A 115343-nucleotide genomic window follows, 5' to 3' on the forward strand; every position below is an offset into this window, starting at 1 on the left:
AGGCCACGGACAAAGAGCTTTTGCATCGACACCACCACGATGACCGGTGGGATCATTGCCAGAATTGATGTGGCCATGATGACCGGCCATTCGGCCACATCATCGCCGGACGGGAACATCTGTTTGATGCCCATCACAATGGTGTTCATTTCAGGGTCGGTGGTGATAAGCAGCGGCCAAAGGTATTGGTTCCAGCCATAGATGAACAGGATTACGAATAGCGCCGCAATATTGGTCCTGCTCATGGGTACAACGATATCAATGAAGAACCGCATCGGGCGAGCACCGTCGACTCGCGCTGCTTCGGCCAGCTCATCTGGGATGGTCAGAAAGAACTGCCGGAACAGGAACGTCGCCGTAGCCGAAGCGATAAGTGGGAAGATTAATCCGTAATAGCTGTTGAGCATACCGAAGCCGGCAACAACTTCAAAGGTTGGAACGATACGGACCTCTACCGGGAGCATAAGGGTCAGGAAGATCAGCCAAAAAAACGTCGTGCGCCCGGGAAATCGGAAATAGACAATCGCAAAGGCTGACAATAGTGAGATTACGATCTTGCCCACCGCAATACCAATGGCCATCACGAGGCTGTTGAACAACATTGTAGCGACCGGGACATTCACACCGGAAAACAGCGCGGCCTTGTAGTTTTCCCAGAACTGGTCACCCGGCACCAACGGCATAGGCGGTGACACGATCTCTGGCTGAGTGACAGTCGAGGCGACAAATGCCAGCCAGATTGGGAAAAAGACGATCAGCACTCCAAGGATCATCAATGCGTGGGTCAACCAGATCCCCATCCCGCGTTTTTCGACCATTCCGTGTTGTTGGGCCGCCATCAGTAATGCACCCTTTTTTCCACGTATTTGAATTGGATGACGGTCAACAGGCCGACGACGATAAGCAAAATGACCGACTGCGCCGACGATGAGCCAAGATCCTGCCCAACGAACCCGTCCGAGAAGACTTTGTAGACCAGAATAGTCGTCGCTTGCTGCGGCCCGCCTCCGGTGATCGTGTGGATAACGCCAAAGGTTTCAAAGAAGGCGTAGACGACATTCACCACCAGCAGGAAGAATGCAGTCGGAGACAACAGCGGCAGCACGATCGTGAAGAACCGACGCCAGAAGCGCGCGCCGTCGATTGCAGCGGCCTCAATCACGGACCTTGGAACTGACTGCAATGCCGCGAAGAAAAACAGGAAGTTATAGCTGATGCGCCCCCAGGCCGAGGCGACAACAACCAGCCCCATGGCCTCGGTTCCGTTAAGGACATGGTTCCAGTCATAACCGAGTTGGCCGAGGTACCACGAGACGACGCCAACGCGTGTGTTGAACATGAACAGCCAAAGCACGCCTGCGACCGCAGGGGCAACGGCATAGGGCCAGATCAGCAACGTCCGGTAAACGCCCGATCCTTTGATCAAGCGGTCCGCGATGACCGCCAGAAACAACGCCGGTATCATCGAGCACAATGTGACGAGCGTTGAAAACACTGCCGTCGTTACGAAGGAGGCTCGGTAGAATTTATCGCTCAGCAGGAATTCAAAGTTGCCGAGTCCCACGAACTGGGACGACAGCCCAAAGGGGTCAGGTATGAACAGAGATTGCCAAACAGCCTGGCCTGCGGGGTAAAAGAAGAAAACGGCGGAAATGATGACCTGAGGGGCAATCAGCGCCAATGGCAAAAGCCAGCCGCGGAAGGTGACGCGTTTTTCCATCCTGATATTCCACCGAAAAAGAAAATGCGGGCCCTTAACAGGCCCGCATCAAATTAAGACTTATTGATTGGCGGATTCGAACCGGCGCAGCAGTGCGTCACCGCGCTCTTTTGCGCTGTCCATCGCTTCCTGAGCGGTCTTTTCACCGGACCAGACGGCCTCAAGCTCTTCGTCGATGATGCCGCGAATCTGGTCGAACGATCCAAGACGCAGACCTTTCGAGTTTGCGGTTGGTTCCTTCGCAGTCATCTGGATCACCGCGATGTCGGTGCCTGGGTTTTCGTCATAGAAACCTGCAGCACGAGTAGCTTCACCAGCTTCGGACGTGATTGGAAGATAACCGGTATTCTGGTGCCAAGAAGCCTGAACGTCCGACGACGAAAGGAAGCTCAGGAACTCGCCAACGCCTTTGTATTCCTCGGGATCATGACCTTCCATTACCCAAAGCGATGCGCCGCCGATAATGGTGTTCTGAGGCTCGCTGGTGACGGCCTCCCAATAGGGTAGCGGGCGCACGTCGAACTCGAACTCAGCTTCAGAGCTGATACCGGCATAACCAGCCGAGCTTTCGGTGAACAACGCGCATTCACCAGCCCGGAAATTTGCGCCACCTTCGTTTCTGCGCCCGGTGTAGATGAACTTGCCATCCTTGGCCCAGTCCCCCATTGCTGTCAGGTGTGCGACCTGTGCCGGACCGTTCAGCATCAGCTCGGTATCCAGACCGGCAAAACCGTTGTCCTGCGATGCGAACGGAACGTCGTGATAGGCGGACAGGTTCTCGAGGTGAATCCAGCTTTGCCATGCGGTCACCAGCGGGCAGTCCTCACCGCCAGCCTTCAGCTGTTCAAGCACGTCGCCAACCTTTTCCCAGGTCGATAGATCTGTGTCCGGATCAACACCCGCCGCTTCGAAGGCATCACGATTGACCCACAGAACCGGTGTGGACGAGTTGAAAGGCAGTGAGAGCATTTCTCCGTCCGTTGTAGTATAGTACCCTTTGACAGCGCCAATATATGCGTCAGGATCGAACGGCGCACCGCTTTCAGCCATCACTTCATAGACGGGTTTGATCGCACCTTCGGCCGACATCATCGTTGCAGTGCCCACTTCGAAAACCATTAGAATGTGGGGCTGCTCACCGGCGCGGAAAGCCGCAATTCCTGCGTTCAGAGTTTCTGAGTAATTGCCTTTGTGGCTTTCGACCACGACGAACTCATCCTGGCTGGCGTTGAACTCTTCGACCTGCGCTTTAACAAGCTCACCCAGTCGGCCGGTGAAGGCGTGCCAGAACTGAACTTCAGTTTGCGCCATCGCCGCCACGGGGGACAACGCAGTGGTTACGGCAAGAGCGCCGAGAAAATGCTTATTCATGATTCCTCCCATGCATCAGTTTTGATGCTTCGTTGAATGCCAACTGCAACGCGTAATCAGCACACATGACGATTTCACGACGTTAACGTTACAAATTTATAATTCAAGCATTTAATTTTTGAGAAAAACATAACATTACATTATAAACTGACTAAGAAACAACGAACCAGGTTCAAAGTATGAGTCAAACTTTGAGGATCCGCCAATTGGAAGCGCTCATGGCAGTTTCCACAAATGGGTCGGTCACCGCTGCAGCTACGGATCTTGGGATAAGCCAGCCTGCGGTCAGCCGACTGCTTTCTGATCTGGAAAAATCGCTTGGCTTTCAACTTTTTGATCGCCGTGAAGGTCGCTTAGTTCCTTCGCAGGAGGTGCGTTATCTGCAACCCAGCGTAGAGCGCGTTTTGGAATTGATGAAGCAGATCTCGGACGTTAGCCAAGACATAACCCAACGCAAAGCGGGACACATCCGCATCGCATGTTTGCCCGGGTTCGCCACCAGTCACCTTCCCAACGTCATTGCCACGTTTTTAGAAGATCGGCCAGGTGTAACAATGACGATCGAACCTGACAGACCGGAACGCATTCTCGAGTGGATGATCGGTGAGCAATATGATTTCGGAATCACAGATAACTTTAACGGGCATCCGGCCGTCGAAAGCAGAGACATCGATGTCCGTACAGTTTGCGTGTTTCCTACCGGGCATGAATTGGAAAAACTCTCCGAGGTGACACCCACGGATCTTGCAAACGCCAAGATTATTCACACACGGCGCGACAGCGATTTTTTTGGACAGCTTTCAAAAGCGTTTCAAAACGCCAACGTCAAATTGAATTCCCACATCGAAGTCAGGCAGTTCACGGCGGCTTGTGAATTGGCTGTAAAAGGTGTCGGGATTTCCGTGGTCAGCGAGTTGGACGCCGTCCAATATGCAGACAACGGATTGAGCTACCGACCGTTCAAACCGCTCTTGTCACATACGCTTTCCCTTGTGCGTCCGATTTTGAAGCAACCGTCACTAGTGACGCTTGAGTTCATCGAGCAGTTCCAAGAGAGCCTAGCCCCGTTCAAGGCAGACAAGCGCCATCACTAGTTGTAGGGCGGCAAACGCTAATGTTCGCTGCCAGCAAGCCGTATATTTTCCATCTTCTTAGCTTGAAACCAATACTTGAGTGTTTGGAATAACCCCCGAGATCGATCTCGCACTAACTGCAAAAAACGTGGAAATACTGAGTAGTTTTGCAGTTGAGCTTGGATGATCTAGCTTCTTATCCCAGAACAGTCTAGCGACCGCTTTGTCCGCACAGCAGTTGTTGATGCGCTGCGTAGCGAACGACCGCTCCGAGCCCAAAGTTACCGGGTGCTGCAGCCCGCGCTAACGACAGCAAAGCGCAGAAACCAGACTTTGCAGAGTTCAGCGTGCCGCCCATAGCAGAAATTGAACCTTGCTTCGAACAACGACGGCTTTGAAACATACCAACTCGCAAGGCGAAGTAGTCTCAATCCTCATTCTGCTACAAGGGTGACAATTGCTTCTTGAGGCTGGGAATGTTGGTTGTTTACCTCGGGCGGTTCGTCGAGCTTTCCACGACGCACCAAAGCGAAAACTGGCGGAGTGAAATAAAACGATACGACAGTCGACAACAGTACGCCCCCGGCGATTGCAACGGCGAATGGCGGCCAAAATGCTCCTCCAGCTATGATCAGGGGTAGGAAGCCGCCAAAGGTTGTGATCGTTGTCGAGATGATGTGCCGACTTGAACCAGTCACAACGCGCGCCATGGCCGCTCGGTCGCCTTGGCTTGCGTCAACGTCTTGTTGCAACCCGGTCAGAATTATGATCGCCGCGTTGATCGAAACCCCGATCGAGCCGATGACCCCGATGATCGCCGTTATTCCAAACGGGAATTGCATAACGGACAGCGACAGCATTGAAAGGCCTGCAGACAACACGCACACGACCAAGGTCACAAGGGTCAGCCGGAACGAGTTAAAGGTCAGAACGATGGTCGCGATGGAGAGTGTGACAATCAAACTAACAGAGGCAAGCAGATTGCCCACGGTGTTGGATCTGGCATCACTGTCGCCGCCTAAGGACATCGAATAGCCTTGCGGCAACACAAACCCGGACGCATCAAGTGCTTCTAGTACGTCCTGCAATGCCTCTTCGGGCAAAACACCGGGTACGATAAACGCCTGAATAGTGTTTTCGCGCGTACCGTCCGTTCGAGTTATTACGCTTTCTGCCGGTTCAATCACGGGCTTGGCCAATTCCGACAGCGGTACCGCTGGGAAGGCTCCAGTCGCAGATATCGCAGCTGCATTTGGCAGTAGGATAGGCATACTGAAAATCGCGCTTAGATCTGACCGCACCTCGTCACCTAAGCGAACGCGCACCGGCAACTGTTCAGTCCCTTCGAGCAGTGATCCACCGGTGATGCCAACAAGCGCCGTGTCCAGCTGACCAGCTATATCCGCAACGTCCAATCCCAGCAGACGCGCTTTGACCTCATCAATCTCGAACCGGATTTGAGGGTTGCCGCCGTTCACGCTGGCGCGCGCCTGGGTTACCAGATCGAGATTGGCCATGACTGAACGCACCTGGTCGCCCAGATCACGCAAAACCGTGATGTCCTGCCCCTGAATTTTGACTTCAACCGGTGCGTCGACCGGAGGGCCCTGAACAAGACTGCGAACGATGATCTGCGCGTCAGGAAAGCCGGTATCCAGACGACTCTGCAACGTACCAACAAGGCGGGCGGCGGCGTCGGCCGTGTCGGTCGTGATCATAGCTTGTGCGAACCCAGGCTCGCGTGAGCGGTTTCCAACGATGTTGTAGTAGAATGCCGGGCCGGACTCTCCGACGGTCCAGTAGACACTTTTGACGCCGTCGTCAGCCAGCAGCATTTCATCGATCTGGCGGGCGGTTGCTTCGGTGGTGGCAATTGACGTTCCACCCGGCATATCGACTTCGATATAGAATTGGTTGCGGTCGACGCCCGGGAAGAATTGCGCGGTCAGCGTTGGAAAGGCCGCAAAGCCAAGCACCGGCAAGATCAATGCCAACGCGATGGATCGCACGGGATTAGCAACAGACAATCGAATTGAGGCCTCGAACATACGGGCAAGTGGCGGGATGCTGATACCGCGGCTCAGCATTCCTGCGTCTGGGCGATCGGACAGTAGCCAGCCCGCAATCGCCGGAGTCACAGTCAAGGCCACAACCAGGGACCAGACAAGCATAAGAACCACGGCGATAGCGATGGCGCCGACAAAATCGCCTGCGGGTCCCGGCAGCAAGATCATCGGCGTGAAGGCAAGCGCCGTTGTCACGGTTGATGCCAGCAGTGGCGCGGCCAACCTGCGAACAGCATCTCGCACGGCTGCAAGTCGCTCCATCCCATCCTGCAGACGACGTCGGATTTCATCGGTCATCACGATGGCTGCGTCAACGAGCAGTCCGAGGGCAACAATCAGTCCGGTCACAGACATCTGATGGATTGGCAATCCAATCATGTTCATCGTCGCCAGGGTCGCCAATGAGACAACCGGCAAAACCAAAGCCACAATCGCGGCTGCCCGAACCCCTAACGTAACAAACAAAACTGCCACGACCAGAGCCACGCCAATGACCATGTTGACCCCAACCTCTGACAAACGATCCGTCGTGTACTGGCTTTGATCAAATAGCAGTATTTCCTGCATGCCCAAAGGTACCGACGCGGCGCCGGCATCAAGCTCATCCCGAAGGAAGCCTGTCCAACGGTCGATCTGTACGCCGTCCTGCGCCAGAATCCCGACCAAAACGGAGGACTTTCCGTTGGCAAACGCGATTGAGGACTGCGGTTCGCGTGCGCCACGGTCTACGCTGGCAATATCTCCGAGCTTCACCACGGCACCGCCTGCGTTTTCACGCAGGACGATGCTCCGAATGCGATCCAAACTCTCAATTTCTCCGCTGACGCCGATGGTCAGGTCGACATCAGATTGCAACCGCCCAGACTGAACCTTTCCGTCTGCTTCGGCGATCCGCTGGGAAATCTCGGCAGCGCCAAGCCCAAGCGCAGCGGCCTTGTCCATATCCACACTTACGAGCACCTCGTCTTTCGGCTGACCGAAATAGTCCACTGCTCGCGTGGCAGGTATCGCACGCAATCTGTCGCCCAGTGCTTCGGCATGACGTGACAGCAAAGTTAACGGAAAGTCTGGATCCTCGGCCGCAACTGCAATGACCGCAGAATAGGCAGAAATGCCCTCGGCATCGAATTCCGGTGGCAATACTCCTGTGGGAAAAGTCTGGCGCGCATCTTCAACGGCGTCCCGAGCCTCGGCCCAAACCTGCTCAATGGTGGCTTCATCTAGCGTTTCCAGCAACTCTACCGAAACAACCGACACGCCCGAGCGGGATACAGAACTGATCTCATCCACCTCGGCAATTTTACGCAGTTCTTCTTCGATTTCTGCAGTCACCAGCGCTTCAACCCGTTCTGGATCTGCACCCGGGAACTGTGTCGTTACAGTTGCGAAGAGGTTGGTGATCGTAGGATCTTCCTGCCGCCCAAGTGATAGGAACGAAGACAGACCTGCAGATACAAGCACTAAAATAATCAGGGCGACCAGTCGGGGATGACGAAAGGTAAGAGTTTCCATCAAACCGCTCCGTTACTCGCCAGTGTTGAAGACAACGCGCTGACCAACGCTGACTCGCTGCGGCCCCTGATCAATCAAGACGGTGCCTTCCGGAAACGCGCCACGCACAAAGACGCGGTCATCTTCGGCATGTAGCACTTCTACAGTCGCCAGGCGTACAGTCTTTTGCGCGTTGGCAACGAGCAATGTCCATTGCCCGCGAGTTCCTTCCTTCAGAGATGTTGTAGGCACCCAGGTCCCCGCACTTTGGACGGGATCGAGTACATGCACACGTGCGGTTTGTCCGAAAGCAACGTCCGGCGCGTTCTTCAAACCGAACAGCGCGGTGCGGGTTCGGGTCACTGGGTCAATATCGGGCCGTAAAGTTGCAAGCTCAGCCTGATAGCTTTGACCTGCAATTTCGATTTCAACGTCAGTCAGCAGCGCCGGATCAACATCGAGAGGGATACCTATCCGAACCTGCGGCGACACGACCTCGACCATACCCAGAACCAACTCGCCCGAGCGCAAAGTTTCACCGCCATCCACGTGTCGCGCGGTTATTTGACCGGCAAACGGAGCCTCGATACTGGATTTCTCGATTCGAACGGTCACATCACGCAAGGCAGCATCTAACTCGCCAATCCTGGATAGCAATTCATCCTGCTGAGAAACGGCCTCGTCCAAACGGGCTTGACTAGTAAAGCCTTCTTCAATGAGTTTCGCGTTTCGCTCGACTGTTTTCTTTGCAAATGAAAGTTGGGCTGCAATGGCGTCACGTGATGCTGTCAGACGGTCGCGTTCGACCTCCAGCAGTGCGATGTCCAGTGTCGCAAGAAGTTGACCCTTGGCAACCTCATCACCTTCATCCACCAGAATTTGATCCAGCGTCCCGTTCAGTTCGAAAGAGATATCTGCCGAACGCTGAGGTTCGACCTGCCCGATGAATACACGGTCGACTGTGTAAGCGCTCTCGGACGTGATTGGTGTCACGGACACGGGTGTCACAGCGGCGGCATCCGGTGCGGGTACAGCGTCCGCTCTACGGGTGAGCTCGGATGCGCCAAAGTAAACGGCGGCCGCTGCAACAGCTATAAAACTGACGGTCACTCCCAGGCGCACAGTGCCGCGCAACACATGTGCAAGTAGGCTCGGTTTGGTCGCTTCAGTAGATGAATTTGCAGGATTCGGCATTTGGGGACCTCATCAAGTTAGCGTCTCTAACATATGTTAGAAGTTCTCACTTTGACAAGAGATACGTGATCTGGCACATGTTGGATCATGAGCAGCACCGAAAAAAATCATCCGACAAGCAGACAAGCGGCTGGTCTTTCCGTCAGCAAGAAAGCCTATCATCACGGCGATCTCCGCGCTGCACTGATCGAAGCAACCCGACAGTTGGTTGAAGAAAAAGGTCCGGACAGTTTTTCTGTATCCGAGGCGTGCAGACGCGCGGGCGTATCAACCGCGGCACCTTACAAGCACTTCAAAGACAAGACAGAAATGCTGGTTGCCACTGTCCTTGAAGGAATGGATCGGCACCGAGACAAAATGCTTGCCGCGCTGGTAGGTGTTCCTGAAGGATCTCCCGAGCGCATTACTGCCATAGGAATGGAGTATATTGCCTTCGCGTTAAATGAGCCCGGGATCTTCAGACTGAAATTTGGCGGCTTCACTGACCGTATTGCGGACCTCCGGCTGGAGGAAGGCGGCCAGCAAAGCTTCGGGATTCTTTTGAATGAGGTAGCAAAGTGTCTCGGTGAACCGGGAATCACAGGCGAAGTTCGCCGCCGTGGTTTTTTGTTGTGGAGTTTCGTGCACGGGCTGTCTTTCATTCTACATGACAAAGGGCTTGCGGAGAAAGGCGAAGAGTTCGATCTTCATACCCTTCTTGAGGACGTTTCGGAAAGAATGCTGAGTTGAGCGTTCTCACGCCAAAACGAACTCAACCAAGCATTGATAGCAGACGATCTATGCCGCTATCGCGCCTGCGCCTAAACGATTGCTTTGGTTCACGTAGAAGACATTTTTGGAAAGCGCCGCGAATGTCCGCTATCCAGAAGCGCAAGGTCTCGTCGTGAATGTCGGCTTCGGGTTGAGCCAGTATTACAAGTTAGGGTGTGCGACGGAAGCTTTGTTCTATAGCCTCCGTTTCGCAACCCGGAGCTATGCACGCGCGTTCGTTAGCTGGGAACGTCCGCAGGCGCCAGGATCGTCATTCCCACTCGACTTGCCACGGCGATGATCGCCGGAATGTCTGGTGGTCCATCTGGCGCCGGAATATCGGTCGTGCCGTCAGGCATTGCTTCACCGGCTTCAGTAAAAAAAGTGTCATGCATCGCGCCGGGGGCGTTTATGCAAAGTAACCTGCCAGGCCGCTCTCCGGTGCATGTAAAGGCGTGCACTGCTCCGTCCGGAACCTTAACGAAGTCACCACATTTGACGTTGACTGTGTCACCATTCAAAAAGAACTCGAATTCACCATCGAGCACATAGAAGCTTTCATCCTCGCCAGCATGATGATTGGGCGGCGCACCGGCATCCGGGGCCGTCTTTATCTCAACAATTGTGCAACGATTTCCTGTCTCACTGGGAAAGGCGTGGAAGGTCAAAAGGTTCCCAAGAAGATGATAAATTCGCGGGCGAGGTTCAGTCATTGCTGCGACTCCCTTTACTTGAAACACACTGAGCTTATGATACACATATCTTCTTATTAGACAAGTGTATCACAAGGGGATTGAGATTGGCGCCTCGTACAAATCAAATCAACCGAACGCGAGAAGCACTTCTTTCGGCTGCACGTGACCTGATGTCAGAAGGCAAGGAAGTCACGCTGGCAAAAGTCGCGGAACGGGCCAAAACCAGCCGTGCGACGGTCTATCGTTACTTTTCTGACCCAAGTGTCTTGGCTTTGGACGCGACGCTCGATCTTGAAGTTACTCCAACGTCAGAACTTCTCGAGGGGCTGAATAACGTCAGGAGCCGTGTACATGTCGTTGCGCGTTACTATCTGGATTTTTCTCGGGTTCATGAGGCGCACTTCCGGCAGTTTTTAGCTGAATCACTCAAGGCATCTCTTGAGGATGGAACGGTCAAAATGCGTGGCGCCAGAAGAGTGGCGGCTTTTTCGGAAGCACTTGCGCCAGTTCACCCATTGATGAAGCCGAAGGAAATCGACGACCTGTCGAAGCGATTGTCCATGACGACGGGCATGGAACAACTTGTCATTCTCGAAGATATTTTGCGTGTGGACGAAGCAACTGGTTACCAGCTTCAGGAAGGGTTGGTCGACGCTCTGTTGGATCGGTACTTGCCAAAAAACTGAGGCAGGATTCAGACGCCTACTTTAACTTAAAACTACTCGCAAATAGACACCCGTTTAACGTCCGGTTCAGGGCTAACTGCGGTCCTTTGGAGAAAAAATGCGGATGTCCGCAAAGTCCGCAACTCGGACGTTCAAGCAAGTTGCAGCGAATGGCTGCTTCGAGCCCACTTTGACCGATGCTGCGCGATGACCCAATGGCAGCAATGCGCAGAAAGCGGACTTTGCAAAGTCTCGCCAAGGCACCAAAACGGACGCTTATCGCTGTCTCGTATGCAGCAGGATAATTTCCCAAAAATGATCGTTAGTCTTCTGTGCCGCTGACCCAAGCCACCTTCAAGTTTGGATCGAAGAGCAACGGTTTCACCTCTACTTGCCTAGTTCTAAGCCAGACAGGCTCAAATTCTCTGTTGTCCGCCAAAGCATCAAGGCTTGTATCGTGCGTAGTCGAAGTCCATATACACGAGGCTTACGTTTTTCTTTTTCGACCTGCTGTCTCCCCAATTCGGCGTTCAGTCTTTCGATTCAGACCGACCACGCCGAGTCGCCGCAATGATGCGGGCGGCACGTATTAGGAGACTTCCACCATGGCAAATGGCACAGTAAAATGGTTCAACTCAACCAAAGGTTTTGGCTTTATCGAGCCTGAAGATGGCAAGCGCGACGTGTTCGTGCATATCTCAGCAGTTGAACGTTCCGGCCTTAGCGAATTGAAAGACGGTCAGAAAGTTACTTTCGACGTCGAAGCTGGCCGTGACGGACGCGAAAGCGCCGCCAATCTGGCACTCGCCTGACCTTTCACGGGCACCCATAAGGGTGCCCGTTTGAACAATGGGCGACTATAAGCCGTCGGAGACCAAGTAAGTTGCAACCTAAAGACTGGACGCGGGTGCTCGCGCAGTACCGTGTGCCCGATGCGAAGCGCAGTGTTTTTGAACTTGCGATCACTGTTTTCCCCTTATTCGCGCTATGGGCCCTAGCGTGGTTTGCGTTGTCATTCAGCGTCTGGATCGCAATATTTCTGGCCATCCTGAATGCCGCATTTCTGGTCCGTATCTTCATCATCATGCATGATTGTGGTCATGGATCTTTCTTTAGAAGTCGCCGCGCATGCAATTGGATCGGCCGGGTTCTGGGTGTTCTTACCGTTACTCCCTATGACGTTTGGCGGCAAAGCCATGCGATTCACCATGCCTCAACCGGTAACCTTGATCGGCGTGGTATGGGTGACATCCCTACATTGACCATTGAGGAATACCTGAAACGGAATTGGTTCGGGCGTGCCGCGTATCGTCTGACCCGGAACCCCGTCTTCCTGTTCGGTGTTGCGCCGATCTATACGTTCTTTATTCAATACCGCTTACCTGTTGGCTTCATGCGGTCGGGCTGGCTGTATTGGGCAAGTGCGATGGGAACAAACGCCGCAATTGCAGGGTTATTGGCTCTGATTTTATGGGCCGGAGGCTTTGAGGTGTTGGCGTGTGTTTTCCTGCCAACCGTGATTGTCGCATCATCCATTGGTATTTGGCTTTTCTACATTCAACACCAGTTCGAACACACGACTTGGGATCGGGAAGAGGGCTGGAACCTTCAGAACGCCGCGTTCTATGGCAGTTCTCACTATGCCCTGCCAGGCATCCTGCGGTGGTTCTCTGGCAACATTGGTGTGCACCATGTTCACCATCTCGCCAGCCGCATACCGTTTTATCGGCTAAACGAGGTTTTGCGTGACCATTCTGAGTTGGAAGATTGCCAGCGTATTACTTTATTTGAGAGCCTTCATTGCGCACGGTTGCATCTTTGGGATGAAAAAAGTCAACGTCTGCTGACATTTTCCGAGGCTTTGTCGAACGCCAATTCCAATAGGTATTTAGTGTAGTCTGGCGCGGACCAGATAGGCTTCGACGGTATCACCTCCTAGGGCGCGAATGGCCTCTAATCGGTGAAGGCCTTCAATCAGCACGAACCTCTTGTTGTCCGAGCGTATCTGGATCGGGGTCTTCTGGCCGTTCTTCAGAATATCTTCGGCCAGCGTCAGCACTTTTTGCTGATCAAGTGTTTTTGCACGTTTCACAGGTACATAGATCAATTCAAGCGGATATGGTCTTTTCTCCAACATAAGCTACGTGAGCAACCTTTCGTGCACTTGTTCCGGTTCGGGTTTCGCTTCAAAAGCAGGCGCTGGAACGCACGTCATAGAACCGAACGAACAGCGTCGCGCAGTTCCTGATGCATGATCCAAGTTGCTGGCTCATCGTCACTTTCGATGTGAGAAAAGGCCAGGACCTGGGCGGCGCCATCATTCTGTGCCGATCCGGCTTCGGGAAGTTCGAGTTCCAGATATTCAGCAATTAATAGTCCGATTTTCTTGAAGACCTTGATGCAGGCCTCGCGCGATTTGTAACAGGCTGCCTGAGACAAGTGACCAATAGTCAGACCTTCCTTGCCTGCGATTGTAAATGCTTTGAGCATTGTTACCTGCGCAGGGGTGAGCCTGATCTGGCGTAATGCCTCTGCATATTCTCTTTCACTGGGAACGAAGGTGCCGGAGTTTCCCTCCAAACGGCGTTGACCGCTTCGCTTCCTGTCTCGTTCTTCGAGAATTTCTTTTAAGGCTTCAATGGCCAATGCTGGTGTTTCGCCAACTGCATCGGCAATCATTGCCTGCGTTTTAGCCGGTGGCTTAGGAAATGCCCGTGCAACACTATTGCCGCTCAGAACGCCAGCCTTAATCAAGTACTTTCCAAATTCTTCTTCAATCACTCCTGATACGTCAGCGTTCCGCGACTTACGAACACTGCGGTCCTGAAATGCTCTTTGTTCCAGACCATGAGCTGACATCTTTGAACCGGGAAGAGTTACTTGAGGGGCATTTTTACGCATCAGAGAAACACCACGGTAATTATCGCCACAACACACACCGCTGACGCAATAGATATCTTAATCCTGTAGGACCGGCGACGCGCCTTTTCGGCTTTGAGACTTTTACCCAGGTTTTCGTCAATCGAGTTATAGTTCACGGCTTAGTCCTTCCGGATTTGTCAGGCGACTTTGGTTTCCACTAACTTATTGTCGCGGCACATTTTCGGTGCACTGGTCGTTCTGTCTCGTGAACGGCCGGTTACATTCCCAACCATCACCTCTTCGATTCAAATGAGCGTTTGAAGGGACAAGGATCGCAACGCACTTGTCCCGGTTTGCGCGAAAACCACGTTCGCATTTCCATCCGGAATAAGTTTCAGGCGCGAGGTATGCATGCTGTGGAACTGCCACGGGCTCACAGCCGCTATCCGCTGCCCTATAACCTCTGATGCACACCCAACCATCCGCGCTGTTTTTGTCAGTCAGGCGGCCGTTGCTCGGGACATTTATCGCAACACAATCCTGGTTCTCCTTACGAAATCCCCAGTTGCAGTGTATTTCCTGCACGCCAAACCGGGTTTCGACGTATCCATTTTGAGGTGCCATCACTTCTTCACAGAGTTCTCCGACACGCTGGAACAGCCGATTGCACTCCCACTGATCTCCGGTTGATGCAAGATAGGCATTTTCAGGAACTCTTATTTCCTCACAGAGTTCTCCGACATTCTGGAAACCGTGATTGCATTCCCAGCCGCTACCATAGGAGCTACCCGTCAAATATGCGTTTTCTGGTACGTCTGTTCTTTGGCACGATCCGTTCTTGTTTTCGAAACCTTCGTCACAAACCGATCCATCGGCATTGCCTGCGACTTGGGCAGGAAGCTGCGTTCCTGAGAGCAACACCAAGAGTGTCGGGATCAGACAAAGAATGCAGCGCGTAAACACGATGAACGACTGATTGAAACTGAGCCTGAGACCTGATCTATCGGGCATCAAGCACGCAATTTAAGAGCCATGTGCTGTTCATACGGCGCCTTCTTTCATGGGTCACGCGATGACTGGAGCACGTCAGGTGACAGTTGCAAATGCTTGCGAGGAACGAGCTCATAGCGAAGACCCCAGCGGAACCCGTTCCTATGCTGAGGCACATGCTACAATTAGTCTGAAGGCCATTGGATTATCGTAACCGGCAGCATCGCGGCAGCGAGTAATTTTTTACCAATACACACTTGTCGTTCCTAGTCTGTGAAGAGTCAAGGACGCACGCTCGTCAAGAAGCGTGTGCTGCGGAATGGTCAATTTTTGAGACCGGCGAGTTATTAGGTGGTTAAGAGAGTAACTGAGAGGCAAAATTCACTTTGGGGCAATTTAGGTTGACAATTCATCTGTGAAATCGCCGGATTTCTTGGGCAACAATCTTGGAGGTGGTGAACGCTCGCCGCTCCAGCCTATTGCCGACACCGAACTAGGAGATTCGCAATTTCTATCGACAGTTTTGCGGACACTGAGATTGGAAGACACCTGGCCGACGCTGCACGTCGTTGCCGCATGGTTTTCTTCACTGGATTACCAGCATCAGGAAAGTCATTCCTGTTGCGTCAGCAGATATCCATTTCGGTCTCCTTGGGACGTCGCGTGCATATTATGCGTTGGGATACAGGTCTCGCGGCGTTTCAGACCGAAGACATACTCGCAAAGTATCCAGATGTTTCGGATGGAACTCATCCGTTGATCCGAAAGGCAGCCGGGCTGTGGGGGCGGAAAGCCCTGGCGCGATGGCTGGCGAAGCATGCCGACCCCACAGACATGATTGTCGGTGAAGTCCCTATCATCGGAAACAGGTTTTCAGAGTTCATCCAGACGCAGCCGGATCAGATTGAGCCTGCCTTAGCTTCAGAGGAAACCAAATTCATTTATCCGGTTCCCACAAAGGGCTTGCGTGCCAATCTCGAAGCTATTCGAAGGTCTACGTTTGCGAACCCTAAACATCCTGATGAGGCCAGGGACGCGCCACCATCCACAATGGAACTGGCTTGGCGTTTGACGTGTGCCAAGGTCGCAGAATTGGGTTTGATCTCTGAAGCGGACAGTCATTCTCCGTACGAGGAGATGATTTATGTGCGGTTTTTTGAGCACCTACTGCAACACCGAAACGCTATCAGAATTGGGGTTGATACAATTTATTCAAATGCCGGTTCAGCCCATGACCTAGATGCGAACGTCTTAGAAATCAGTGCTAGCTCAGGCGAAGTAAAGTACGCAATCGCAGAGGTAGAGACTACTTTTACAGCCGAAGAAGCCGCCCGAGAAGTTGAAAACTGGTATCGGGTGTAGCCCTCGTGCGAAAGTTCGCTCTTTGGCGTTTTGGAAACTGCAAAGTCTAACTGTGAACGTCCGGTTTGGGCTGACTACGGTCCTTTGGAGTAAAAATGCGGATGGCTGCAAAGTCCGCAAAGAGGTCAGTTAGACGGAACGCTGCGAATGGCTGCTCTGAGCCCAAAGGCGACTTAGGTAATGGGCTTAGCATTCATCAATTTGGGCGGAAACTGTTCATATTGCAGCGCATCGACGAGCCTCTATCGCCAAATAGAACAGCAACGAGATTGCCCGTTGTTGTGGATGTAAAGACCGGCACTGCCGTGCCATCGACTAAACCAACGCCGCTACCGCTGGTGGCATTTGCTTGAACGGCTTGGCCCTTGAATGTTTCGCCATCCAGAACAGCCGTGTAAAAGTCGCGGTCCATGCCTTGCTCATACTGAAACTGAACACGAGTACCCTCCCCACGCACGACACCCTGCATCGTACCACCACACGCGGCTAAAGCGGCAAGTGAGCCAATGAGAGCGTATTTTATGAAGCGTTTCATTTAACTACCTTTTTGATGGGTGCTGCGCGTTGACGTCTCCATCTGATAGCAATCCAGCGCGACGTTGACTACTGGTTCATGCCAGTGGTACATCCAATGCAAATTGGCGGCACCAAAACACCCATAAAACAAGGCGCTCGGATCAAATCGGCTGGATTTCAATTCTCTCCAGCAGCACCATCAAGCCCCCAAATTTTTTTGTTTGAAAATTCGGTCGAACACTGGATTAGCAAACTGAATTCGCCGGTATTGGGCGCCCGTGGGTGAAACGCTGTTTATCGATAGGTTTTGCCGCCTCCTGCATCCAGCTTTGGTCGCAATTGGTCAGCCCCGTTTGGGTTATTCCGTAAAATGTGCTTCGAAATGCAGAACCAGGTGCTTTGGCTTTTGACTGTTGCCCTGTTCTTTCACGTCGTCGCGCGCCTCGCGCATTAGGCGCAGGACAGTCTCAAGGTCATCGCTTTCTGATTTCATCAACCCGTAGGCGTGCAGGATTTTTCCCGCAGGCTCATGTTCTCCGGCCATCGCCAATTCCGTGGCGCATTGCCAAGATCGGTTTTTGACCATGTCGGAATACCTCATCGGCGTTCGGTTCCTTAATTAGTCGTTCCGGGCCTCCGTCCACCGCTGGCACATCGTCGCCAGTTACGACCCACATTGGTGTACCGGTTTGTCATTCGGGTCTAATTGTTCGGTTAGCGAGACCGTATCATATTCAACAGATACAACATATCCGCTGTACAGTCTGCACAAACCCCGTTCTGGACCTTTTCGGACAACCAATCGGTTTCCAGCCATATTGGGACATCTGCGCAATCTTTGCATTCAGCATATCCAAGGTGGGCTCCTCAATCAGTCTTTCGATATTCGCCATACGTCTATCTCCATTCCAATCACCCAAATGATGTGGAAGGAGGCAGTTCACGCAGCATGTTGCAAAGCGCCAATGACATGCGCATTGCGGCCAGATAGGTTTCCAAGTCTGAATGTGGTTACGGTCGGGGGGGCATCACAGCCTCCGCGAGTGCTTGGTGTTTTGGCTATGCGCCGCACCCCCTGATCCCGCCGCAACCCCCTCGGTTGACGTGGCAACCATACGATACAGCAGGACTGCCGCGCATATGGCAAGCGCCCTGCGGGTCTACGTATGAATCCCTGCCAGAAACATGTGTCTAAGCGCCAAAAGGCTTTGCATCTAACGGGTAAGACAAGGCAAATCTCTGTTGCCTTGTCAGGCGCAGTTGAAAGGGATCAGGCGTCAGCAGGTGCCAGGATCGTCATACCGGCGCTGGTTGCGACAGCCATGATCGCCGGTATGTCAGGGGGCGCGTCCATAACCGGAATCTCGGTTGTTCCGTCGGGCATGGCTTCGCCAGCCTGGGTAAAAAACGTGTCATGCATGGCGCCCGGAGAATTGACGCAAAGCAGCCGACCGGGTTGGGCGCTAGTACAAGTAAATGCGTGAACCGCGCCATCTGGCACTTTTACAAAATCACCGCTTGAGACCTTGATGGTCTCACCGTCCACAAGAAACTCAAACTCCCCGTCCAGCACGAAGAAACTTTCGTCTTCACCCGCATGATGATTAGGCGGCGCGCCAGCACCCGGGGCGGTCTTGATCTCGACAATCGTATAGCGATCCCCGGTCTCTGCCGGAAAGGCGTGAAAGGTCAAAAGATTACCAAGCAGGTGATAAGTGCGTGGACGAGATTCAGTCATCGGGCGACTCCCTTTACTTCAATCTTCATGTCATTATGATACACATATCTACTTATGAGACAAGTGCATCATAAAAGGACCTGAACTTGGCAACACGGACAAATCAGAAAAACCGAACGCGCGAGGCACTTTTGTCGGCGGCGCGTGCGCTCATGTCCGAGGGCACCGAAGTAACCCTGGCGAAAGTGGCCGAACACGCGCAGATCAGCCGCGCCACGGTTTACAGGTATTTCTCCGATCCCGGGGTGCTGGCTCTGGATGCCACATTGGACATGGAGGTCAGGCCGACTTCAGACTTGCTTGAGGGGATATCGGACGTTCGGCGGCGTGTTCATGCGGTGGCGCGGTATTACCTTGAATTCTCGCGCACGCATGAGGCGTATTTTCGCCAATTTTTGTCAGAATCCTTCAAAGCATCGCTTCAGGACGGAACCGTAAAGATGCGGGGGGCCAGACGCGTTGCCGCCTTTGCTGAGGCTCTTACCCCTGTTCGGTCTGCTCTGGGCCCTTCAAAGTTCGAAGATCTTGCAAACCGGCTTTCCATGACAACCGGAATGGAACAATTCATCATTCTCGAAGACATTTTGCGCGTGGACCAGCCGACCGGTGACCGGCTTCAAGAGGGGTTGGTCGATGCCCTGCTGGACAGATATCTTCCGACCTAGCAGTGCATCAAATACTTATTTCGCTGTCACAGGCTGGTGTTAGTCCCAGCGCGTTTTCGGCGAAATTTTCAGAGTTTCCGAAAATGTGGCATAATTCACCAAAGCACGTGTCTCAGTAAACTATTGTTTCCGAAGGACGAGAGCGACGGATGGGTACGAAACGGCCACCCCAAACGACCAAATGTCCGAATTGCGGTCAGCTTACGGATATAGCGTCCGGAACCTGTTCGTCTTGCGGTGCTCCGCTCAGTGCGAATTGGTCGGGGTTTCAGGGGCGCACGCTGTGGGATGTCCTAAACCTTTTGATCGTGCCTTTTGTTCTGGCGGTGGGTGGGTTCTGGCTGAACGATATTTCGGTCAAACGTCAGAACGAAATTCAGCAGCAAGAAACACTTCGGCAACGCGAAAGGGATGAAAGCCGATTGCAGACCAACGCGCTGCAGGCGTATTTCGACGCGATCGGCGAGCTTCAGTTGGAACAGTCCTTGGGAAAAGTCTGGGTCCGACCGGCGGTATTGGCGATCGCAAGAACCAAGACGCAGACCATCATGCGGGAAATCAACCGCGAACGGCAGGGTCTGGTTGTTCAGTTTCTGAAAGACGCCAACCTCATTGTTCACAGGCAGCCGGCAACAGTCGTCCCGTTCTATCAAAACAATGACTGTACGCCGCAATCGACGACGAAAGTTGATAATCGCGCGTTTCTTTCCTTGGAGGATACCAAACTGATCGGGGTGTCCCTAGCCAACGCGGATCTGCAAGCCGTCGAACTGACCGACGTGGACATGCGCGAAGCCGATCTTCGCAATGCCAACCTGTCCTCGGCCATTTTGGTCAACTCGGATCTACGGGGGGCCAACCTTAGTTCCGCGAACCTGATCGGCGCAGAAATGACAGGCGCCTATCTGGTGAATACCCAATTGCGTGGTGCAGGGCTGACCGGTGCAATCCTGAGGTGTTCCTTTCTGAGAGGGGCCAATCTGGAGGCCGCAGACTTGCGCCGCGCGAATTTCAGGGGTTCGTCCATGGAAGGCGCTAATTTCTGGGCCGCCGATATCCGAAACGCAGACTTGTCAGAAACATTTTTGCGCAAAGCAGACTTCAAGGCGGCATTTCTGGATGGCGCCGATTTCAACTGGGCTGATCTGCAAGGGGCGCTGCTGGATGACTCTTACCTGATCGGGACTTCGTTTCTGGGCACCGATCTCAGTGGCGCGGATCTGACCAATGCCAGCTTTATCGAGGAAGTCCACGACCCCGAGCACGCTCAGAAAGAGGAAACCCTGAAAAAGAACTTTGAAGTCGCCCAGAAAGCGCTGCAAAACGCGATCCTGTGCGACACGATCATGCCTGACGGTTCACTTGAAAGCCGCGACTGCAATCCAGACTCAGGCTTGGAGACGGCTGCCCCGATGACAATGCAACCCATCGAAGACGTTGAGCGGATCGTCGGCACGTATTTTGTGGAGGGGTATTTCGACGGTTATTTCGATAACGCGACAAACACCTATGTTGAAGAACAGTGCTGCTACAACGGAATCCTCTCGATTCAGGCCGAGGAAGACCTGAAGAACTATGCACGCCTGCACTGGACGATTATTTCCGACGACCAAAACCAACAACGGGCTGAAGGTGTCGGCCAAGTTACTGACACCGGAGAGTTATACTTCATCTTTTCCTTGGGTGCCTTCAAGGGCGACGGCCTGACATCCGCAGTCGAGGCCGACATGCTGTCAGCCAGATTCCGCTTTTTGTTCAATGGCGGCTTTGGAGGCGAAACCTGGGGTCTGTTAGAAGCCCGGGAGTAGGATGTTGATTACTCAACCCTGCCCGGCGCTTCTGTAGCGCAAACCGCCCGATTGTTAGTGAGGGTTCCAGCCTGCGTAAGCGGGGCCACTTGCCGCCGATGGCGTCAGTTCAATCGCTTGGACGCTGCCAGCGCACCCGCCAGGGCATTCTCGATCTCACCGGGAAATTCGCGACCTTTTTCATGCAAACCTGCAGCGACCCAGCCAACCGTATGACCTCTGGCACCGATGTCGTTCGCCCGACCCAATGTCAAAGAGGTGCGTTCCGTGCGAACAAGCGCCATCGATTCCTCGATTTCGCTTTCCGTCAGCACCATGCTGACGGCGCTGTAGATATCCATAGATACCTGCAACGTCTGATGCTCCAACCGATGCACTGACTCTGAAAGCATGCGCGTGCAAAAGGCTGAAAGAAAATACCACCGGAAAATGGAGAATACGCGTTTTTGGAACTCACCTGTCAAACCCGCACCGAAAGAGGCAGCGCGTGCAATCTGTTCAAACGCTGCTTCTGCCGCCGAGGATGCCTGACAGATCTGAAGTTCGCGCATTTTTGTAGGAACACCGCACGATGCTGAACTCACTGCGGCGTCTTGTGTTTCAAAATTCATTTTAGCCCTCCGGTAAAAACCCTTGATGAGGACATGGGAAACTCAAAGTTCATTCTAATGTTTTTTTCTGCCTTATTTCGCTGTAATCCCTCGATTTCTGGCAATTACAAAAATGACACAAATGGGCGTTTAACGCAAACATATCCGCTCTGAGTTTGTTTTCGCCGTGACGCGGCCCGCCCCAAGCACCGGCTGAACCGTGCAACAAAATCAGGCGTTCCCGCGCAAAATGTCCTCAAAACGGACATGATCTGGTACCAATTATGCCTATTTCACCGCCTATACCAGTTCAATCCCGCGGATTTGTTTACCAGTAAGACTTTAACGAGGGGGTACGAGCGGGACTAAGGGGGGTGAGCGCCTGCCCAGCCCGACTCGCCCAAGGGCAGAGTAGCTCCCCCATCATAGCGACTTAATCGATCTTGCTTTTTTGCGCATGCGGGGTGACGCCGAAACTCGACCGATACACCCTTGAGAAATGGCCCGGGCTTTCGAACCCGCAAGCCATCGCCACCTCGGTGACCGACGCTTCGGTTTGCAACAGCAATTTCTGCGCCCGCTCCAGACGTAACTCCATAAAATATTTCTTGGGGGACGTATTCAGGTATTTTCCAAACAGTCGCTCAAGTTGCCGGGTCGAAATGCCAAGGTCTTCGGCAATCTGAGACGGAGACATGGGGGCCTCAATGCAGTCTCGCATGATGTGGATGGCTTTCGCCAAATGCGCATTACGCATCCCGTTTCTGGATTGCAACGAAACGCGTTGTTTTGCGGTGGCATTGCGCACGGCGTTGTAAACCATCTGGTCAGCCACCGCGATGGCCAGTTCCTCGCCGTGGTCGCGCTCAATCAGGTGCAACATCAGGTCGGCTGTGGCCGTACCGCCGGACGCGGTAATGTGCTTTTCATCTGCCACAAAAACGCTACGGACAAGGTTTACTTCGGGAAAGGCCTCCATAAAGGCGTCGTGGTATTCCCAATGAATTGCCGCCTGCATTCCATCCAGAAAGCCGGCCTCGGCCAGCAGCCATGCGCCCGAACATAAGGCACCGATCGCCGTTCCCCGCGCCCGTTCGCGGCGTAGGGTCGCCAGCAAAGGGCGGGTGACGTGGTTGCGCATATGGATGCCGGACAACACAAAAAGCTGGTCGGTCTTCGGCAGATCGTCCAGCCCGCCATGCACTAATGTCACCAGTTCATTGGAACAGACCGCGCGTTCACCATCCTCTGAAACCAGCGTCCAGTCATAAAGCTGTTCCTCACTGACGAGATTTGCGATCCGCAGCGGCTCGACCGCGCATGAAAAGGCAAGGTGCGAAAACTCCTCGATCAGGATGAAGGTGATGTGCCGGGTTTGGCGCATGGGGTGATCCGTCTAGTTGGGCGTGTTTCATGCTGCACGATTCTTTTGTGTATACAATTTGTATTTTTTTCGAATACAAAAGGGAAGACCCAACACGAATCGTGTTTGACTGGGGGAAACCGAATGAAGGACGACGCCAAATCTCGCAAAGCGGAGCTGACCGAACATCTGAAGGTCGGAATTCTAACCCTGCGCTTGCAGCCCGGCACCGATCTGGACGAGGCGCATCTGTCCGATGCGTTCGGCCTGTCCCGCACGCCTCTGCGCGAGGTGTTCCGGCAACTTGCAGGTGAAGGATATCTGGATCTGCGCACAAACCGATCTGCGCGGGTGTCCGAGATGTCATATACCACCCTGCGCGACTTCTTTCTGGCCGCACCGATGGTTTACGGGGCCATTCTGCGACTAGCGGCGCAGAACGCGACAAGGGCACAGATCGACGCGCTGAAAGATGCGCAGCAGGCGTTCAAGGCGGCCTTGCGCGCTGGGTCCGCCGAAGACCGCGCCCTGGCCAATAACCGTTTCCACGACGTGACCGGAGAGATGTCGGGCAATATCTATCTGTTACCCTCGTTCAACCGCCTGCTGATAGATCACGCCCGGATCGGGATGACGTTCTATCGCCCTCAAACCACCAAGATGACCGAAAACCTGTCTGAAGCCAGTCGCCAGCACGACGCCATCATCGCCGCCATTGAGGCGGGCGATGAGGCGGCGGCTGCACAGTTGGCCGAGGACCACTGGAACCTGTCACGCGATCAGATCGAACTGTTCGTGATGCCCGACGCGTTGGATGTGCCCATGGGCGCGCCCCTGTCGAAACCTGCATGAGGATGCAATGAACCCGATTTTCAAGTTTGAGGGGATCTATACCCCGGTGATCACGCCCTATCACGCCGATGGGTCCGTGAATTGGGATGCTCTGGCGCAGGTAATCGAGTACCTGATCGACCACGGTGTGCATGGGTTGATCTCGGGCGGGTCGACGGGTGAGAACTATGCCCAGACGGTCGAAGAACGGCTGGAGCTGGCGCGGTTCACGCATCAGCAGTTGAAGGGCCGTCTTCCCCTGGTGATCGGCACAGGCGCGATGCTGACGGCGGATTCGATCGCTCTGGCCTCGGGCGCGCGCGAGATCGGCGCGGATGCAATCCTGCTGGCCAGCCCGCCCTATGCGGTGCCCACCGACCGCGAGAACGCATTGAACGCGCTGGCCATCGACAAGGCCGCTGACCTGCCCGTGATGCTGTATAACTATCCGCACCGCACCGGCACGATGATGGGAGAAGAGTTCCTTGACCGGGTTGGTCGCAGCCGAAACTTCTGCGGCATCAAGGAAAGCTCGGGCGATATCAACCGGGTGCATCTGCTGGCGCGGGATTACCCGCATATCCAACTGGGCTGTGGCATGGACGATCAGGCGTTGGAGTTCTTTGCCTGGGGCGCTCCGTTCTGGGTTTGCGGTGGATCAAACTTTCTACCTGCCGAGCATGTGGCGCTGTATCAGGCTTGCGTGACCGAGGGGGATTTTGCCAAGGGCCGCCGGATCATGTCGGCGATGATGCCCCTGATGCGGGTCTTGGAGCAGGGCGGCAAATTCATCCAGACGATCAAGCACGGCGTAACCATGAACGGGATTAATGCGGGCGAGATGCGGCCCCCGCTGAAAGGGTTGAACAAGGATGACAAGCGCGCGCTGGAACAGGTGACGCGCGTATTGAAGAAAACAATCGCTGACATTGTGGCTGAGGGGTAAGGCAATGGAACTGCTGACAAAGGACGAATACACATCCATCGCCGCAAGGCTGGACCTGCCCACCGGGGCCTTCATTGACGGCGGCTATCGCCCCGCGATCTCGGGCCAGACGTTTGAGACGGTGAACCCTGCAACCAACGCGAAACTGACCGATATCGCTTCCTGCGGCGGCGCAGACGTAGATTTTGCCGTCGAAAAAGCGCGCGAGGCGTTTGACGATGGCCGATGGTCGCGATTGTATCCTTCGGACCGTAAGGATGTGCTAATCCGCCTGTGCAAACTGATGACGCGCAACGCCCGCGAGCTGGCGGTGATGGAGAGCATCGACAGCGGCAAGACCATCTATGACTGCGAAACCGTCGACATCCCCGAGGCGATCCACTGCCTGAAATGGCACGCCGAGGCGATCGACAAGATTTATGATCAGGTCTCACCCGCCAGCGACGATCACATCGCTATGGTGGTTCGTGAACCGATTGGCGTAGTGGGTCTAGTGCTGCCGTGGAACTTCCCTCTGCTGATGCTGGCGTGGAAGATCGGGCCAGCCTTGGCGGCGGGCTGTACCGTGGTCGTGAAACCTGCGGCCGAAACCACGCTGACCGCCCTGCGTCTGGCCGAACTGGCGATGGAGGCCGGTCTGCCGCGCGGCGTGCTGAACATTGTTCCGGGTGGCGGGGCCGAGGTGGGCGAGCCCATCGGGCGACATATGGATATCGACATGGTGTCCTTCACCGGCTCAACCGTCACCGGCAAGCGGTTCCTGACCTATTCGGCGGAAAGCAACGCCAAAGAGGTAGTGCTTGAGATGGGCGGCAAGAACCCCGCCATCGTGATGGAAGATGCCGAAAATCTGGACCGCGTGGCCGCGCATATCGTCAACGGCGCGTTCTGGAATATGGGAGAGAATTGCTCGGCCTCGTCCCGGTTGATCGTGCATAAGGACGTGAAGACTGAGCTGCTGGAACGCATCGCCCATCACGCAAAACAATGGAATATCGGCGACCCTCTGAACCCGGAAACGCATATGGGTGCGCTGGTCAGCGAGGGGCATTTCACCAAGGTCTGCGGCTATCTGGAACAGGCCGATAATGTCGTGATCGGCGGCACCGCCAAGGACGGGTTTGTCGAGGCCACGGTGGTTGAGGTGCCCGGCAATGACGCAGTTTTGGCGCGCGAGGAAATCTTCGGCCCCGTGCTGTCGGTGATCGAAGTCTCGGGCTTTGACGAGGCCATCAAGATTGCCAATGACACTGAGTATGGCCTATGTGCTTCGATCTTCACGGCCAATGTCAAACGCGCCATTCGCGGCGCTCGGGCGATCCGGGCCGGTACGGTCACGGTGAACAGCTTTGGCGAGGGCGACATCACCACGCCCTTTGGCGGCTACAAACAGTCGGGCTTTGGCGGGCGCGACAACTCGGTTCACGCCCACGATCAATACACCCAGCTAAAGACCATCTGGATTGATCTGGCCGATGACGCGGATGAGGCCGTGGATTGAGCAGCTACACCGCCCGCACCCTTCCCCTCCACCGTGGGCCTGCGGCGTGGAGCGTTCTTTTGGGGGCGCAGCCCTCGGCCCGCGAGCTGAAGGCCGAAATCAATGCTGACTTCACGATCGTAGGCGCAGGATTTGCTGGCCTGTCCGCAGCCCGGCGTCTGACGCAACTGCAGCCCAGTGCCAAGATCGTAGTGCTGGAGGCCGGGCGCGTGGCCGAAGGCGCGGCGGGGCGGAACTCAGGCTTTATGATCGACCTGCCGCATGATCTGGCGTCCGACGATTATGCGGGCGCGGGCGATGACAGGGCCATGATCGCATTGAACCGCCGCGCTATTGCGTTCGCGCGTGAAGCCGTCGAGCAATACCGGATCGACCCGAACTATTTCGATGCGGCGGGCAAAGTGAACGGCGCCGCCAGCGCAGCCGGGCACGTGCATAACAAAAGCTACTCGCAACATCTGGCCAGTCTGGGCGAGACCAGTGAAATGCTGGATCCACAGCAAATGTATGAGTTGACCGGCTCGCGCCACTATCGCTCGGGTCTTTTCACGCCGGGGACGGTGATGCTGCAACCGGCGGGCTATGTGCGCGGTTTGGCGGCTGGGCTGGTCGGGGATGGGGTCGCGGTGTTCGAGAACTCAGCCGTCACTGGGTTTCAGAAACAAGACGGCGCGTGGCAGGTACGAACGGCGCGTGGCGCGGTCAGCACGGGCGCGGTTATCCTTACCGTAAACGGTCATCTGGAAAGCTTCGGGATCGAGACCGACCGACTGATGCAACTGTTCCTCTTTGCTGCAATGACGCCCGAGCTGGACGTGGATCTAATGGCCCTTATCGGCGGTCAGCCGCGCTGGGGTGTGACCCCGTCTGACCCGATGGGCACGACCATGCGTCGGATAGATACCGGTCAGGGCGGCAATCGTATCATTACCCGGACCTGCGCCGCGCTGCGTCCCGGAATGGCCGCCACGCCGCGCGATCTTGAACGCGCCTCGCGGGTCATGCAGCGCAAGTTTGATCAGCGTTTTCCACAGTTGGCAGGCCTGCCAATGCAGTACCAATGGGCAGGCCATCTGTGCCTGAGCCTTAACGGAGTGTCCGTCGCGCGGCAGATCGAACCGGGTGTCTTTTCCGGCTGCGTCCAGAACGGGCTGGGCACCGCACGCGGAACGCTGACAGGCATCGCAGCGTCCGAGCGCGCGTGCGGGTACAACTCGGACATCACCCGGCACTTCGAAGCAGAACACCCCCCCAAACGCTTGCCCCCGCAGCCCTTTCGCGAGCTTGGTGCGAATGCAGTATTACGATGGAAGGAATGGCGGGCCCGCGACGAATGAACGGACCCACCGCTTTTCAATAGCTTTGGTTCAACTCATCCGCCGCCGGGATTTCCCGTTCCCGTCGGGCGATATAATCCAGCAGCGCTTCGTTCTTAGCCTCGTCCAGCTTTGGTTCCTGGTATTCGGCCAGCAGGGTTTTGGCCCGGGTCAGGGCGCGTTCTGTGATCTCGATGCTGCCTTCGGCCTGCCATTGCTCGATCGAGTTGTTGTCGAACATCTCAGGCATGAAAAAGGCGCTTTGGAAATTGTCCTGCGTATGCGGATGGCCCAGGTAGTGTCCGCCGGGACCGACATCGGGAACAGCGGCCAAGGCTTGATCGAAATCATCCCATTTCAGCCCTTCGGCCATGCGATAGGCCATCGCGCATTGTTCCGCATCGACGATGAACTTGGCGACGGAACAGTGCATCCCGGCCTCATTCCAGCCCGCGCTGTGCCATATATAGTTGGCACCTGCATGGACCACCGCCTGCAACGTGGTGGCGGATTCATATCCGGCCTGCGCGTCAAAGGTCTTGGCACCGCCCAAAGTGTTCGAGGTACGCCACGGCACGCCGTAGTACCGCGCCATTTGGCCGATCATGAAGTTCATCAGGCTGATCTCGGGCGTGCCTGCCATCGGCGCACCGGACTTCATCGAGACGGTCGACAAGTAATGCCCGTAGATCGCGGGCGCACCCTTGCGGATGATCTGCGTATAGGCCAGTGCGCTTAGCGCTTCGGCATTCAACTGCGCCACGGTGGCTGGAACGGATGCCGGTGTATTCGCCCCACCTAGTACGAAGGGCGAACACAGCACCGGTTGCTTGCGGCGGCAAAAAGCGCGCAAGGCCCCCAGCATGGTTTCGTCCCATACCAAGGGCGAGTTGCCGTTACAATTGCCGGTGGTGACCGGGTGATCCTCTAGGTAATCCTCGCCGAACAGGATGGCGCACATCTCCATCACGTCCTCGGCGTTTTTGGGGCTGGTGGTCATGCCCATGAAGGTCTTGTCCGAATGCTTCATCGACGAATAGGTTATCCGCAGATGGCGCTGGCTGATCGGATGATCATAGGGTTCCACGATGTGATGGGCGCTGGAATGCAGCGCGGGCAGCATGTGCGACAGCTTGTGGAACATCGCCAGATCGTCCAGCGTCGGGTTGCGGCGCACATCCTCAAGGTCGCGCAGGAAGGGCGCGCCGGTCATCGGCACAAAGATCGAATGCGGCCCGCCCAGCCGCACATTCTTTTTCGGATCGCGCGCGTGATAGGTGAAATCGTTGGGGATGGTGGCGATCAGATCGCGCACCAGACCCCGATCCAGATAGACCATCTCATCTTCGACCTTGGCGCCAACCCTCTTCCAATCCTCCAACGCGATGGGATCGCGGAACTGGACACCCACATTCTCGAGAATATCCATTGAGGCGTTGTCGATGCGTTCAACCTGCGCGCCGTCCATCACCTCACACAAGGGGATGCCACGGGTCAGGCCGGGCAGCATGTCGAAATTGGGCGCGGTGCGCAGGGCGCGGCGGGCGGAACGGCCTCCTGCGCGGGTGGCGGTGCGAATGTTCATGGGGCAATCCTCCGATCTTGCCCCCAGACTGGAGGATTCGCAGGCCACGCACGTCACTGATTGCGATATCTGTTTGCAAGAAGCGACATTGACCAGAAAACGATCCGCTAAACTCTTAAGATGCTGACTGGCTTTCACCCGTCGAATTGCCAATACTGAGGTGAATGAAAGTAATCCAAAACCCGCCGATGATTGCCACCCATTATGTCCAGACGCCACTATAACCTCCCGCCGTTGACCACCTTATCCGCGTTCGAGGCCGCAGCGCGGCACCTGAGCTTTAAGAACGCAGCCGAGGAACTTTCGGTCACCCCCGGCGCGGTCAGTCACCAGATCAAGGCGCTTGAGGGCGATCTGGGCACAGCCCTTTTCCAACGAAAACACCGGGGCGTTGATCTGACCGAAGATGGAAAAGACTTGTACGAGGCACTGTCATCCTCTTTCACTCGTATCTCGAAAACTCTGGGCGCGATCCGGAATCGCGCTTCGGTCGAAAAGGTCACGGTGGGATCGACCACAGCCGTTGCCGCCCTGTGGCTGTCCCCGGCTGTCATCCGGTTCTGGCGCGACATGCCCGAGGTCAACGTTGATCAATTGTCTCAAGACCGCGCCTTTCGCGACAGGCCGGAAGTTGACTTCTTTATCCGCTATGGCCGTGACAGTGATCCCAGCCTTACAAATACGCCTTTGTTCCGCGATCATTTGGTGCCGGTCGCCAGCCCCGAGGTCGCCGACAGACTGATCGGCGCCAGTTTGGATCAACTTGCAGCCGAGCGGTTGATCCACCTTGAGTCCGAAGACCGTAGCTGGACAACCTGGCCCGAATGGTTTCAGCAATTGGGGTTTAACGGCACAATTCCAATTGAATCCCGCGTAAACAGCTATTCGGTTGCCTTGCAGCTTGCCCGCAAGGGGGCTGGGTTGGCGCTGGGGTGGCAGCGGCTTATCCAGCCGATGCAGCAATCCGGCAAATTGGTCACAATCGGTCCGCATCAACTGACCGCGCCAAACCAGTTCTACCTTGTCGGTCGCCCCGATGAAGATCTGTCCGACAGCGCGCGCGCGCTGAAGAACTGGATCATTCAAGAGGTGCAGAACGGTTCGGTTTAGGTGAAATCACTCTTTGATGAGGTTTTCTGATGTTGTGTGGTGCCCTTCCCTTCCGCCAATACAGATAAAGCGCATCCAGCACACCTTCAGGAGAGCCCGATGAACAAGCATAGCCCGCTATCCTCCGTTCTGGCCGATGTAAATGTCGCCAACGGCCTGCCTAACGAACATTATATCGACCCGACCGTTTTCGCCGAAGAACGGAAATCGGTCTTGTACGCGAACTGGTCCGGCATCGGGTTCGGCAAGGATGTGCCCGAAGAAGGCGACGCCAAGCCGGTCGACTTTCTGGGAATGCCCCTGCTGATCGTGCGCGACCGCGACGGAGAGGTTGGCGTTTTCCAGAACACCTGCCGCCACCGTGGCATGATTCTGGTCGATACCCCCCGCAAAATCGGCGGCGCGATCCGCTGCCCCTACCATAGCTGGTGTTACAGCCTGAAAGGGGAATTGCGCGCGACCCCACATGTGGGCGGCCCCGGCGACAACACCCACGAAGATGTTGACCGCAAGAACCTGGGGCTGGTCCGCGTTCGATCCTATGTCTGGCGCGACGTGATCTTTGTGAACGTGGACGGCAATGCCCCTGCATTCGAGGACGCCCATGCCGCTCTGCTGGAGCGTTGGAAGGAATTTGACCAGCCCGTGTATCACGGCGGCGAGACATCCTCGTTCAAGCTGGAGGTCAAGACCAACTGGAAACTGGCGGTCGAGAACTATTGCGAAAGCTATCACCTGCCGTGGGTCCACCCCGGCCTGAACAGCTATTCCCGGCTTGAGGATCACTACAATATCGAAGAACGCGGGCACTATTCCGGTCAGGGCACGCTGGTCTATCGGCAACTGACCGATCAGGACGGCGCAACCTTCGAGGACTTTGAAGGCCTCAGCGACCAATGGGATGAGGGCGCGGAGTATGTGGCGCTCTATCCGAATGTCCTGCTGGGCGTGCAGCGCGACCATGCCTTTGCAATCGTGCTGGAACCCGTCGATCAGGAAAACACGGTCGAGCATATCGAACTGTACTATGCCAAAAGCATAGAAGACACACCCCAGCATGACGGCCTGCGCGCCTCAAACGCGCAACTCTGGAAGACCGTATTCGAAGAAGACGTCTTTGTTGTCGAAGGCATGCAGAAAGGCCGCCACGGTGTTCTGTTCGACGGCGGCCGCTTCTCGCCCGCGATGGACGGGCCGACGCATAACTTCCATCACTGGGTCGCAACACAGATCGAAAACGGTCGCGCGGAATAGAGCCACGAACCGGTTGGCCTGCGCCGACCGATCCCGACGGAGACCCAATGGACAAGACCGACTTGGATCGTCTGTTGCTTGAGGCGCATGATCACAATGATCTTGACGCCTTGATCCGCTATTACACCATGGCCGCCGACGAGTGTGAGGCCGCGCAGGACATCGACGCGACCTGTTTCTATTTGACCCACGCCTTTGTCTTTGCACTGGAATCCGGCGCAGCCGAGGCAGACGCCTTGAACGCGCGACTGGCTGCTTATGGGCGTGTGCATCGGTTGGACTTTTTGGATTAGCGTGGCACTAAGCCTGCTCGACCGGAAATATGAACTGCGTCAGTTGCCCTTCCTGCACCGATGGTGAAAGAAAGCACGTGGATTAGCACCTGACCCTACGGGACCCTATCCACGAGCCTGCGCAGTTTATATCCTGATCGCACCACCACGGTCGCTTTGGGAGGGGCGGACGCATGGAACATGAAACGGATATGCTGATCGTTGGCGCGGGGTTCTCGGGTCTGATCATGGCGATCGAGGCGCGAAAGCGAGGGATCACCAAAATCGCAATCCTTGAAAAGGCAGACGATATCGGCGGGACCTGGCGCGAGAACACCTATCCCGGCGTGGCCTGCGATGTGCCTTCGCACCTGTATTCCATGGCCACGCATCTGAACCCTGACTGGAGCCGCGCTTATGCGGGCGGGGCCGAGATACAGGCGTATCTACAAAAAGTCGCACAGGACGAAGGGCTGTACGACCTGTGCCATTTTCACCATCGCCTGAAGGCGGCGCGGTGGGACGGAGCGCGCTGGCAGGTCGAAACCCACGAGGGTCAGCTCTGGTCGGCCCGGTTTCTTGTTTCCGCCATAGGCGCCCTGCATATTCCCAGTATTCCAAACATTCCCGGCGCAGACAGCTTTCCCGGCCCCAGCTTTCATTCGGCCCAGTGGAACCACAATGTTTCCCTTACAGGCAAACGTATCGCGGTCGTAGGAACAGGCGCTTCGGCTGTCCAGTTCGTCCCTGAGATCGCGAAGATGGCAGCCCAAGTCACGATCTTTCAACGCACCGCGCCTTATGTACTGCCCCGCCCCGATGGACCGATCGCGCCGTGGGTGCGCCGCCTGTATCAACGCCTGCCCATACTGCCTAGGCTTCGCCGCAAACTGATCTATCTGGTTTTCGAATACCGCCACCGAGTCTTTCGCGGCGAAAAGGGGGCCGTCAACTTTGCTATGAAGATGTGGCGCAATTCGCTGGAAAAAGCGATCTCGGACCCAGCCCAGCGCGACATGCTGACGCCCGACTATCAGATCGGCTGTAAACGTATCCTCAGTTCTAACGACTGGTACTCTGCCCTTGCACGCGACAACGTAACGGTCGTACCGCAGGGTGTGGCCGCAATCGAAGGCGATCAGATCATCGCCTCTGACGGCACGCGTACCAAGGCCGATATCCTGATCTGGGGCACCGGGTTCAATGTCACGGAAACGGTCGAATTTCTGAATATCAATGGAACAAATGGCCTGAGCTTGCGGGACGCGTGGTCTGACGGGATGAAAGCCAATCTGGGCACAGCTATCGCCGGATTTCCGAATTTCTTTATCCTGCTGGGGCCCCATACCGGGCTGGGTCATAACTCGGTCGTTTTGATGATCGAGGCGCAAGTGCGCCATATCGGGCGTGTCTTGGACAAAATGAATAGCAATGGCACCCAGACCATCACGCCGGATGCTGAAAAGCAGGCTTCTTTCCTGCAGGAAATGCAGGACCGGCACGTAGACAGTGTCTGGCAAGCCGGAGGGTGCACATCCTGGTATCAGGATGCCAAGGGCCGCAACACAACCCTCTGGCCCGGCACCGTATCAGAATATGAAAAGCGCATGGCGCGGTCCGGGATCGAGCAATACTCGGTCGTCCCGACCCAAAGTGGAGAGCATTGAGATGACCACCCTATTCATTATCGTTCTTTTGATCGCGGCATTTTTCGGAGCCATGAATCTCTGGACCCGAAAGCTGACACAGGATGGTTTGAAGCGAGTTCCGCAACTGGGTCAGATCGCACCGGTGCAAGGCGGCAGTATTCACTATGTCGAGGCGGGCGATCCTGCAAAACAGACCATCGTGATGATCCATGGTCTTGCCGGGCAGTTGCAGCATTTCACCTATGCGATGGTCGACATGATGGCCGATGATTACCATGTCATTGCGGTCGACCGCCCCGGCTGCGGATATTCGACACGCGACACGGGCGATCTTGGTCAACTGCACCAACAGGGCCGGATGATACAAGAGTTGCTGGATGCCAAGGGCGTGGAAAATGCCGTCTTGGTCGGACATTCACTGGGCGGAGCGGTCTCACTGGCCATGGCACTAGACAATCCTAGCAAGACAAAGGCGCTGGCGCTGCTGGCTCCGTTGACGCAAGTCATGCCGGGGCCACCTGACGTCTTCAAACCGTTGGCGATCCGAACGGATTGGCTGCGCAGCTTCATCGGTAATACGATCGCGGTGCCAATGGCCGCAAAAACCGCCCCTCATACTCTGGGCATCGTGTTCGGCCCCGAGCCCGCGCCCGAAGATTTTCTGGATCGCGCGGGTGGTGCCTTGGGTCTGCGCCCGACGGCTTTCGTTACTGCGTCACAGGATGTTGCGGGCATTGACGACAGCATGGACACGCAGGTCGCGCGTTACCCGGATCTGAAAGTCCCCGGCGGCATCCTGTACGGCCAAGAAGACGCCATCCTGTCGCCCGAGGCGCATGCCGCCCCCATGACGCAGTTTGGCCTGACAGACGAACGACTTGAGGGGCGGGGTCACATGATACCAATTACGGCCCCAGAAACCTGCGTTGCTTTTATCCGCCGCATTGTGGTGGCCGCAAACGCCGAAGGCGAGGCCGCCGACAAGACAGGATGAAGCACCGCCAAAAAGAATCCCGGTTTGGGGGTCATTTCCCTCTTGACCCCCTCGGGCCCCTCCCTTAAATCGCCTTTCACTCGTGGCGGAGTAGCTCAGTTGGTTAGAGCAGCGGAATCATAATCCGCGTGTCGGGGGTTCAAGTCCCTCCTCCGCTACCAAAATCCCCAATAATATCAGTGAACTGCGATCGGCGACCAAAACCCTCCCTGCGATCTAATCGCCGGGACTGCAATGGGACTGCCCCCGGCGATTCAATTCTAATTCAGGATTTTTGGTAGTTGGATCTTTCTTTACGAGATTCTCAGTCTTCTCCACGAACCGCCGGTATGACCCGCCCTGCTGATTGAGGGTCGTTTTCAGCTTATACTTCTTTGTTGGGCGTCGACAACTCGGTCTCAGAGGTGCCCTCACCTAAACCGGGCACCCGCAAGATAGGGCAGAGCTTTCACATCCAGAATGTAAATGCACTGCATTCGCGCATGAAAGACTTCCTGCGCCCGTTCAAGGGGCCTGCGAAGAAGTATCTGGATGGCTACGTGGACTGGTATTTTCTGAGGAAAGGTATTGAACCCCAACAGGCACTCGATGGCTTGGTGAAGAGGGCAAACAGGCTGCAGGTTTAGCCCCTTCTCCCTTACTTAGAGGCAAGTTTCACAGCCGAGAACATCACCGAGAATTCTGAATTGCACAAGGTAGTAGGAGACCCAATACAGCCATTTAACCAGGATGCGTCGAACAACGCCTCTGAGCCCTTTTGACCAATGCTGCGCTCCGCTCATATTGAAGTGATGCGCGAAAAGCCGCCGTTGATCCGGATCGGGATCGTGAGCTTTGCAATAGTGCCAAGCAGAAACCGCATGTTTCGGGTCGATGGAAGTATTCAATGTCGGTATTTTCCCTCGAAAGTAATCACAGGATTTCTCTATGCACGGACGCGATGCACTCTTTCCAAACCTTGACCATCTGATGGACGCTGAAAACGCGTTGACCGAGCGCCTCAACCAGGCTCGCCGTGACTACGCCAGTCGCAATGCGACCTCGGCGGAGTTAACGCCTGATTGGCTAGAGGAGTTGAAATCCAAGCGGTTTGAGCAGGCGGAAGATCTTGAACCGCTGATGGACTGGGTGATTGATGCGCTCGATACTGGCAGTGTGCAGATGACTCATCCGGGATATCTTGGCCTGTTCAATCCGGCACCTACCTTTGCCGCAGAATGTGCGGATCGGATCGCGTCGATGTTCAATCCGCAAATCTGTGTGTATTCTCATGCGCCTGCTGCCGTCGAAATCGAACAGCATGTCATCAATGAAATGGCCCGACGCGCAGGACTTCCCAAGGGGTCCGGAGGGCATTTTACCAGTGGCGGTGCCGAAGCCAATTCGGCGGCTGTTTTATGTGCCTTGCAGGCCAAATGCCCGGAGTACAGCGACAAGGGTATCTATGAGTTCGGTGGCCAACCAACGATTTACGTTTCGAAGGAAAGCCATCTTGCATGGTTGAAGATGGCGCATTCGGCGGGCATCGGGCGCAACGCCGTTCGATTGATCGCAACTGACGGCCAAGGCCAGATGGACGCAAGTTGTCTTGCGACCGCCATTGATGAGGATTCGAAAAACGGTTGTGTCCCGGTCCTGATCGTAGCTACGGTTGGCACCACGAATGCCGGGATGATCGACCCCCTCAAACCTTGCGGTGCTCTGGCGCGAGAGCATGGTATGTGGTTTCACGTCGATGCGGCATGGGGTGGGGCGATGATCGCCAGCACCGAAGGGCGAACCGCACTGGACGGCATTGAGCAAGCGGATTCAATCACGATTGACGCCCACAAATGGTTCGCCACCACGATGGGCGCAGGCATGTTTCTGACCTCGCGCCCCGACATACCCGCACAGGTTTTCCGTATCTCGGCCAGCTACATGCCGGAAAGCGAGGCAGCCAAGGATTTCTATGTGAATTCCAATCAGTGGTCACGCCGCTTCGTAGGATTGCGCCTGTTCCTCGCCCTTGGTGCCGCCGGATGGGACGGCTACGGTGACCATGTCGAGCGTACCATCCGACTGACCAACCGGTTCACGGAAAATCTTAGAAATGCGGGTTGGACAAAGGCAAACCAGTCTCTCATGGGGGTAAGCTGCATGGTTCCGCCGGAAGGGCACGACGCCGTGCAACGCTATGTCGATGCGGTTCACGAAGATGGGCGTTTCTGGATTTCCAAGGCGATGTTCGAGGGCAAACCGGTTTTGCGGGCCTGCGTCACCAATGGACGTACGGATGAAGCGATAATTGATCAGTTGACGGAATTTCTGACGACGGTTTGAGGCAAGGAAACATGCATCCGCCGCAAGAAGGGCGGGTGCTTTCCAGTTGGTCAACCGGCGCGAAGATGCGTGGTTGTCATGTCGATCAACAGACGCCCTGTTTCTCCGCGAACCTCGGTACGAATGACAATGAGCTTGCCACCGCGTTTGACCGTGGTGGATGTTGCGATCAGATCGCCCGTCCTTTCATTACCCGACAAGACTGTGTGAAGATCAACGGCGAGTGGAAAACCGGACCCGTCTTCACCAATGCTTTCCAAATCGCCGATTGCACAGAGGGTCGCTGCGATGTCGGCAAACCAGATCAAGGCACCAGCGTGCATTGTTCCGAACGGATTCTTCGCGGATTCGGTTACCGGCATCTTGGCAACCACGCGTTCGGGCTCGCGGCTTTCAATGTTAAAGCAGATTTCGCCTTTCCATTCATTCGCAGCCAGCTTTTCTCTGATGGTCATCCCTATACCCTCGATTTTCGGTGACGAGAGCAAGCTTGCATCTGGAACAACTGAACTCGACCCAGAACTTGCGCAATCGGGTTTTCGAAGCAACTGACGGAAGGTGTCGCAACCGGACATTGGGACATTCGCCGTGAAAGCCCGAAAGGTCCGTAGGGCCGCCGCTCTTCCTGAGCGCTGCGAAATTCTCATTCCTGCGCTATAGATTCTAACAGAAAATCCGACAAGCCTGCCATTCAGCAGACAAATCACAATTGCCAACACGTTTTGACGACATTGCGTTTTACTTTGCCGCTAAAAAAGTTGGCCGCCAAATTTCGGATTTTTGGCCTTTGTCCAATATCAGGCGCGCGGACCTCGCCGCGAACCTGACAATGGAGACCATACAGTGCCCTACGCCCTCGAAAACTCACTCCAAGATTCACTCGTCGATATCAAGACCGTCTGCGCGACTCTGTGCCGGTCACGCGCCAGCATATACCGCGACATCCAACGAGGTGATTTCCCGGAACCTATCAAACTGGGCGGTTCGTCTCGCTGGCGGATGTCGGACCTCAACAAGATCGTTGACCCTGACGCACCGATGGCGGCCTAAACTGCCCCGGCAAGAAAATCCCCACCTATGATCTAACTCCCAATATCCCACGCTCTGCCCCGCCTTGTCGGGGCTTTGTCGTTTCTGGTGGGGGGGGGGATTGGTGAATTTCCTGTTCGGGGGCCTCTGGGTGCAAGCGGCGTTGCCCCTCACGAGGCAAAAGCCGCGCCCGCAAAGTGTCGCGCAACATGATCAACTCACGATAAACCCGCCGAACACGACGCCTGCGGTGCATCGCCTGTCTTGGCCATCTCGGCATACGAACGAAGATCAACCCGCGCGTGGGAGCCAATCTTGCGCAGGGCCGCGTTGGTCCGCTTTTCCCATTCTCCGCGGACACGCTTGATTTCTCCGGGGCCTGAGGTTCTGTCGTCAAGAACACGCGTTTTCTCTCCAAAATCACCCGTGATCCTATCAACCTTCCGCGTTGTCATCAGGATGTGGGCGTGGAAATTCAGGTTGGTCTTCGATGGATTGAAGAGCCTCTGCTCGTTGTCTTCTCGCGTCAGTTCGAGTTTGCCCGCGCTGTGCCGTTTCTCTTCCTCAGGGCACAAGAAACGCGGCGCGTGAATGTCGGCTTGAACAGCAACGCCGTATTCATCGCGAAGCCAGAGGCAGAAGCCGCGGACAAGCCCAACCTGCTCGAGAAGCGGTAGCTCGCGTGGCAAGGATGGGCGCAGTTCGCGGATGACTCTTGCATTCTTTCGACCTTCCGAACGCTCGGCAGCGTTCCAGAGCTCCTCGGCGTTTCCTGTCCAGTTGATCAATTCATGCGACAGGAGGCCACCCTTTCTGCCCGGCGAAAACCGTCGACCAACCCGCGCATCCCGGAAGGTGGTGCGCGCGGTGTAAGCGGCGGATTTGACGGCGGAGCGACCGTCGGCACGAGAATGCAGGATGACTTCGAATCTGCTGGCGGGGTGTATCATGTAAAGGACATCGGGCCCCAACCCGATCTCCGCACAAAAAAGTCCGCGGCAGGCGCGCAGGCAAACCCCAAGTTTGCGTAACTGCGCGCATTGCCCAGCGGGCATGCGGACGGTCGCTCACACGGCGGCCTGGCGGAGCTATGTTTTCACGCAAGGGGAGCGAAGTCAGGATCCAGGCCGTATTTCCTGTTCGACCACTGAAAAGGGAGGACGAAATGGCGGACCTGGATCAACAAATCGAACAGGCGCGCGCGAGACTCAGCGACCTCCAGGCCCGGGCGAGCGAGCAACGGCGTCGCGATGAAACGCGCAAAAAGATTATCTATGGCGCTGCTGTTTTGAAGCTTCTCGAGGAAATTGAGAGAGACAAAGCTGATCGGTTGCTCAAGCTTCTGCACGAACGTATCTCACGCGACTCAGATCGAGAGCTGTTAGGGCTGTAAACCCAGTTAGATCTTCTTGAGGCACTGCACGCTCTCAGAAGGGTTGGCTGACTTGGGTCTATTAAAAGAAAAAAACTGGCGCGGCTTACCGCGCTCAGTATCGTCAGGTCGCGACGTGAGAAACATCCTTGTCCGGCGAATAAATGTCCAGGATGTTCCAATGACCGGTCGTTGGTGTCGGGTTGTTGATCATTGGCACATCCAGCACGGTTGGTTTGCCGCTGGCGATTGCCGCTTCCAATGCAGGCAACAACTCGTCAGCAGCGCTGAGTCTGTGCCCTTCCGCGCCGTAGGCTCGCGCTATGTCGGCATAGCCCGGTCCGTTTGTGGGTGCGGCGGCTGATCCGGGGAACGTGGTTCCATAGGTCAGACCGTAATGCGCCTTTTGCAGACCTGCTATGGTTCCGAAGGCATTGTTGTTCATGACCAGCCAGATAATGCCCAGATCGAGTTCGACGGCCGTTGCCAGCATCGACGGGTTTTGGCCGAAACCACCATCGCCAACAAGGCTGATCACCACACGATCAGGTGCCGCCAGTTTCGCGCCGATCGCACCCGGAGGACCGAAACCCATCGTCGCGAACCCACCCGGGGTCAGGATTGAACCCGGCGTCAAAATGTCAAACTGTTGCCCGACACCGTTCTTGTTCCACCCAACGTCAGTGGTGATGATGGCATCCTCGGGCAGTGCCTTGCGGGTATCTGCCAGAATACGCTCGGGCATCATCGGAAAGGCTGCTGAGGCCGCCATTTCCAAGTTGTGCGCTTTGAAATCCGTTCGGAAGTCGGCGATCTTCTGTTCCAGAGCGGGGCGTTTGAAACCGTCCGGATACATCTCGCGGGCGACCCGGTTGAGGGCGCGCAAAGCGGCCTTGGCGTCAGCAACGACGCCGATCTCGGTGGGATAGTTCCGACCGATTTCCTGCGGTTCGATGTCGATATGGATGACCTTCGAGCCGGGAATGTTGAACGTATAGCCGGGATACCAGCTGGAACAATCGGCCTCTTTGAACCGGGTTCCCACCGCAAAGATGTAGTCCGCATTCAAGCAGGACTGGTTGACCAATTCGGTGCCCCAAAACCCGGTCATTCCCAGTACAAGCGGATGGTCGTCTCGCAACGCGCCTTTACCCATCAGGGAATGCGCGACTGGAAGGCCCATATGTTCAACAAATTCTCGCAACTCCTCGCTGGCCTGTGCCAGAAGAATACCACCCCCGACATAAGCGACTGGGTTTTCGGCTTTAGCCAACGCTTCGACAATCTCTCCCGCTGTCTCGTCGTCAACCGACGGTTTCTTGAGCGCGCGCGTGTTGTCGCGGATACGGTCGAAACTGTCCGAGGGGATCACCTCTGAAAAGATGTCCATGGGGACATTGACCAGTACTGGTCCGGGCTGGCCGCTTTCAGCGAGATGAAACGCCTTTTCCAGAATCTCGGCCATCAGGTCGGCGCGATCCACGCGCCAAGCGCGCTTTACGAAGGGTCGGTAAATCTCCCATTGGGCTGCGTCTGCATGCAGGTTCACTTCCTGATGCGGATGTTTACCGTAGTAATGCGTGGGAATGTCACCCGCGATCACGACCATCGGGATACAGTCCAGTGCGGCGTTGGCGACCCCGGTGGCGCAATTGGTCAGCCCCGGGGAGAGATGGGACAGCACCACCGAGGCCTTGCCCGTCACGCGGGCATATGCATCCGCCGCGTGGCTGGCGATTTGTTCGTGTCGTACTGTGACGAAATCGATGGGACTTTCCGCCAGCGCAGCCAGAACCGCAATGTTCGTGTGCCCGCACAGGCCGAAAACGTGCTTGACCTCACGGCGCTCGAGAAAGTCAACGATATGTTCGGCAACGGTTTTGCCGTCCAGTTTCGCTCCGTCCATCACGCGACCTCCTGTCCGTAGAACTCACCGAACAGGTCCGGCTCCGAGGGGCGATCCTCGGGGATCGGACGGCTGACCCAGGTGTAGTTCATCATGTGTTTCATGGTGACGTTTTCGTTGGTGATGTTGCCGCCCCAGATGCCGCAGCCCAGGCTGCTGGTCATAGGCATGCCATTTGTCCAGGCACCCGCATTGGCCTTGGATTGAGGCTGTCGCACCATCATACGGCTGACCGGAGCCAGACGTGCCAACCGGTCGATGTGATCGTCATTGTGGCTGTAGATGCCGCAGGAATGGCCCTTGCCCCCGGTGTTGTAGATCTGGCTGACCGTTTCCAGCGCATCATTGAACGTTTCGAAGTGATAAAGCGCCATCAGCGTGGTCAGTTTTTCCTTGGAGAACTTGTGCTGCGGGCCGATTTGCCCCTGGTTTTCAACCATCAGAAACTTGCGATCTTCGGGGATGCTAAAACCGGCGACCTTGGCCGTTTGCTGCGGCGGACAGGCGATGGTCGGAAATGTACGGTTTCCCTTTTCATCCCACATGGCCGCTTCGAGCATGGCCTTCTCTTCATCCGAACACAGGTAGCCACCCTCGGCTTGAAGCGCCTTGACCATATCGTCGTAAACTGAGCGCTGGATGATGATGTTGCCGTCAGCCGAGCAGCCCGACCCAAAGTCGGAGGTCTTTGAAATGCGAGTGTTCTGCGCGGCGATGTCCAGATCGGCGGTTTCATCGATGACGATGGACGAATTGCCCGCGCCGACACCATAGGCCGGGCGCCCAGAACTGTAGGCCGCTTTGACCATCGGCTTGCCACCCGTTGCCAGAGTCAGGTCACAAATCTCCATGAGGTGCTGTGTTAACGGGATCGATGGTTTGCGGATCGACTGGAATAGGTCTTCGGGGGCACCGGCGGCACGGCAGGCTGCGCGCATGACCTCGACCATCTCAAAGGTGGTATGGGCGGTTCGCGGGTGCGGGCTGAAGATGACCGCATTCCGGGCGTTGGCGGCGGAAACGCCGGTCACCGGTGGTGTCATCGCTGGGTTAGTCATTGGGATCAGGGATGCGATGACGCCAGCAGGTTTGGCATATTTCACCAGACCTTTTTCCTCATCAACCTCGACGATGCCGGTCGAGGGTGTGCGCAAGACATCTCGCAGCACCATGTGAATCTTGAAGCGCTTCGCTGGGCGGCCTTCGCGATCTCCGATACCGCTCTCGTCCACGCCTTGTTGAGCCAGACGCGTGAAGGTTTTCTCATTACCCGCATACCACGCAATGGCCTGAGACAGGCGGTCCAGTCTGTCCTGATCCCAATCCTCGATCTCGGCCATGGCGGCGCGGGCGCGTGCCAGCATATCTGCCGCCATGTTGCGGTCGTTTTCAGTGAGCTCTTTGCCCATGATGATCCTCTTGGTGTTTTGGAATTGTAGCATCGGGCATACGACGCTGTGACCGCGCCTCGCCAAATGTTCGCTTGGCGTGGCTGAGACAGCGACGCGCGTGTTCTTCATATCCCAACTCGGCAACGCGGCTTTGGTTGGGCAGTTCGATGGAATAGTCGACGGGCGGCATCCGTTCGATGATGCCGGTGAAATCGATCCATCCCTCACCGGGATATAGCCGCGCATCGCGGGCCAACTGGATCATGCCCTCACGCGTATCGGCGATGCCGGGCAGGCAATCAGAGATATGCAGGAAGTGAAACAGGTCCGAGGGGACGTGTAGCAACTCTCCCAAATCCACGCGGCTGAGGTGCAGGTAAAGCGTATCGACCAGAATACCGCCGTTGGGCTGATCGGAGGCACGCACGATATCAAGCGCCTCATCCAGAGTGCGCAAGCGGGAGAAGCTTGGAAACTCAAGGTCCACTGTTAGCCCATACGGAGCCGCCAGTTCGCAGGTCTCAGAATAGACGTCGATCAGGAAGTCACGATCATCGCGGGTGTTGGTCCACGCGCTCATGATCATACGCTTGGCGCCCAGTTCCCCGCCAATCTCCAGCGACGGCTCGAAACTGCGCGGATCGACATCTTCTGTGATGCGCGCAAGTTCGACATCGAGGACTTTCAAGCCAGTGGTAGAGAGAGCAGTTTTGGTGGCATGCACCTGTGCCTTGTCGATTGGAGATTGAGTGAATTCACCGGGCACATGCATCGGAATGAAGCGGGGGCTGACGGCATCGTAACCGGCCCGCGCTGCGATATAGACCAACTCGGGCGGCGTACAGCCAATCAGCGTCAGATGCGCCAAGGAATAGAGAGAGGGGCTTGCGCCAGCCTCTTCGGGTTTCACCATGAACGGCAGCTCCACGTGTCTGCGAATCTCAAATTCATCACACGTAGTAAAAAATATCTGATATTTTTTAAAATATCAACTTTTAATACTGAGCAGGAAATGAAAGCGCCCGGGCAACTGCCCGGGCGTGTTTTTCATTCTTGTTGGCAGAGCCTTAGAGAGTGACCCAGTCACCTCCGGACTGGTGAGAGCGCACGGAGGCTCCAATAAACCGGACGCCATCTGCACCTTGTTCGACACTGGGATAAGTAAGCCAATCATCCGGAACGGTAACGCCATCCCGACGCGCGGCTACGGCCATAGCAAATTCCGTATAGAGGTTGGCCCAGGCTTCGATAATCCCTTCTGGGAAGCCGCGCGCGGTCCGGATTAGACGTTCTGCGCCGGGGCCGATGCCATGCCCGTGACCTCGGCTGATGATACGATCCGGCTCACCGAACCGATTGAACTTCAGCTGTTCCGAATTTTCCAGGTCCCACTCGAGACCTCCTTCGTTCCCGAATATGCGCAACCGCAACCCTCCCCGATTCCCGGGGGCAAGGCGTGTCGCCATCAGGGTTCCCGGAACCTCGTTTTGATAGCGGGTGAACATGAATGCTGTGTCTTCCAAAGGCTTTGGCGCGCCGCAGACATGAAACTCAGCCCGTAAGTCGGTCAAGGGCAGGCCCGAGACAAAACTGGCGAGATGCGCGGCATGGGTGCCGATATCGCCGACACAGCTGGTCGGACCAGAAATCTTTGGGTCCAGCCGCCATTTGACGTGGGGCGCATCAGCCACATCATCGGGCGTCATCCAGTCTTGCATGAACTCGACATGGATTTGGTTGATTTTTCCGATGCCTCCATCGGCCACGATTTGTTTGGCCTGACGGATTAATGGAAAACACGACATCGCATAGCCGACAGCAAAGATGTGTCCCGTGCGCGTGGTAATGTCCTCAAGCCCTTCGGCCTCGTCGACTTCGTTGGTCAGGGGCTTGTCGCACAGCACGTCAATACCCGCCTCCAGAAACGCTTTGGCGACTTCAAAATGAACGTGGTTCGGGGTAGTGATCATGACGGCATCTACGCCATCCGGGCGCGCCGCCTCGGCCTTTGCCATCTCGTCGAAGGACGCATAGCACCTGTCTGCTGGCAAGAACCACTCAGCTCCGCGCGCCTTGCTGCGCGCGGCATCTGAACTGAGCGCGCCTGCAGTGACCTCCCACCGGTCGGTCATCCGCGCAGCCGTTGCCTGCGTGACAGAGATCCGTCCTCCGCCAACAACACCCAGCCGCAAACGGCGAGACAGGCGGGGGAAAGGTCCGTCAAAGTTCAGGTCTTCGGGTAAAAGTCTCTCAGCCATTCTGAACCTCCACTTCCGGGACCCGTACGCCTTCCGGCAGCATTTCCACCGCCATGAAAATGCTGGGGGTAATCGTCTCGTACTGATGCCAGGGATAGTTGCCTTCGGCGTCATACATCGGTTTGTGCGTCGTGCCGGGGGCCATGAATTCTTCGAGGTAAAGGGATTCAACATCCCGCTCACGGCATTGCTGCATTTTCCCAAAGCCTACGATTTGTGTATGCACTTCGCGAAACCCCGGTACCGGGCAGAACGGATGATCCTTGTGCAATCCGACATTCAGCGGCACCGAGCCGGAATGGTACATGGTCAGCCCAACGTTACCCACAAAGACCTTTGGCGACATGTAGTGGCTGACACCGCGTAAACGCTCCTCTTGGCGAACATCAAAAGCAGATGGCCATGTATCTTTCACCCATGCGAACAACTCGTTGTCATTGGCATGGGCGTCGAAATCGTGGACAATGACTGCACGTTCCACGCCGCTAAGCGTGCTGTCTTGCACGATCACAGAGGAAAGCGGTGCAATGGTCTGATCCTCGACAGAGAGATTTCGCCCCCCAAGGTTAAGGACGATGGCGCGACCCTCGATAGAAATTCTGCGCTCGTCAGTTATGTGCTGGACGCGAAAGAATGGCTGAGCAAAGTCGAGTGTCTCAATCGTCATGAACCAATTCCTTCCTCTCATCGTTAAGGAAATCGACCGGCAAAGGCTCCGGAGCCGCGCAACGGCTTTCTATCGTCTGATAGGCGCCAAATTTTGGTGCCCGTTCGATCGCGTCCATGACCTCGAAAACGTGGTAGGCGAGCGCTCCACTTGCGCGGGGTTGGCGTCCTTCTTGCGCCGCCAGGGCCAGATCCAAAAGGCCGAGCCCGCGGCTGTCTTCATTGAATCCATGTTTGTTTTCGACCACTTGCCAGTCCTCGCGACCTGTTGGACGGGGCTGATGAGACCAGCGCGAGGTGTCCCGCGTTTTCAGCCAAACATCCCCTTGAAAGATATTGGCACCATGAACCGGGTCTGGGTCTGGGATGCTGATGGTGCCTTTTTCACCGTAGATCTCGAACCGCGGCGTTTCGCTGTCCCAGACGTCGAAGCTCATGGTCATCGACCCTATAGCTCCGGAGGAGAACTGCAGCAGGCTAAGGGAGTGCGTGTCGACCTCGACGTCCATCCATTCGCCGTTGCGAGGGCCGTTTTCGATCATCCTTTTGTCGAAAGTGCATCGCGCCATTCCGGCGACCCGGTCAACCGGACCAAGGCAGCAAACCATGGCGGTCAGGTAATATGGCCCAAGGTCCAGCAAGGGCCCGCCACCGGCCTGGTAGTAGAAATCCGGGTTGGGATGGTGGCGTTCCGTCCCGTGGGTACCGACATGGGCAAAAACCCCTGTCGGTTTGCCAATGGCACCCTCATCAATCAAGCGCCGAACGGTTTGCCAACGACCGCCCAGAAATGTGTCGGGTGCGCAACCGACCAGTAGCTCCTTTTCAGAGGCCATGTGCAGAATCGTCTTACCATCCGTTCGATCCATAACCAGCGGCTTCTCGGAATAGACGTGCTTGCCCGCCTCCAACGCACGCAGGCTGATTTCGGCATGCGCCGCCGGAATTGTCAGATTCAGAACGCAGTCAATCGTCGGATCGTCAAACACCCCATCTGGCGCACAGGCCTTGGCGATACCGTATTGATCTGCCTTGGTGCGGCTTTCCGGAGGGTCAAGGCTTGCGCAAGCCACGACCTCAACGTTTGAGAATTTGGATAGTGTTTTTAGATAAATATCGCTGATACGACCACAGCCGATAAGGCCGACCCGGAAGGATTTCGATGTCTCACGTGTCATCATTCCTGTCTTCGTAGAGGGGTAAGTAATTAGGGGGCATCGGCCCTTTGTTGCGGCCACCCTGGTTCATCTGTTCCCAAGCGTGGGCGAGTATTCCGACCGAGCGGGACAGGCAGAACAGCCCTCGCGACAAGGGCGCAGGAAAGCCAAGTTCGCAGAAGATCACAGCTGTCGCGCCGTCAATATTCATAGCAATTGGCCGACCGCCTCGTTGACGACCGAGTTCGGCTTGAACCTCTTCTCCGATATCGGCAAACCGGCCAGAAACTGTGCCTTCTGCCGCCGCATCTCGAACAAGTTGCATCAATCGGGGTGCGCGTGGATCGACAGGTTTGTGAAACCTGTGACCAAAGCCCGAGACGATCTTGCCATAGGTCTCGCGCCAGCTGTCCAGACCGTCCTTCACTGCGTCATTCAACGATGCTCCGCAATCCATGCGAGCTGCGATATCATAGTACAGCTCTGCACACTGCTCTCCTGCCCCGCCGTGCACGTCGCCCAGCATGCTCACCGCAGTCGCCATCGCGTTATTGAGACCTACCCCGCAGGTGGCGGCCATACGCGCAGCCGCGATTGAGGGAGCCTGTGGGCCGTGATCCACGCCTGCGACCAAAGCGGCTTCGAACAGGCGCGCTTGCGCGTCGCTGGGTAGATCGCCCCGCACCATAAGCCAGATCATCTGCGGGAAAGATACGTTTCCGATCAGGTCCTCTATGGCGTTGCCACGAAAAGAGATATGCCCGGGTTTCATGTCGATGATGGAGGTACGCCACCATTGGCGAACGGCGCGCTCATCGTCTGTCATCTGCGCGGTCATTGCGTCTGCACCTCTTTCAACGGCTGGGTTTTGCTTTGCGCAGCAAGGCGAATGGGTGCATTGCGCGCGCCATAACCGGCATAGCCCATACGGCGTTCAACAATTTCGAAGAAGAAGCCGTTAAAGATGGGGCAGCTGTATATCTGAAAATACTCAGCACCCGCCGCCCGATCGTAGAGAATGTTCCCCCTGCGCAATTGGGCGACCAAATCGTCATCCAATCCGAAGGTCGCCTGCAGATCGGCGTAGTAGTTCTCTGGAATCGTCAAACTGGGAAAGCCTGATTTGCGCAACTGATTCGACGTTTCAAAAATATCGTCCGACTGGAAGGCGATGTGCTGAACACCGGCCCCAAACCCATCTTCAAGGAATGACGCTGCCAGTGTTCTACGCCCAACGGCCCCGTTCAGGTTCAGGCGCACTTCGCCTTCGGGACTTTCGATAGCCTGGCTTTGCACGACACCGGACGGGTCGGCGACGTTCACGATAGGAGACTTTGCCATCTCAAAAGTTGAAATGTAGTAAAGCAGCCAACTTTGCATCTCATCGTGACGCATGGTCTGTGCCAGATGGTCGATACGGCGCAGACCGGCAGGCTGGGTCGCTTTGGTTTTGGCAACTGGCTCGAACTCGATGTCCCAAACTCGATGCAGATCGGATTTCTCATCTATGAAATGGACGACATTGCCGCCGACACCTCGGATGGCCGGGATGTCCAGTTCCCCGGTCCCCACCGGCTGTGAGAAATTCGGCGCGCCCAGCGCGGTCGCGCGCTGAACCGTCTGATCCGCGTCCTTGACGCGCAACCCCATGTCGCAGACCGAGGGGCCGTGGCCCAGAAATGCCGAATGTGCGAAGCCTTCCTTTTCGGTATTCACAACGATGTTTATCGCGCCCTGCCGCCACAGCTCGACGGACTTGGATACGTGTTTTCGCTCCATTCGAAAACACATTGCTGACAACATATCTGCCAGCTGCGCGCCGCTTGTTTCGTCGGCTGTAAATTCGACGAATTCGAAGCCTGACGCATAGACGCGTTCCGGCAGGTCCGGGATGCCGAAATCGGTTCCCGGCTCGGTCCGGGATACCTCATCCAGGAGGTTCACCAGCGACCTGTAGCTGTCTCGGGCCAGTGTTCGGCCACCGGGTTGAGGAGCTGCTTCGTTGACGCGTGCAACCGACCAAGGCCCTTTGTATCCGGCGCGGGACAACACGCGAACGAAGCCCGCAAGGTTCAGCGACCCAAGCCCCGGCAGAAGCCCAAAGTGCCGCTTGAGCCGACGTATATCCATCTCAAGCCGGGGTGCATCGGACAGTTGCACATGGAACAGCCGCTCTCCGGGAATGTCCCGAAGGCGGGCTGGTTTGGATCCGTCGGCAAGCGAGAAGAAGGAATTCAAAGCCAACCCCAGATTAGGGCTGTCGACAGCATCAACGACGCCTAACGCCTGTTCATCCGAGTGAATAAGATCCGACCATGGCAAGCCCATATAGGCCAGAAGCATCCCCATTTCTTTAGCGATTTGGGCCGCCTGGCCAAGGTCTGCTACTACCTGTTCTTCGGTCGCAGCGGCATCGGCCTCGAAAGCGGACCCGATTAGAAGCAATTCCGTTCCCAGCTCGCTCATCAGGTCGAGTTTGCGCTTCAGTCGATCAAAGGCGCGCTCACGTCCGGCTTCGGGCTGGCCTTCAAGATTATGGAAGGGTTGTAACAGGCATATCTTCAGGCCGAGGTCCGATGCAATCTTGCGGACTTGCGATGGCGGTCCGTCAAAAGCGGTCAAATCCGGTTCGTGTAATTCGACACCCCCGAATCCCGCGTCAGCGATAGCACTCAGCTTTTCAGCCAGATCACCGGGGATCGACGTTGTCGAAACCGACAGGCACATTATCCCTGATATCCAAACATACGCGGCAACCACAGGACCAGATCCGGCATCAGCATCATTATCACCAAGGCGAAGATGAGAACCGCGAGGAAGGCCCAGATTTCGGAGATGATTTCGCGCAGCGGAATGTCCGTCACGGCATTGATCACAAAGAGTAGAATGCCATAGGGCGGCGTGATCAAACCGATCATTGAGTTCACGACGACCAGCACTCCGAAATGCACCAGATCAATCCCGAGCGCTTCGCAGGTTGGAATGAACAGGGGCACGATCACCAGGATGATCGTTGTTGCGTCTAACACGCACCCCAGCGCGAGGATCAGCAGGTTTACGAGGATCAGGAATACAATCGGGCTAACATCCGAACCCTCCAGCAGTGCCGAGATCGACTGTGGAATCTGTTCCTGAATGACGATGAAGTTCAGAATGAACGCGCCACCAATGACCACCCCGACGGCGGCGGAGGAGCGCGCGCTGTCGACGAACACTTGATAAAGGCCACGGAAGGTCAGCGCGCGGTAGAACAACGCTGCCAGTAGCAGAGCGTAGAATGCAGCAACTGCGGCGGCTTCGGTCGGAGTGGTGACGCCGCCATATATACCGTACAGCAGGATTGCGGGCATCAGCAGTGCCGGAAACGCGTTGGCGGTTTTAGCCGGCAATTCGCGCAGAGGAACAGGTTCTTCCAATGCAAAGTTCCGCTTTCCGGCCAGATAATAGTTCATCGCCATGAGGACGACGCCCATGATCAGGCCCGGCAGAATACCGGCCAGGAACAGCGACCCGATAGAGGCCTTGGAAACGAGCGCGTACAAAACCATTGGGATCGAGGGCGGAATGATCGGACCGATGGTGGCCGATGCCGCTGTGATCGCGGCAGCATAACCTCGGCTGTAGCGGCCATCCTTGGTCATCATCTCAATGATGATCTTGCCGATCCCCGCAGCATCCGCGACAGCCGACCCGGACATACCCGAAAAGATCAGAGACGCTACCACGTTGACGTGCCCGAGGCCGCCCTTGAACCGCCCGACCGCAGCGACGCAGAAGTTCAGCAGACGGTCCGTAATCGAGCCCGCGTTCATGATATTGGCGGCGACGATGAACAAAGGCACGGCAAGCAGGATCGTGCTTTTGTAGAAGCCCTGCAGGATCTTCTCGCCTGCGAGTGCTACGTCCAGTCCGGCTGTGCCCAGATACACCAATGAGGCCAAGAGAATGGAATAGCCGATAGGTGTCCCGATGCCTGCCAGAAGAAAGAGAGCGAGCAGGCAGGAAAGAAGTTCAAAACTCATTTCTTAACTTCCTCGTCCTCTTCGACGTCGACACGGGGATGGTCGTCAACCACGTTGTACCCAACAACCAGTTCCAACTCTGTCTTTGGGGGGCCATTGCGCATGACGTCGAAGAATAGCCAAGCGTAGCGCGCTGCGACGACCAACATGAATACCGCGTAAATCGAGAATACTGTGCGCAGCGGTATCTTCTCACCCGAGAACGGATTGCGCACAGTCGAGGTTTTGCGGATTTTCATCCAGTCGATGTAGTCCCACGTCGGCAGGAAACTGTAGAGCATCCCGACCACAATCGCCGCGGCCGCCAGCATCGCAAAGACCTGACGCACGCGCATCGGCACCGAAAGGTAGATGATGTCGAACTTCACGTGATCCCTCTCGCGCACGATGAAAGCGCAGCTAAAAAAGATCACCCAGACCCAGAGGATGCCGATCAATTCCAGAGTCCAGCCAGCGGGGGTAAAGAAGTACCGCAGAAGTATTTGTAGAAGGAAGATCAGGAAGATTGCCGCCAGCATCCCGCCGGCAATCGCTTCGGTCAGTCGGGAGAACCCCTTTATAAAGGTTTTCATTGTGGTTCTCCCTCCCTCGATTTACTGGTCTCAGTTGCCCAGCGCGTTGATCTGGTCCAGAACACCATCCGGCCAGGAACCCGCAAATTCGCTATCCAGATACATGGACTGTACCTGATTGCGGAAGGCTGCCAGATCAGGTTCGTAGATTTCCATCCCCTGCTCTTTCAGGAAACTGACCAGATCTTCTTCTTTTTGAAGCTGCTTCTGACGGCCCGACTCAGCGGCTGCGTCGGCTGCTTCCTGAACTTTAGCCTGCTGTTCCGGTGTCAGCCCGTCCCAAACCTCTTTGCCAATGGCGATATAGTTCAAGTCGACCAAGTGAGATGTCAGGATGATCTGATTGGTCACTTCGTAAAACTTGGCATCAACCACGGTCGGCAATGGGTTGTCCTGACCGTCAACGGCACCGGTCGACAGAGCTGTGTAAACCTCTGAGAACGCCATTGGTGTCGGGGCGGCACCCAGCGCTTTGCCAAGGAACTGCCACGCATCTGTGCCCGGCATCCGCAGGTTTACACCTTCCAGATCAGCCGGAGTGCTGACAGTCAGCTCATCCTTGGGCTGGCGCAGGTTCACCTGACGACGGCCCAGATACATGACCGACAGCAGTTTGACGCCCAGTTCTTCTTCGGCCTTTTGCTTGAAGGCATCCATCAAGGGATCATTGAAGACAGCCACCTGATGCGCGGCGTCCTGGTGGACATAGCCTGCGGTAAAGATCGAAAACTCGGGGAAGAACTGTGCCAGTTCCTGCGCCGAGGTGATCGACATTTCCAGGTTACCCCGGCTGATGGCGTCCAACTCGGTGCCTTGGGCGAAGATGGTTCCGTTATAGCTGGGCTCGTAGCTTGCGAAATCAGCGACCATGGGCGCGAAAACCTCGGCCATAGCGACCGAGCGCTGATCGGTCTCCGACCCTGATGTTGCGAGGCGAAGTTGGACTTTGTCTTCCGCCAGCGCACCACTTGTTGCGCTAAACAGAACACCGGTTGCGACCAGGGCTGATACAACAGCCCGGCGGGTAAGTTTGGTAATCACTTTGCTCCTCCCTGAGACATCATGATGCTTCTTTTTTGCGATTCAGAGTTTTGACCTATTTTGGACATTTTGCAAGATTTTTTACAAAATATCTGATATTTTAGACTGCCGTCATACCTACCACTGGTGTTTTTTGTAAGTTTTTGATCCTGACCGTATCACCTGTTCTGCAGGAATTCTGAATAGCTTCAATAACTTGAAGCGTTCTGAAGCCTTCCCATCCAGACACAATCGGTTCTGCTTCGTGTCGAGCTACCTCAACAAAGTGCCTAAGCTGATTGACAAGAGGGTCAGACGCCCCCTTCTTCAGCGCGGTCGATGAGATTGGCGTCCACCAGTCCCTTTGCTCACTCTGGTAACTCCACAGGCGAAGATCGGGAACGGACAACGAACCATGAGAGCCACCTATCATGTAGCTACTCTCAGTGGTTGAAGGATAGATTGGATATTCCTGAGACGTCATCTCCCAGCTCCATGGAGCAACGATGCTGTCGGACACACTTATGGTCCCAATCGCCCCACTTTCGAACGTCAACAGAGCACCGGCAACATCTTCGTTGTCATAACCGCGCTTGGATACAGCCGACTGAGCCTGAACGGTCACGACTTCTCCGGCCAAATACCGCAGAAGATCGACGTCGTGGACCAGATTGACCGAGATGGGCCCTGCACCTGGTTTCTTTCGCCAGGGCGCAGCATCAAAATACTCGTCTGGCTTATAGAACCAGCAATTCGCATGGACAGCGCGCACATCTCCAATCTTCCCATCGGCAATGGCTTCCTTAGCCGACCGGATCAGAGGATTGTGTCTGCGATGATGTCCGACCATCAGCGGCACATTGGCCTGCTCCGCTGCGTGAACAAGCTCAAGTGCAGCGGTGGCTTCTACAGCGATCGGTTTTTCGACAAGAACGGGACACCCATTTCGAACACACGTGAGGCCTTGTTCGACATGAAGCGTGGTAGGGGTCGCAAGAACAGCTCCGTCCGGCGCCTGGTCTGCAAACATTTCCTCAAGGGTCGCGTAACATGCGACTCCGTGCTCAACGGCGTAAGCACGACCTTCATCGCTGGGGTCGACCACCGCGACGAGATCAACATGGCGCAACGCTCGGACAGCGTCTGCGTGGCGGCGTCCAACAAGGCCAATGCCGACAATGGCAATGCGAAAGTTCTTAGACACTTTGCTTCCTTCCGGAGGGTCTGGAAAATCCCGAAACCGATGATTGCGATCGGGCTGCTTTGCCCAACTTGGCCACGACCGTATTGGGGTTTTCGCGATTCCGCAATAATGTATGATATTTTTATTTTTAACATACATCAGTTTGGATTGCTGATGTCTCTCAAAAATGCTAATTGAACGAGGAAACTGATAATATCGGGTGAAACGCATGGCGAAACAGCCGTCTACGATAGGTGCAAGCACCTATCAGCGCATCAAGCGGGATATCATCTTCGGGGAGCTGCAACCCGGCTCCAAACTGAAGCTGGACGCCTTGAAGGAACGCTACTCGGCAAGCCTTTCGACACTTCGTGAAACGCTGAACAGGCTCGCCAGCGACGGATTTGTCGAAGCTCCCGAGCAACGGGGTTTCCTGGTCACACCAGTATCACGAGAAGACCTGACCGAGATATCAGAGCTGCGAGTCCTGTTGGAATGCCACGCGTTGGAATTGTCCATTGCGAATGGCGACACGGATTGGGAAGGCAACCTCGTTGCCGCACACCACAAACTGCACCTGATGGAACAGCAGCTTCTCAAGGGCGACGAGTCCGAGAAAGAAACCTGGAAACGATATGATTGGGAGTTTCACCAAGCGATGATCGCGGCCTGCAACTCCAAGAACCTTCTGTCTCTGCACTCGATTATCTACGACAAATATCTGCGGTATCAGATGCTCGTGCTGACCTATCGCGGCGAAGAGGCCGTCAAGGAGCACAAGGGCATGTTCGATGCCGCGCTGGCCAGAGACGCCGACACGGCGAAGAGGCTGTTGGAAGATCACATTCGAAATGGCCTCCAGCATACCTTGGAGGCTATGTAGGACATTCCCCTTGCCGCAAAAGCGACGGCCTTCAACGCAGGGCACCGCGGTAAAGGCGAATTTCTTTTGATCGAATTCGCCAGTCAGGGCACCGCTACGACAATTGACCTTTCGGCTTACCCCTTGAAGGTCACGGCACGCATATTTTACAGAGTGTTAATGTGTGGGGTTTGTGTCCAAGACGGACCTCCGCTACCATTATCCCCCTCATTTTCCGTTAGGTACGTGAACTTCCCGCCGTTGGTTTTGCGTGGAATGTGCACTGGGTGACAATCCGGATAACAGCAGATGAAAATTCACCTGCGAAAGGTGTTGGGATTCGCTGCTCGGGCGTTGCATGAGTTGAAACTGCGCCGCACATCGCATCCTTGGTTGGGCTGTTCAGACCTCGCCGCCATCATCGTGATCCAAGGGCGCATAGCTTCCATCCTTGCGATGCACTTCCCGTCCACTTAGCGGCGGATTGGAAACGCAGACTAGCCGCAGGTCCGTGTCTGTCGCACGCACCACATGCCGGTCGTGTAGATCCAGCGCATACAGGGTGAATGGCTCAAGGGTGTGCCATGTGTCATCGTCAAACGCCCTGATCTGCCCTTTACCTTCGATACAATAGCACGCCTCGAAATGATGTTTATATTCAAGCTCAAGCACAGCGCCCTTTTTGATGATCGTGTCCGTCAGCGAAAACCCCAATCCGTCAGAGGCAAGCAGCAACCTTCGGCTGCTCCACCCGGGACCAGAGACGTCCCGATCTGTCTCAAGGATATCTGCAAGTGCTGTAACAATCATCTTTCTCCGCCTTTTTGCTATCGCACCGCCCGGTTCATTCCACCGTCGGACAGTATACTCTGACCATTGATATACCGCGCGGCGTCGCTGGCAAGAAACACGCAGGCCTGCCCGATTTCCTCAAAGGTAGCGGGCCGTTGGGCGGGGATTTCCCGACGGGCCCGATCGGACAGGTTCACATTCTCACAGAATCCGGGCAGCAGGTTGTTCATGCGAATGTTGTGCCGGGCGTAACGATCACCATACAGCTTCGAGAAACTGTGCAAGGCACCGCGCAGCATGCTCATGGGGTAAGGCGCACGCGGCTCTACAGCGTTCATGGATGAGATATTGACGAATGCACCGCCGCCCTGCTCGATCAATATGGGCGTGAGGATGCGGGCAATTTTGACAACGTTCAGCACGTACATGTCCAAACTTTCGTGCCAAAGCGCATCGCTGAGCTCCAGCAGCGGCCCGTCAAAATCCGGATCGAATCCGACGGTTTTGATGGCTTCGGGCACCGTCCCACCGTGGCCCATATTACTGACGATCGCGTCAATCCGCCCGTACTTGCTTATGGTGTCGTCGATCATTGCTTGCAGATCATCGACATCCAGCACGGACCCCCTGCGTCCAATACCGCCAAGTTCCTCTGCCAGTTCAACCGAACGGTTAGATGGGGACATCAGCGAGACCTTGTAGCCGGCTTTCGCCATTTCAATGGCGCATCCCCGGCCGATACCTTGTCCGGTTCCCGTCATCAGGGCGACCTTAAGTTCGGGCATGATCTTTCCTTTCTTCAGGCAGGCTACTTATGAGATTTACTCAAACGAAATCAGCCTAATTGCTGGAAAGGAAACAGTACTATCGAGTTTTTGGTATCCTGATGTTAGATATTCTCACATGAGGGAAAATCTCAGACACCTACGGGCCCTTCAAGCGTTTGATGAAACGGCGACCCATTCCAGCCTGACAAAGGCAGCGGATGTGCTGAACGTCACCCACGGGGCGATCAGCCGTCAAATCAAGCTACTGGAACTGCATCTTGGCGCGGTGCTTTTTCATCGTCGTCCCAATGGAGTCGAACTGACCAAGGCCGGGGAACGCTTGTATCAATCGACGCGAGGGGCGTTTTCCGCATTGCAACTGGGTGTGTCAGAGGTAAAGCGGATTCGTCATCGCCAGTCGATTACAGTGTCGTTGTCCACATCTCTGGCGCTCAAATGGCTTGTCCCATTGCTCAGTTCGTTTCAACAGGAGCATCCGGGTATCGCCCTGCTGCTGGACACAAATGACGCCTATGCGGACTTCGACAGGTCCGAGGTCGACATAGCCCTGCGTTTCGGCAAGCCCGGCTGGGGCGAGCTGTATCACGAGCAAATAAAGCAAGAAGAGTTGATTGTCGTCGCCGCGCCATCGCTTGTTGAAAAACAACGACGACCGATGCACGCCGAGGAGGTTGCTGACCTCCCGCTCTTGCACGACGCCTTCAACGTTGGATGGGAAAGTTGGGCTGCGCAGGTTGGGCTAAGCCCCGAGCGGATCAAGTCACAGAGTGTCAAATACGTGGATAGCGCCGTTTTGTTGGAGGCCGCTATTGACGGACAGGGCGTGGCATTGGCAAGAAACCTGCTGGCCGCCAGAGACTTGGAACTTGGCCGACTAATCCGCCTGGATGACAGCAGCGTCCCACTGGACCGTGGGCTGTATTTCGTCTGTCGCCCCGGCGATCAGGAGCGGGTCTCGGTGAGAATTTTCAAGAAATGGCTCATGTCGATTTGAGGATTTGCCTGTTGTACCGAAGTCAGCATCACCACCTACAGGTTCAGACTCGACGTTCTTGATTAGTATTCAACAACTCAGCATGATCCAAAGATGGGAGTTGGGATCCAAAATTGGCTGAACGGTCTTGGTCTGGACCAGTATGTTGACGCTTTTGTCCAGAATGACGTTGACGCGCGGGTCTTGCCACTTTTGACCGCGGAAGACCTGAAGGAATTAGGCGTCAGCCTCGGTCATCGCAAAATTCTGTTGGCGGCGATCTCTGATCTGACACCCGATGACGCGCCCGCGCCCAAGGCTGTGGACACAGACCCCATCGACCGGCCCACCCGACCACCCCCTGTGCCAGAAACATCGGACAGCGCAAGCCCGGTCGCCGAGCGACGCCACCTGACGGTTATGTTCGCTGACCTTGTTGGGTCGACCGAATTGACGAACCGGCTGGACCCAGAGGACATGCGGATCTTATTGCTGAACTATCAGGACGCAGTCGCAGGGGCCGTCAGTCGATATGGCGGGTACGTGGCGAAATATCTGGGCGACGGGCTTCTTGTATTCTTCGGCTGGCCGCGCGCCTACGAAGATCACGCCATTCGCGCGGTCAAGGCCGGGTTGGATGCGATCAACCGCGTCAGAGAGCTTCGAACACCTGATGGGGACCAACTGTCGGCACGGCTGGGCATCGCAAGCGGCGATGTCGTGGTCGGGGACACCGTCACCGAAAACACTTATGAGGAAGGCGCCATGACCGGCCCGACCCTCAATCTGGCGGCACGGATTCAGGAACATGCAAAACCAAATACGGTTGTCGTTCCCGAAGAAGAAACCGAAGCTGCCCTGCATCGTATCTTTGAGTTTGAAACGCTCGGGGAAGTGGATCTGAAAGGGTTCAAAGACCCCCGAACCTTGTTAGAGGTGGTGGCCGAACGCAGTGCCGAAAGCCGGTTCAAGGCCTCCCACGGGGACGAAAGCACCAGCGCCCTTATTGGGCGGGACTACGAAAAGGGCATCCTTCTACAATCGTGGCAAAGGGCCCGTAACGGACAGGGCGAGGTGGTTCTTCTGTCGGGCGAACCGGGCATTGGCAAATCCCGTCTGACAGAAGAGTTCCTGGCTGACTGCACGACGGATGATCAGGCAGACGTTATCCGGCTGAACTGTTCTCCATACCTGACCAGCAGTCCCTTCCATCCGGTCACGGAACGAATTTCCCAAGACGCAGGTGTCGAGCCCGATTTCGACGACAATCAAATTTTGGAACGTGTGCGCGACATGCTCAGTTCGCGCCCCGGGCTGAATCTGGAAAAGGTTCTGCCGGTTTTCGCCGCTCTGGTTGCCCCGCGCAGTGCGCTGGCCCGACAGATTCTTGAATTGTCACCACAAGAACAACGCGACCTTACGATCCAAACTCTGATCAAGACGGTCAAGATACGGTCGAACGCACGACCCGTGATCCTGTGCGTGGAAGATGCGCATTGGATCGACCCGTCGACTCAGGCCCTGTTAGAGCGGTTCAAAACGATCTGTGCCGACCTACGCCTGATGATCCTGATTACCCACAGACCAGAATGGGAGTTGGGCAAGAGCGAAGGCGAAGCGCATGTTCAAACACTGAAATTGCGGCGCTTCGATTCCGCTCACGTCGCGAATTTAATCCGCAATATCTCGGGGGCAGAGCCTGATCAGAAGATGATCAATCTGATCATCGAAAAAACCGACGGCGTGCCGCTGTTTGTCGAGGAACTGACGCGCGCAATCCTAGAGGCCGGAGGTCAGGACAACGTCGCCATTCCCTCCTCGCTCAAGGGTGCTTTGATGGCCCGTCTGGACGCCGTTTCTCAAACCGCAAAGCGGGTTGCGCTGACGGGGTCGGTCATTGGCCGTGAGTTCGACCCGGTCTTGCTGGGCGCTGCCATGGGAGAAGACAAGTCAAGCGTTCAGACAAGTCTGGATGAGTTGTCCCGTACTGGCCTGATTTTCGAAAGCGGGCATAACCGTGGGCATTTTGTCTTTCGCCATGCCCTGATCCGCGACACGGCCTATCAATCCATGCTTGGCTCTACCCGGCGGCAACAACATGCAGATGTCGCACAGGCCCTGAATACGCTACGATCCGCCGAAATTGCACGCCGGCCCGAACTGGTCGCCCGCCATTTATCCGAGGCCGAGGACTGGGCCGCTGCTTTCGACAAGTGGCGCACAGCAACCGAAATGGCCCTTGCCCGGTCCGCCAGCCAAGAGGCAATGTCCAATGCGCGCGAGGCGCTTATGGCGGCCCAAAATATGGGCGCTGGGATCAGCGTGGAAACGATTGTCGGGCAGATTCTTGTTGGCAGAAGCTATGACAGCCTTGGCGAGTTGCCGGAAGGGATTGCGGTTCTCAAGAAGGCGTCAGACGCCGCCTGTCAGATTGGCGATATCGGATTGGCGGCGGATGCCGCCAACCATTTTGCGGATTCCTGCATGATGTCCAGCGAACGACACGCCGAAGCCATAGAGCTTTGCAGAGACGCTCTGGACGCCCTGCCGGAAGAAGATGAAACCCGCCGCTGCCGCCTGATAAGCCAGCTTGCACGGGCCTATATCTTTGTCGGCCAATTAGCCGAGGGTTCCCGATATGGACAGCTTGCCATGGAGCTTTCAGCGAAACTTGGGGATCACAAGTCCCAGTTTTCGGTCATGATGATGCATTATGGCGCGCCCTTTGTCGCCAGAAAGGAAAGCGAAGCACGTAACTGGCGCGAGAACCTAGAAGCAATGCACAAAGTTGCCGAAAAGCTTGGCAGCATTGATCAGGGTCGCGACAGAACCCTAAGCCTGTTTGTGGGTGCGGAAATGGCAGATCGCCAGCTCATGGAGCACTCGCTTGAGTTGTTGACCGAAATATCCAGAAAGGACAATCACCTACAGCTTTACTGGGTGCAAAAACATGCGCGCGCAATGGTTGCCATAATGGACGGAGACTTTGAGGCGGCGGAGAAACACGCGACAGAAGCCGTCAAAATTGGCCGAAAGACGCATGGTGAGCATGTCGAAGGCGTCTATGGCGTTCAGATGTTCACGATCCGTCGCGAACAGAACCGATTGCACGAAGTGGCGCCAGTCATCAAGAAGCTGATGTCGGAAAGCCCCGGCGATGTCGCTTGGAAACCGGGGTTCGGGCTGATCGCAGCCGAGCTTGGGTACAAGGAACCGGCCGAACGTATTCTTAACGAAATGGCTGAAAACAATTTCGTTTTGCCGCCCGACGCGATGTATACGACGACCTTGTCCTACCTTTCTGACATCAGCGTCGCCGTCGAACACAAGCGGCACGCGGAAGCGCTTTTTGAAATTCTCAAACCCTACGAAGAGCTGACGATTACAGCAGGCGCAACCACGGTGTGTGCCGGTGCCGCAGCGCGGCGTCTGGGCAGCCTTGCCGCTTTGCTGGCGGATTGGGAGGCGGCCGAGCGCCTTTTCGAAAAGGCAATCGAGATCGACACGCGGATGGCCTCGGTCCCCTGGATTGCGCATAGCAAGGCGGCTTTTGCCTCGGCGCTGCGGCGTCGAGGGCGCGCGACCGACATACGCCGGGCATTTCAACTGGAAGCGGAAGCGTTGGCAACGGCACAAAAATTAAGTATGGTTTCCCTTAGGTCAAAGCTTGAAGGAACTGCCGTTTGACCCCTTAAAAATGCTTGGGGGAGCATGATGCCAAGATACATTATCGAAAGAAATTTTGCAGAACAGCTTGATGTAACAGACGACGACAAGATCAAGATTAAAGAAATCAACGACGAAGAAGGGATCGAGTGGATTTTCTCGTTCCTCAGCGCGGATAAGCGAAAAACCTACTGCCTGTACGAAGCCCCGGACGAAGAAAGTCTGCGCAAGGCGGCCAAAAGGCTGAATATTCCAGCCGACGTCATTACGCCGGTCGACAGGATCGACCCCGGAATTTTTGCCTGAAGCCCAACCGTTCTCTTACGGATCAAAAATCACTTCAACACCGGGAAAAGGTGGAACTTCGATTACTGGGGCAGTAGCGCAAGAAACCTTTTATGCAAATGAAAGGTTATCCCAATGTTTGATTTGAAGTCGCTGCACGGCGATATGGTAACGGTTGATCAAGACGCGCTCGATGCCCTTAGCGCATCGCTCAGGGGGGGCGTCTATCTTCGCGGCAGCCCCGAATACGACGAAGCCAGAACAACCTGGAACAGTATGGTCGAGCGATACCCCGGTTTCGTGATCCGGGCCTTGGGCGCCAGCGATGTTCAGAAGGCGGTCAATTTCGTGCGCGATGCCGGGTTGGTGATGTCTGTCAGATCTGGCGGCCACCAGATTGCAGGTCACGCGGTTGCGGACGAAACAGTCATGCTGGACCTGTCGCATATGCGATCCGTCCACGTTGACCCGATTGCAAAATCTGCGCGGGTCGCTCCGGGTGCCCTGCTTGGCGATGTGGACCGCGAGACACAGGCCCACGGTCTTGTCGTTCCGACCGGTATCAACTCGACCACAGGGATAGCCGGACTTACGCTTGGCGGTGGCTTCGGCTGGACCACGCGGAAGTTCGGCATGACAATCGACAATCTGGTATCGGCTGAGGTTGTTACGGCAGAGGGCGAAATTGTCACCGCATCCGCGAGCAGTCACCCCGAGCTGTTCTGGGCGATCCGTGGGGGCGGCGGAAACTTTGGCGTCGTGACGTCCTTTGAGTTTCAATTGCATGACTTGGGGCCAGAGGTCCTGTCAGGCTTGATTGTGCATCCCATTGAAAACGCCCCTGCGCTGTTGGCAGAATATGCCAAAATCGCGGACACATCACCGGACGAGCTGACCGTCTGGAGCGTCATGCGAAAGGCCCCGCCATTACCCTTCCTGCCGGAAGAGTGGCACGGACGAGAAATCCTGATCTTTGCCGCCTGCTATGCCGGTGCAATGGAGGATGGCGAAAAGGCCGTCGCCGGGTTGCGCGCGTTGGGTGATCCGATTGTCGATGTTATCTCGCCGCATTCCTTCGTGGATTGGCAGGCTGCTTTCGATGCTCTTCTGACACCCGGCGCTCGAAATTATTGGAAAAGCCACGATTTCGAAACGTTGTCTTCGGATGCGATAACGGGATTGCTGGACGGCATTGCCACGCTTCCGGATCCGGCGTGCGAGGTGTTCATTGCCCATGTCGGGGGTGCGATGGCACGGGTTGGAGCAGATTCAACGGCCTATCCACAACGGTCGGCGCATTTCATAATGAATGTGCACACACGTTGGGAAGATCCCGCCAAGGACGCCGAATGCATCGACTGGGCGCGTACTCTGTATGACAGGATGCAGCCGCACGCGACCGGCAGCGCCTATGTGAACTTCATGCCCGAGGATGAGGCCGACCATATGGCTGGAGCCTACGGCGCGAACGGCAGCAAGCTGTCCAAAATCAAGGGCAAGTACGACCCCGGCAACCTGTTTAGGGTCAATCATAATATCCTGCCGACCTGAACGGCACAGGGTTATGCCATCCGACGGCGGCCCAAACACGGGTCGCCGTCAAGGGTGATCGAACCGTGACGCTCATTGTTCGACATACGCAAATGCGCCCTTTTCAAATCGTTGACGCCGCGCGGGCATCCCCGTCATATTCAAAAATATGATAGAATAAGAACCAACTTGATCAGGAGGGATGGATGCGGCTTTCCAAGATTAACCTGCTCATAGCACTCGTTTTTTCGGGCGCTGCTTTTGCGCAGGACGCCACGCCCAAGCAAACGCTTTTCACCAACGTACATGTCTTCGACGGCGTGAATGAACAACGGGTCGAAAACGCAAACGTTCTGGTCGAAGGGAACCTGATCAAAGCTGTCTCGACCTCACAGATAGACGCGCCCAATGCCACTGTGATCGACGGTGAAGGCCGCACCCTGACGCCGGGGTTTATCGAAACGCACGCGCATCTGATGCTGATGGGGCCAAGCATTCCCGCGATGGAAGCCAATGCCACGTGGGAGGATTTCGGCATCCACGGCACGCGTATGGCCGAGATGTACCTGATGCAGGGCTTCACAACTGTACGGGACGCCGGAGGCGCGAATGGAGGGCTGCGCCGGGCCATTGATTCAGGGCAAATACTTGGTCCGCGTTACTATCCTTCAGGTGCGTTTCTCGGCACGCGGGGCGGACATGCGGATTTCGCCAGCTTTACCTCTCCACCCGGCGCGTCGACGAATTTCAGCCGCCTGAACATGGCACAGGAAGTTGACAGCGTTGCAGACGTTCAGAAATTTGGCCGGAACAACTTTCGGATGGGCGCGACGCAGTTGAAATATATGCAGTCGGGCGGCGTGGTGTCTGCCTTTGACCCGTGGCAACTGCTGGCCGGATCCCCCGAAGAAATTGAGGCCGCCGTGCAGGTTGCCAGTGAATACGGCAGTTACGTCATGGCACATTCCTACCGGAAAGAGGCCATCATGAATGCGCTCAACGCGGGCGTCAAAAGCATCGAACACGGGTTTTCCTTTGATTGCGAAATCGCCGCACTGATGAACGAGAAAGGTGCCTACATCACGACCAACCTGACCGCATTCGACCCCGGCCTGTTGGAAATTCCCGCCGTTGCCAGCGTGCCGTCCAGCCTCGCCAAGGCCAAGTCTGCGTCCGAGACCTTTGCTGGCTATATCGACAACATGAAGGAATGTCCTGTCAAACGCGGGTTTCAGACCGACTGCGTCGGCTCGGTCGAAGCCTGTAATATCCAGATTGCCTATGAGAAGAAGCTCAACAACGATTTCTTCGGCCCCTTCGTGTCCATGACAACGCTGACCTCGACAGGTGGTGAGATCGTTGCCCTGTCCGGCGATTTCATGAACCCCTACCCTGCGGGCAAATTGGGTGTGATCGAAGAAGGCGCCTATGCCGACATCCTGCTGATCGACGGCAACCCGCTCGAGGATTTTTCCGTCGTTGGCACCGGTGATCAGTGGTTCGGCGCTGATCCGCGTCCCGAAAGCCCCGAGACCATTCGCCTGATCATGAAAGACGGGGTGATCTACAAGAATACGCTGGAGTAACGCTTGCCTATTCACTGGCCCGAGGGGTTCGGGACGATCAAAATGCTCGGCGCGTCACTGGCGTTCATGTCTTGCGGCACTGCAGCTCTGGCGCAGGGTTTGTCCGGGCCATCATCTGTCGGCGCAGAGCTTGAGCCCGGTGACGGGTTGACCGACCCGCAATACCGATCAGACTTTCCCCGCAATATCGCGCCGAACTGGTTTGCGTGGAAAGATCGCCTTGCCGAGAATGGCTTTCGGTTCAACATCGACTATCTCGCACTTGGACAGACAACGAATGCTGATCTGGGCGAAGCCGAAGCCGCCGGAGGTATCGCGCGGTTCTATGGGAACTGGCAAGCAAGCGACCTTGGCTCGCTGACCTTCAAGATCGAAGATCGCCGCAGCTATACCGATGTCGCGCCACAGTTTCTGGGACTAGACGGGGGGGCGCTGTCGATCACCGGCACCGCATTCAACGATAGCGGGCTTCTGCTGACCAATCTGTTCTGGACCCAGCGCGCCGAGAACGGCGCATGGACCCTGCAGGTCGGGCAAATCGACGTGACGGATTTCGTTGATATCTACGGGCTGGTCAGCCCCTATGGCGGCTTTCAAAACCTCGCCTTCAACACAAACCCCACGATCAACACCCCCAATCAGGGGCTGGGGATCGCCGGGGGGCTTAAACTCAACAACAACCTATACGCGGTGGCCAGCATCGCCGACGCCAACGCGGATCCGTCCGACCCGAATTTCAACGTGTTCAGCGACGGCAACCTCTTTAAGTCGTTAGAACTGGGCTATACCTCTGCCTTTGATCGTATCTACTTCGACAATGTCCACCTGACCCTTTGGCATGCAGACGCCGCAGAAGACGGCAGCCGCGCCGAAGACTACGGTGCCGCCTTTTCCGCAGCGTGGTTCGTTGGCAACACGTGGATGCCGTTCCTTCGCGCAGGTGCCTCTAAGGGAACGGCAGCTTTGTACGACCGATCCGTCTCGACCGGTATCGGGTATTATGGGCGCAATACGGACCTTGCCGGTCTGGGCCTGAACTGGGCCGAGGCGCGCGGCGTGGACGGGGATCAGATCACGCTCGAAGCGTTTTATCGGTTCTCGATTGCGCCGGGGCTGCAGATCACGCCGTCTGCCCAATTCATTTCCAACCCGCTGCTTAATCCCGATCAGGACAGCATCGCCCTGTTCAGCCTTCGCACGCGCATCGTCTTCTGACATCCGCCTATCCCAAAGGAGTATCCTGATGAACAAATTGATCGCCGCCGGTATTTTGGCTCTGTCTTTGGGTACCCCGATCCTTGCCAGCGAGGAAAGCAAAACCTGGGACGCCTCTGATGAGGCCAAGCAATTTGTTCAGGACACGATTGTTCTGGGTATGCTGGCCAGCCCCTATGGCACAGGTTGGACGGAATACGACCAGCTTCACACCTATTTCGAACGCGCCCGAGACAACGGTATAACCGGGCACGAAATGACGCTTGCGGCGGCGGGCATGTCTTTTGAAGCGCTGCTTGAACAGCACTATCACTTTCGGGCGGCGATGGCCCAGCAGCCAGAGAACTACCTGATCGTGAACGAAACACGCGACATCGAAGCAGCCCATGCCCAAGGTAAGACGGCTGTGATCTGGAACAGTCAGACAGCCACGGTTCTGGACGGCGACCTGACTAAAATGGCGTTACTCAAGGACATGGGGATCAAAAGCATGATCCTTGCCTATAACGACATTTTCAGAACCGGTTCGGGGCAACTGGCGGCGTATAACGGGCGTGACATTGGCCTGACGCCGTGGGGCAAGTCCGTCATCGACGAAATGGTGCGGTTTGGGATCTTACTGGACCTTAGCCATACCGGGTCAAAAACCGCCAATGATGCTATGGATTACATGGACGAGACCTATCCCGGCGTCCCGTATGTCTATACCCACTCGGTTCCTGCCGGGCTGTACAAAAACGCGCCAGAAGCCACCGCGCGCGGGTGCTATCGCGCGATCCCCGACGATGAAGCCTTACGTGCCGCCAAGTCGGGCGGCTATGTCTCGCCCACATTTACGGAATGGATGATGGACGGCATCTGGCCCGAGGATATCTCACCCCAGCAAGCTGCGGACATGATCGACTATTACGTGCAACTGGTGGGCGTTGATCACGTGGGCATCGCCACTGACGACATGTTCTCACTCGAACTTGTGGTGCAATTCGCGACGGCCAATGCCAGCATGTATGACGATGGTGGGTACATGATTGACGCTTTCAACAAAGGCGCAACCGGCAACGGAGAGCTTGCCAAGATTTTGGCCGCAATCACTGACGACCTGTGGACGCGCGGTTACAGCAACGAGGACTTGGCGAAGATTTACGGCGGCAACAAGATGCGGGTCTATGCGCAGGTTTGGGAAGGCAAACCTCCGCAACCATTCCTGCAGGAATACCCCGAACGCCTGCGCATGCGGCAGGAATTTCGGAACCTTTTCCATTCTCGCTGAACCGAAAGTCAGCGCGCGGGGGCTACGCTTAAAACCGGCGTTGTACGGGTTACCTGCTGTGTGCTGATTCCTTCGGCTTCGGTGATTTTCACCGCCAGTGTCTTGGCGCTTGGGAAACGATCAAAATACCGGAACTCGATTTCCCTTAACGCGTCCATGTTCTGACACCTGATCTCATAATCGGCGTGAAACTCAGAATTTTTGGCCTGATCTCTTTCTCCGCCCTTGTCGGAAATCACGCCAAAGCGTTTTCCCGGCAGTGTGACATTGGCCGAGGTTGCAAAGCACCTTGCACTTTCAGCCATGCGAAACAATTCCAGCGGGTCAGACAGGCGCGAGACTGCAATCGCCACACGTGTTTGGCTGTCTTGTTCGACACTCAATTGATCCATGATTTCCGAACCGGGGGCAGACAATGACAAAGTGATCTGCCCATCCGAAATTGCTATATTCAGGCGGCCTGACCCGACCTGCCCATACGCTTTGGACTGCGTGGATGGCACGGCGATTGCGGTAATCAAGGCCAAAACTAAAACAAAAAACTTCTTTAACACGGCAACACCCAACCTGAGCTCTGCGCCTCAAAAAATTAATCTGTATTACACCCCGTACAACCACAACACGAGCCCCCAAGACCCCACCAAATATGGGGAGTGCGCGGGCTTCGACGAGGAAAGTATCCGACAATAAAAGTCAGGTTGACATTGTTGACTATTTCACTCAGTTATCAATTAGCAAGCGTCGTGATGCCCGCCAAATACCGTTTCAGCAATGGAAGACTCTACCCCGATGACAAAGTTATTTGCCGCCACCAGCGTCCTGACCCTTACCGCAGCGACCGCGTTTGCCGCGGGCGATACTCATTCGAAATCCGATGTCCTGACCACTTATGCCGACATTGCCGAGGCGAAATACGAAGACAGCCTGATTGCGGCAAAGTCCCTGCAGAAGGCCGTGAACGCGCTTATCGCACAACCGTCAGATGCAACACTGAACGCTGCCCGGGCTGCATGGATCGCAGCGCGCGTGCCGTATCAGCAGACCGAAGTTTATCGCTTTGGAAATGCCATTGTCGACGATTGGGAAGGCAAGGTTAACGCGTGGCCGTTGGACGAAGGGCTGATCGACTATGTCGATGCGTCCTATGGCGGCCCGAGCGACGAAAACGAATTCGCTGCGCTAAACGTGATCGCCAATCCCAGCTTCGACCTTTCAGGCGAAACAATTGACGCCACCGAGATCACCCCGGCCCTTCTAAGTGATACTCTGCACGAAGCGGATGGGATCGAGGCCAATGTCGCGACCGGCTATCACGCCATTGAATTCCTGCTATGGGGTCAGGACCTGAACGGCCACGGTTCTGGCGCAGGAAACCGTCCTTTCACGGACTACGTGCAGGGCAATGCATGCACAGGCGGCAATTGCGACCGCCGCGCGCAGTACCTGAGTGCGGCCACCGACCTGCTGGTCAGCCATCTGGCTTGGATGGCCGATCAATGGAAAGAAGGCGGCGAAGCGCGGGCCGCTCTGGCCGTGGACGAAACCGCCGGTGTGTCTGCCATTCTGACCGGAATGGGTTCGCTGTCTTACGGTGAACAGGCAGGTGAGCGGATGCGCCTTGGCCTGATGCTGAACGATCCCGAGGAAGAGCATGATTGCTTTTCTGACAACACGCACAACAGCCATTACTATGACGGGCTTGGTATCCAGAATGTCTATCTGGGCAGCTACACCCGCATAGACGGCACCCCGGTCAGCGGTGCATCTCTGTCTGATCTGGTGTCGTCAAGCAATCCGAAACTGGACGCCGAGATGAAGATCAAGCTGGCGAACACAATGCAGGCGCTGGGGCGCTTGAAATCCACGGCTGAGGCCGGGTTTGCTTATGACCAGATGCTCGAGCGTGGCAACGAAGGCGGTGAACAACTGATCATGGGCGGCGTTAACGGTCTGGTCGATCAGACGAAGACGATCGAGCGGATCGTCACAGCTCTGGAACTGGACCAGATCGAGTTTGAAGGCTCGGACAGTCTGGACAACCCAAACGCTGTTTTCCAGTAACTCAAGCATTGCCGGAGGCGCGTCTTTTGCCACGCCTCCGGCATCCTTGATCCCGCAGACCCACCAGTTGACTCTGGACCAAAGGTAAATAACTTACTAATTAAGTAAGAAATATATCGAGCACCGAGTCGTTATGATCGTATGCCACTGCACAAATATAACGGATCACGACATCCAATCAGCGATTGACTGGATGCGCTCGGCTGATCCCTTCGCGGTCATCACGCCCGGAAAGATCTACCATGCCCTTGGAAAGTCTGCGGATTGTGGCGGTTGCATACCGCTTTTCTTAGACACGATGCGGTCCAGCGACAAACTGGAAGTCCCAATGCAGCTTCGTGCGTTGCGCACCGATGCATCACAGGAGAATACGAATGAAGGGCGACCCAAAGGTCATAGAATATCTAAACAAGTCTCTGCGGCATGAGTTGACGGCCGTCAGCCAGTACTGGCTTCACTATCGTCTGCAGGAAGACTGGGGTCTTGGTCACATGGCCAAGAAAAGCCGCGAGGAAAGCATCGAAGAGATGGGGCATGCGGACAAGCTGGTCGAGCGGATCATCTTTCTTGGCGGCCATCCAAACCTTCAGAAACTGGACCCTTTACGCATCGGGCAAACCCCAAAGGAAACACTCGAATGCGACCTGGCGGCAGAGATCGACGCCAGGGCCCTCTACAAGGAAGCGCGCGAATATTGTCAGAGCGCCGGGGACTACGTCACCATGTCTCTGTTTGAAGGATTACTGGCCGATGAAGAAGGGCATATTGATTTTCTTGAAACGCAGCTTGATCTGTTTGAAAGGATCGGCGAGGCCAATTATGCACACCTCAACGCATCGAAAATGGATGAAGGCGAGTAAGCTTTCGTTTGCGGTGGCGGCCGTTTGTGCGACGACCCCATCCCTGTCGGCCGAATTACAAGACCTGCACTTAAACGTCATCCCCACCACCGAAGACGAAAAATCCCGGATTGCGGCTGTCACGGCTACTCCGTTGGATTTCGACGCCCCACAACGGTTTGAAGAACTACCTGCGGGCGCAGCAACCGTGCGCCTGCGCACCGACGCGGATGCGTTTTCCCAACCGTCCGGCAATCTGGAATTCGCCCAGGAACTTGACTTCAAAGTCGGCAATGGGCTGTTCAAAAAAATCTGGGTCTCATCGCCGTCCTCCACCCTGGCTACGGATGGGTTGGGGCCGCTATACAACGCGCGCTCGTGTCAACGCTGCCACCTCAAGGACGGTCGGGGGCACACGCCGAATGGGCCGGATGACAACGCCATTTCGATGTTTCTGCGTGTGTCGATCCCCGGCGGGGATCCGATACAGGAGATCAAAGACTACATCGCCACACAGCCCGAGCCGAACTACGGCGGACAGATGCAGGACCTGTCCCTGCTCGGTCACCCGGCGGAATACAGGTTGGACATCACTTACGAGGACGTGCCCATAAAGCTTTCGGGCGATGAAACTGTCGTCTTGCGCAAACCAACGTATAAGGCCGCTGATCTGGGCTATGGCCCTCTGCACCCCGATGCGATGCTCAGCCCGCGTGTCGCACCGCAGATGATCGGGTTGGGACTGCTTGAGGCGATCCCCGTCGATGACCTGCTCGCCAAGGCTGACCCCGACGATGCAGATGGCGATGGTATTTCGGGCCGACCGAATATCATCTGGTCGATCGAATATGGCGCGCCGATGATGGGCCGCTTTGGGCATAAGGCTGGTATGCCGACGATTGCGCAGCAATCCGCTGCGGCCTTTGCCGGGGACATCGGAATTTCAAGTCCCCTGTACCCGGCAGCGTATGGGGACTGCACTGAATTGCAGGCAGAATGTGTAAGCGCCCCGCACGGAGACGGTGACGATCGCAAGTTTGAAATACACCAGCAGGGCATGGATCTGGTCGTTTTCTACAGCCGTAATCTGGGTGTGCCAGAGCGTCGTGACGTGGACGATGCCGAAGTTTTGCGCGGCAAGCGCGTGTTTCACGACAGCGGGTGCGCCGCGTGCCACACGCCATCACACGTCACGCACCGGCTGGAAGACCGGCCCGAGCATAGTTTCCAATTGATCTGGCCCTATACCGACCTGTTACTGCACGACATGGGCGAGGGTCTTGCCGACAACCGTCCCGAGTCCCGCGCGACAGGCCGCGAGTGGCGTACACCGCCGTTGTGGGGAATTGGCCTGACGGAGCAGGTTTCGGGGCATACCCAGTTCCTGCACGACGGTCGCGCGCAATCGCTGCTGGAAGCTATCCTGTGGCATGGCGGCGAAGCTCAGGTGGCACGCGACAAGGTTGTCACGCTGCCCAAGGCGGACCGTGCGGCCCTCATCCGGTTTTTGGAGAGCCTGTAGTGCGTGCCGTTCTGCTCGCTTGCGCTCTAATGACTCCTTTGCCCGCAACAGCTCAGGACCGGGGGCCGATCCTGACGGACGTGGTCGAAGGGCACATCCTGCCCGGCTATGCGCGTTTGTCCAAGGCAACCGGCGCACTTAGCAGCGCGGCGCAAGGGGATTGCGCAGCCACATCTCCCGAATTGCGCGCGGCTTATCATGCTGCTTTTGATCGCTGGATTACAGTAAGTCATTTGCGGTTCGGTCCCTCCGAGACCGACAACCGGGCATTTGCGCTGGCGTTCTGGCCCGATACCAAAGGGTTCACACCCAAGGCGCTGTCAGGTCTGATCGCAGTTCGGGATTCCGCCGTCGAAACGCCCGAAGGATTTGCTGAGACGTCAGTCGCCGGGCGCGGTTTCTTTGCGCTGGAGATGATGCTGTACGACCCCGCCTTCATGGAAACCGAAGACGAGCCGTACCGATGCGCCCTTGTTCAAGCAATCGCAGTCGACATCAATCACAACGCCAATGCGATTGATGCGGATTGGGTGTCATACGCAAGTCAAATCACCAAACCCGGAGGCCAAAGCGCATTCCGCTCGGACAGTGAAGCCGTGCAAGAGCTGTACAAGGCGCTTGTCACGGGGTTGGAATTCACGGCCAACACCCGCCTCGGGCGGCCATTAGGAGCGTTAGACCGCCCCCGGCCCAAGCGTGCCGAGGCGCGGCGATCTGAACGCTCGTTGCGCCATGTCGAACTGTCCCTGATCGCATTGCGGGATCTTGCGGCGCGATTGTCGGCTGATCACCCCGAGATTGACACCGACCTGGCCAAAGCGTTCGAAAAGGCCATCGACCGCGCGCAGCGTTTGGATGATCCGGGGCTTGCGGGCATCGCGACACCTCAGGGGCGATTGCGGGTTGAAGCTCTGCAACAGTCGATCAACGAACTCCGGTCGGTTGCCACTAGTGACCTTGGCTCGACATTGGGCATCAATGCCGGATTCAACGCATTAGATGGGGATTAAGGTATGACCAGCCGCCGCCGATTTCTGGCAGGACTGGCTGCGGCTAGCCTTGCCCCCACCCAAGGATGGGCGGCCATCGGTGCGCCCGACTATCTGGCCGCCGCCCTGTTTCCTGATGGATCACACCGTTTGGTCGGTTTGTTGGCGGATGGAAGTATTCTGTTCTCACTGATCTTGCCCGCCCGAGGCCACGCCGCCGCCGCGCACCCCCATCGCCCGCAGGCTGTTGCCTTCGCGCGGCGACCGGGGACCTTTGCCGTGATCATCGACTGCACAACAGGTGCGCAAACCGCGGCGTTAAACGCGCCTGACGGCAGACACTTCTACGGTCACGGCGCATTTTCACAGGATGGCACCCGACTATTCACAACAGAAAATGACTACGAAGCCGGAGAAGGCGTGATCGGTGTCTGGGAGACTGCACAATATACTCGGTTGGGCGAGTTTCCGTCAGGGGGAACCGGCCCCCATGACATTCGCCTTATGGCGGACGGGAAAACACTGGTCATCGCCAACGGAGGGATTGAAACGCACCCCGACACCGGCCGCACCAAGCTGAACCTGCCGGTCATGCAGCCGAACCTCACCTATCTGGACCTCGACGGCTCCATGCTTGAACAGGCCGAATTGCCGCCGGGGCTGCGCCAGAACTCGATCCGTCATCTGGCGGTCCGGCCTGACGGGCTGATTGGGTTTGCGACCCAATGGCAGGGTCAAACCATTGAACACCCGCCCCTGCTTGGCCTGCACAGACCGGGCGACGAAATCCGCTTATTATCCGCCCCGAATGCGTATCAAAGCAGGTTGCAAGGCTATGCCGGCAGCATCGCTTTTTCCGGCGATGGTGCATCGGTCGCGATCACCTGTCCCCGCGGAAACGCTTTGCACCAATTTCGTGTCGAAGACGGTCAATTGATAGGTGCTTTCGAACTGGATGACGTCTGCGGACTTGGCACCGGCGGAGACGGGTTTGTGTACACCACAGGCACCGGCGCGGTTGGAACGCTGGGCGCGACGGTCAAAACGTCGGCCCGGCAGGACTGCCAATGGGACAACCACCTGATCCCCGTGGGACGTCCGGCGTAATTTGGGCAAATCCACCCCTTAGATTACACTTGGAAGAATCAAACAGCTACCGTATTGGCGGGCGAAACACCGGCTCCCCTCTGAGTTAAGGACTGACTCGATTGAAACAGACGCCCGACGCACCGCATTCCATCTACGGGGTTGATAAATGGGGCAAAGACCTGATCGAGGTGACGAAGCAGGGTGAAATCGGTCTGCGCAATCCGCTCGCGCCCGACGCTGCCGCGATCAGCCTGCCCGGGATTCTGGCCGATCTGGATGATCGGGGGATCAAGGCCCCGATGCTGCTGCGGGTTTCCTCTTATCTGGAACATGAAATTGCGCATCTGAACGAAAGCTTCCGCGACGCCATTGCGCGCGTGGGCTACAAAGGCTCCTATCGCGGCGTCTTTCCGATCAAGGTGAACCAGCAAGCGCAGGTCGTCGACCGCATCGTCGAGTTCGGTAAGAAGTACAATTACGGGCTTGAGGCCGGATCAAAACCCGAACTGGTTGTGGCGCTGGCGCATCGCCTTGCGCCTGAGGCGTTGATTGTCTGCAATGGCGTCAAAGATGCCGAGTTCATCCAACTGGCCATCCTCAGCCGCAAGATCGGCTTTAATACCGTGATCGTTCTGGAAAGCCCGAAAGAGGCCGACACAGTGATCAAGGTCTATAACGAGCTGGGCATCGAACCGCTGATCGGCGTGCGGGTGAAGCTGACCAACCAGATCAGCGGCAAATGGGAAGAAAGCTCAGGCGACCGCTCGGCCTTTGGCATGAACACTGACCAACTTGTCGCAGCGGTGGACAAACTGCGCGACGCGGGGCTGTTGCATTGCTTGAAACTGCAACACTCGCATCTGGGCAGTCAGGTACAGGACGTCAACGACGTGCGCCGTGCTGTGGGCGAAGCGTGTCGCTACTACACCGAACTCACGCGCGAAGGCGTGCCGATGACCCATCTGGACCTCGGCGGCGGCATGGGCGTGGATTACACGGGCGAGAAGAAAGCCGCCGAGAACTCGATCAACTACACGGTCGAGGAATACTGCGCCAACGTGGTCGAAACCGTGGCTTATGCCATGGATGAGGCCGAGATCGCCCACCCAACGCTTGTCACCGAAAGCGGGCGGGCCGTGGTGGCTACATCCTCGATGCTGGTGTTCAATGTGTTGGAAAGCACGCTCTACGACGCCCCAACCGGCCCCGAGGTTGAACCCGACGATCATCACATGGTCGCTGATCTTGCAACCGTTCACGGATACCTCAGCAAACCCCGCCTACAGGAATGCTGGAACGACGCCACATTCTATCGCAACGAACTGCGCGCGCTGTTCAGACGCGGCTATGTCGACCTGCGCCAGATGGCCCGCGCCGAGCGTATCTACCTATCCCTGATGGCCCGCCTCAAGGCGCTGGCGGCCAGTGATGATTTGGAAACAGATGTGGATGACCAGCTTGAGAAAGTGGCCGATATCTACCACTGCAACTTCTCTCTGTTCCAATCCCTGCCCGATGTCTGGGCCATTGACCAACTGCACCCGATCGTCCCACTGCAAGGTCTGAACGAAACCCCCGACCGGCGCGCCGTCCTGTCCGACATCACCTGCGACAGCGACGGCAAGATCGACCAGTTCATTCTGGCCGACGGGGTCTCACCCAGCCTGCCGGTGCATTCGCTCCCGGATGAGGGCGAATACTTCATGGGCGTCTTTTTCGTCGGCGCCTATCAGGAAACGCTGGGCGATCTGCACAACCTCTTTGGCGACACCAACGTCGTCACCATCGACCTGCGCGCCGATGGCGGCTTCGACCTGCTGCATGAACAAGAGGGCGACACGATCAGCCAGGTCCTGTCCTATGTCGAATTCGACCCGCAAGACTGCGTCGCCGCTTTCCGCAAAATGGTGGACGAGGCGATCTCGACCGGTACTCTGCAAGCCAAGGACCGCAAAACCCTGATGAGCGCCTATCGCGACTCGATTAACGGCTACACCTATTACGAATAAGAAGGAGACAGACCATGGGCAAAACACTGGTTGTCGGCGCCGGCGGCGTATCCCACGCAGCCGTGCACAAGATGGCGATGAATTCGGATATCTTCACCGAGATCACGCTGGCCAGCCGCACAAAATCAAAGTGCGACGCCATCGCAGCGGCCGTTAAGGATCGCGTCGGCGTGGATATCAAGACCGCCGAACTGGACGCCTACAAGGTTGAAGATACGGTCAAGCTGATCAAGGAAACCGGCGCTGAAATCCTTGTGAACCTCGCCCTACCCTATCAGGATCTGGTGCTGATGGATGCGTGCCTCGAGGCCGGAATCCACTATCTCGATACCGCGAACTACGAGCCCGAGGATGAGGCCAAGTTCGAATACCACTGGCAATGGGCCTATCAGGAGCGGTTCAAAGCGGCGGGCCTGACCGCCATCCTCGGCTCGGGCTTCGATCCGGGCGTGACCAGCGTGTTCGCCAAATGGCTGAAGAAACACAAGCTGGAGACAATCCGCCAGATCGACGTTCTGGATGCCAATGGCGGCAGCAACGATCAGGAATTCGCCACCAACTTCAACCCCGAAATCAACCTGCGTGAAGTGCTGGCCGAGGTCCGCCACTGGGAAGGTGGCGAATGGAAACACTCCCCCGCCATGACCCACAAGGTCGAGTTCGACTTCCCCGCCATCGGCCCCAAAAACATGTACCTGATGTATCACGAGGAGCTGGAATCGCTTAGCACTCACTTCCCCGAGATCGAGCGCGCCCGCTTCTGGATGACCTTCGGTGACGCCTACATCATGCACGCCAAGGTGCTGGAAAATGTCGGCATGACCCGCATCGACCCGGTGATGCATGACGGCAAGGAAATCATACCTATCCAGTTCCTGAAAACCCTTCTGCCCGATCCCGGCGATCTGGGCGCGGAAACCAAGGGCAAAGCCTGCATCGGCGACATCGCCACAGGTCAAGCCAAGGACGGCTCGGGCGAGAAGACCTTTTACATCTACAACATCTGCGACCATGAGGAATGCTACGCTGAGGTCGGCTCCCAGGCCGTCAGCTACACCACTGGCGTCCCCGCCATGATCGGCGCGGCACAAGTGCTGAAAGGCAACTGGCGCGAACCCGGCGTGTGGAACATGGAACAACTCGACCCGGATGACTTCATGGACATGCTGAACAATCACGGCCTCCCGTGGCAAGTCCACGAACTCGACGGCCCAGTCGAGTTCTAGATCCGGAACTTCATCTGGCTATAAATATCCCGGGGGGCCCGGGGGGCTGGCCCCCCGGCCTCTCCACAATCGGAGACGCCTGACATGTCCGACATGATGACCACCCAAGCCGGAGACGCCGGTGCCTTCCGTAATTTCGATCTTAACCGCGTCCCCACCCCTTGCTTCGTGGTCGACGAAAAAGCCGTCGAACGAAACCTGACCATCCTCTCCGACATCGGCACCCGGTCAGGCGCGCATTTCCTCAGCGCGCTCAAGGCGTTTTCGATGTTCTCTCTGGCCCCGCTGGTGCGCCAGCACCTTGGCGGCACCTGCGCCAGCGGCATCTACGAAGCGCGTCTGGGCCGCGAGGAATATGATGGCGAGGTCGCAACCTTCTGCGCCGGGTACAAGGACGCGGATATCGACGAGATCCTGTCGCTTTCGGACCACATCATCTTCAACTCTCCAGCGCAAAAGGATCGGTTTCTGAGCAAGGCCGAAAGCGCCAAAGTTCAGGTCGGCCTGCGCATCAACCCCGAACATTCCGAAGGTGAAATTCCGAAATACGACCCTTGCGCACCATGCTCGCGCCTTGGCACACCGGTCAGCCAACTGACCGCCGAAACCTTGAACGGGGTTGATGGCCTGCACATGCACACGCTCTGCGAACAGGGGTTCGAACCGTTGCAACGCACGTGGGCGGCAATCGAACATAAGCTCAAACCCTTCATGGGTCAGCTCAGATGGCTGAACTTTGGCGGCGGGCACCATATCACCCGTGATGACTACTACCGGGACGGTCTGGTGGCTTTCATCAAATCCATCCGCGAAACCTACAATATCGACATCTACCTCGAACCCGGCGAGGCAGTCGCCTTGGACGCGGGTATTCTGGTCGGAGAGATCCTCGACCTGCCGACCAATGGCATGAGTCTTGCGATCACCGATATCTCGGCCACCTGCCACATGCCCGACGTGATCGAAGCCCCCTATCGCCCCGCCCTGATGGACGAGGCCGCAACAGGCCATACCTACCGTCTGGGTGGCCCCTCATGCCTCGCGGGCGACGTGATCGGCGACTACACGTGGGACAAGCCGCTGGAAATCGGCCAGCGTTTTGCCTTCCTCGATCAAGCGCATTATTCGATGGTCAAGACCAACACGTTCAACGGCGTTCCCCTGCCCACCATCGCCCTGTGGAATAGCGATACGGACGACCTGAAAATCATCCGGCAATTCGGCTATGACGACTTCAAAGAGAGACTCTCATGAGCATCTTCCTCGACAGCGAACTCACCGCCGCGGAACGCAGCGAATCCGCCCGCTTTCGCGTGATCCCCGTGCCGCTCGAACGCACCGTGTCTTATGGCGCGGGCACGGCCAAGGGCCCCGAAGCCATCATCGAGGCCAGCAATGAGTTGGAGCGCATTACCGGCCATGCCGAACCCTGCGTCGAGGGGATCTTTACCGAACCCCCGCTGGACTGCGACGGCCCGCTGCCCAAGGTGATGGAACGGCTGGCCCAACGCACCGAGGCCGCCATCCGCGCAGACAAGGTGCCGGTGACGCTGGGCGGGGAGCATTCGCTCAGTTACGGCGCGGTAATGGGCGTGGCACGGGCGCTTAACCAACCCATAGGGATCGTGCAGATCGACGCCCACGCCGATTTGCGCAACGCGTATCAGGGCGAGAAACACTCTCACGCGTCGGTTATGCACCTGCTGGCCGAGCAAGGCGTCAAACTGGCCCAATTCGGCGTCCGCGCCTTTTCCACCGAAGAAGCCCAAAGCCGTCTGAAAAACCACGTCTTCCACGTGGATGCCGAGGAGTTGGTCACCGGCAATATCCACGCGGTCAACCTGCCCGAGGATTTTCCCGAACTGGTCTATGTCAGCTTTGACGTAGACGGTCTGGACCCGTCGCTGATGCCCGCCACCGGCACCCCGGTTCCGGGCGGGCTTGGATATTACCAAGCCCTGCGCCTGGTCGAACACGCCCTGAAGGGCCGCAAATGCGTAGGCTTCGACGTGGTCGAGCTGGCCCCCGACGGCAATGCAGCGTGGGACTTTACCGCGGCACAAATCGTCTATCGACTGATGGCAGCCTGTTAACCCTCGGACGTTTCATTCAGTTCCATGTGCCCTTCACCCTTGCTCAGGACGCGGCGCAACATAGGCTCAAAGAACTCCAACGGTTTGGTCGGATAGTCCGGGTCAAACGCCTTCTGATCGTATTCGTGGCAGAAATAGCGGCAGTCCTCCCAGTACGGGCTGTCGCGGTACTTGTCGCGGGCATTACGATCTCCGCCCCAATGATGATTGTAGTAATACCCTTGAAAGACACAGTGATGTTTCAAAATCCAATAGGTCTTTTCGCTGACATAAGGCTTCATCATTGCGGCTGATAACTCACCATGATTGTAGGGGGACAGAATATCGCCAGTGTCATGGATCAAGGCCGCTACGACCAATTCCTCATCCGCGCCATCCTCATAGGCGCGGGTCGCGGCCTGAAGACTGTGCTGGTAGCGATTCACCGGATAAGGCGTCCAATCTTCGTCCAGCGAGCGGATCGCATCCAGAATTCGGTCGGGCAGAGCGGCGTTATAGGCCTCTTCATATTCGATGACGGCATCCCAGTCGGCTTTGGTCGCCTCCTCGAAACTGGTCCAGGTGGGTTTGTGGCTTTTGTCCAGCATCGCGCGGTCCTTTGGCTGATTTGTTCAGCGAGGTTAGCGCAAACTGCTTGCCCAAAAAAATGAATTGATTTTATCACATCAATCAAAAAATACTTTCAATATGCAAACCAAAGCCCTTGAGACCTTTCTATGCGTTGCCGAGTCAGGAGGCTTTCACGCGGCGGCCCGCAAGCTGAACATCACCCAGACGGCTGTCAGCGCCCGTATCCGATTGATCGAAGAAGAAACCGGAAAGCCCCTATTCACACGCGGTGCCGGGGGTACAAGGCTGACAGAATTCGGACGCCAATTCCGACCCTATGCGGAACAGATGCTGTCGCTTTGGTCCTTTGCATCCCGCGATCTGCCTGCACAAACACAGAACCGGATTGCTTTGCGGTTAGGTGCGCAACTCAGCATTTGGGACCCCTTGCTGGTCGACCTCGCGGTGCGCTTTGAACAGCGTCTTGGGCAAATTCTGCTGACGCTGAATTATGATCACGATCTGAACATGGTCGACGCCGTGGCGACCCATGTACTTGACGCTGCGCTGACACATGAAAAACCAACAGATGCGCGGGTTGAGTGTAAGGAACTTGTCCCAGAACGGTTGATATTGGTTCAGGCAACAACCAACCTGCACGATCCCGTCTTCGTTAATCTGGAATTGGGCGAGGTCTATCAGGATCACATTCGGTCAATCGCGCGACAGGCGTCGACTCAATCGGTCTTTCTGGGAAACTGCATGATGGCCCTGCGCTATATCCTCAAGAGGGGCGGAACCGGCTATTTCCCCGAATATCTCGTTGCTGAGTATTTACACGCTGGCGATCTATGCCGCGTGATCGGTTCGCGCGACCTTTTGCTGCCTGTTTACCTGATCGCCCGGAAGAACAGCCCTGCCCTGGAAAGTGTTCTGGGGTGCGTGACAGACCTTAGAGGAGCAAGCTAGGCCGCAGTCGGCATTGGTGTCGCATTTCGTCGTCTGGTCCGCAAAAGCGGGCGTCCTGCGATCAACAGAAACACGCATGAAATCAAGATGCCCAAAATCGCTGGTAGGTAAAGCAATATCCACAGATCCGGATCGTCGATCACGACAGGTGACACAAATCCCCGAACGCCCTCGAGCAGAACCAGAATCGTAAACGCCCCGAAAATCTGCGGCCACAGCCCGAACCTTGAGAAACTTCCCAACATCAAAGTGGCATATCCGGCCATCGCGACAGCCACGCATATGGCAATCCACGAAAACCTCTGATGCAGTTCGTCGATCAACTCACCTTCGCTGAACTCCCCTGCCGCGATAATCTTGTCCCGGCTTTGCAAAAGCTCGAGGGTGGGAATGGCTTCGAGACTGCGATTATTTATCCGGTTGGTGTTTGTCATCCCAGAGATGTCATAAGACGCGTCCTCAAACAGGGTCGAAGACAGCGTTCGCCCATCTTTGGTCAACCGCAAAGCGACCCCGTCCACCATCACAAGGTGTATCCCCTCGCCACTATTGACCAGATAGGCGGTTTTGCTTGAGTAGCTGACCGGATTATCCTCATCCCGACGGTCAGAGACGAACACCTCGTACAGCGTCCCGTCCAGGTCAATCCGCCCGATATAAACCGTCACACCAACCGCGGGGTGCATAAACTCACCCTCATTCAATAGCTGGGCGGTGACATCGCCTGCGACCTCGGCCTGACGTCGTTCAAGCTGATCAACGGACGCGGGGCGCAGGAACACACTGATCGCAGCCATCATCAGCCCGGTTATCAGCCCAAACAGAAACACGGCACGCGCCAACCGCCACGGGCTGGACCCGGTGGCCAACATGACCGTAAGTTCGCTTTCCCGGCTCAGACGATTGGTGGCATAGACGGCGGCGGCGAACACCGCCATCGGCATCACGGTTCGTATCAGGGTGGGAAGGGTCAGGGCGGTAAATTCCAGAAACACCATTGCCGACTGCCCGCCGCTGATCACGCGGTCAAATAGGCTGACCGACCGGGTGATCCAGAATACACCCACCAGAACCAGGGTGAAAAAGCCGAACAGAATCAGCAGTTGCCGCAGGAAATAGCCATCGAAGCGCGACATGAGACTCCATCCGTCTGATCAAGTTCCCGCCGACAGTATTGTATTCGGAAAGCCGTGGAAACCGCGTTTGGACACTCGGCTGAATTTTACCTCAATCCGGCAACAAGTGAATTGTCAGATAGCACAAAAGCTGAAAACCACCCTGAACCATATGGTTTTCTTCCAGATCGAATTTCATGACTGTCTGGTCAGACAGAAAGAACGCAAGCCACAGGCCAATTGACACCACAAAGGCCGTATCCACGCGTTTGATCCAAAGCTTCTTGTTCTGGTAAGGCGTTGCAACTGCGATCAAAAACAGCAAGGCCGCAATCAAAGCCCAAGCGATGATACCGACAAACAAGGCGATATCCACGGCCGGAGTCGCTCCGAACTGCTCAAGTGTTTTTTGCAGGAACGGATAGTTGTGCCCATCGAACCACGGCGTAGACGTGTACCCAAGCAGCTCCAGACCACCGACAAAGTCGGTGAGGAACGCAAAGGCCCACCATACGAACCAGAACGCAACAAGGCTTTGTTTAAAGAAAATACGCATGGATTGCCCCCAAAACAGCAAAAACTCATCAAGAACGCGACCAACACTACTTGATTTGCTGAAAATTTAGAAATTCTGGTCAGAATGCTACGGTGCCGACGGCACAGGCTCGCCTGAGATTTTGAGGGAAATGGCAGGGGCAGCAGGGTTCGAACCCGCGACCTACGGTTTTGGAGACCGTCGCTCTACCAACTGAGCTATACCCCTAAGGTGCGCCTCAGATATGCCAGCCGCGCGGCGGACTCAAGAGGCTTTTTGAGATTCAGCCACAGTTATGTATTTCACAAACAAGTTGCGCGCGGCGTTGAGTTCTATAAGACACATTTTCGCCAACAGAAGGACGCCTGACGTGAACCTCCGCAAGAAAATTGCCGACAGCGAAGCCGTTCTGAACTGGGCGGCCCGGCGGATCGCAAGCTATATCCGGATGGTCAACCGCAATACCAAGTGGCAACGTATCGGGTACGAAGAACTTGACCAACTGGCCGATCAAGGCGAACCGGTCATCGTTGTTCTGTGGCATCAGCGACTGACGCAGTCGCCCTATTTCTTTCCATTGGACAAGGGTCGCATCTGTTCGATCACCTCGTCGGCACGTGCAGGCAGCATGGTAGGCCGGGTGCAGAAACTGTTCGGCATGGACACGATTGCCATGTCCAGCCACAAGCGCCACGTCGCCTTGTCGCGCGAGGTTCTTGGAAAGATGAAACAGGGTATCTCGATCGGGATCGCCGCCGATGGTCCGCGTGGGCCTGAACGCGTATCTTCAACCGTGCCCCTGATCTGGGCGCGCACGTCGGGCAAACGGGTCTTTGGCATCACATTCTCAGCCAAACACGGAAGCGAGGCTGGAACCTGGGATCGCCTACTGATGCCGCGCCCGTGGCGGAACGAAGGCGTCTTTTTGTGCCGCGAATGGACGAATCCCGTTCCGCGCAAAGCGACCGAAGACCAGATCGAAGCGCTGCGCCTCAGCCTTGAAAAACATATGAACGACATCACCGCCGAGGCTGACCGGATGGTTGGGCGCGAGCCGTGGTCGCCGAAGGGCTAACCGCCCCTCAGCCTTTGCATCAGATAGATTTCGCTGCCTTCAGGGATCGGCTCGGTCAGACCGCTGGCTACAACGCGCCCGTCAATCGCGATGGACACGCCGGCATCTATCGGCCCTTGAAGCTGAGGATGTAGCCGCACCAGTTCCTGTAGCAGCTCACCCGTGGTTTTGGCATCGACCTCCACCACCTGCTGGCCCCCGGTCAAAGACCGAAGACCAGACCAGAGGTGAACCTCAACCATTGTCTCTAAGCGCGGCCAGAATGCGCGGCGGGGACATCGGCAGTTGTTTCATTCGAACGCCCGCCGCTTGCGATACCGCATTTGCGATAGCGGCCAGAGGCGGCACGATTCCTGTTTCACCCACTCCGCGCACGCCGAACGGGTGGCCAGGGTTGGGGACTTCGACAATCACCGTGTCGATCATGGGCAGGTCACTGGCGACGGGGATGCGATAGTCAAGGAAGATCGAGTTTTGCAGCCGACCATCCTCGCCATAGATATATTCCTCGTTCAGCGCCCAACCGATCCCTTGTGCAGCGCCGCCTTGGTACTGGCCTTCCACATAGGTCGGGTGGATAGCCTTGCCCGCGTCCTGAATGACCGTATAGCGCGTGATGCTGGTCTTACCCGTTTCCGGGTCAACTTCGGCATCCACAATATGCGTGCCGAAGGATACACCTGCACCTTCGGGCGTCGCCTCGAAATGGCCCGAGATCGGCCCCCCGGTGCTGCCCATATTGGCCGTGATATCAGCCAGTGGCATCGGATCGAAATCTCCGGCATTGGGGCCAGACGGGACAGCGCAACCGTTTTCCCATTTTACCGCGTCCACGGGGATGCCCCACTTGGCCGCCGCGCGTTCGCTCAGTTTCTCAACCGCATGGCGCGCCGCTTTGATGGTCGCCAGACCGCTGGCATAGGTCACGCGTGAACCGTGGCTGACATCGTTATAGCCCAGCGTCGCCGTATCCGCGATTGTCACACGGATGTTTTCATAAGGGATACCAAGCACTTCGGCCGCCATCAGCGCCATCGACGCGCGCGAGCCGCCAATATCCGGCGTCCCCACCATCAACTGCGCCGAGCCGTCCTCGGACAGGGCCAGCGACACGCTTGTCTCGCCGCCGTGGTTGAACCAGAACCCGCAGGAAATCCCGCGCCCCTGCCCTGGCTTCAGTGGGGCCGAATAATGCGGATGCGCCTTGGCCGCTTCCAGCGTTTCAACCAGACCGATCCGCTGATAGCGCGGGCCATAGCTGGCCTTGGTCCCTTCATGGGCCGCGTTTTTCAGGCGTACATCGACCGGGTCCAGACCCAGCTTCTTGCACAGCTCGTCAATCACCGACTCAACGGCAAACGCGCCCATTGGCGCACCCGGCGCGCGATAGGCCGCCTGTTTCGGACGGTTGGCCATGACGTCATAGCCGATCTGCTTGACGTTGGTCAGGTTGTAAGGCGCAAAGGCGCACATGGCGGTCATGTCGCCGGGCGCGCCCGGGAATGCCCCACCCTGCAAGCGGAACACACCCTGCGCTGCAGAGATTGTGCCGTCCTTCTTCATCCCGATTTTGATATCCATCGACGCCGAAGCTGTCGGGCCAGTCGCCCGGAACACCTCGGATCGGGTCATCACAACTTTAACGGGCCGGTTGGCCTTGCGGCTGAGTGCCAGCGCGACAGGTTCGATGAATACCGTTGTCTTGCCGCCGAAACCGCCTCCGATCTCGGATGCGGTGACGCGCAATTGCGAGGTTTCGATGCCCAAAAGCGCCGCACAGGTTTTTTGCGCGATCCAGTGACCTTGGGTGGTACACCACAGCTCACCCTTGCCGTCATTGCCCAGCATGCCCAGACAGGCGTGCGGCTCGATATAGCCCTGATGGGTGGCTTCGGTGACGAAACTGTCTTCGATCACCAGATCTGCCTCAGCGAACCCGGCCTCGACATCGCCGTGGCCGCTTTCGTGATAACGCACGACGTTGGGATGCATCCCCTCGGGCACGGAATAATCCGCAGCCCCTTCGCGGATGACCGGCGCATCCGGGGCCATCGCCTTGTCCACGTCAGTGACGTGGGGCAGAACCTCGTACTCGACCTCGATCAGTTTCAGCGCGTCGCGCGCGGCCAGAGCCGATGTCGCCGCAACGGCCGCAACTGCGTGCCCGTCATACAGCGCCTTTTCCCCCGCCATGACGTTTTCCAGCACATTCCAGAACTCACCTTCCAGGCCGGGCATGAACGGCACTTCGGCGAAATCGGCGCGGGTGACGACGGCTTTGACGTCCTTCAACGCCTCAGCTTTGGACGCGTCGATCTTCACAATCCGCGCATGGGCATGGGGCGAGCGCAGGATCGCACCGTGCAGCATCCCCGGGGCTGACATGTCCGCGCCAAACTTGGCCCGGCCCGTGACCTTGTCCAACCCGTCTGGGCGGTTCGGGCGAGTGCCGACAAAGGTAAATTCTGTCTTACGATCGTCCAGAGCCATTACGACGCCTCCCGCAATTCTTCTGCCGTTTCCATCACGGCGCGAATGATCTTGTCATAACCGGTGCAGCGGCAAAGGTTGCCTGCAAGCCAGTACCTGGTTTCTTCCTCGGTCGGGTTGGGGTTCTTTTCCAGCAGCGACTTGGCCGCCACCAGAATGCCCGGTGTGCAGATGCCACATTGCAGGGCGGCATGGTCGATGAACTTCTGCTGTAACGGGTGCAGCACGTCACCGTCCGCGATACCTTCGACGGTTTCGATCTGCTTACCCTCGGCCTCGGCACCCAACATCAGGCACGAACAGACCAAACGGCCATCGACGGTGACGGAACACGCGCCGCAGTCGCCGGTTCCGCAGCCCTCTTTCGCGCCGGTCAGGTTCAGCTTGTCGCGCAGACAGTCCAACAAGGTTTCACGGGGGTCGCACAGAAAATCGACCCCATCCCCGTTCACGGTGGTGGATACGTGGAGCTTACTCATGCTTTTTCTCCCTTCGCGCGGGCATAGGCGATTTTCGCGGCACGTTTGGCCAGAACGCCAGCGACCTCGGTGCGGAATGCGATCGTGCCGCGTTTATCGTCAATCGGGTTACAGGCTGCAGAGGCCGCTGCCGCCAGCGCGTCCAGCGTGGTATCGTCCAGAGTGCTACCGATGATGGCCTTGGCGCAATCTTCAACCAACAGCACTGTTGGCGCGACCGCGCCCAGCGACACACGCGCCTCGACCACAGTATCGCCATCCAGACGCAGGCTGACACCTACGCCGACCACGGCGATATCCATCTCGGTGCGCGGAATGAACCGCAGATAGGCGTCGCCCGCATTGTCCCCGCGCACAGGGATATTCACGGCTGAGACAACCTCGCCCTTGGCCAGCGACGTTTTGCCGGGGCCGGTGGGGATGTCTTCGACCGCCACCTCGCGCTCACCTTCGGGGCTGGTGACCGTCACAGTCACGCCTGCCGCAACCATCGCAGGCACCGAATCCGCCGCCGGAGAACCATTGCACAAATTGCCGGTCAGCGTTGCGCGGCCCTGCACCTGCGTGGATCCGATCAAGTCCATCGCCTCAACCACGCCGGGCCAGTCGCGGCCAAGCTCGGGGTGTTCGCTCATCTCGGCGCCGGTGGCGGCAACGCCCAGCGTCCAGCTTCCATCAGCGTTGCGGGTTATGTCGCTGACACCGTCGATTTTCTTGATGTCGATCAGCGTGTCGGGCGTGACCAGTTCCGAGCGCAACTGCACCAGAACATCCGTTCCGCCAGCCAGAAAGCGGGTGACGCCCGTTGCGTTTGCAGCTAGAGCCGACGCCTCGGCGAAACTGGCGGGACTGTGATAATCCATGAAAATACCTCGCACCTGTTGATCAGGATTCACTGGGGTTCGCAGGGGACGTTAGTGCAGCACCGCCCCGGCGTCCATGGCTGGAACGACCAAATTTTGCGATTCAAAATGTCGTTTCTAAACTTCCGATCAGAGGTCGATCTCGATCACGCCATCTTTTTGCGCAGCTCGGCTTTGGCAAAGGATGATCGCCCCCTCGCGCTGCTTGTTGGACAAAACGAAATCACGGTGTTCGACCTCACCCGAGACCACGCCGCATTTACAGACCCCGCAGATGCCGTCAGCGCATTTCACATCCACGTGTATACCCGCCTCATTCAACACCTGCGCGGCGTCCTTGTTTGCGGGCACAGTCAGATCGCGGCCCGACTTGGCCAGCCGCAGGGTGAATTCGTGATTCTCGTATTCGGGTTGTTCGGGGACCGAGAAATACTCCAGATGCCGCGCCTCATCGGGAAAGCCCTTACGCTCAGCCGCCTGCATCACCCCGTCCATGAACCGATCCGGTCCGCAGGTATAGACATGCCAGCCGGTCTGATAAGCCGACAGGATCGCATCCAGATCAGCGCGCGTGCCCTCGTCCGAGAAATGATAGTGGACGCGATCCGCCCACGGCATCGTCGCCAGATCCTGCAGATACCCGGCCCCGGCGCGGGTGCTGGCGGAATAATGCAGTTCGAACGGTTTGCCCAAGGCGTGCAACCGATGGGCGAAGGCTATCATCGGCGTTATTCCGATTCCGCCGCCCATCAGAAAACTCTTAGTCGCGCCTTCGTCCAGTTCAAAATGGTTGATGGGTTTCGAGATGAAGACCTTGCGCCCCTCGTTGAAAATCCGGTGCAGCAGGGCCGAGCCGCCGCGTCCGTCATCCTCGCGCAGCACACCGATCTGATAGGTCATGCGGTCGGACGGATCGCCGGACATGGAATACTGCCGCAGGAATTCCGGCGCGACCAGAACGTCCAGATGCGCGCCAGCAGTCCATTCCGGCAAAGGCGAGCCGTCCAGAGTAGAGAATTCGTACTTGGTCACATCCGCCGTCATCTTACCGACCTTCGTCAGTTCAACCCGCATCACCGGAGCATCGCCCGCGATCGCGTAGCGGTGAATCACCGACATATCACCCGCAGCTTTGCGGGCCTTGTATTCATCTGCGGTCACCATTGCCTGATACGCGGCGATCCCGGCCTCGCGGTCCATGCCAAAAGGATAGGGCCAGGGATGCGGCGCAAGGTAGGCGGGGTAGACCGCAAGCGTCTGGTCTTCGTATTTCAGATCAAGATCGGTTTGCAGGTCTCGTCGGTTCAACGGATGCTCGGTCGGGCGGTAAGCGCCGTCCGATTGCACTTCGATGTCCCACCACCATTTCTTGATGTCGTTCAGGCCGCCATTGCCGACAGTGTCATCCAGTTTCGCCAACGCGGGCGCGGCCTGAGGGATGTTCATCGCGGCCCATCGGAACGGACGCTCTTTGAAGATTCCCTCAAGGTTCCACGGGCAGGTCTTCATGCACCGCCCGCACATTGCACCGCCCGGCGTGGTCACGCGGTAGGTGGCGCATTTCTGGCTGTCGGATTTCCAGATTTCATAGCCGTTGAACATCAGCTTTGGCCCGGCGGTGATCGCGCCCGAGGGACATTCGCGGGCGCATTTGTTGCAAGACTCGCAAAAGGTTTGCAGGCCGAAATCAATCGGCTTGTCCTGGGCCATCGGCATATCCGTGGTCACCGCACCGGACTTCAGGCGCGGCCCGAGGTAGGGATTCAGGATCACCTCTCCGATCCGGCTGACCTCACCCAACCCGGACAGCAACAGAAGGGGCGGTTGCAACACCTCACCATCCATTACCGTATGCGCGCGGGCCTTGTACCCGAGGTTACGGATCTGCTGCGCGATCACCCCACCCAGAAGCGAGAACCGCAGATAAGCGCGCATCGACTGCGCGACGCTGATCCAGTCATCGCCGCTGGCGCCCTCCATCGTTTCATAGCCTTGGTCGATGATCATGCTGATGGCTTGGTCGTGGGGCGGATTGATCTCCTCGCCCGTCGCATCATGGGAGTACCACGCCCACTCGGGGCAGCGGCTAAGGCCCACCGCATCAACGCCCAGAAAATACGTTGCCGCCTTGATATTCGCGGCATTGCGTGCGGTATCGGTTGGTGGCGAAGTGTCCGCGCTTTCCCCATCCTGCAACAACACAAACGCGCCCAGCGCGCGGCGCTGCGCAAAACTGGGGGCCGCTTTGCGAACGTAATAACCGCCTTTCGCCGCGTCCTGCAGATTTTTCCCCATATCTCCGAATTGCGCCCGTGCGAACATGTCAGCGCGTTTGGGGACGCGGGCGACGTTTTCTTCGTCAATATACGTGGTGGGCGCGTCGACCCGCTTGAGTTTTTCAAACGGATGCGCCCCATCCACATAGCGCCGTTTGGCATAAGCGTCGCGATTCAGCGCGTTCTTGGCAAACCCCGTACCCAGCCACCAAGCGGGGCCTTGGGTGTGAAACCACGGCTGCCGGGCCATCGGCGCCAATGGCAGATCATGCGCGATCTCCATCTCGGTCGTCACGGCAGCCAGCCCGAACCGTTTGCCCAGCCATGGGGCAACGACCTCTCCGTCCTCGACCGAACACAGGCCCGCCGCGACGGCGAGCTTTCCCAGATCAACCTCGGACGACATGACCGTGTGCGCCCGCGCGTCAAACCCCAGAATGCGGATGTAATTGGCGATGACCACCGCGTTCTCGGTGGCCAGCAGACATGCGCGGTGGTCCTGCGCGTTCATGATCCACTCGGACCCGGGTTCTTCCGGATTTGGGTCGCGGTTGTATTCGTACAGAAAGACAATCGCATGACGATGACGGTCCATGGGGCGCGGCTCGGCCTCCATGCTTTCCTTCAAATCGGCCATGATCAGGTCGATGCCGGACGCCAGCGTCTTGGTCTGGCGCGTCTTCAACGCATGGGCCAGACGGTCAATATCGGGGTTGCGGCGGGGTTCGGACAGCAATGCCTCGGCGGGAAGCGGACCGCAGCCCATCATGGATGCATCGTTGAAATATCCAAACGCCTTCAGGTGGTTGGCACGCTCTGTCGGATCTGTGGGTATATCGGACGGCACCGGGTTCACGAACCCGTCGCGGATCGCATCCATCATCGCCTGAAACTCACCCATCGCATTCACGATGCTTTCGGGCTGATTAGGGCGCTGGAAACTGAGAACCGGCATTTGACGGGCCCCAGACATATCTGGCATCGCGGTCTGCCGGGCCAGCCGTTCCAAAGGGTACGACCCCATATGTACCGGCCTGTTCCTGTCCGAGAAAAAGCGGATCCCCATCGCGTGCCTCCTGTTTGCTCAACGTCATCTAAATCGTCATGGATCACCAATCCATTCATGAATTATCATAGACGGCATGAGCAAAATTGATTTCACTGACCTTGATGGCAAAGTTCTGCGCGTCTTTTTGACGATACTCGAGGAGAACTCGGTCTCAAAGGCTGCGGACCGAATGGGCGTTACGCAATCGGCGATCAGCCATACGCTGGCCAAGCTGAGGCAGGTTCTGGGAGACCCTTTGTTTGTTCGTTCAGGTCAAGGCCTGATACCGACCGAACGCGCCCTGTCCCTGAAAGAACCGGTGCAAGGCGTGCTTGATGGATTGCGGGCGCTGACCGACGATCGCCCGTTCGATCCGCTATCCGAGGAATTGCACGTTCAAATCGCCACAAACGACATGCCGCGAGAGTTGATCTTCCCCAAACTGCTCCGCTTGGTCCGTTCCGAAGGTATCAGACTGCGGCTTGGCTTTATTCCCTCGGGCGTACCGGATCCGGACCTGCTGCGCAGCGACCGGTGTCAGTTGATGCTGTCCCCATTGCCACCGGATGGGCCAGACATCTTTCAAAAGCGTGTCCTCAGCAGCCCGCTGATGATCTATTACGACGGAACCCGCCGCCAGCCGCCAACCGATTGGAAAACATATTGCGAAACCGAACATGTCGAGGTGCGGTTCACGGACGGGCGCAGTTCGCGCGCGGTCATGCGGGGTGTGGACCAAAACCAGATCAGGCCCGCCACGGTCACCTTACCCCATTTCAACGCCATCCCATCCTTTGTGAAAGGAAGCGACCTGATTTCAACCGACACGGCCTTGATGAGGCACGGTGCCCTCGCCGCGTTGGATTGCGCACCGTTACCGTTTCACTGTGAACCGGTCTCGATCTACATGGTCTGGCATCAGAGGTTTGCCAATGACCCCGCGCATCGCTGGTTGCGGGGACGAATAGAAAACATAGCGGCCACGCTTCACGATTGAGACAGCAGCCAGTTCTTCATCAACGCAACCAATTCGGGCTGCCGCGGTTTTGCCGGGCTGACAACATGGAACCCAAGGTCTTCGATCAGAACATCCGACAAGGGCCGTTCAAGCCGTCCCGATGCAAGTTCCGTCGCGACCAGAGGTTCATGTGCCAGTGCAATCCCCTGCCCCGAGGCAGCGGCGTCAATGGTCAGACTCGTCTGGCTGAAACTCATAACTCGAGGCTTGCCAACCAGCCCAAGGCGTTCAAGGAACAGCGGCCACAACCCATGCGTATCGTTCAGAAGAACGTGGTCCAAAAGGTCCGCTGGTCGCGTGATCTCCCCTGCCAATTCGGGGCTGCAGACCGGAACGAACGCATTTGAAAACAAAGGGGTTGATGTCAGGCCCGCCCCAAACGGCGCTCGTCCCTGCCGCACGGCGATGTCCACGCCGTCACCCTTGAAATCCGCCAGCCGTTCCCGCGCATCAATTTTCACCGAGATGTCGGGGTGCTTGTCTGTCAGATCTGGCAAACGCGGCACCAGCCATTTTGAAGCGAAGCTTGGTGTCACTGAAACAACAACTTGCTGATCGCAGGACAATTCATCCACGGCCTCTTCAATCAACCTGAACGCCCGGCGCAGTGGCGCATGAAAACGGCGACCCGCCTCGGTCAGCGCCAAACCGCGCGGCAGACGTTCAAACAGCTTTTCGGCCAGTCGCGCCTCAAGCCCACGGACCTGTTGCGCCACGGCACCCTGAGTGACGCCAAGTTCCTCTGCTGCAAGCCGGAAATTCAAATGCCGGGCCGCAACTTCAAAGGCGCGGAGCGCGTTCAATGGGGGCAGGGCTGCCATTTGCTTATCCTGTAGTTTTTCTACAGCATAAAGACAGAAGAACTGATTGGTCAAACCACCAGTCAGAGCGCATCTTTAGAGCACTAGACATCGGAGGCTTGAGATGACGAAAGTAGCGCTAATTACAGCAGGCGGCAGCGGCATGGGGGCAGATTCTGCCCGCCGCTTGGCCGCCGACGGGTTCAAGGTGGGCATCCTGTCCTCGTCGGGCAAAGGCGAGGCATTGGCGCATGAACTGGGCGGGGTCGGCGTGACCGGGTCGAACCAGTCTACAGACGACCTGCAAAAACTGGTCGATGCAGCGATGGCCCATTGGGGACGCATAGATGTGCTTGTGAATTCCGCGGGGCACGGGCCGCGCGCGCCCATTCTGGATCTGACCGATGAAGACTGGCACACGGGAATGGATGTGTATTTCATGAACGCCGTCCGGCCAACGCGGCTGGTGACGCCGATCATGCAGGCGCAAGGCGGTGGCTCGATCATCAACATATCGACTTTTGCTGCGTTCGAGCCTGACCCCGTGTTTCCAACCTCGGGCGTGTTCCGCGCTGGCCTTGCCGCCTTCACCAAGCTGTATTCAGACAAATACGCCGCTGACAATATCCGCATGAACAACATCCTGCCCGGCTTTATCGACAGCCTGCCCGAGAACGAGGATTTCCGCGCCCGCATTCCTATGGGCCGATATGGGCGCAGCTATGATGAGATCGCCTCGGTCGTTGCATTGCTTGCGTCAGAAGGCGGGGGTTACATCACGGGCCAAAACATACGCGTTGACGGCGGCATTACCCGGTCGGTCTGAATTCAGAACCGCGCTTTGACAAAATGAGTCAACGCCGCGCCGGTTTCAAAATAGGCGCGGCGCAGGCCGGTCCAGCTTTCGCAGTATTCCGACACCATCGGGACGGGCAAGAGATCGGGATCTTCGCGCAACAGGCTTTCGGCCACCAACCGGCCAAACACGGTTCCCGGCCCGATGCCTCGCCCGGAATACCCATGGACAGAAAGCGCGTTTGGGCCAATCTCGGTGATCTTCGGGATATGATCCGAGGTCATCGCGATCCGCCCATGCCAGCCCTCAGTCAACGGCAGGTCGGACAGTTGCGGGAACAGTTCGGACAATTTGCGCCGAATCCAGCGCCTGTGCGCTCCACTCCCCGCGTGTGAAAGATCACCCATCGCACCGATAATGAACCGATCATCCTGATCGACGCGGAATGAGGTCATGATCAACCCAGTATCCCAACACCCTTCTCCGCCCGGCAAAATGCTGGCCCGCAGGTTGTCCGACAAGGGGGCGGTGGAAAACTGGAAATAGTAGACGGGGACATAAGCCGGTGCCGACGCCGCAAGGCTTTGATGATAGGCGTTTGTGGCCTGAATCACGGCTTTGGCTCGCACTGAGCCTCGTTCCGTTTCAAGCACCCAGATATCCCCGCTACGGGTCAACGATTGAACCGGGCTGCGCGTGAAAACCTGCGCCCCGGCCTCGGACGCAGCCCGTGCAAGCCCGCGCACATAGCCCAGCGGCTGAATGGTTCCGGCCCGCGGGTCAAACAGTGATCCGTGGAAAGCCGCGCTGCCTGTGCGTTGGCGCGTCTGATCGGTGGATAACAACTCAACCGGCGCACCCACTGCGCGTTGCTGCGCGTAGCGGTTTTGCAGATCTTTCAAACCCGCACCGGAATGGGCGCAATGCACGGTTCCGTTGCGCACAGGTTCGCAATCAATCGCGTGCCGCTCGATCAGTTCAAAGACGTCGGCAGGTGCGACAGCAAGCAGGTTGATCAGGCGATCCCCTGACGCTGCCCCCAGATGTGCCCGGATATCCTCGGGTGGCAGCCACAATCCGGCATTTGCAAGACCCACATTGCGGCCTGACCCGCCATGCCCGATCTCTTGCGCCTCAAGCAAACAAACCGACGCCCCGGCACGCGCAGCGGTCAACGCCGCCGCGCAGCCGGTATACCCCCCGCCGATCACCGCAAGATCGACGGTCAGGGTATTTGTCAGCACAGTGCTTTCGACCCGTTCGCGGCAGGTCTGTTGCCAAAGGGACTGGTCATGGTCGCGCACGGGCTGCTCCTTGAAAATTGGTCGGATCATCCAGCTTGCATCAGCCGGTTGCAAGGGCCCTTTGGTCCTCGCGCCCCATGGCAAGAAGGACCGGTTGCGTGTCCTGCCGTTCCTGAAACGCGGCCTTGTCCTTCATCCCACGCCAATTCGCCTGCACCAGTGATTGCGCAACAGCACCGCTCAGCGTTGCGCCGGGACCGGTGACTATGAAAAGGTCAGGTGCGAATTCGCGGGCCGCCGTCTGTACGGAACGGGTGAAGTCGTAGGCCTCCGTCACCTGATGCCCCAACGTATAATCCCAAAGTTCCTGCGTATCCGTAGCGCCCGGCCACCAAACCTTGCCCCGCCCGTCGATAAGGGGCCGGGTCGGTTGGCTGAAAAGTTCAACCCCTAGGCGCGACCGCCCCTCAGCGGCGACTGGCGCTTGCAGAGGTGTATGGAATGCGGCGTGGTTCGCCAGTCGCATTGGGAACTGATTTTGGACAACAGGCTGAGAGGTTTCAAAGGCCTTCAGCCCCACCTCATTGCCCGCCAGCACAAGCATACCCCCCAAGTCGATCGACAATGCCAGATCATGACCGTCGATCGCATTGATCCGCGCGACATCGGCCAGCAACTCCGCCTTGCGGACCGGATCGTTTTTCCATGTCTCATCTGTAAAGGGATAGACAAGCTGCCCGCCAATCAGGTGATCCTGCATCAACGTCCCCATGGTGTTCACGACGCGGAACCCGTTCTCGGGCGACAACGCACCCGCCACGACCAGGGCGATATACCACCCCATCGAGTTCCCGGTGACAGCGACCACCTCGATATCGTCAGCCAGATCCAAGGCATCCGATAAGGATGCCGCATAGATCAAAGGCGAGGCGACATCCCCCCGCGAGTATTTGCTGACCGAAAAGCGCCCCGCGCCGTCCAGATCAGTTACCCGCTCTTGTCCGGCCTCAGCACGAAGATCGTCAAACCGGTGGAGCATGTCCATGCGGTCTGCGTGGTGGCGATGCAAATATCCCAACTCAGGCTTATTATAAGTGCCCCGCCCGGGGCAGATGACAACTGCGGTGCGGGTCATGATCGGCCTCCGGTCAGCTTGAGCGCAGCTTCAACGATGCTTTCTTCTGACGGTAAAGGCGCGGCATAGGCGGGGCCGGTCGCGATAAAGCAGTCCTCAGCCACGACCCGTGCGACAAGGGTATCGGCGCTGTTTTCGGCAAAAAAGGCCATCAACGCCTCGGACTGGCTTCCGGTCCGGCGGCATTCATCCATGATCAGGATATGTTTGCATCCCTTGGTCGCCGCGCGCAGCGCTTCTGCCGGTAGTGGCGCAAGCCAGCGCATATCAATGACACGAGGCTTTAGCCCAGCCGCCCGCAAAGCAGGCAGCGCCTTTTGCGACAGGTAGTGCCCGTTGCCATAGGTGACGATCGCCAGATCGGTCCCGTCACCGTGCACCCCGACCTCTCCAATCGCGATGCGTTGATCCGGCGAGGGATAGGTCGTCATCCACCCGGCATCCTGAGCTTCGTGCAGATCGCGCATGGGATACAGCGCGATAGGTTCCAGAAACACCACAACACGTTGTTCTTCCCGCGCCAGCCGCACGCATTCACGCAGCATCTGCGCAGCGTCCGATCCTGTCGAAGGGCAGGCGATAATCACCCCGGGAATATCGCGCAATACGGCCAGAGAGTTGTCGTTGTGGAAATGCCCCCCGAACCCTTTCTGATACCCCAGACCCGCAATCCGCAGAACCATCGGGTTCGAGAACTGGCCGTTCGAGAAAAACGGTAGGGTTGCCGCCTCGCCCCTGATCTGGTCTTCGGCATTATGAAGATAGGCGAGGAACTGGATTTCGGGGATCGGGATGAACCCGTTATGCCCCATGCCGATTGCCAGCCCCAGAATTGATTGCTCGTCCAACAGCGTATCAATAACCCGATCCGGCCCGAACCGTTGTTGCAGCTTTTGCGTCACGCCATAGACGCCGCCCTTGCGACCGACATCTTCGCCCATACAGACAATCTCGCCATGCTCCAGCATCAAATCGGTCAGTGCCCAGTTAATCAGTCGGCTCATGGGTTGGGGATCGTCCATCGCGCGTAGATCGCTTCCAAACGCGCGCGTGCGTGCCTCGGCGCTTGGGCCATTGGTGGGCTTGCAGGCACGTGTTGGGGGAATCAGGCTTGCCATGACCTCGGCCGCGTCGGCCAGGTGCGGGCGCGAAGCGGCCTCGGCTGCGATACGCTCAGTTCGGGCGCAGGTGTCATTGTAAATCTTCAGCGCCTGATCGGGCGTCAGCGCGCCTGCCTGACCCAACAGTCGCACCGAATGCAGTAGAGGATCATTCGCTTCATCCGCTTCAACTTCGGACTTTGTCAAATAGGTCGTGGGCACGTCCGCCCCGGCATGACCATAAAGGCGCACAGTGCGCAGATGCAGAAACGCTGGCTTGCGCCGGGTTCGGACGTAGTCAGCAGCTTCTTTAGCCACGGCAAAAGTTTCAAAAATGTCCAAACCGTTGGCTTGGAAGTACTTTATCCCCGGTCGGTGCTGCATGGACGCCTGAATCCAACCGGTGGGCGTCTTCACCGAAATGCCGATCCCGTTATCCTCGCACACAAACAAAAGAGGCAACGGCGTTGACTGAACACTGGTCCAACCCGCCGTGTTGATCGCGCCCTGAGCTGTCGAATGGTTGGCCGACGCATCACCAAAGGAACACATCGCTATTCCATCTTCAGGCAGTTCCCGGTGTTCGGGATCGTGACGCCGTGCCGCGCCCAATGAATAGGCCGCGCCAACCGCCTTGGGCAGGTGGCTGGCAATCGTAGACGTCTGCGGCGGGATCATCAGCGCCTTGGACCCCAAGACCTTATGCCGCCCTCCCGATGTCGGCTCTTCTTTCGAGCAGGCAAAGCTTAGCAACATGTCCCACGCTATCTGCTGACCCGGCACTTGCTCGGAACGCGCAATTTGAAACGCCGCATCGCGGTAATGCAGGAACGCGATATCGGTCGGGCGCAATGCATGAGCCACCGCAGCCATCCCTTCGTGCCCCGAGGAGCCGATGGTATAGAACCCCTGCCCCGCCTTCTGCATCGCACGGCTGGTCCGGTCCAACGCCCGACTAAGCACCTGCGACCGAAACAGGGAAACCGCGTCTGTCTTGTTCAACCCCGGGCAAGGCAATGGGCCGTCTGGCAGATCCCCCTGTGCGACCCGGGTCAGAAAATTGTCGTGAACGATCTGAGCGCGATCCATCAGCGGCCTCATTCAAAAACTGTTTCGCAGCAGCATCCACGATGGGATACTCTCTTTGTCACAGGCTTCACACGGTTTTGGCAACGGAAAGTCGCCGTTGCACCTTGCACCGCCAACACATCCCATCCGGCCCGGCCCCAAGGCACCTTCGCCACAAGTGAACCCAGATCTCTGTATCGGACTGGCGCACACGAAAGGCCAGTGATATTCCATTCAAAAGGTATGAGGAAATATCATATGATTGCGCCTCGTCGGTTTCTGCCCTCGATCCCCTCGCTGCTGGCGCTTGAGGCCGTGGATCGTTTGGGAAGCGCCTCGGCCGCTGCCGAAGAACTGTCCCTGACCCAAAGCGCAATCAGTCGGCAGCTCAAGACTTTGGAAGAACAGTTGGGCGTCGACCTCATCCAACGCAGTCATATGCGGCTTCACTTGACGCCTGCGGCAAAGGAATATGTTCAGGTGGCCCGCGCGACCTTGCATCAGTTGGCGCAGGCTTCGTTGAAACTAAAGGCCAACCCGACCGGCGGATCCCTGAACCTTTCGATACTGCCCGCGTTCGGAATGCACTGGTTGGCGCCACGCCTTCAGGACTTTGCCCGCAAGCACCCCGAGGTCACGGTGAACCTGAATACACGCCTGCGCCCCTTTGATTTTGACAGGGAACGCTTTGACGCCGCAATCCATTTCGGCCGCAAAGACTGGACCGGCGTCAACTACCTTCCCATCATGCGAGAAGACGTCCTGCCGGTCTGCGCGCCCGCGCTGCTACCCGACCAGAACGGCAACATCGAGTGGTTGCTGAAAGCGCCCCTTCTGCAATTGGAAACGCGCCCCGACGCGTGGGAGAAATGGTTCGCCGTTCAAGGGCACGAGGTTTCGGGCATTCAGGGAATGCTGTTTGATCAGTTCTCGACAATGTGCCAGGCAACCATTCATGGGCTGGGCGTTGCATTGCTGCCCAGCTATTTGGTTGATGATGACCTAAAGTCTGGACGACTGGCCCTTGCCTGGGACGGTCCGGGTTTCAGTCTGGGCGATTTCTACCTTGTTTGGCCGCAATCCAGAGCAGAGCCTGAGCCGCTCAAGTCATTCCGGCTCTGGCTGCAAGATCAGGTTGCGGCTTCAGATACCGACAGCTCTGACGCGGACTAAGCCAGCGCCGCCTTCAACTTAACTGCCAGTTGGCAACGCGCGCGGCAGGTGCGGGCAAGGCCCGCACCTGCCATGCCCAACGGGAGTAGGTGTTTCGACAGAAACATCGACGACGGGCGGGAGAGCCTCTTTCGATCTAGGTATCCAGCGAACGGGCGATCAATTCCTTCATAATCTCGTTGGTGCCACCGTAAATCATCTGAACCCGCGCGTCCGTGTAAAGGCGGGCAATCGGATACTCCATCATGAACCCATAACCACCGAAAAGCTGAAGGCATTCATGCATGACTTCGTTTTGCGCCTCGGACCCCCAATACTTGGCCATGGACGCCGTCGCAGCGTCCAAAGTTCCTGCCTCCAGCTTGGCAATACAATCGCTCACAAAGCTGCGCAGAATTTCGGCCTTGGTCTTGCACTCGGCCAGCTTGAAGCGGGTGTTCTGGAAATCCATGACACGCTGCCCAAAGGCTTTGCGTTCCTGCGTGTATTTCACCGTTTCGGCGATTGCGTAATCAATAGACCCCAGCGCGATGATGGCGATCGTGAGGCGTTCCCACGGCAGTTGTTTCATCATCTGGTAGAAACCCTGCCCTTCTTCGGGCCCGATCAGGTTCGTCATCGGAACCTTCACGTCTTCAAAGAACAGCTCGGCCGTATCGTTGCCTTTCATACCCAGTTTTTTCAGGTTGCGACCTTTGCGAAACCCTTCGGCGCCATCTGTTTCGACGGCGACCAGTGAAACTCCCTTGGAGCCCTCGGACTTGTCGGTTTTCGCCGCAACCAGAATAAGGTCGGCAGATTGCCCATTGGTGATGAAAATCTTAGAGCCATTCAGGCGATAGCAGTTCCCGTCCTTTTCTGCGGTTGTACGGATGGACTGAACGTCAGATCCCGCCCCAGGTTCGGTCATCGCCAATGCGCCAACCATTTCGCCAGAGGCCAGCTTGGGCAGCCACTTTTGTTTCTGCTCATCGCTTCCGTAGGCAGTAATATAGTGGGTCACGATGGACTGAATTCCATACCCCCAACCTGCGTCCCCATGTGAGGTTTGCGCATACATCGTGATCGCGTCAAACCCAATGTCGCCGCCAACGCCGCCGTATTCCTCGGGGATGGCACCCGCCATCAGCCCCATATCCCCGGCCTTGCGCCAGAATTCCCGGTCAACAACACCGTTGTCGTTCCACCGTTCGATATTCGGCACCAGTTCATCTGCCATAAATCGGCTCGCCATTTCAGCGAACATCTTGTGTTCTTCTGTCGCCCAAGCGGATGTAGCAGAAATCAGAGACATAGAGCGTCCTCCCAAAAACAAATTTTGCGCACCGTAATCTGCACCGACAAACGATCCAATGCGTGCAGAGACACACAACGCAACGTCATTTCAGGAATTCGAACAGGCCGAAACTAATTCAGCAACGCCGCTTCCAGAAGAACCTTTGCGGCGGCCTTGGCTTCGCGGGCCGGGTCGCAGGATTTGAGCAGAACCGCCGTTACGATGGCCCCTTCTTTCAGCAATAGAATCTGACAGGCAAGTGCCTCAGGGGCAGACGCGCCTGCCCTGCGTGCAAGATCGGTGAAATACTCCAACAGCAGGCGTTTATGTTCGGCCGCCTGAACATGGATCGGATGCGTCTTGTCCTGAAACTCTGCACCGGCCTTGATGAACATGCAGCCGCGAAATCCATCCTCTTCGAACCATTCGCCCAAGGCGTCGAAACTGGCGATCAACTGATCAGCCGGCGTGTCGGCAAGTTCTTCTATGCGACGCAGAAACCAGTTTCTAAAGTTCTCGTCCCGCAAACGCAGCGCAGCAAGGATCAATTCCTCTTTGGTTCGGAAATGCTTGTACATCGAGGTCTTGGACACGCCAGTTTCCACCACCAGTTTATCCATACCCGTGGCGTGGAATCCGTCTTGGTAAAAGACCTGCAGGGCCTTGCGGACCAGTTCATCTCGTTTGTTTGGGCGCATTTATTAGCTCAATCCTTGACTGATCTGTACATATTATTTTGATCTGAAAGCTACAACCTCTTTCCAAACCTGCGGGGAATATCTCAAGTAACACAAGAACCTTACAATACAGCCCCGAGAAAAATATCGACGTGACACTTGACAAACATTACCGATCTGTACACCTTCAATTACAACATGTACCGATCAGTAAACCTTTGGAGCTTCCAGATGAGACGCCGTGCCAGCCCCTTCTCACCTCAGTATGTCCCCATTCTTCTGACCATCGCATTGCTTGCGGCCTCATTGACCTGAAAGGAACCAGAATGACACGCCCCCCTCTTCCCCCGTTCACGCAGGAAACCGCCATTCAAAAGATTCGGATGGCTGAAAACGGCTGGAACAGCCGCGATCCGGATGTCGTCACGCCCGCCTACACCGAAGACAGTCAATGGCGTAATCGCGCCGAGTTCATTACCGGCCATGCAGAAATCCACGCCTTTCTGACGCGAAAGTGGCGGAAGGAACTGAATTACCGATTGATCAAAGAACTTTGGGCACATTCAGACAACCGGATTGCCGTGCGCTATGCGTATGAATGGCACGATGACAGCGGTCAGTGGTTCCGCTCATACGGGAACGAGAACTGGGAATTTGCTACTGATGGCCGGATGGCTAAACGTCATGCGTCATTGAATGATGTGCCGATTTCGGAAGAAGACCGGCTGTTTCACTGGCCCAGCGGCCCCCGGCCTGATGATCACCCCGGCCTGTCAGATCTCGGCCTGTAGAAAGGACAGCCCATGCCCCGTGCATTTTCCGAACTGATGTTCACGCCTGCCGTTCGCGCCCATCAGGAACGTATGGGTTCTGCCAAGACCTATGCCAAGTTCCTTGAGGGCGGCCCCCAGCAAGGTCATGAGATTGGCCCCGCAGAAAAAGCGTTTATCGAAGCCCGGGATGGGTTCTATCAATCCACGGTGTCCGAGACCGGCTGGCCTTATGTTCAGTATCGCGGTGGGCCTGCCGGATTTCTGAAAGTGTTTGGCCCGACAACGATTGGATACGCCGACTTTTCCGGCAACAAGCAGTATATTTCTCGTGGGAATCTGGACGGCAACGACCGGGTGGCCATGATCCTGATGGATTATGCAAACCAGCGCCGATTGAAGATTCTGGGGCGGGTCGCGTTCACCGAAGGCGAATCCGCCGCAGCCAGCCTGTTTCCCGATGAAGCCGATGCTGTGGCAGAACGCGCCGTCATTATTCGGGTCGAGGGGCTGGATTGGAATTGCCCGCGCCACATCACACCACGTTTTACCGAGGCGGAACTGCGCCCCCACCTGAACACGCTTGGTCAACAACTGGCGCAGCTTCAGGCCGAAAACGAGAAACTGAAACAGCAACTGGCAAGCCGATCCTGAAACGGCTTGCCGGAAGTCCTGATTATGTTCTGTAAGCAAGGAAGCAGTTCATGCCGCGTTCCACGTTGAATTTCGCTTTTATTTGCCTGATTGGCTGCACCCTGTCGACCGGAGTTCTGATGCTAGGCTTTTTTGCATCTCCCGAAGCGGTGCGTTCTTCTCCTCCGGCTACCTACAACTCTTTGTTGCTGGAGCATCTCGCGAAGCGATAAGGCAGATGGGGCTTAATTCTTCTTCAAAATACACATATATCCACTCGCACCCCCTTGACCTTCCCGTGACTGGAACCCTCATTTAGAGGGTGAAAAGCACTTCGGGATGAGTCGGATGACTACACCGCAGAAAATTCAATTGAAAATCACCGGAATGGGGTGTGCGTCCTGCGTTGGTCGCGTTGAGGCTGCTCTGGATGACGTTCCGGGCGTCACATCGGCCGCGGTCAATTTTGCTACCGAAACCGCACAGGTCTCATTTTCCGGGCCAGTTGAGTCGCTGACACACGCGCTGGATCAGGCGGGCTATCCCACTGCTATTGCTCATACGACGCTGAATGTTTCCGGCATGAGCTGCGCCTCATGCGTGCGCAAGATCGAAGGGCTTTTGTCAGGTGAGCCAGCCGTCGTTGAAGCGCAGGTCAATCTTGCGACTGAAACTGCGACGGTGACGTATGTGGACGGGGCAACCACCGCACAGGCGCTGGCGGACCTCTGTACCAAAGCGGGTTATCCAGCCCGTGTCGCGCAAGAGGACGGTGAAGCAGACCACAGCAAGGCGCAGGAAGCCAATTCGCTGACTCGCGCCACACTGTTTGCCGCAATGCTGGCGCTGCCCGTTTTTGTGCTGGAAATGGGCGGGCACGTGATCCCAGCCTTTCATCATTGGGTTCACGCCACGATTGGAACTCAGACAAGCCACCTTATTCAGTTTGGCCTGACCACTCTTCTTCTGCTTGGACCGGGTCGGGTCTTTTACGCGAAAGGCATCCCTTCTTTGCTGCGCAGGTCCCCGGACATGAACGCGCTGGTCGCCATGGGAACCGGGGCGGCCTATTTGTATTCGGTTGTCGCGACTTTTGCGCCGGGCGCCTTGCCGGAAGGCAGCGCCAATGTCTATTTCGAAGCGGCATCCGTCATCGTCGTCCTGATCCTTCTGGGTCGCGCGATGGAGGCACGCGCAAAGGGGCGCACTGGTGCTGCGATCCAGAAGCTGATCGGCCTGCAACCCAAATCGGCCAGGGTGGAACGGGACGGCACAATGATCGACCGCCCGATCTCGGAGATTGTGGTGGGCGATATCCTTCAGATCAGACCAGGTGAGCGTGTTCCGGTGGACGCCGAAGTTCTGGAAGGCACGTCCTTCGTGGATGAAAGCATGATTACGGGTGAGCCGATCCCTGTTGGAAAATCCAAGGCGGATCAGGTCGTGGCAGGCACCATCAACGGCACTGGGGCGCTGCGGGTAAGGGCAGCGCGCGTTGGTGCCGATACTGTTCTAGCACAAGTCATTCGGATGGTTGAACAGGCGCAAGGTGCAAAATTACCTATACAGGGGCTGGTCGACCGTATCACCGCGTGGTTCGTGCCAGCGGTTATCGGTGTTGCAGCACTAACGATTGCGGCTTGGTTGCTGTTTGGGCCTGCGCCCGCCTTGCCGATGGCCTTGGTCGCAGGTGTTTCGGTTCTGATCATTGCGTGCCCCTGCGCCATGGGGCTGGCAACACCGACGTCGATCATGGTGGGCACGGGCCGCGCAGCCGAATTGGGTGTTCTGTTTCGCAAGGGCGATGCTCTGCAACAGCTTCAAAAAGCCAAGGTCGTTGCGTTGGACAAGACCGGGACACTGACACAGGGACGCCCTGAACTTGAAACTATCGTGACGGCCAACGGGTTCGACAACGATCAAGCCCTACGGCTTGCGGCATCGGTTGAATCCCGATCCGAACACCCGATTGCAACTGCGATCACGCGCGCAGGGCCTGCGGTACCGCCCGATGCGTCGGACTTCCAGTCACTGACAGGCTTGGGAGCTCGGGCCTTGGTTGACGGGCAAGAGATTATCATCGGGTCGCTCAGGCTAATGCGGCAGTACAACGTGGATGTGTCAGAGTTGAAACAGGACGCCGACCAGCGCGCGGCCGAGGGCGCAACCCCCTTGTTCCTGGCTGTCGATAGCAGGGCCGCCGCAATGATTGCAGTTTCAGACCCGCTCAAACCCGGCACTGCCGAGGCCCTTGGCAGGCTACATGCGATGGGGCTGAATCTGGCGATGGTCACCGGGGACAATAGCGGCACGGCGCAGTCGCTTGCCCGGAAACTTGGTATTGATCACGTGACGTCCGAGGTGTTGCCGGACGGCAAACTGGCCGCGATCAATGACCTGCGCGACCAGTTTGGATCGCTGGCTTTTGTCGGGGATGGCATCAATGACGCCCCGGCGCTTGCAGCAGCGGATATTGGTATTGCGATTGGTACTGGAACCGACGTGGCCATTGAAACGGCGGATGTGGTGCTCATGTCAGGTGATCTGCGCGGTGTGGCGAACGCGATGGATATCAGCCGCCGCACCATGCGGAACATCCGGCAGAACCTGGGCTGGGCGTTTGGATATAACGTCTTGCTGATACCGGTTGCGGCAGGCGTGCTTTTTCCCTTTGGCGGGCCATTGCTGTCCCCAGCCTTGGCCGCCGGAGCAATGGCGCTTTCCAGTGTTTTCGTAGTCACAAATGCGCTGCGCCTGCGCCGGGTCCGGGCCACTTTGCCTGAAAGAGAGCACACAGAAACTCAGCAAACGGTGGCACCATGAATATCGGTGATGTTTCGACCCAGACCGGGTTACCCGCAAAGACGATCCGCTATTACGAAGACATCGGACTGGTCAAACCCCTGCGCGATGACAACGGGTACCGCCGGTTCCGCAGTCAGGACATACACAAGCTGAATTTTCTGGGCCGCGCCCGTGCATTGGGCTTTACGATCGAAGACTGCCGCACATTGATGGCCCTATACGAAGACGACACCCGCGCCAGTTCCGACGTCAAGAAGGTCGCGCGCGCGCATCTGGCCCAGGTCGAGGCCAAGATCGCTGACCTGAACGCCATGCGCGATACGTTGGGACACCTGATTGACGCATGTGCGGGTGATGATCGGCCCGACTGTCCAATCCTGCAAGATTTGGGAGGCAAAGCATAACACGGGGTTGCCCTTTGCACGCAGCTTTGGTTTGTCTCTGCTGAACGACCCAACCGGGCATGAGAGAGGATCACCAAATGGCAAAAGTCGCATTCCTTGGATTGGGTGTCATGGGCTACCCAATGGCCGGCCATCTGCAGGCCGCAGGTCACGACGTAACCGTCTACAACCGAACGCAAGCCAAGGCCGAAGCATGGGTTGCCCAGCATGGCGGTGCAATGGCCGCGACACCGCATGAGGCAGCCGAAGGTGCTGAGTTCGTCATGTCCTGCGTCGGAAATGACGACGACTTGCGCATGGTGTGCACCGGCGAAGATGGCGCGTTTCACGGGATGTCTGACGGTGCGATTTTTGTCGACCACACAACTGTTTCTGCCAAGGTGACGCGCGAGTTGTACGAGGCGGGCAAAACCCGTGGGATCGCCTTTGTCGATGCCCCGATCTCGGGCGGGCAGGCGGGGGCCGAAAACGGGGTCTTGTCAATCATGTGCGGCGGCGACCAGCTGGCCTATGACACGGCAGAGCCGATCATGCAGGTCTATTCCAAAATCTGCCGCCGGATCGGCGACAGCGGCGCGGGGCAGATGACGAAGATGTGCAACCAAATCGCCATCGCTGGTTTGGTTCAGGGCCTTAGTGAAGCGTTGCATTTTGCCGAAAAAGCCGGGCTGGACGGCCGGTCGGTGGTTGAGGTGATCAGCCAGGGCGCGGCAGGAAGCTGGCAGATGGCGAACAGGTACGAGACCATGCTGGACGACCATTTCGATCACGGCTTCGCTGTTGACTGGATGCGCAAGGATTTGGGCATCTGCCTGAGCACCGCAGATGAAACAGGTGCGTCTCTGCCTGTGACGGCTCTGGTTGATCAGTTCTACAAGGATGTGCAGAAACTGGGCGGCGGGCGCTGGGACACCTCGTCCCTGATCAAGCGTTTGCGCGCGTTGGGATGAAGCAAGGGGGCTGTCTGCCCCCTCTTGGGCCGTGGCCCAATTCACCCCCGAGGATATTTAGGGCCAGATGAAGAGGACCCCGCTGAACGCGGGACAGGAATTCGAATGAGCGACTTGATTGGTTTCTGGACAGGCGCATTGCGCCAGCATTGGGTTCTGGATGCGCGACTGACCCGTTTGGATGGCGAATACGACCTTAACTTTCTGGTGCAGGCGACAAATGGTCAGGACTATGTGCTCAAAGTCATGCGCGCCGGATGTGAGCAGGAACTCGTGGACCTTCAGGTCAAAGCTTTGGATCACATCGCGCACGTTGCGCCGGGATTGCCCTTTCCGAAGGTGATACAAGATCTTGAAGGTGTGGTACTGCCACAAATTGAAGATCAGGAAGGTGCGCCGCGTCTAGCGTGGCTGCTGGAACGCCTTCCGGGGCAATGTTACGCCAAGGCCGCGCCTAAATCCGAAGACCTGATACTCAGGCTGGGGCGCGTATTGGGGGCAACAGATCGCGCATTGGAAGGGTTTTCGCATAGCGGGTTGAACCGGGCCAGCTTCAAGTGGGACCTGACGCAGGCCGGCTGGATTTTGGAAAAGTTGGACGCGATTACGGACACCGCGCAGCGGGTGCTTTTGACAGAGATTTGCGCCGAATTTACAGCGACCTCAGCTGCGCTTGCCACGTTGCCGAAACAGGCGATCCACAACGACGCCAATGATTACAACATTCTGGTCGAAGGCGATCTGGGTCAGCGCCAAAGCGTATCCGGGCTGATAGATTTGGGCGACATGTGTGCCGCCCCCCGCGTGTGCGATCTGGCGATTGCCGGGGCGTATATCGTTCTGGATCACCCCAGACCAGAACATGCGCTGGCCGCTTTGGTGCGCGGGTATCACGCGGCCAATCGTTTGCGTCCGGAAGAGGTTGACCTGATCTGGTCTTTGTTACGGATGCGGCTGGCGGTATCGGTTGTGAACTCGACCTTGATGGCGGCTGAAAACCCTGATGATCCGTATGTTACGATCAGTCAGGCCCCGGCGTGGCGGTTCCTGGAGAACAAGGCGATGAATGGTGGCCTGATGTCTGCGCGGTTGCGTGTGGCCTGCGGGCTGCCTGTCACCGACGGCGCCGAGCATGTCCTTACCTATCTGCATGAGCATCGCGGACAGTTTGCCCCAATGTTCAGGCAAGACTTGACCGATGTGCCGATGGGGTCTTTGTCGGTGGAAAACTGTGTCTGGCCGCAGAATCCTTTCGACATGCCTTTGGCCGAGGCCGCGCGCGTGGGCGAGGAGTATGGTGAGGGCCCGTGGCTGGGTTATTACAACGAGCCGCGCCTGATCTATGCCGAGCCGGGATTCCGCAAGGGGCCGTGGAAAGCGTCAGATCGGCGAACGGTACATCTGGCCGTGGATGTGTTTGCCCCGGTGGGCACCTTGCTACACGCACCGTTAAGCGGACGTGTTGAGGCGGTCGAGAACCGTGACGCCCATCTGGACTACGGCGGTGTGGTGATCCTGCATCATGAAACGCCCGAGGGGGATGCGTTCTATACGCTCTATGGTCATCTGGACCCCGAGGTGTGCGAGCGACTGAAACCTGGTGATCCCGTAGCTCAGGGCGCGGCATTCGCGCGTCTGGGGGATGCCAGCCAGAACGGCGGCTGGGCCCCACATGTGCATTTCCAGCTGGCGATGACCACGGACGGAATGCAGAATGATTGGCCAGGTGTTGGTGATCCCGATGAGATGGAGCTGTGGCACGCGGTTTGCCCGAACCCCGCAGCCCTGTTGAACCTGCCCGATGACAAGGTGTTCTATCGCCCGACAGACAAACAGGCGATCCTGAAGGGGCGGCACGAGCACTTTGGCGGCAATCTCAGCCTGACGTATGACGACCCGGTGATGCTGGTGCGCGGGTGGAAACACCACCTGTTCGATGAATGGGGGCGCCCTTACCTGGACGCCTATAACAACGTCCCCCATGTGGGCCACGCACATCCGCGAATTCAGGCGGTGGCGGCGGATCAGTTGCGGAGGATGAACTCGAACACCCGCTATCTGCACCCGGCACAGACCGCTTTTGCAGACAAGGTGCTGTCGAAACTGCCCGATCACTTTGAGGTCTGTTTTTTCGTCAATTCCGGCACCGAGGCCAATGAACTGGCCCTGCGGCTGGCGCGCGCGCATACCGGGGCCAAGGGGATCGTGACGCCGGATCACGGTTATCACGGCAATACGAATGCGGCGGTTGCGATCTCGGCCTACAAGTTCAACAAGCCCGGCGGCGTGGGTCAGGCGGATTGGGTCGAACTGGTCGAAGTGGCCGACGATTATCGCGGATCATTCAAGCGCGACGATCCCGGCCGCGCTACAAAGTTCGCGGATTTAGTGGACCCTGCGATTGCCGCTTTGCAGGACAAAGGGCACGGCGTTGCCGGTTTCATCGCCGAGACGTTCCCTTCGGTCGGGGGTCAGATCATCCCGCCCAAGGGTTATCTGCCCGCAGTCTATGAAAAAATCCGCGCCGCCGGAGGGGTGTGTATCGCCGACGAGGTGCAGACCGGGCTGGGCCGTCTGGGTGAGTATTACTTTGGCTTCGAGCATCAGGGCGCGCTGCCCGATATTGTGGTCATGGGCAAACCCATCGGCAACGGGCACCCTCTGGGTGTGTTGGTCACGACCAGGGAAATCGCGCAAAGCTTTGACAACGGGATCGAGTTCTTCTCGACCTTCGGTGGATCAACCTTGTCCTGCCGGATCGGGAAAGAGGTGTTGGACATCGTCGATGATGAGGGGTTGCAGGACAACGCCCGCGTGATGGGCGCGCGGCTGATGAACGAGCTGCGCGCGATTGAGGGTGATTTTGCCTGTGTCGGCGACGTGCGGGGCATGGGCCTGTTTCTGGGGGTCGAATTGATCAACCCCAACGGGTCCGAGGGCACCGAGATCTGCAAATACGTCAAGAACCGGATGCGCGATCACCGCATCCTGATCGGCAGCGAAGGGCCCAAGGACAACATCCTGAAAATCCGCCCGCCCCTGACGATCGAGGCGGATGACGTCGACATGATCCTGTGGGCGCTGCGCGATGTGCTGACCGAGGTCGGCGACTATGCCCCTGCCCCGGCCTGCGACCATGATCACCACCACGCCGGATGCGGCTGCTGTTGAGCCAGAAAAACCCCGGCGCGAGGAGCGTGCCGGGGTCTAACGCGCCCGCCACTTAGTGCAGCACGGTCGCTGGGGGTTGGTGGCCAGTCGTCGGCATGGGGACCGCTGACGTCATACGTCGCAGCGCCAGCCCCAGTTCTTCGGATAGCGAAGCCAAAGCCGGGGCAAAATCCGCCCGCACAATTAGCGATGCCATCATCATGGCGTCCTCGCGCGCCCCTTCGGAGGCCGAGGCGATCATCTGGGCAAAACAGTTTTCATCCGCACCCAGGCACGAGCATCCCAACCCATGCCGGATCAGGGGCCGACGTCCATGATGGGCGCATAGGGAACACAACCTGTCCAATGTCATCATGGCCGCGTGTCCCACATCCGCGCCCAACGCGATCTGAAAATCACTGGCCGCATCCGCACGTGACTGGCCGCAATCGCTCCATAAACGCAGGTACATTACGGCACCGGCCTCGATCGGGCTTAAATCTGCCAAGCGACCGACGGGTGCCCCGCCGCGCGACGTTTGACTGCTCATTTTGTCAAGATCAACTTACCGGCGCGAGTGATGCGCAACGTATAGAGCTGATCACCCAGTTCGATATACGCAAGATTGCCTCCCTTGGTCAGATCTTCGGCCTTGTGCGAAGGCAACATGGACACAGCGTAGGACTGAGCGGGGTTTGGTGTCTGCATATTCATTAGGGCAACTCCAGAATATCTTGGCGCTTGGCCGATTGTGTTCGCAATTCAAGTTTCTGGCTGGCCCGGTTCCGGGTTTGCTGACTGACTTGCCGATAATCTGATAAATTTACTCAGGTATGTCAAGAGGCATAATCGGATGCTTAATCGACCTTCCTCAATTGCAAGGCGCTCCGGTTGGAGATAGGTGTCTCGCGACGATCAAATGGGGGATTTTTCGATGACCGCAACAATCATGTTCGACCTTGACGGCACGCTTGTCGACAGCATCCCCGACATCGCTGCCGCGGCGAACAAGATGCTGCAGGACACCGACACAGCGCCCTTGCCACAGGACACGATCAAACAGTTTGTCGGTAACGGCCTTCCGAAACTGGTCGAACGGGTGATCCTGCACTGCGGTCTTCCCTTAGCGCACCACGCGGACCTGACGCAAAAAACGCTGGCATACTACAATGCGGCCTCCAGCGACCGGACCGTTCCTTATCCCGGCGTTGCCGAAGCCCTGGCAGAACTGCAAGAAATGGGGTGCGTCCTTGGCGTATGCACCAACAAACCCGAGGCCCCTGCCCGACACATTCTAAGCGCACTTAAGCTGGATCATCATTTTGACACCGTGTTCGGAGGAGATACGCTGCTGGTCCGCAAGCCGGACCCTGCCCATTTGAACGCAAGCTTTGATGCTGTTACGTCCGCTGGTCCGCGCCTCTATGTCGGCGACAGTGAAGTTGACGCCGAAACAGCGCAGCGGGCAAAGGTGCCGTTCCTATTGTTTACGGAAGGGTATCGAAAAACACCAATTTCGGAAATTCCACATTCGCGCGCCTACGACCACGCCAGTGAATTGGCCGCGCTTGTAGTCGACGTGCTGGACGAGATGGGCCAACCGACCTCGTGAAAGCGAGGGGCCAGCATAGGGGGTAAGTCGCCAGCCCCTCAGGGGAAAAGTGGTAATGTCCGCGGTTATTCCTTGGATAAGCCCGTGTTAACCACTTACGCTGGGGCAAGATATAGGGGGTTTCCCGTAGTCCCCTTTAACCTCCTGTTAGTTCGCAACTTTTAAACGAAAATTTCGTAGGAAGCAGCCGTTTCGCCAATAGAAAAATGGCGGAATGGAAAACCCATCCCGCCATAACAGAACTGAACAATTTTGCCGTTCGGCCTGTGTCAGATGGCCAGATACTCTTCGCGCAGTTGGGAGTTCTCAAGCACCTCGCTGGCGGTGCCGTCAAAAACGATGCTGCCCGTATCCAGAATGATAGCTCGATCCGCCAGTTCCAACGCTCGCACAGCGTTCTGTTCGACGATGATCGTTGTCATGCCTTGCTGTTTGACGTGGACCAGCGTCTTTTCGATCTCATCCACGATCACCGGAGCCAACCCCTCGTAAGGCTCGTCCAGCAACAGTACCTTGATGTCGCGGGCCAGGGCCCGCGCGATCGACAGCATCTGCTGCTCACCACCCGACAGGGTCACGCCCTCTTGCTTGCGGCGCTCACCCAGACGGGGGAACAACTCGTAAAGCCGCTCTAGTGACCACCCGATCGGAGGCGCGATCTGGGCCAGTTGCAGATTTTCCTCGACCGTGAGGCCGGGGATGATCCGCCGGTCCTCGGGCACCAGACCCAGCCCCGCGGCCGCCGCTTCGTAGCTGGTCATGTTGTGCAGCGGTTGATGATCCAGCCAGATTTCGCCATGGCGCACGTCAGGCTCACCCACCCGCGCAATCGAGCGCAGGGTCGAGGTCTTGCCCGCCCCGTTCCGGCCGAGCAGAGCCAAAATCTCGCCCTCATGCACGTTAAAGCTGACACCTTGCACGATGTAGCTTTCGCCATAGTAGGAATGCATGTCCCACACCGACAGGAAGGCAGGCGCGGTGGTGGCCATATTCGCGTTTTTTGAAAAGTCAGGTTTCTCGTTCATAGCTTTTCCTTACGCAGCCTCGCCCAGATAGGCTTCGCGGACCTTGGGGTTACCGCGAATATTCTCCGGAGTGTCCTCGACCAGTGGCGTCCCCTGCGCCAGAACGGTGATCCGCTCGGCCAGACTGAAGACCACATGCATATCGTGTTCGATGATGGCGATGGTGATATCGCGTTCATCCTTGATCTGTTTCAGCAGGTCGATCGTGTTGTTCGTATCGGCCCGCGCCATGCCCGCCGTGGGTTCATCCAGCAGCAGCAGACGCGGGTTCTGGCTGAGGCACATGCCGATCTCAAGCCGCCGTTTATCTCCGCGTGACAAGGATGCGGCGTGCATCTCGCGTTTGTCGGCCATGTTCATCTCTTCCAGCATGGCTTCGGCCTGTTCGACGATGTCCTTCTCATTGGCAATCGTTTCATAGGCGTGCATCCGAAACGCACCATCCCGCATGGCAAAGATCGGGATCAGCATGTTCTCCATCACCGTCAATTCGCCAAAGATCTCGGGCGTCTGGAAAACGCGACTGATGCCCATCTGATTGATCTGGTACGGTTCAAGCCCCAGGACCGAGTTGTTGTCGAACAGAACCGACCCGGTATCCGGCATCAGCTTGCCCACCAGACAGTTCAGCAGCGTCGACTTGCCCGCACCGTTTGGCCCGATGATGGCGTGAACCGAGTTTTCCTCGACGTTCAGGTTCACATCCGTCAGCGCCTTGAGGCCACCAAAGCGTTTACTGACGTCTTTTACTCGCAGAATTGCCATGATCGCCCTCCTTTATTCCGCTGGCTCAGTCTTGCCCGACGGTGCATCGTCGGTGCCTGATTTTTTGCGCTTGAACCATTTCATCAGGCGCTGCCCACCTTCTACAAGGCCACCCGGCAGATAGATAACGACAAGCATGAACAGGATACCCAGGGTCAGGTGCCAGCCTTTTCCGATGAACGGGTGGATTAGGAACACAACGGCGTCTTCCAGACCGTCAGGCAGGAAAGCGAACCAACTGTGCAGGACGTTGTCGTTGATCTTCGAGAAGATGTTCTCGAAATACTTGATGAAGCCCGCGCCCAGAACCGGGCCGATCAGCGTACCGGTACCACCAAGGATGGTCATCAGAACAACCTCGCCCGAGGCTGTCCACTGCATCCGTTCCGCCCCGGCCAGCGGGTCCATCGCAGCCATCAGGCCACCGGCCAGACCAGCATACATGCCCGAGATCACAAAGGCCGCCAATGTATATGGCTTGGAGTTCAGACCGGTATAGTTCATCCGCTGCTGGTTTGACTTTACCGCCCGCAGCATCATGCCAAAGGGCGAACGGAAGATGCGGATTGCCAGATAGAACACCACCATCATGACAATTGCACACAGGTAGTAACCTGCGTTGAAGTCAAAGCTCCAGGCGCCCACATCCAGCGTATAGGTCGCCCGCATGGGCAGGCCGAACAAATGCGGCAGGTCCGGCGCATTGGCGCCCTGCAGAATTTGCGGATCATCCGCATAGACCTGAAGGCCGGTTTCACCATTGGTCAGGTTGAACTTGGGGTTCGACAGCACCGAATAGGCCAGAGCAAAGCTCATCTGTGCAAAGGCCAACGTCAGGATCGAGAAGTAGATACCCGAACGCCGCAGGCTGACAAAGCCAATCAGAAGCGAGAACAACCCGGCGACGACGACACTCAGCGCGATGGCCGGAATGACATTATAGCTGAGCAGTTTGAACATCCAAACGGCCGAATAGGATCCCACGCCCAGAAAGGCCGCGTGGCCAAAGGACAGATACCCGGTCAGGCCAAACAGGATGTTGAAGCCAATGGCAAAAATGCCAAAGATCACAAAACGCTGCATCAGGTCAGGGTAGCCCGCGTTGAACTGCGCCATGGCGCTGTCCGACGGGAATGGGTTCAGGATGAAGGGGGCCAGCAGCGTCAGGATGCCGACGATGATCAGCAGGCTGGTGTCTTTTTTGTTCAGTCCCAACATTGATTATTCCTCCATCACGCCTTTGCGCCCCATCAGACCGCGCGGTCGCGTCAGCAGCACGATAATGGCGACAAGGTAGATGATGATCTGGTTGATGCCCGGTATCGTGGTCGTGGCCCAAGTAGTCGAGGCAAAGCTTTCAAGAATGCCCAACAGGAACCCGGCCAGCACCGCTCCGGGCAGCGATCCCATGCCGCCCACAACAACCACAACGAAGCTGAGCACAAGGAAATCCATACCCATGTGATAATTCGGCGGGTTAAGCGGCCCGTACATCACACCAGCCAATCCTGCCACCGCGGCGGCGATGCCGAACATGATGGTAAAGCGACGGTCAATATTGATGCCCAGCAAACCCACGGTTTCGCGATCCGCCATGCCCGCCCGAACGACCATACCAAAGGTCGTGAATTGCAGGAATGAGAACACAGCGCCAATGATGGCTACGGCAAATCCGAAATAGACCAGACGCCAGATCGGGTAGATGATCGCGTTCGGATCGAAGCCGATCATGGTGCCCAGATCAACCGAACCGCTCAGCGCGTCAGGTGGCGGGGTCTGGATCGGGTTGGCACCGAAGAAATACTTGACGATCTCTTGCAGAACGATGGCAAGGCCAAAGGTCACCAGGATCTGGTCTGCATGAGGGCGCTTGTAGAAATGTTTGATCAGACCACGCTCCATCACGTATCCGACCAACAGCATGATCGGGATCGCAAACAGGATCGCCAGGGGAACGGACCAGTCGATGATGGTCGCTCCGACCTCGGGCCCGAACCACGCCTGAACATAGGGGGTTTCCACTTTCAGCGGATTACCCAGAAAATCGGTCTGGGTTTCGTCAAGGGTTACGAAGCTCAGGTTCATGAGCTTTTGCAGGGTAACGGCGCAGAAAGCCCCGATCATGAACAGCGCCCCGTGCGCAAAGTTCACAACCCCTAGCGTTCCGAAAATCAGCGTCAGCCCCAGCGCGATAAGCGCATAGGCCGACCCTTTGTCCAGACCGTTCAGAATTTGCAATAGGATGGCGTCCATTGGCCCCACCTCGAGATTGGTCAGCGTAGATTGAGTGGCTTAGCAGGCCATCATGCCTGCCGAAAATGTCTGGCCGCCGTCAGGCAGCCAGACCATTACCTCAGGTTATGCGCCCGGGTTGCACTGACCCAGTTCGCCACCGGCGAACATTGGGTGCTCGGGATCGTATTCGACCTGCGCACGTGGCGTGATCTCAACGATTTCCAGCGTGTCATACGCGTTGGTCGGGTTTTCATTACCCCGCACAACCAGCACGTCTTTGAAGCACTGGTGGTCGGCACCGCGATACCAGGTCGGGCCGTTGCCCAAGCCGTCGAACTCGAAATCTTCCAGAGCTTCGACAACACCGCAGGGATTGAAGGTCCCCGCACGCTCACAGGCATCCGCATAAAGCAGGGTCTGCGCATAGCAAGTCTGGGCCGAGTTTGATGGCGGTTTGCCATACTTCTCGCCAAAGGACTTCACGAAGGCCTTGGTGCCTTCATCCTGCAACTGCCAGTTCCAGTTCATCGAACCCAGAACGCCCTTGATGTTCTCGCCCGCACCGGCGGCCATCAGTTCGGAATAAAGCGGCACGACGATCTTGAAGTCCTTGCCGTTGGCAACCTTGTCGAGCAGGCCGAACTGGATCGCGTTGGTCAGCGAGTTCACCATGTTGCCGCCGTAGTGGTTCAGAACCAGCACGTCCGCGCCCGAGTTCAGAACCGGAGCGATATAGGACGAGAAGTCTGTCGACGCGAGTGGTGTTTTCACCGTGTTGACCGTTTCCCATCCCAGAGCTTCGGTCGAAGCGACGATCGACTCTTCCTGGGTCCAGCCCCAGTTGTAGTCAGCCGTCAGGTGATAGGCGCGGCGCTCGTTGCCCATCTCTGCCGCCAGCACCGGTGCAAGGGCTGCACCTGACATATAGGCGTTGAAGAAGTGGCGGAAGCCGTTGGCCTTCTTGTCCTTGCCGGTGGTGTCATTGGCATGGGTCAGACCCGCCATAAAGATCACGCCCGCTTCCTGGCACAGGCCCTGAACCGCAACGGCCACGCCCGAGGACGAACCGCCATTGATCATCACCGCGCCGTCTTTTTCGATCATCGACTTGGCCGATGCGCGTGCGGCGTCCGACTTGGTCTGCGTATCGCCGGTGACGAACTCGACCTTCTTGCCAAGGATACCGTTCCCCTTCAGGGCCTTGGACGAAAACGTGTTCAAACAGCCTCCGTCGCCTT

The 115343-nt window shown here is 56.9% G+C and carries 104 protein-coding genes, 2 tRNA genes and 1 pseudogene (2 of these 107 running past the window's edge); 53 read left to right on the top strand and 54 right to left on the bottom strand.

Annotated elements, in window-relative coordinates; all coding sequences use genetic code 11:
* The 3 genes in view from ugpE to ugpB are tightly spaced (at most 60 nt apart) and all read right to left on the bottom strand, a layout consistent with a single transcriptional unit that may run on beyond the window.
* Window positions 1-818, bottom strand: partial view of a sn-glycerol-3-phosphate ABC transporter permease UgpE gene (ugpE, locus tag GOX75_RS12615; RefSeq protein ID WP_171123913.1) — the 5' portion only. 19 nt of this gene lie to the left of the window's left edge; only the first 818 of its 837 coding nucleotides appear in the window; it begins with the start codon at window positions 816-818; the stop codon falls past the left edge of the window.
* Window positions 819-838: 20 nt separating this feature from the next.
* A complete protein-coding gene (gene ugpA / locus GOX75_RS12620) occupies window positions 839-1720 on the bottom strand; it encodes a sn-glycerol-3-phosphate ABC transporter permease UgpA (RefSeq protein ID WP_155150415.1) in 882 nt (293 codons plus the stop codon).
* Window positions 1721-1780: 60 nt separating this feature from the next.
* Window positions 1781-3091, bottom strand: a complete 1311-nt coding sequence (gene ugpB, locus GOX75_RS12625) for a sn-glycerol-3-phosphate ABC transporter substrate-binding protein UgpB (RefSeq protein ID WP_171123596.1) — start codon at window positions 3089-3091, stop codon at window positions 1781-1783.
* A gap of 179 nt (window positions 3092-3270) precedes the next feature.
* Between ugpB and GOX75_RS12630 the strand changes: the two genes are divergently transcribed.
* On the top strand, window positions 3271-4185 hold the full coding sequence (locus tag GOX75_RS12630) for a LysR substrate-binding domain-containing protein (protein WP_171123598.1): 915 nt from the start codon (window positions 3271-3273) through the stop codon (window positions 4183-4185).
* Between the two features lie 413 nt (window positions 4186-4598).
* Here GOX75_RS12630 and GOX75_RS12635 read toward each other — a convergent pair whose 3' ends face one another.
* Together GOX75_RS12635 and GOX75_RS12640 are read right to left on the bottom strand one after the other, a co-directional pair.
* Complete coding sequence (locus GOX75_RS12635) at window positions 4599-7742, bottom strand: efflux RND transporter permease subunit (protein ID WP_171123599.1); 3144 nt, start codon at window positions 7740-7742, stop codon at window positions 4599-4601.
* 12 nt (window positions 7743-7754) lie between these two features.
* On the bottom strand, window positions 7755-8915 hold the full coding sequence (locus tag GOX75_RS12640) for an efflux RND transporter periplasmic adaptor subunit (RefSeq protein ID WP_171172827.1): 1161 nt from the start codon (window positions 8913-8915) through the stop codon (window positions 7755-7757).
* Between the two features lie 87 nt (window positions 8916-9002).
* On the opposite strand from GOX75_RS12640, the gene GOX75_RS12645 reads away from it, so the two are divergent.
* Window positions 9003-9644, top strand: coding sequence for a TetR/AcrR family transcriptional regulator (locus tag GOX75_RS12645; protein ID WP_171123604.1), 642 nt, complete (start codon window positions 9003-9005; stop codon window positions 9642-9644).
* Window positions 9645-9904: 260 nt separating this feature from the next.
* On the opposite strand, the gene GOX75_RS12650 is transcribed toward GOX75_RS12645, so the two are convergent.
* Complete coding sequence (locus GOX75_RS12650; protein ID WP_174825840.1) at window positions 9905-10378, bottom strand: cupin domain-containing protein; 474 nt, start codon at window positions 10376-10378, stop codon at window positions 9905-9907.
* An 86-nt stretch (window positions 10379-10464) separates the two neighbouring features.
* Between GOX75_RS12650 and GOX75_RS12655 the strand changes: the two genes are divergently transcribed.
* The 3 genes from GOX75_RS12655 (at window position 10465) to GOX75_RS12665 (ending at window position 12922) form a co-directional block, all read left to right on the top strand.
* Window positions 10465-11046, top strand: a complete 582-nt coding sequence (locus GOX75_RS12655; protein WP_170649255.1) for a TetR/AcrR family transcriptional regulator — start codon at window positions 10465-10467, stop codon at window positions 11044-11046.
* 584 nt (window positions 11047-11630) lie between these two features.
* On the top strand, window positions 11631-11837 hold the full coding sequence (locus GOX75_RS12660) for a cold-shock protein (RefSeq protein ID WP_170328727.1): 207 nt from the start codon (window positions 11631-11633) through the stop codon (window positions 11835-11837).
* Between the two features lie 71 nt (window positions 11838-11908).
* Window positions 11909-12922, top strand: a complete 1014-nt coding sequence (locus GOX75_RS12665) for a fatty acid desaturase (protein ID WP_170752037.1) — start codon at window positions 11909-11911, stop codon at window positions 12920-12922.
* On the opposite strand, the gene GOX75_RS12670 is transcribed toward GOX75_RS12665, so the two are convergent.
* From GOX75_RS12670 to GOX75_RS12680, 3 genes are all read right to left on the bottom strand, one after another.
* Window positions 12914-13162: a ParB N-terminal domain-containing protein gene (locus tag GOX75_RS12670; RefSeq protein ID WP_170334757.1), complete on the bottom strand. Its 249-nt coding sequence runs from the start codon at window positions 13160-13162 to the stop codon at window positions 12914-12916. The two genes, GOX75_RS12665 and GOX75_RS12670, sit on opposite strands and share 9 nt — an antisense overlap.
* 74 nt (window positions 13163-13236) lie before the next feature.
* The gene (locus GOX75_RS12675; protein WP_171123610.1) at window positions 13237-13926 is read right to left on the bottom strand and encodes a hypothetical protein; all 690 of its coding nucleotides are present in this window, start codon (window positions 13924-13926) and stop codon (window positions 13237-13239) included.
* Window positions 13927-14109: 183 nt separating this feature from the next.
* Window positions 14110-14898 (bottom strand): hypothetical protein, encoded by a 789-nt coding sequence (locus tag GOX75_RS12680; protein ID WP_170334761.1) that lies wholly within the window; start codon window positions 14896-14898, stop codon window positions 14110-14112.
* 555 nt (window positions 14899-15453) lie between these two features.
* Here GOX75_RS12680 and GOX75_RS12685 point away from each other — a divergent pair.
* Complete coding sequence (locus GOX75_RS12685) at window positions 15454-16239, top strand: hypothetical protein (RefSeq protein WP_170469274.1); 786 nt, start codon at window positions 15454-15456, stop codon at window positions 16237-16239.
* Window positions 16240-16435: 196 nt separating this feature from the next.
* Here the strand turns inward: GOX75_RS12685 and GOX75_RS12690 are convergent, their stop codons facing one another.
* From GOX75_RS12690 to GOX75_RS12700, 3 genes are all read right to left on the bottom strand, one after another.
* Window positions 16436-16774: a hypothetical protein gene (locus GOX75_RS12690; protein ID WP_171123611.1), complete on the bottom strand. Its 339-nt coding sequence runs from the start codon at window positions 16772-16774 to the stop codon at window positions 16436-16438.
* Between the two features lie 339 nt (window positions 16775-17113).
* Window positions 17114-17356 (bottom strand): hypothetical protein, encoded by a 243-nt coding sequence (locus tag GOX75_RS12695; protein ID WP_171123612.1) that lies wholly within the window; start codon window positions 17354-17356, stop codon window positions 17114-17116.
* A gap of 669 nt (window positions 17357-18025) precedes the next feature.
* On the bottom strand, window positions 18026-18493 hold the full coding sequence (locus GOX75_RS12700) for a cupin domain-containing protein (RefSeq protein ID WP_171123613.1): 468 nt from the start codon (window positions 18491-18493) through the stop codon (window positions 18026-18028).
* 86 nt (window positions 18494-18579) lie between these two features.
* On the opposite strand from GOX75_RS12700, the gene GOX75_RS12705 reads away from it, so the two are divergent.
* Both GOX75_RS12705 and GOX75_RS12710 read left to right on the top strand, forming a co-directional pair.
* Complete coding sequence (locus GOX75_RS12705; RefSeq protein WP_171123616.1) at window positions 18580-19158, top strand: TetR/AcrR family transcriptional regulator; 579 nt, start codon at window positions 18580-18582, stop codon at window positions 19156-19158.
* Between the two features lie 149 nt (window positions 19159-19307).
* A complete protein-coding gene (locus tag GOX75_RS12710; RefSeq protein WP_171123618.1) occupies window positions 19308-20966 on the top strand; it encodes a pentapeptide repeat-containing protein in 1659 nt (552 codons plus the stop codon).
* Between the two features lie 104 nt (window positions 20967-21070).
* On the opposite strand, the gene GOX75_RS12715 is transcribed toward GOX75_RS12710, so the two are convergent.
* Entirely contained in the window at window positions 21071-21517 is a 447-nt protein-coding gene (locus GOX75_RS12715) for a hypothetical protein (RefSeq protein ID WP_171123620.1), read from the bottom strand.
* 472 nt (window positions 21518-21989) lie between these two features.
* Window positions 21990-22940 (bottom strand): GlxA family transcriptional regulator, encoded by a 951-nt coding sequence (locus tag GOX75_RS12720; protein WP_171123622.1) that lies wholly within the window; start codon window positions 22938-22940, stop codon window positions 21990-21992.
* A 123-nt stretch (window positions 22941-23063) separates the two neighbouring features.
* On the opposite strand from GOX75_RS12720, the gene GOX75_RS12725 reads away from it, so the two are divergent.
* From GOX75_RS12725 to GOX75_RS12740, 4 genes are read left to right on the top strand one after another with little or no spacing between them, the layout of a single operon-like run.
* Complete coding sequence (locus tag GOX75_RS12725) at window positions 23064-23771, top strand: GntR family transcriptional regulator (protein ID WP_171123624.1); 708 nt, start codon at window positions 23064-23066, stop codon at window positions 23769-23771.
* A gap of 7 nt (window positions 23772-23778) precedes the next feature.
* Entirely contained in the window at window positions 23779-24696 is a 918-nt protein-coding gene (locus GOX75_RS12730; protein ID WP_171123626.1) for a dihydrodipicolinate synthase family protein, read from the top strand.
* A 4-nt stretch (window positions 24697-24700) separates the two neighbouring features.
* Entirely contained in the window at window positions 24701-26197 is a 1497-nt protein-coding gene (locus GOX75_RS12735) for an aldehyde dehydrogenase (RefSeq protein WP_171123628.1), read from the top strand.
* Window positions 26194-27534, top strand: a complete 1341-nt coding sequence (locus GOX75_RS12740; protein WP_171123630.1) for an FAD-binding oxidoreductase — start codon at window positions 26194-26196, stop codon at window positions 27532-27534. Before GOX75_RS12735 ends, GOX75_RS12740 begins: the two co-directional genes overlap by 4 nt.
* Window positions 27535-27550: 16 nt before the next feature.
* On the opposite strand, the gene GOX75_RS12745 is transcribed toward GOX75_RS12740, so the two are convergent.
* Window positions 27551-29098 carry a trimethylamine methyltransferase family protein gene (locus GOX75_RS12745; RefSeq protein WP_171123632.1) on the bottom strand — a complete coding sequence of 516 codons (1548 nt, stop codon included), beginning with the start codon at window positions 29096-29098 and terminating at the stop codon, window positions 27551-27553.
* A 204-nt stretch (window positions 29099-29302) separates the two neighbouring features.
* Here GOX75_RS12745 and GOX75_RS12750 point away from each other — a divergent pair, with 204 nt between their 5' ends.
* From GOX75_RS12750 to GOX75_RS12785, 8 genes and pseudogenes are all read left to right on the top strand, one after another.
* A complete protein-coding gene (locus tag GOX75_RS12750) occupies window positions 29303-30208 on the top strand; it encodes a LysR substrate-binding domain-containing protein (RefSeq protein ID WP_171123634.1) in 906 nt (301 codons plus the stop codon).
* A 99-nt stretch (window positions 30209-30307) separates the two neighbouring features.
* On the top strand, window positions 30308-31462 hold the full coding sequence (locus tag GOX75_RS12755) for an aromatic ring-hydroxylating dioxygenase subunit alpha (protein ID WP_171123636.1): 1155 nt from the start codon (window positions 30308-30310) through the stop codon (window positions 31460-31462).
* Window positions 31463-31509: 47 nt separating this feature from the next.
* Window positions 31510-31755, top strand: a complete 246-nt coding sequence (locus tag GOX75_RS12760) for a hypothetical protein (RefSeq protein ID WP_171123637.1) — start codon at window positions 31510-31512, stop codon at window positions 31753-31755.
* A gap of 173 nt (window positions 31756-31928) precedes the next feature.
* Window positions 31929-33401: an NAD(P)/FAD-dependent oxidoreductase gene (locus GOX75_RS12765; RefSeq protein WP_171123639.1), complete on the top strand. Its 1473-nt coding sequence runs from the start codon at window positions 31929-31931 to the stop codon at window positions 33399-33401.
* 1 nt (window position 33402) lies between these two features.
* A complete protein-coding gene (locus GOX75_RS12770) occupies window positions 33403-34377 on the top strand; it encodes an alpha/beta fold hydrolase (RefSeq protein ID WP_171123641.1) in 975 nt (324 codons plus the stop codon).
* 84 nt (window positions 34378-34461) lie between these two features.
* Window positions 34462-34538: transfer RNA gene (locus GOX75_RS12775), tRNA-Met, on the top strand.
* Between the two features lie 282 nt (window positions 34539-34820).
* A pseudogene (locus GOX75_RS20590) lies at window positions 34821-34928 on the top strand (IS1595 family transposase); the annotation flags it as partial.
* 376 nt (window positions 34929-35304) lie between these two features.
* Window positions 35305-36699, top strand: coding sequence for a pyridoxal-dependent decarboxylase (locus GOX75_RS12785; protein ID WP_171123643.1), 1395 nt, complete (start codon window positions 35305-35307; stop codon window positions 36697-36699).
* A 50-nt stretch (window positions 36700-36749) separates the two neighbouring features.
* On the opposite strand, the gene GOX75_RS12790 is transcribed toward GOX75_RS12785, so the two are convergent.
* Window positions 36750-37154: a PaaI family thioesterase gene (locus GOX75_RS12790; protein ID WP_171123645.1), complete on the bottom strand. Its 405-nt coding sequence runs from the start codon at window positions 37152-37154 to the stop codon at window positions 36750-36752.
* A gap of 388 nt (window positions 37155-37542) precedes the next feature.
* On the opposite strand from GOX75_RS12790, the gene GOX75_RS12795 reads away from it, so the two are divergent.
* A complete protein-coding gene (locus GOX75_RS12795; RefSeq protein ID WP_171123647.1) occupies window positions 37543-37749 on the top strand; it encodes an AlpA family phage regulatory protein in 207 nt (68 codons plus the stop codon).
* 197 nt (window positions 37750-37946) lie between these two features.
* On the opposite strand, the gene GOX75_RS12800 is transcribed toward GOX75_RS12795, so the two are convergent.
* Entirely contained in the window at window positions 37947-38678 is a 732-nt protein-coding gene (locus GOX75_RS12800) for a MobA/MobL family protein (protein ID WP_171123649.1), read from the bottom strand.
* A gap of 215 nt (window positions 38679-38893) precedes the next feature.
* On the opposite strand from GOX75_RS12800, the gene GOX75_RS12805 reads away from it, so the two are divergent.
* Window positions 38894-39121: a hypothetical protein gene (locus GOX75_RS12805; RefSeq protein WP_171123651.1), complete on the top strand. Its 228-nt coding sequence runs from the start codon at window positions 38894-38896 to the stop codon at window positions 39119-39121.
* A 103-nt stretch (window positions 39122-39224) separates the two neighbouring features.
* Here GOX75_RS12805 and GOX75_RS12810 read toward each other — a convergent pair whose 3' ends face one another.
* The 12 genes from GOX75_RS12810 to GOX75_RS12865 form a co-directional block, all read right to left on the bottom strand.
* The gene (locus GOX75_RS12810; RefSeq protein WP_171123654.1) at window positions 39225-41006 is read right to left on the bottom strand and encodes a thiamine pyrophosphate-binding protein; all 1782 of its coding nucleotides are present in this window, start codon (window positions 41004-41006) and stop codon (window positions 39225-39227) included.
* A complete protein-coding gene (locus GOX75_RS12815; protein WP_171123656.1) occupies window positions 41006-42415 on the bottom strand; it encodes an aldehyde dehydrogenase family protein in 1410 nt (469 codons plus the stop codon). The genes GOX75_RS12810 and GOX75_RS12815 overlap by 1 nt, the downstream gene beginning before the upstream one ends.
* The gene (locus GOX75_RS12820; protein WP_170353936.1) at window positions 42396-43310 is read right to left on the bottom strand and encodes a sugar phosphate isomerase/epimerase; all 915 of its coding nucleotides are present in this window, start codon (window positions 43308-43310) and stop codon (window positions 42396-42398) included. The genes GOX75_RS12815 and GOX75_RS12820 overlap by 20 nt, the downstream gene beginning before the upstream one ends.
* A gap of 154 nt (window positions 43311-43464) precedes the next feature.
* Window positions 43465-44655: a Gfo/Idh/MocA family protein gene (locus GOX75_RS12825; protein WP_171123658.1), complete on the bottom strand. Its 1191-nt coding sequence runs from the start codon at window positions 44653-44655 to the stop codon at window positions 43465-43467.
* Window positions 44648-45322 carry a hypothetical protein gene (locus GOX75_RS12830; protein ID WP_171123660.1) on the bottom strand — a complete coding sequence of 225 codons (675 nt, stop codon included), beginning with the start codon at window positions 45320-45322 and terminating at the stop codon, window positions 44648-44650. The genes GOX75_RS12825 and GOX75_RS12830 overlap by 8 nt, the downstream gene beginning before the upstream one ends.
* On the bottom strand, window positions 45312-46499 hold the full coding sequence (locus tag GOX75_RS12835; protein ID WP_254428780.1) for a Gfo/Idh/MocA family protein: 1188 nt from the start codon (window positions 46497-46499) through the stop codon (window positions 45312-45314). The genes GOX75_RS12830 and GOX75_RS12835 overlap by 11 nt, the downstream gene beginning before the upstream one ends.
* Entirely contained in the window at window positions 46489-47316 is an 828-nt protein-coding gene (locus GOX75_RS12840) for a citryl-CoA lyase (RefSeq protein WP_371808167.1), read from the bottom strand. Before GOX75_RS12840 ends, GOX75_RS12835 begins: the two co-directional genes overlap by 11 nt.
* The gene (locus GOX75_RS12845) at window positions 47313-49238 is read right to left on the bottom strand and encodes a bifunctional sugar phosphate isomerase/epimerase/4-hydroxyphenylpyruvate dioxygenase family protein (protein WP_371808166.1); all 1926 of its coding nucleotides are present in this window, start codon (window positions 49236-49238) and stop codon (window positions 47313-47315) included. Before GOX75_RS12845 ends, GOX75_RS12840 begins: the two co-directional genes overlap by 4 nt.
* Window positions 49205-50500: a TRAP transporter large permease gene (locus tag GOX75_RS12850; RefSeq protein WP_170328647.1), complete on the bottom strand. Its 1296-nt coding sequence runs from the start codon at window positions 50498-50500 to the stop codon at window positions 49205-49207. Before GOX75_RS12850 ends, GOX75_RS12845 begins: the two co-directional genes overlap by 34 nt.
* The gene (locus GOX75_RS12855; protein WP_171123664.1) at window positions 50497-51072 is read right to left on the bottom strand and encodes a TRAP transporter small permease; all 576 of its coding nucleotides are present in this window, start codon (window positions 51070-51072) and stop codon (window positions 50497-50499) included. Before GOX75_RS12855 ends, GOX75_RS12850 begins: the two co-directional genes overlap by 4 nt.
* A gap of 30 nt (window positions 51073-51102) precedes the next feature.
* Window positions 51103-52113, bottom strand: coding sequence for a TRAP transporter substrate-binding protein DctP (gene dctP / locus GOX75_RS12860; protein WP_171123666.1), 1011 nt, complete (start codon window positions 52111-52113; stop codon window positions 51103-51105).
* Window positions 52114-52213: 100 nt separating this feature from the next.
* Window positions 52214-53506, bottom strand: coding sequence for a Gfo/Idh/MocA family protein (locus GOX75_RS12865; protein WP_254428779.1), 1293 nt, complete (start codon window positions 53504-53506; stop codon window positions 52214-52216).
* Between GOX75_RS12865 and GOX75_RS12870 the strand changes: the two genes are divergently transcribed.
* The gene (locus GOX75_RS12870) at window positions 53505-54158 is read left to right on the top strand and encodes a GntR family transcriptional regulator (RefSeq protein ID WP_170353340.1); all 654 of its coding nucleotides are present in this window, start codon (window positions 53505-53507) and stop codon (window positions 54156-54158) included. The two genes, GOX75_RS12865 and GOX75_RS12870, sit on opposite strands and share 2 nt — an antisense overlap.
* Before the next feature lie 381 nt (window positions 54159-54539).
* On the opposite strand, the gene GOX75_RS12875 is transcribed toward GOX75_RS12870, so the two are convergent.
* Together GOX75_RS12875 and GOX75_RS12880 are read right to left on the bottom strand one after the other, a co-directional pair.
* Window positions 54540-54947, bottom strand: coding sequence for an ectoine synthase (locus tag GOX75_RS12875; protein WP_171123668.1), 408 nt, complete (start codon window positions 54945-54947; stop codon window positions 54540-54542).
* A gap of 17 nt (window positions 54948-54964) precedes the next feature.
* Complete coding sequence (locus GOX75_RS12880) at window positions 54965-55714, bottom strand: SDR family oxidoreductase (RefSeq protein ID WP_171123670.1); 750 nt, start codon at window positions 55712-55714, stop codon at window positions 54965-54967.
* Window positions 55715-55832: 118 nt separating this feature from the next.
* On the opposite strand from GOX75_RS12880, the gene GOX75_RS12885 reads away from it, so the two are divergent.
* The 7 genes from GOX75_RS12885 to GOX75_RS12915 all read left to right on the top strand — a co-directional run bounded on the left by GOX75_RS12885 (window position 55833) and on the right by GOX75_RS12915 (window position 66242).
* Window positions 55833-56711, top strand: a complete 879-nt coding sequence (locus GOX75_RS12885) for a LysR substrate-binding domain-containing protein (RefSeq protein WP_171123671.1) — start codon at window positions 55833-55835, stop codon at window positions 56709-56711.
* A gap of 93 nt (window positions 56712-56804) precedes the next feature.
* Entirely contained in the window at window positions 56805-60377 is a 3573-nt protein-coding gene (locus GOX75_RS12890; RefSeq protein ID WP_171123673.1) for an AAA family ATPase, read from the top strand.
* A 27-nt stretch (window positions 60378-60404) separates the two neighbouring features.
* Window positions 60405-60662 (top strand): DUF4242 domain-containing protein, encoded by a 258-nt coding sequence (locus GOX75_RS12895; RefSeq protein ID WP_171123675.1) that lies wholly within the window; start codon window positions 60405-60407, stop codon window positions 60660-60662.
* Between the two features lie 114 nt (window positions 60663-60776).
* Window positions 60777-62192, top strand: a complete 1416-nt coding sequence (locus tag GOX75_RS12900) for an FAD-binding oxidoreductase (protein ID WP_171123677.1) — start codon at window positions 60777-60779, stop codon at window positions 62190-62192.
* Between the two features lie 185 nt (window positions 62193-62377).
* The gene (locus tag GOX75_RS12905) at window positions 62378-63757 is read left to right on the top strand and encodes an amidohydrolase family protein (protein ID WP_171123679.1); all 1380 of its coding nucleotides are present in this window, start codon (window positions 62378-62380) and stop codon (window positions 63755-63757) included.
* 3 nt (window positions 63758-63760) lie between these two features.
* Window positions 63761-64972, top strand: a complete 1212-nt coding sequence (locus GOX75_RS12910; RefSeq protein ID WP_254428778.1) for a carbohydrate porin — start codon at window positions 63761-63763, stop codon at window positions 64970-64972.
* 28 nt (window positions 64973-65000) lie between these two features.
* Complete coding sequence (locus tag GOX75_RS12915; protein ID WP_217354433.1) at window positions 65001-66242, top strand: membrane dipeptidase; 1242 nt, start codon at window positions 65001-65003, stop codon at window positions 66240-66242.
* An 8-nt stretch (window positions 66243-66250) separates the two neighbouring features.
* Here GOX75_RS12915 and GOX75_RS12920 read toward each other — a convergent pair whose 3' ends face one another.
* Window positions 66251-66796 carry a DUF2796 domain-containing protein gene (locus tag GOX75_RS12920; RefSeq protein ID WP_171123681.1) on the bottom strand — a complete coding sequence of 182 codons (546 nt, stop codon included), beginning with the start codon at window positions 66794-66796 and terminating at the stop codon, window positions 66251-66253.
* Window positions 66797-67031: 235 nt separating this feature from the next.
* Here GOX75_RS12920 and GOX75_RS12925 point away from each other — a divergent pair, with 235 nt between their 5' ends.
* The 10 genes from GOX75_RS12925 (at window position 67032) to speB (ending at window position 78070) form a co-directional block, all read left to right on the top strand.
* Window positions 67032-68303, top strand: a complete 1272-nt coding sequence (locus GOX75_RS12925) for an imelysin family protein (protein WP_171123683.1) — start codon at window positions 67032-67034, stop codon at window positions 68301-68303.
* Between the two features lie 133 nt (window positions 68304-68436).
* The gene (locus GOX75_RS12930) at window positions 68437-68730 is read left to right on the top strand and encodes a bacterioferritin-associated ferredoxin (protein ID WP_171123685.1); all 294 of its coding nucleotides are present in this window, start codon (window positions 68437-68439) and stop codon (window positions 68728-68730) included.
* On the top strand, window positions 68678-69163 hold the full coding sequence (gene bfr / locus GOX75_RS12935; RefSeq protein ID WP_171123687.1) for a bacterioferritin: 486 nt from the start codon (window positions 68678-68680) through the stop codon (window positions 69161-69163). The genes GOX75_RS12930 and bfr overlap by 53 nt, the downstream gene beginning before the upstream one ends.
* Entirely contained in the window at window positions 69150-70664 is a 1515-nt protein-coding gene (locus tag GOX75_RS12940) for a di-heme oxidoredictase family protein (protein WP_171123689.1), read from the top strand. The genes bfr and GOX75_RS12940 overlap by 14 nt, the downstream gene beginning before the upstream one ends.
* Window positions 70664-71674, top strand: coding sequence for an imelysin family protein (locus GOX75_RS12945; RefSeq protein WP_171123691.1), 1011 nt, complete (start codon window positions 70664-70666; stop codon window positions 71672-71674). Before GOX75_RS12940 ends, GOX75_RS12945 begins: the two co-directional genes overlap by 1 nt.
* A 3-nt stretch (window positions 71675-71677) precedes the next feature.
* Window positions 71678-72760, top strand: a complete 1083-nt coding sequence (locus GOX75_RS12950) for a DUF1513 domain-containing protein (protein WP_171123693.1) — start codon at window positions 71678-71680, stop codon at window positions 72758-72760.
* A 101-nt stretch (window positions 72761-72861) separates the two neighbouring features.
* Window positions 72862-74751: a biosynthetic arginine decarboxylase gene (gene speA / locus GOX75_RS12955; protein WP_171123695.1), complete on the top strand. Its 1890-nt coding sequence runs from the start codon at window positions 72862-72864 to the stop codon at window positions 74749-74751.
* 14 nt (window positions 74752-74765) lie between these two features.
* Window positions 74766-75977, top strand: a complete 1212-nt coding sequence (locus GOX75_RS12960; RefSeq protein WP_171123696.1) for a saccharopine dehydrogenase family protein — start codon at window positions 74766-74768, stop codon at window positions 75975-75977.
* An 84-nt stretch (window positions 75978-76061) separates the two neighbouring features.
* Window positions 76062-77231 carry a carboxynorspermidine decarboxylase gene (locus tag GOX75_RS12965; RefSeq protein WP_171123699.1) on the top strand — a complete coding sequence of 390 codons (1170 nt, stop codon included), beginning with the start codon at window positions 76062-76064 and terminating at the stop codon, window positions 77229-77231.
* Complete coding sequence (gene speB, locus GOX75_RS12970) at window positions 77228-78070, top strand: agmatinase (RefSeq protein WP_171123701.1); 843 nt, start codon at window positions 77228-77230, stop codon at window positions 78068-78070. Before GOX75_RS12965 ends, speB begins: the two co-directional genes overlap by 4 nt.
* Here speB and GOX75_RS12975 read toward each other — a convergent pair.
* Window positions 78067-78657, bottom strand: a complete 591-nt coding sequence (locus tag GOX75_RS12975) for an HD domain-containing protein (RefSeq protein ID WP_171123703.1) — start codon at window positions 78655-78657, stop codon at window positions 78067-78069. The two genes, speB and GOX75_RS12975, sit on opposite strands and share 4 nt — an antisense overlap.
* A gap of 100 nt (window positions 78658-78757) precedes the next feature.
* On the opposite strand from GOX75_RS12975, the gene GOX75_RS12980 reads away from it, so the two are divergent.
* Window positions 78758-79588 carry a LysR family transcriptional regulator gene (locus tag GOX75_RS12980; protein ID WP_171123705.1) on the top strand — a complete coding sequence of 277 codons (831 nt, stop codon included), beginning with the start codon at window positions 78758-78760 and terminating at the stop codon, window positions 79586-79588.
* Here the strand turns inward: GOX75_RS12980 and lptF are convergent.
* The 3 genes from lptF to GOX75_RS12995 all read right to left on the bottom strand — a co-directional run bounded on the left by lptF (window position 79585) and on the right by GOX75_RS12995 (window position 81466).
* Window positions 79585-80724, bottom strand: coding sequence for an LPS export ABC transporter permease LptF (gene lptF / locus GOX75_RS12985; RefSeq protein WP_171123707.1), 1140 nt, complete (start codon window positions 80722-80724; stop codon window positions 79585-79587). The genes GOX75_RS12980 and lptF overlap by 4 nt on opposite strands.
* Window positions 80725-80815: 91 nt before the next feature.
* Window positions 80816-81259: a hypothetical protein gene (locus GOX75_RS12990; RefSeq protein WP_171123709.1), complete on the bottom strand. Its 444-nt coding sequence runs from the start codon at window positions 81257-81259 to the stop codon at window positions 80816-80818.
* A gap of 131 nt (window positions 81260-81390) precedes the next feature.
* A tRNA-Trp gene (locus GOX75_RS12995) sits at window positions 81391-81466 on the bottom strand.
* 142 nt (window positions 81467-81608) lie between these two features.
* Between GOX75_RS12995 and GOX75_RS13000 the strand changes: the two genes are divergently transcribed.
* Complete coding sequence (locus GOX75_RS13000; RefSeq protein WP_171123711.1) at window positions 81609-82313, top strand: DUF374 domain-containing protein; 705 nt, start codon at window positions 81609-81611, stop codon at window positions 82311-82313.
* Here the strand turns inward: GOX75_RS13000 and GOX75_RS13005 are convergent.
* From GOX75_RS13005 to GOX75_RS13025, 5 genes are all read right to left on the bottom strand, one after another.
* Window positions 82310-82555, bottom strand: a complete 246-nt coding sequence (locus GOX75_RS13005) for a MoaD/ThiS family protein (RefSeq protein ID WP_170385336.1) — start codon at window positions 82553-82555, stop codon at window positions 82310-82312. The two genes, GOX75_RS13000 and GOX75_RS13005, sit on opposite strands and share 4 nt — an antisense overlap.
* Entirely contained in the window at window positions 82548-84803 is a 2256-nt protein-coding gene (locus tag GOX75_RS13010; RefSeq protein WP_171123713.1) for a xanthine dehydrogenase family protein molybdopterin-binding subunit, read from the bottom strand. The genes GOX75_RS13005 and GOX75_RS13010 overlap by 8 nt, the downstream gene beginning before the upstream one ends.
* The gene (locus GOX75_RS13015; RefSeq protein ID WP_171123715.1) at window positions 84803-85282 is read right to left on the bottom strand and encodes a (2Fe-2S)-binding protein; all 480 of its coding nucleotides are present in this window, start codon (window positions 85280-85282) and stop codon (window positions 84803-84805) included. The genes GOX75_RS13010 and GOX75_RS13015 overlap by 1 nt, the downstream gene beginning before the upstream one ends.
* Entirely contained in the window at window positions 85279-86145 is an 867-nt protein-coding gene (locus GOX75_RS13020; RefSeq protein WP_171123717.1) for a xanthine dehydrogenase family protein subunit M, read from the bottom strand. The genes GOX75_RS13015 and GOX75_RS13020 overlap by 4 nt, the downstream gene beginning before the upstream one ends.
* A 129-nt stretch (window positions 86146-86274) precedes the next feature.
* Window positions 86275-89487, bottom strand: coding sequence for a reductive dehalogenase (locus GOX75_RS13025; protein ID WP_171123719.1), 3213 nt, complete (start codon window positions 89485-89487; stop codon window positions 86275-86277).
* A gap of 76 nt (window positions 89488-89563) precedes the next feature.
* Here GOX75_RS13025 and GOX75_RS13030 point away from each other — a divergent pair, with 76 nt between their 5' ends.
* A complete protein-coding gene (locus GOX75_RS13030; RefSeq protein ID WP_171123720.1) occupies window positions 89564-90466 on the top strand; it encodes a LysR family transcriptional regulator in 903 nt (300 codons plus the stop codon).
* Here the strand turns inward: GOX75_RS13030 and GOX75_RS13035 are convergent.
* Complete coding sequence (locus GOX75_RS13035) at window positions 90457-91308, bottom strand: LysR substrate-binding domain-containing protein (protein ID WP_171123722.1); 852 nt, start codon at window positions 91306-91308, stop codon at window positions 90457-90459. The genes GOX75_RS13030 and GOX75_RS13035 overlap by 10 nt on opposite strands.
* A gap of 103 nt (window positions 91309-91411) precedes the next feature.
* On the opposite strand from GOX75_RS13035, the gene GOX75_RS13040 reads away from it, so the two are divergent.
* Entirely contained in the window at window positions 91412-92113 is a 702-nt protein-coding gene (locus GOX75_RS13040; protein WP_171123724.1) for an SDR family oxidoreductase, read from the top strand.
* 2 nt (window positions 92114-92115) lie between these two features.
* Here the strand turns inward: GOX75_RS13040 and GOX75_RS13045 are convergent, their stop codons facing one another.
* From GOX75_RS13045 to GOX75_RS13055, 3 genes are read right to left on the bottom strand one after another with little or no spacing between them, the layout of a single operon-like run.
* Window positions 92116-93387, bottom strand: a complete 1272-nt coding sequence (locus GOX75_RS13045; RefSeq protein WP_371808165.1) for an NAD(P)/FAD-dependent oxidoreductase — start codon at window positions 93385-93387, stop codon at window positions 92116-92118.
* 40 nt (window positions 93388-93427) lie between these two features.
* Window positions 93428-94462, bottom strand: coding sequence for an ACP S-malonyltransferase (locus GOX75_RS13050; RefSeq protein WP_171123728.1), 1035 nt, complete (start codon window positions 94460-94462; stop codon window positions 93428-93430).
* Entirely contained in the window at window positions 94459-96651 is a 2193-nt protein-coding gene (locus GOX75_RS13055) for a dehydrogenase E1 component subunit alpha/beta (protein ID WP_171123729.1), read from the bottom strand. Before GOX75_RS13055 ends, GOX75_RS13050 begins: the two co-directional genes overlap by 4 nt.
* A 237-nt stretch (window positions 96652-96888) precedes the next feature.
* Between GOX75_RS13055 and GOX75_RS13060 the strand changes: the two genes are divergently transcribed.
* Window positions 96889-97803: a LysR substrate-binding domain-containing protein gene (locus GOX75_RS13060; RefSeq protein ID WP_171123730.1), complete on the top strand. Its 915-nt coding sequence runs from the start codon at window positions 96889-96891 to the stop codon at window positions 97801-97803.
* A 136-nt stretch (window positions 97804-97939) separates the two neighbouring features.
* Here the strand turns inward: GOX75_RS13060 and GOX75_RS13065 are convergent, their stop codons facing one another.
* Both GOX75_RS13065 and GOX75_RS13070 read right to left on the bottom strand, forming a co-directional pair.
* The gene (locus GOX75_RS13065; protein WP_171123731.1) at window positions 97940-99097 is read right to left on the bottom strand and encodes an acyl-CoA dehydrogenase family protein; all 1158 of its coding nucleotides are present in this window, start codon (window positions 99095-99097) and stop codon (window positions 97940-97942) included.
* 113 nt (window positions 99098-99210) lie between these two features.
* Window positions 99211-99777, bottom strand: a complete 567-nt coding sequence (locus tag GOX75_RS13070; protein ID WP_171123732.1) for a TetR/AcrR family transcriptional regulator — start codon at window positions 99775-99777, stop codon at window positions 99211-99213.
* A 305-nt stretch (window positions 99778-100082) separates the two neighbouring features.
* Between GOX75_RS13070 and GOX75_RS13075 the strand changes: the two genes are divergently transcribed.
* The 7 genes from GOX75_RS13075 (at window position 100083) to GOX75_RS13105 (ending at window position 108489) form a co-directional block, all read left to right on the top strand.
* The gene (locus tag GOX75_RS13075) at window positions 100083-100547 is read left to right on the top strand and encodes a nuclear transport factor 2 family protein (RefSeq protein ID WP_171123733.1); all 465 of its coding nucleotides are present in this window, start codon (window positions 100083-100085) and stop codon (window positions 100545-100547) included.
* Between the two features lie 12 nt (window positions 100548-100559).
* Entirely contained in the window at window positions 100560-101180 is a 621-nt protein-coding gene (locus tag GOX75_RS13080) for a pyridoxamine 5'-phosphate oxidase family protein (RefSeq protein ID WP_171123734.1), read from the top strand.
* A gap of 50 nt (window positions 101181-101230) precedes the next feature.
* Complete coding sequence (locus GOX75_RS13085; protein WP_171123735.1) at window positions 101231-101392, top strand: hypothetical protein; 162 nt, start codon at window positions 101231-101233, stop codon at window positions 101390-101392.
* Window positions 101393-101507: 115 nt separating this feature from the next.
* Complete coding sequence (locus tag GOX75_RS13090; protein WP_171123736.1) at window positions 101508-103982, top strand: heavy metal translocating P-type ATPase; 2475 nt, start codon at window positions 101508-101510, stop codon at window positions 103980-103982.
* Window positions 103979-104368 (top strand): Cu(I)-responsive transcriptional regulator, encoded by a 390-nt coding sequence (gene cueR, locus GOX75_RS13095; RefSeq protein WP_171123737.1) that lies wholly within the window; start codon window positions 103979-103981, stop codon window positions 104366-104368. Before GOX75_RS13090 ends, cueR begins: the two co-directional genes overlap by 4 nt.
* 77 nt (window positions 104369-104445) lie before the next feature.
* Window positions 104446-105318 (top strand): NAD(P)-dependent oxidoreductase, encoded by an 873-nt coding sequence (locus tag GOX75_RS13100; RefSeq protein ID WP_171123739.1) that lies wholly within the window; start codon window positions 104446-104448, stop codon window positions 105316-105318.
* A 105-nt stretch (window positions 105319-105423) separates the two neighbouring features.
* Window positions 105424-108489, top strand: coding sequence for an aminotransferase class III-fold pyridoxal phosphate-dependent enzyme (locus tag GOX75_RS13105; RefSeq protein WP_171123741.1), 3066 nt, complete (start codon window positions 105424-105426; stop codon window positions 108487-108489).
* A 52-nt stretch (window positions 108490-108541) separates the two neighbouring features.
* On the opposite strand, the gene GOX75_RS13110 is transcribed toward GOX75_RS13105, so the two are convergent.
* Complete coding sequence (locus GOX75_RS13110; protein ID WP_171123743.1) at window positions 108542-109018, bottom strand: hypothetical protein; 477 nt, start codon at window positions 109016-109018, stop codon at window positions 108542-108544.
* The gene (hemP, locus tag GOX75_RS13115; RefSeq protein ID WP_171123745.1) at window positions 109015-109182 is read right to left on the bottom strand and encodes a hemin uptake protein HemP; all 168 of its coding nucleotides are present in this window, start codon (window positions 109180-109182) and stop codon (window positions 109015-109017) included. The genes GOX75_RS13110 and hemP overlap by 4 nt, the downstream gene beginning before the upstream one ends.
* 220 nt (window positions 109183-109402) lie before the next feature.
* On the opposite strand from hemP, the gene gph reads away from it, so the two are divergent.
* On the top strand, window positions 109403-110080 hold the full coding sequence (gph, locus tag GOX75_RS13120; protein WP_171123747.1) for a phosphoglycolate phosphatase: 678 nt from the start codon (window positions 109403-109405) through the stop codon (window positions 110078-110080).
* Between the two features lie 269 nt (window positions 110081-110349).
* Here gph and GOX75_RS13125 read toward each other — a convergent pair whose 3' ends face one another.
* The 5 genes from GOX75_RS13125 to GOX75_RS13145 all read right to left on the bottom strand — a co-directional run.
* Window positions 110350-111105, bottom strand: coding sequence for an ABC transporter ATP-binding protein (locus GOX75_RS13125; RefSeq protein WP_171123749.1), 756 nt, complete (start codon window positions 111103-111105; stop codon window positions 110350-110352).
* 9 nt (window positions 111106-111114) lie between these two features.
* On the bottom strand, window positions 111115-111870 hold the full coding sequence (locus GOX75_RS13130) for an ABC transporter ATP-binding protein (RefSeq protein WP_171123751.1): 756 nt from the start codon (window positions 111868-111870) through the stop codon (window positions 111115-111117).
* A 12-nt stretch (window positions 111871-111882) separates the two neighbouring features.
* Window positions 111883-113088, bottom strand: a complete 1206-nt coding sequence (locus tag GOX75_RS13135; protein WP_171123753.1) for a branched-chain amino acid ABC transporter permease — start codon at window positions 113086-113088, stop codon at window positions 111883-111885.
* 3 nt (window positions 113089-113091) lie between these two features.
* A complete protein-coding gene (locus tag GOX75_RS13140) occupies window positions 113092-114123 on the bottom strand; it encodes a branched-chain amino acid ABC transporter permease (protein ID WP_171123755.1) in 1032 nt (343 codons plus the stop codon).
* Between the two features lie 105 nt (window positions 114124-114228).
* Window positions 114229-115343, bottom strand: partial view of a substrate-binding protein gene (locus tag GOX75_RS13145; protein WP_171123757.1) — the 3' portion only. Its footprint extends 232 nt past the window's final position; 1115 of the gene's 1347 nt are visible here — the last part of the coding sequence; its start codon lies off the right edge, out of view; the stop codon is at window positions 114229-114231.

The sequence above is a fragment of the Ruegeria sp. HKCCD7251 genome (genome assembly GCF_013031165.1).
GTDB lineage: Bacteria > Pseudomonadota > Alphaproteobacteria > Rhodobacterales > Rhodobacteraceae > Ruegeria.

Bases quoted from the DNA above. Each gene is read 5' to 3' on its own strand.
- GOX75_RS12975 (WP_171123703.1), bottom strand. From the start codon at position 78,657: ATGCTGGACAAAAGCCACAAACCCACCTGGACCAGTTTCGAGGAGGCG.
- GOX75_RS13075 (WP_171123733.1), top strand. From the start codon at position 100,083: ATGACACGCCCCCCTCTTCCCCCGTTCACGCAGGAAACCGCCATTCAA.
- GOX75_RS12890 (WP_171123673.1), top strand. From the start codon at position 56,805: ATGGGAGTTGGGATCCAAAATTGGCTGAACGGTCTTGGTCTGGACCAG.
- GOX75_RS13140 (WP_171123755.1), bottom strand. From the start codon at position 114,123: ATGGACGCCATCCTATTGCAAATTCTGAACGGTCTGGACAAAGGGTCG.
- GOX75_RS13020 (WP_171123717.1), bottom strand. From the start codon at position 86,145: ATGGATTATCACAGTCCCGCCAGTTTCGCCGAGGCGTCGGCTCTAGCT.
- GOX75_RS12770 (WP_171123641.1), top strand. From the start codon at position 33,403: ATGACCACCCTATTCATTATCGTTCTTTTGATCGCGGCATTTTTCGGA.
- GOX75_RS12865 (WP_254428779.1), bottom strand. From the start codon at position 53,506: ATGCGTTTCACCCGATATTATCAGTTTCCTCGTTCAATTAGCATTTTT.
- GOX75_RS13125 (WP_171123749.1), bottom strand. From the start codon at position 111,105: ATGAACGAGAAACCTGACTTTTCAAAAAACGCGAATATGGCCACCACC.
- GOX75_RS13025 (WP_171123719.1), bottom strand. From the start codon at position 89,487: ATGGGGATCCGCTTTTTCTCGGACAGGAACAGGCCGGTACATATGGGG.
- speB (WP_171123701.1), top strand. From the start codon at position 77,228: ATGAGCATCTTCCTCGACAGCGAACTCACCGCCGCGGAACGCAGCGAA.
- GOX75_RS12730 (WP_171123626.1), top strand. From the start codon at position 23,779: ATGAACCCGATTTTCAAGTTTGAGGGGATCTATACCCCGGTGATCACG.
- GOX75_RS12940 (WP_171123689.1), top strand. From the start codon at position 69,150: ATGAAGGCGAGTAAGCTTTCGTTTGCGGTGGCGGCCGTTTGTGCGACG.
- ugpA (WP_155150415.1), bottom strand. From the start codon at position 1,720: ATGGAAAAACGCGTCACCTTCCGCGGCTGGCTTTTGCCATTGGCGCTG.
- hemP (WP_171123745.1), bottom strand. From the start codon at position 109,182: ATGAATATGCAGACACCAAACCCCGCTCAGTCCTACGCTGTGTCCATG.
- GOX75_RS12925 (WP_171123683.1), top strand. From the start codon at position 67,032: ATGACAAAGTTATTTGCCGCCACCAGCGTCCTGACCCTTACCGCAGCG.
- gph (WP_171123747.1), top strand. From the start codon at position 109,403: ATGACCGCAACAATCATGTTCGACCTTGACGGCACGCTTGTCGACAGC.
- GOX75_RS13010 (WP_171123713.1), bottom strand. From the start codon at position 84,803: ATGGCTCTGGACGATCGTAAGACAGAATTTACCTTTGTCGGCACTCGC.
- GOX75_RS12855 (WP_171123664.1), bottom strand. From the start codon at position 51,072: ATGAAAACCTTTATAAAGGGGTTCTCCCGACTGACCGAAGCGATTGCC.
- GOX75_RS12720 (WP_171123622.1), bottom strand. From the start codon at position 22,940: ATGCGCCAAACCCGGCACATCACCTTCATCCTGATCGAGGAGTTTTCG.
- GOX75_RS12685 (WP_170469274.1), top strand. From the start codon at position 15,454: ATGGTTTTCTTCACTGGATTACCAGCATCAGGAAAGTCATTCCTGTTG.
- GOX75_RS12825 (WP_171123658.1), bottom strand. From the start codon at position 44,655: ATGGCTGAGAGACTTTTACCCGAAGACCTGAACTTTGACGGACCTTTC.
- GOX75_RS13040 (WP_171123724.1), top strand. From the start codon at position 91,412: ATGACGAAAGTAGCGCTAATTACAGCAGGCGGCAGCGGCATGGGGGCA.
- GOX75_RS12880 (WP_171123670.1), bottom strand. From the start codon at position 55,714: ATGCCCGAACTTAAGGTCGCCCTGATGACGGGAACCGGACAAGGTATC.
- GOX75_RS13070 (WP_171123732.1), bottom strand. From the start codon at position 99,777: ATGCGCCCAAACAAACGAGATGAACTGGTCCGCAAGGCCCTGCAGGTC.
- GOX75_RS12750 (WP_171123634.1), top strand. From the start codon at position 29,303: ATGTCCAGACGCCACTATAACCTCCCGCCGTTGACCACCTTATCCGCG.
- ugpB (WP_171123596.1), bottom strand. From the start codon at position 3,091: ATGAATAAGCATTTTCTCGGCGCTCTTGCCGTAACCACTGCGTTGTCC.
- GOX75_RS12930 (WP_171123685.1), top strand. From the start codon at position 68,437: ATGATCGTATGCCACTGCACAAATATAACGGATCACGACATCCAATCA.
- GOX75_RS12660 (WP_170328727.1), top strand. From the start codon at position 11,631: ATGGCAAATGGCACAGTAAAATGGTTCAACTCAACCAAAGGTTTTGGC.
- GOX75_RS13130 (WP_171123751.1), bottom strand. From the start codon at position 111,870: ATGGCAATTCTGCGAGTAAAAGACGTCAGTAAACGCTTTGGTGGCCTC.
- GOX75_RS13035 (WP_171123722.1), bottom strand. From the start codon at position 91,308: ATGGCAGCCCTGCCCCCATTGAACGCGCTCCGCGCCTTTGAAGTTGCG.
- GOX75_RS13135 (WP_171123753.1), bottom strand. From the start codon at position 113,088: ATGTTGGGACTGAACAAAAAAGACACCAGCCTGCTGATCATCGTCGGC.
- GOX75_RS13100 (WP_171123739.1), top strand. From the start codon at position 104,446: ATGGCAAAAGTCGCATTCCTTGGATTGGGTGTCATGGGCTACCCAATG.
- GOX75_RS12900 (WP_171123677.1), top strand. From the start codon at position 60,777: ATGTTTGATTTGAAGTCGCTGCACGGCGATATGGTAACGGTTGATCAA.
- GOX75_RS12800 (WP_171123649.1), bottom strand. From the start codon at position 38,678: ATGATACACCCCGCCAGCAGATTCGAAGTCATCCTGCATTCTCGTGCC.
- GOX75_RS12710 (WP_171123618.1), top strand. From the start codon at position 19,308: ATGGGTACGAAACGGCCACCCCAAACGACCAAATGTCCGAATTGCGGT.
- GOX75_RS12700 (WP_171123613.1), bottom strand. From the start codon at position 18,493: ATGACTGAATCTCGTCCACGCACTTATCACCTGCTTGGTAATCTTTTG.
- GOX75_RS12950 (WP_171123693.1), top strand. From the start codon at position 71,678: ATGACCAGCCGCCGCCGATTTCTGGCAGGACTGGCTGCGGCTAGCCTT.
- GOX75_RS12785 (WP_171123643.1), top strand. From the start codon at position 35,305: ATGCACGGACGCGATGCACTCTTTCCAAACCTTGACCATCTGATGGAC.
- GOX75_RS12835 (WP_254428780.1), bottom strand. From the start codon at position 46,499: ATGACACGTGAGACATCGAAATCCTTCCGGGTCGGCCTTATCGGCTGT.
- GOX75_RS13060 (WP_171123730.1), top strand. From the start codon at position 96,889: ATGATTGCGCCTCGTCGGTTTCTGCCCTCGATCCCCTCGCTGCTGGCG.
- GOX75_RS12980 (WP_171123705.1), top strand. From the start codon at position 78,758: ATGCAAACCAAAGCCCTTGAGACCTTTCTATGCGTTGCCGAGTCAGGA.
- GOX75_RS12725 (WP_171123624.1), top strand. From the start codon at position 23,064: ATGAAGGACGACGCCAAATCTCGCAAAGCGGAGCTGACCGAACATCTG.
- GOX75_RS13015 (WP_171123715.1), bottom strand. From the start codon at position 85,282: ATGAGTAAGCTCCACGTATCCACCACCGTGAACGGGGATGGGGTCGAT.
- GOX75_RS12635 (WP_171123599.1), bottom strand. From the start codon at position 7,742: ATGGAAACTCTTACCTTTCGTCATCCCCGACTGGTCGCCCTGATTATT.
- GOX75_RS12830 (WP_171123660.1), bottom strand. From the start codon at position 45,322: ATGACGATTGAGACACTCGACTTTGCTCAGCCATTCTTTCGCGTCCAG.
- GOX75_RS13080 (WP_171123734.1), top strand. From the start codon at position 100,560: ATGCCCCGTGCATTTTCCGAACTGATGTTCACGCCTGCCGTTCGCGCC.
- GOX75_RS12695 (WP_171123612.1), bottom strand. From the start codon at position 17,356: ATGAGGTATTCCGACATGGTCAAAAACCGATCTTGGCAATGCGCCACG.
- GOX75_RS12815 (WP_171123656.1), bottom strand. From the start codon at position 42,415: ATGGGCAAAGAGCTCACTGAAAACGACCGCAACATGGCGGCAGATATG.
- GOX75_RS12895 (WP_171123675.1), top strand. From the start codon at position 60,405: ATGCCAAGATACATTATCGAAAGAAATTTTGCAGAACAGCTTGATGTA.
- GOX75_RS12760 (WP_171123637.1), top strand. From the start codon at position 31,510: ATGGACAAGACCGACTTGGATCGTCTGTTGCTTGAGGCGCATGATCAC.
- GOX75_RS12670 (WP_170334757.1), bottom strand. From the start codon at position 13,162: ATGTTGGAGAAAAGACCATATCCGCTTGAATTGATCTATGTACCTGTG.
- cueR (WP_171123737.1), top strand. From the start codon at position 103,979: ATGAATATCGGTGATGTTTCGACCCAGACCGGGTTACCCGCAAAGACG.
- GOX75_RS12805 (WP_171123651.1), top strand. From the start codon at position 38,894: ATGGCGGACCTGGATCAACAAATCGAACAGGCGCGCGCGAGACTCAGC.
- GOX75_RS12840 (WP_371808167.1), bottom strand. From the start codon at position 47,316: ATGACCGCGCAGATGACAGACGATGAGCGCGCCGTTCGCCAATGGTGG.
- GOX75_RS13110 (WP_171123743.1), bottom strand. From the start codon at position 109,018: ATGAGCAGTCAAACGTCGCGCGGCGGGGCACCCGTCGGTCGCTTGGCA.
- GOX75_RS13105 (WP_171123741.1), top strand. From the start codon at position 105,424: ATGAGCGACTTGATTGGTTTCTGGACAGGCGCATTGCGCCAGCATTGG.
- GOX75_RS12810 (WP_171123654.1), bottom strand. From the start codon at position 41,006: ATGGACGGAGCGAAACTGGACGGCAAAACCGTTGCCGAACATATCGTT.
- GOX75_RS13085 (WP_171123735.1), top strand. From the start codon at position 101,231: ATGCCGCGTTCCACGTTGAATTTCGCTTTTATTTGCCTGATTGGCTGC.
- GOX75_RS12675 (WP_171123610.1), bottom strand. From the start codon at position 13,926: ATGCGTAAAAATGCCCCTCAAGTAACTCTTCCCGGTTCAAAGATGTCA.
- GOX75_RS12755 (WP_171123636.1), top strand. From the start codon at position 30,308: ATGAACAAGCATAGCCCGCTATCCTCCGTTCTGGCCGATGTAAATGTC.
- GOX75_RS13005 (WP_170385336.1), bottom strand. From the start codon at position 82,555: ATGGTTGAGGTTCACCTCTGGTCTGGTCTTCGGTCTTTGACCGGGGGC.
- GOX75_RS12875 (WP_171123668.1), bottom strand. From the start codon at position 54,947: ATGATTGTTACAGCACTTGCAGATATCCTTGAGACAGATCGGGACGTC.
- GOX75_RS13090 (WP_171123736.1), top strand. From the start codon at position 101,508: ATGACTACACCGCAGAAAATTCAATTGAAAATCACCGGAATGGGGTGT.
- GOX75_RS12870 (WP_170353340.1), top strand. From the start codon at position 53,505: ATGGCGAAACAGCCGTCTACGATAGGTGCAAGCACCTATCAGCGCATC.
- GOX75_RS12690 (WP_171123611.1), bottom strand. From the start codon at position 16,774: ATGAAACGCTTCATAAAATACGCTCTCATTGGCTCACTTGCCGCTTTA.
- GOX75_RS12640 (WP_171172827.1), bottom strand. From the start codon at position 8,915: ATGCCGAATCCTGCAAATTCATCTACTGAAGCGACCAAACCGAGCCTA.
- GOX75_RS12905 (WP_171123679.1), top strand. From the start codon at position 62,378: ATGCGGCTTTCCAAGATTAACCTGCTCATAGCACTCGTTTTTTCGGGC.
- GOX75_RS12990 (WP_171123709.1), bottom strand. From the start codon at position 81,259: ATGCGTATTTTCTTTAAACAAAGCCTTGTTGCGTTCTGGTTCGTATGG.
- GOX75_RS12850 (WP_170328647.1), bottom strand. From the start codon at position 50,500: ATGAGTTTTGAACTTCTTTCCTGCCTGCTCGCTCTCTTTCTTCTGGCA.
- GOX75_RS12765 (WP_171123639.1), top strand. From the start codon at position 31,929: ATGGAACATGAAACGGATATGCTGATCGTTGGCGCGGGGTTCTCGGGT.
- GOX75_RS12715 (WP_171123620.1), bottom strand. From the start codon at position 21,517: ATGCGCGAACTTCAGATCTGTCAGGCATCCTCGGCGGCAGAAGCAGCG.
- GOX75_RS13030 (WP_171123720.1), top strand. From the start codon at position 89,564: ATGAGCAAAATTGATTTCACTGACCTTGATGGCAAAGTTCTGCGCGTC.
- GOX75_RS12745 (WP_171123632.1), bottom strand. From the start codon at position 29,098: ATGAACATTCGCACCGCCACCCGCGCAGGAGGCCGTTCCGCCCGCCGC.
- GOX75_RS12650 (WP_174825840.1), bottom strand. From the start codon at position 10,378: ATGACTGAACCTCGCCCGCGAATTTATCATCTTCTTGGGAACCTTTTG.
- GOX75_RS12790 (WP_171123645.1), bottom strand. From the start codon at position 37,154: ATGACCATCAGAGAAAAGCTGGCTGCGAATGAATGGAAAGGCGAAATC.
- GOX75_RS12630 (WP_171123598.1), top strand. From the start codon at position 3,271: ATGAGTCAAACTTTGAGGATCCGCCAATTGGAAGCGCTCATGGCAGTT.
- GOX75_RS12645 (WP_171123604.1), top strand. From the start codon at position 9,003: ATGAGCAGCACCGAAAAAAATCATCCGACAAGCAGACAAGCGGCTGGT.
- GOX75_RS13055 (WP_171123729.1), bottom strand. From the start codon at position 96,651: ATGGATCGCGCTCAGATCGTTCACGACAATTTTCTGACCCGGGTCGCA.
- GOX75_RS13065 (WP_171123731.1), bottom strand. From the start codon at position 99,097: ATGTCTCTGATTTCTGCTACATCCGCTTGGGCGACAGAAGAACACAAG.
- GOX75_RS12960 (WP_171123696.1), top strand. From the start codon at position 74,766: ATGGGCAAAACACTGGTTGTCGGCGCCGGCGGCGTATCCCACGCAGCC.
- lptF (WP_171123707.1), bottom strand. From the start codon at position 80,724: ATGTCGCGCTTCGATGGCTATTTCCTGCGGCAACTGCTGATTCTGTTC.
- GOX75_RS12885 (WP_171123671.1), top strand. From the start codon at position 55,833: ATGAGGGAAAATCTCAGACACCTACGGGCCCTTCAAGCGTTTGATGAA.
- bfr (WP_171123687.1), top strand. From the start codon at position 68,678: ATGAAGGGCGACCCAAAGGTCATAGAATATCTAAACAAGTCTCTGCGG.
- GOX75_RS12680 (WP_170334761.1), bottom strand. From the start codon at position 14,898: ATGCCCGATAGATCAGGTCTCAGGCTCAGTTTCAATCAGTCGTTCATC.
- GOX75_RS12915 (WP_217354433.1), top strand. From the start codon at position 65,001: ATGAACAAATTGATCGCCGCCGGTATTTTGGCTCTGTCTTTGGGTACC.
- GOX75_RS12820 (WP_170353936.1), bottom strand. From the start codon at position 43,310: ATGGTGAAACCCGAAGAGGCTGGCGCAAGCCCCTCTCTCTATTCCTTG.
- GOX75_RS12965 (WP_171123699.1), top strand. From the start codon at position 76,062: ATGTCCGACATGATGACCACCCAAGCCGGAGACGCCGGTGCCTTCCGT.
- GOX75_RS12735 (WP_171123628.1), top strand. From the start codon at position 24,701: ATGGAACTGCTGACAAAGGACGAATACACATCCATCGCCGCAAGGCTG.
- GOX75_RS13050 (WP_171123728.1), bottom strand. From the start codon at position 94,462: ATGACCCGCACCGCAGTTGTCATCTGCCCCGGGCGGGGCACTTATAAT.